The 114,482-nt window shown below is 70.1% G+C and carries 98 protein-coding genes and 1 pseudogene (1 of these 99 running past the window's edge); 53 read left to right on the top strand and 46 right to left on the bottom strand.

Annotated features, from left to right (window positions below):
- Positions 1-1,104, top strand: the 3' portion of a protein-coding gene (locus J2847_RS10730) for an acetyl-CoA C-acyltransferase family protein (RefSeq protein ID WP_209778983.1). The gene continues 78 nt to the left of window position 1, outside the view; the window shows 1,104 of its 1,182 coding nt (coding positions 79-1,182); its start codon lies off the left edge, out of view; the stop codon is at positions 1,102-1,104.
- 81 nt (positions 1,105-1,185) lie between these two features.
- Positions 1,186-1,320: a hypothetical protein gene (locus J2847_RS34910; protein ID WP_267912514.1), complete on the top strand. Its 135-nt coding sequence runs from the start codon at positions 1,186-1,188 to the stop codon at positions 1,318-1,320.
- Between the two features lie 92 nt (positions 1,321-1,412).
- On the opposite strand, the gene J2847_RS10725 is transcribed toward J2847_RS34910, so the two are convergent.
- On the bottom strand, positions 1,413-1,595 hold the full coding sequence (locus tag J2847_RS10725) for a hypothetical protein (protein WP_209778982.1): 183 nt from the start codon (positions 1,593-1,595) through the stop codon (positions 1,413-1,415).
- Positions 1,596-1,842: 247 nt separating this feature from the next.
- Between J2847_RS10725 and J2847_RS10720 the strand changes: the two genes are divergently transcribed.
- The gene (locus J2847_RS10720) at positions 1,843-2,280 is read left to right on the top strand and encodes a hypothetical protein (protein ID WP_085557975.1); all 438 of its coding nucleotides are present in this window, start codon (positions 1,843-1,845) and stop codon (positions 2,278-2,280) included.
- A 119-nt stretch (positions 2,281-2,399) separates the two neighbouring features.
- Entirely contained in the window at positions 2,400-2,771 is a 372-nt protein-coding gene (locus tag J2847_RS10715; protein WP_209778981.1) for a response regulator, read from the top strand.
- A gap of 192 nt (positions 2,772-2,963) precedes the next feature.
- Here the strand turns inward: J2847_RS10715 and J2847_RS10710 are convergent, their stop codons facing one another.
- The gene (locus J2847_RS10710) at positions 2,964-4,181 is read right to left on the bottom strand and encodes an NnrS family protein (RefSeq protein WP_209778980.1); all 1,218 of its coding nucleotides are present in this window, start codon (positions 4,179-4,181) and stop codon (positions 2,964-2,966) included.
- A 287-nt stretch (positions 4,182-4,468) separates the two neighbouring features.
- On the opposite strand from J2847_RS10710, the gene J2847_RS10705 reads away from it, so the two are divergent.
- Both J2847_RS10705 and J2847_RS10700 read left to right on the top strand, forming a co-directional pair.
- Positions 4,469-5,608, top strand: coding sequence for a hybrid sensor histidine kinase/response regulator (locus J2847_RS10705; protein WP_209778979.1), 1,140 nt, complete (start codon positions 4,469-4,471; stop codon positions 5,606-5,608).
- A 34-nt stretch (positions 5,609-5,642) separates the two neighbouring features.
- Positions 5,643-7,346 carry a response regulator transcription factor gene (locus J2847_RS10700; protein WP_209778978.1) on the top strand — a complete coding sequence of 568 codons (1,704 nt, stop codon included), beginning with the start codon at positions 5,643-5,645 and terminating at the stop codon, positions 7,344-7,346.
- 73 nt (positions 7,347-7,419) lie between these two features.
- On the opposite strand, the gene J2847_RS10695 is transcribed toward J2847_RS10700, so the two are convergent.
- The 12 genes from J2847_RS10695 to J2847_RS10640 all read right to left on the bottom strand — a co-directional run bounded on the left by J2847_RS10695 (position 7,420) and on the right by J2847_RS10640 (position 20,553).
- Complete coding sequence (locus J2847_RS10695) at positions 7,420-8,100, bottom strand: hypothetical protein (RefSeq protein ID WP_209778977.1); 681 nt, start codon at positions 8,098-8,100, stop codon at positions 7,420-7,422.
- A 54-nt stretch (positions 8,101-8,154) separates the two neighbouring features.
- Positions 8,155-9,171 carry a cytochrome d ubiquinol oxidase subunit II gene (cydB, locus tag J2847_RS10690; RefSeq protein ID WP_209778976.1) on the bottom strand — a complete coding sequence of 339 codons (1,017 nt, stop codon included), beginning with the start codon at positions 9,169-9,171 and terminating at the stop codon, positions 8,155-8,157.
- Positions 9,172-9,177: 6 nt separating this feature from the next.
- Positions 9,178-10,608, bottom strand: a complete 1,431-nt coding sequence (locus J2847_RS10685) for a cytochrome ubiquinol oxidase subunit I (RefSeq protein WP_209778975.1) — start codon at positions 10,606-10,608, stop codon at positions 9,178-9,180.
- A gap of 152 nt (positions 10,609-10,760) precedes the next feature.
- Positions 10,761-11,384 (bottom strand): MarC family protein, encoded by a 624-nt coding sequence (locus tag J2847_RS10680; RefSeq protein ID WP_211114696.1) that lies wholly within the window; start codon positions 11,382-11,384, stop codon positions 10,761-10,763.
- 82 nt (positions 11,385-11,466) lie between these two features.
- Positions 11,467-12,660: a GAF domain-containing sensor histidine kinase gene (locus J2847_RS10675; protein WP_209778974.1), complete on the bottom strand. Its 1,194-nt coding sequence runs from the start codon at positions 12,658-12,660 to the stop codon at positions 11,467-11,469.
- A gap of 108 nt (positions 12,661-12,768) precedes the next feature.
- Positions 12,769-13,461: a DUF2161 domain-containing phosphodiesterase gene (locus J2847_RS10670; protein WP_209778973.1), complete on the bottom strand. Its 693-nt coding sequence runs from the start codon at positions 13,459-13,461 to the stop codon at positions 12,769-12,771.
- Positions 13,458-13,778 (bottom strand): CcdB family protein, encoded by a 321-nt coding sequence (locus J2847_RS10665; protein ID WP_209778972.1) that lies wholly within the window; start codon positions 13,776-13,778, stop codon positions 13,458-13,460. The genes J2847_RS10670 and J2847_RS10665 overlap by 4 nt, the downstream gene beginning before the upstream one ends.
- Positions 13,778-13,966, bottom strand: coding sequence for a type II toxin-antitoxin system CcdA family antitoxin (locus J2847_RS10660; RefSeq protein WP_209778971.1), 189 nt, complete (start codon positions 13,964-13,966; stop codon positions 13,778-13,780). Before J2847_RS10660 ends, J2847_RS10665 begins: the two co-directional genes overlap by 1 nt.
- Before the next feature lie 117 nt (positions 13,967-14,083).
- A complete protein-coding gene (scpA, locus tag J2847_RS10655) occupies positions 14,084-16,237 on the bottom strand; it encodes a methylmalonyl-CoA mutase (RefSeq protein ID WP_209778970.1) in 2,154 nt (717 codons plus the stop codon).
- A gap of 132 nt (positions 16,238-16,369) precedes the next feature.
- On the bottom strand, positions 16,370-16,978 hold the full coding sequence (locus J2847_RS10650) for a biotin transporter BioY (protein ID WP_233474434.1): 609 nt from the start codon (positions 16,976-16,978) through the stop codon (positions 16,370-16,372).
- Between the two features lie 30 nt (positions 16,979-17,008).
- Entirely contained in the window at positions 17,009-19,009 is a 2,001-nt protein-coding gene (locus tag J2847_RS10645; RefSeq protein WP_209778969.1) for an acetyl-CoA carboxylase biotin carboxylase subunit, read from the bottom strand.
- An 11-nt stretch (positions 19,010-19,020) separates the two neighbouring features.
- Positions 19,021-20,553 carry an acyl-CoA carboxylase subunit beta gene (locus J2847_RS10640; RefSeq protein ID WP_209778968.1) on the bottom strand — a complete coding sequence of 511 codons (1,533 nt, stop codon included), beginning with the start codon at positions 20,551-20,553 and terminating at the stop codon, positions 19,021-19,023.
- Between the two features lie 223 nt (positions 20,554-20,776).
- On the opposite strand from J2847_RS10640, the gene J2847_RS10635 reads away from it, so the two are divergent.
- Complete coding sequence (locus tag J2847_RS10635) at positions 20,777-22,240, top strand: helix-turn-helix domain-containing protein (protein WP_209778967.1); 1,464 nt, start codon at positions 20,777-20,779, stop codon at positions 22,238-22,240.
- Positions 22,241-22,384: 144 nt separating this feature from the next.
- On the opposite strand, the gene J2847_RS10630 is transcribed toward J2847_RS10635, so the two are convergent.
- The 4 genes from J2847_RS10630 to J2847_RS10615 are packed head-to-tail and all read right to left on the bottom strand — an operon-like array spanning position 22,385 to position 33,333.
- Entirely contained in the window at positions 22,385-25,582 is a 3,198-nt protein-coding gene (locus J2847_RS10630; protein ID WP_209778966.1) for a hypothetical protein, read from the bottom strand.
- Entirely contained in the window at positions 25,579-27,648 is a 2,070-nt protein-coding gene (locus tag J2847_RS10625) for a trypsin-like serine peptidase (RefSeq protein ID WP_209778965.1), read from the bottom strand. The genes J2847_RS10630 and J2847_RS10625 overlap by 4 nt, the downstream gene beginning before the upstream one ends.
- The gene (locus tag J2847_RS10620; RefSeq protein ID WP_209778964.1) at positions 27,645-30,485 is read right to left on the bottom strand and encodes a S8 family peptidase; all 2,841 of its coding nucleotides are present in this window, start codon (positions 30,483-30,485) and stop codon (positions 27,645-27,647) included. Before J2847_RS10620 ends, J2847_RS10625 begins: the two co-directional genes overlap by 4 nt.
- A gap of 43 nt (positions 30,486-30,528) precedes the next feature.
- Positions 30,529-33,333 (bottom strand): phospholipase D-like domain-containing protein, encoded by a 2,805-nt coding sequence (locus J2847_RS10615; protein ID WP_209778963.1) that lies wholly within the window; start codon positions 33,331-33,333, stop codon positions 30,529-30,531.
- A 485-nt stretch (positions 33,334-33,818) separates the two neighbouring features.
- Between J2847_RS10615 and J2847_RS10610 the strand changes: the two genes are divergently transcribed.
- The gene (locus J2847_RS10610) at positions 33,819-34,613 is read left to right on the top strand and encodes a polysaccharide deacetylase family protein (protein ID WP_209778962.1); all 795 of its coding nucleotides are present in this window, start codon (positions 33,819-33,821) and stop codon (positions 34,611-34,613) included.
- A 218-nt stretch (positions 34,614-34,831) separates the two neighbouring features.
- Here the strand turns inward: J2847_RS10610 and J2847_RS10605 are convergent, their stop codons facing one another.
- Positions 34,832-35,047, bottom strand: coding sequence for a hypothetical protein (locus J2847_RS10605; RefSeq protein WP_209778961.1), 216 nt, complete (start codon positions 35,045-35,047; stop codon positions 34,832-34,834).
- A gap of 361 nt (positions 35,048-35,408) precedes the next feature.
- Here J2847_RS10605 and tauA point away from each other — a divergent pair, with 361 nt between their 5' ends.
- From tauA to betC, 4 genes are read left to right on the top strand one after another with little or no spacing between them, the layout of a single operon-like run.
- On the top strand, positions 35,409-36,413 hold the full coding sequence (tauA, locus tag J2847_RS10600) for a taurine ABC transporter substrate-binding protein (RefSeq protein WP_209778960.1): 1,005 nt from the start codon (positions 35,409-35,411) through the stop codon (positions 36,411-36,413).
- Between the two features lie 44 nt (positions 36,414-36,457).
- On the top strand, positions 36,458-37,261 hold the full coding sequence (locus tag J2847_RS10595) for a taurine ABC transporter ATP-binding protein (RefSeq protein WP_209778959.1): 804 nt from the start codon (positions 36,458-36,460) through the stop codon (positions 37,259-37,261).
- Entirely contained in the window at positions 37,258-38,109 is an 852-nt protein-coding gene (locus tag J2847_RS10590; RefSeq protein WP_209778958.1) for an ABC transporter permease subunit, read from the top strand. The genes J2847_RS10595 and J2847_RS10590 overlap by 4 nt, the downstream gene beginning before the upstream one ends.
- Positions 38,110-38,138: 29 nt before the next feature.
- Positions 38,139-39,704, top strand: coding sequence for a choline-sulfatase (betC, locus tag J2847_RS10585; protein ID WP_209778957.1), 1,566 nt, complete (start codon positions 38,139-38,141; stop codon positions 39,702-39,704).
- Between the two features lie 96 nt (positions 39,705-39,800).
- On the opposite strand, the gene tauD is transcribed toward betC, so the two are convergent.
- Complete coding sequence (gene tauD, locus J2847_RS10580; protein WP_325169366.1) at positions 39,801-40,649, bottom strand: taurine dioxygenase; 849 nt, start codon at positions 40,647-40,649, stop codon at positions 39,801-39,803.
- Positions 40,650-41,104: 455 nt separating this feature from the next.
- On the opposite strand from tauD, the gene J2847_RS10575 reads away from it, so the two are divergent.
- From J2847_RS10575 to J2847_RS10555, 5 genes are read left to right on the top strand one after another with little or no spacing between them, the layout of a single operon-like run.
- A complete protein-coding gene (locus J2847_RS10575) occupies positions 41,105-42,133 on the top strand; it encodes a BMP family protein (RefSeq protein ID WP_209778955.1) in 1,029 nt (342 codons plus the stop codon).
- A 17-nt stretch (positions 42,134-42,150) separates the two neighbouring features.
- On the top strand, positions 42,151-43,719 hold the full coding sequence (locus tag J2847_RS10570; protein WP_209778954.1) for an ABC transporter ATP-binding protein: 1,569 nt from the start codon (positions 42,151-42,153) through the stop codon (positions 43,717-43,719).
- On the top strand, positions 43,709-44,758 hold the full coding sequence (locus J2847_RS10565; protein WP_209778953.1) for an ABC transporter permease: 1,050 nt from the start codon (positions 43,709-43,711) through the stop codon (positions 44,756-44,758). Before J2847_RS10570 ends, J2847_RS10565 begins: the two co-directional genes overlap by 11 nt.
- A gap of 1 nt (position 44,759) precedes the next feature.
- Positions 44,760-45,674: an ABC transporter permease gene (locus tag J2847_RS10560; protein ID WP_209778952.1), complete on the top strand. Its 915-nt coding sequence runs from the start codon at positions 44,760-44,762 to the stop codon at positions 45,672-45,674.
- Positions 45,674-46,954 carry an amidohydrolase family protein gene (locus J2847_RS10555; protein WP_209778951.1) on the top strand — a complete coding sequence of 427 codons (1,281 nt, stop codon included), beginning with the start codon at positions 45,674-45,676 and terminating at the stop codon, positions 46,952-46,954. Before J2847_RS10560 ends, J2847_RS10555 begins: the two co-directional genes overlap by 1 nt.
- A gap of 114 nt (positions 46,955-47,068) precedes the next feature.
- Here J2847_RS10555 and J2847_RS10550 read toward each other — a convergent pair whose 3' ends face one another.
- Positions 47,069-47,725 carry a TetR family transcriptional regulator gene (locus tag J2847_RS10550; protein ID WP_209778950.1) on the bottom strand — a complete coding sequence of 219 codons (657 nt, stop codon included), beginning with the start codon at positions 47,723-47,725 and terminating at the stop codon, positions 47,069-47,071.
- A 131-nt stretch (positions 47,726-47,856) separates the two neighbouring features.
- Here J2847_RS10550 and J2847_RS10545 point away from each other — a divergent pair, with 131 nt between their 5' ends.
- On the top strand, positions 47,857-49,065 hold the full coding sequence (locus tag J2847_RS10545; protein ID WP_209778949.1) for an efflux RND transporter periplasmic adaptor subunit: 1,209 nt from the start codon (positions 47,857-47,859) through the stop codon (positions 49,063-49,065).
- Complete coding sequence (locus J2847_RS10540; RefSeq protein WP_211114695.1) at positions 49,062-52,196, top strand: efflux RND transporter permease subunit; 3,135 nt, start codon at positions 49,062-49,064, stop codon at positions 52,194-52,196. The genes J2847_RS10545 and J2847_RS10540 overlap by 4 nt, the downstream gene beginning before the upstream one ends.
- A gap of 64 nt (positions 52,197-52,260) precedes the next feature.
- Here J2847_RS10540 and J2847_RS10535 read toward each other — a convergent pair whose 3' ends face one another.
- Both J2847_RS10535 and J2847_RS10530 read right to left on the bottom strand, forming a co-directional pair.
- Complete coding sequence (locus tag J2847_RS10535; RefSeq protein ID WP_209778948.1) at positions 52,261-53,343, bottom strand: 4-oxalomesaconate tautomerase; 1,083 nt, start codon at positions 53,341-53,343, stop codon at positions 52,261-52,263.
- Between the two features lie 34 nt (positions 53,344-53,377).
- On the bottom strand, positions 53,378-54,043 hold the full coding sequence (locus J2847_RS10530) for a TetR/AcrR family transcriptional regulator (protein ID WP_209778947.1): 666 nt from the start codon (positions 54,041-54,043) through the stop codon (positions 53,378-53,380).
- A 198-nt stretch (positions 54,044-54,241) separates the two neighbouring features.
- Between J2847_RS10530 and J2847_RS10525 the strand changes: the two genes are divergently transcribed.
- The 9 genes from J2847_RS10525 (at position 54,242) to J2847_RS10485 (ending at position 62,996) form a co-directional block, all read left to right on the top strand.
- Positions 54,242-54,991, top strand: a complete 750-nt coding sequence (locus J2847_RS10525; RefSeq protein ID WP_085557890.1) for a PIG-L deacetylase family protein — start codon at positions 54,242-54,244, stop codon at positions 54,989-54,991.
- The gene (locus J2847_RS10520; protein ID WP_209778946.1) at positions 54,988-55,689 is read left to right on the top strand and encodes a 4-carboxy-4-hydroxy-2-oxoadipate aldolase/oxaloacetate decarboxylase; all 702 of its coding nucleotides are present in this window, start codon (positions 54,988-54,990) and stop codon (positions 55,687-55,689) included. Before J2847_RS10525 ends, J2847_RS10520 begins: the two co-directional genes overlap by 4 nt.
- 75 nt (positions 55,690-55,764) lie before the next feature.
- Positions 55,765-56,952, top strand: a complete 1,188-nt coding sequence (locus tag J2847_RS10515; protein ID WP_233474433.1) for an ABC transporter substrate-binding protein — start codon at positions 55,765-55,767, stop codon at positions 56,950-56,952.
- Positions 56,953-57,122: 170 nt separating this feature from the next.
- On the top strand, positions 57,123-57,989 hold the full coding sequence (locus tag J2847_RS10510) for a branched-chain amino acid ABC transporter permease (protein ID WP_325169365.1): 867 nt from the start codon (positions 57,123-57,125) through the stop codon (positions 57,987-57,989).
- Between the two features lie 54 nt (positions 57,990-58,043).
- A complete protein-coding gene (locus tag J2847_RS10505) occupies positions 58,044-59,075 on the top strand; it encodes a branched-chain amino acid ABC transporter permease (RefSeq protein WP_233474454.1) in 1,032 nt (343 codons plus the stop codon).
- Positions 59,075-59,830 carry an ABC transporter ATP-binding protein gene (locus J2847_RS10500; protein WP_209778944.1) on the top strand — a complete coding sequence of 252 codons (756 nt, stop codon included), beginning with the start codon at positions 59,075-59,077 and terminating at the stop codon, positions 59,828-59,830. The genes J2847_RS10505 and J2847_RS10500 overlap by 1 nt, the downstream gene beginning before the upstream one ends.
- The gene (locus J2847_RS10495; RefSeq protein WP_233474432.1) at positions 59,823-60,551 is read left to right on the top strand and encodes an ABC transporter ATP-binding protein; all 729 of its coding nucleotides are present in this window, start codon (positions 59,823-59,825) and stop codon (positions 60,549-60,551) included. Before J2847_RS10500 ends, J2847_RS10495 begins: the two co-directional genes overlap by 8 nt.
- 29 nt (positions 60,552-60,580) lie before the next feature.
- Entirely contained in the window at positions 60,581-61,483 is a 903-nt protein-coding gene (locus tag J2847_RS10490) for a DUF1932 domain-containing protein (protein WP_209778943.1), read from the top strand.
- A gap of 205 nt (positions 61,484-61,688) precedes the next feature.
- Positions 61,689-62,996 (top strand): gallate dioxygenase, encoded by a 1,308-nt coding sequence (locus J2847_RS10485; RefSeq protein WP_209778942.1) that lies wholly within the window; start codon positions 61,689-61,691, stop codon positions 62,994-62,996.
- A 44-nt stretch (positions 62,997-63,040) separates the two neighbouring features.
- On the opposite strand, the gene J2847_RS10480 is transcribed toward J2847_RS10485, so the two are convergent.
- Genes J2847_RS10480 through J2847_RS10465 form a run of 4 tightly spaced genes read right to left on the bottom strand, consistent with a single transcriptional unit; the run spans position 63,041 to position 66,707 of the window.
- Positions 63,041-63,799 carry an iron ABC transporter ATP-binding protein gene (locus J2847_RS10480; RefSeq protein WP_209778941.1) on the bottom strand — a complete coding sequence of 253 codons (759 nt, stop codon included), beginning with the start codon at positions 63,797-63,799 and terminating at the stop codon, positions 63,041-63,043.
- On the bottom strand, positions 63,796-64,788 hold the full coding sequence (locus J2847_RS10475) for an iron chelate uptake ABC transporter family permease subunit (RefSeq protein WP_209778940.1): 993 nt from the start codon (positions 64,786-64,788) through the stop codon (positions 63,796-63,798). The genes J2847_RS10480 and J2847_RS10475 overlap by 4 nt, the downstream gene beginning before the upstream one ends.
- Positions 64,778-65,746, bottom strand: a complete 969-nt coding sequence (locus J2847_RS10470) for an ABC transporter permease (protein ID WP_209778939.1) — start codon at positions 65,744-65,746, stop codon at positions 64,778-64,780. Before J2847_RS10470 ends, J2847_RS10475 begins: the two co-directional genes overlap by 11 nt.
- Before the next feature lie 55 nt (positions 65,747-65,801).
- Positions 65,802-66,707 (bottom strand): siderophore ABC transporter substrate-binding protein, encoded by a 906-nt coding sequence (locus J2847_RS10465; protein ID WP_233474431.1) that lies wholly within the window; start codon positions 66,705-66,707, stop codon positions 65,802-65,804.
- A gap of 390 nt (positions 66,708-67,097) precedes the next feature.
- On the opposite strand from J2847_RS10465, the gene J2847_RS10460 reads away from it, so the two are divergent.
- On the top strand, positions 67,098-67,535 hold the full coding sequence (locus tag J2847_RS10460; RefSeq protein ID WP_209778937.1) for an EamA family transporter: 438 nt from the start codon (positions 67,098-67,100) through the stop codon (positions 67,533-67,535).
- 8 nt (positions 67,536-67,543) lie between these two features.
- Here the strand turns inward: J2847_RS10460 and J2847_RS10455 are convergent, their stop codons facing one another.
- The gene (locus J2847_RS10455; RefSeq protein WP_085557878.1) at positions 67,544-67,777 is read right to left on the bottom strand and encodes a hypothetical protein; all 234 of its coding nucleotides are present in this window, start codon (positions 67,775-67,777) and stop codon (positions 67,544-67,546) included.
- Between the two features lie 224 nt (positions 67,778-68,001).
- Between J2847_RS10455 and J2847_RS10450 the strand changes: the two genes are divergently transcribed.
- Positions 68,002-68,385 (top strand): ArsR/SmtB family transcription factor, encoded by a 384-nt coding sequence (locus J2847_RS10450; RefSeq protein ID WP_085557877.1) that lies wholly within the window; start codon positions 68,002-68,004, stop codon positions 68,383-68,385.
- 36 nt (positions 68,386-68,421) lie between these two features.
- Here the strand turns inward: J2847_RS10450 and J2847_RS10445 are convergent, their stop codons facing one another.
- The gene (locus J2847_RS10445; RefSeq protein WP_209778936.1) at positions 68,422-68,817 is read right to left on the bottom strand and encodes a DUF423 domain-containing protein; all 396 of its coding nucleotides are present in this window, start codon (positions 68,815-68,817) and stop codon (positions 68,422-68,424) included.
- A gap of 165 nt (positions 68,818-68,982) precedes the next feature.
- Between J2847_RS10445 and J2847_RS10440 the strand changes: the two genes are divergently transcribed.
- Positions 68,983-69,489 carry a response regulator gene (locus J2847_RS10440; RefSeq protein ID WP_209778935.1) on the top strand — a complete coding sequence of 169 codons (507 nt, stop codon included), beginning with the start codon at positions 68,983-68,985 and terminating at the stop codon, positions 69,487-69,489.
- Positions 69,490-69,498: 9 nt separating this feature from the next.
- Here the strand turns inward: J2847_RS10440 and J2847_RS10435 are convergent, their stop codons facing one another.
- The 4 genes from J2847_RS10435 to petA form a co-directional block, all read right to left on the bottom strand.
- On the bottom strand, positions 69,499-70,050 hold the full coding sequence (locus J2847_RS10435; protein WP_209778934.1) for a DUF924 family protein: 552 nt from the start codon (positions 70,048-70,050) through the stop codon (positions 69,499-69,501).
- Between the two features lie 114 nt (positions 70,051-70,164).
- Positions 70,165-70,926 carry a cytochrome c1 gene (locus J2847_RS10430; RefSeq protein WP_209778933.1) on the bottom strand — a complete coding sequence of 254 codons (762 nt, stop codon included), beginning with the start codon at positions 70,924-70,926 and terminating at the stop codon, positions 70,165-70,167.
- A complete protein-coding gene (locus J2847_RS10425; protein WP_085557872.1) occupies positions 70,926-72,194 on the bottom strand; it encodes a cytochrome b in 1,269 nt (422 codons plus the stop codon). The genes J2847_RS10430 and J2847_RS10425 overlap by 1 nt, the downstream gene beginning before the upstream one ends.
- Before the next feature lie 28 nt (positions 72,195-72,222).
- Positions 72,223-72,789 carry a ubiquinol-cytochrome c reductase iron-sulfur subunit gene (petA, locus tag J2847_RS10420; protein WP_085557871.1) on the bottom strand — a complete coding sequence of 189 codons (567 nt, stop codon included), beginning with the start codon at positions 72,787-72,789 and terminating at the stop codon, positions 72,223-72,225.
- A 284-nt stretch (positions 72,790-73,073) separates the two neighbouring features.
- Here petA and J2847_RS10415 point away from each other — a divergent pair, with 284 nt between their 5' ends.
- Both J2847_RS10415 and hemF read left to right on the top strand, forming a co-directional pair.
- Positions 73,074-73,559, top strand: coding sequence for a tRNA (cytidine(34)-2'-O)-methyltransferase (locus tag J2847_RS10415; protein WP_209778932.1), 486 nt, complete (start codon positions 73,074-73,076; stop codon positions 73,557-73,559).
- Positions 73,556-74,425, top strand: coding sequence for an oxygen-dependent coproporphyrinogen oxidase (gene hemF / locus J2847_RS10410; RefSeq protein ID WP_209778931.1), 870 nt, complete (start codon positions 73,556-73,558; stop codon positions 74,423-74,425). The genes J2847_RS10415 and hemF overlap by 4 nt, the downstream gene beginning before the upstream one ends.
- A gap of 13 nt (positions 74,426-74,438) precedes the next feature.
- On the opposite strand, the gene J2847_RS10405 is transcribed toward hemF, so the two are convergent.
- Positions 74,439-75,326 (bottom strand): GGDEF domain-containing protein, encoded by an 888-nt coding sequence (locus tag J2847_RS10405; protein ID WP_209778930.1) that lies wholly within the window; start codon positions 75,324-75,326, stop codon positions 74,439-74,441.
- Positions 75,327-75,455: 129 nt separating this feature from the next.
- Between J2847_RS10405 and J2847_RS10400 the strand changes: the two genes are divergently transcribed.
- On the top strand, positions 75,456-75,881 hold the full coding sequence (locus J2847_RS10400) for an Lrp/AsnC family transcriptional regulator (RefSeq protein WP_209778929.1): 426 nt from the start codon (positions 75,456-75,458) through the stop codon (positions 75,879-75,881).
- Between the two features lie 8 nt (positions 75,882-75,889).
- Here the strand turns inward: J2847_RS10400 and J2847_RS10395 are convergent, their stop codons facing one another.
- The 4 genes from J2847_RS10395 to J2847_RS10380 form a co-directional block, all read right to left on the bottom strand.
- Positions 75,890-76,105, bottom strand: a complete 216-nt coding sequence (locus J2847_RS10395; RefSeq protein ID WP_209778928.1) for a helix-turn-helix transcriptional regulator — start codon at positions 76,103-76,105, stop codon at positions 75,890-75,892.
- Positions 76,102-76,506 carry a hypothetical protein gene (locus tag J2847_RS10390; protein ID WP_209778927.1) on the bottom strand — a complete coding sequence of 135 codons (405 nt, stop codon included), beginning with the start codon at positions 76,504-76,506 and terminating at the stop codon, positions 76,102-76,104. The genes J2847_RS10395 and J2847_RS10390 overlap by 4 nt, the downstream gene beginning before the upstream one ends.
- A gap of 227 nt (positions 76,507-76,733) precedes the next feature.
- A complete protein-coding gene (locus tag J2847_RS10385) occupies positions 76,734-78,812 on the bottom strand; it encodes an oxidoreductase (protein ID WP_209778926.1) in 2,079 nt (692 codons plus the stop codon).
- Positions 78,813-78,947: 135 nt separating this feature from the next.
- Positions 78,948-79,328 (bottom strand): c-type cytochrome, encoded by a 381-nt coding sequence (locus J2847_RS10380; protein WP_209778925.1) that lies wholly within the window; start codon positions 79,326-79,328, stop codon positions 78,948-78,950.
- A 252-nt stretch (positions 79,329-79,580) separates the two neighbouring features.
- Here J2847_RS10380 and otnI point away from each other — a divergent pair, with 252 nt between their 5' ends.
- The 5 genes from otnI (at position 79,581) to J2847_RS10355 (ending at position 84,461) form a co-directional block, all read left to right on the top strand.
- Complete coding sequence (gene otnI, locus J2847_RS10375; protein WP_209778924.1) at positions 79,581-80,360, top strand: 2-oxo-tetronate isomerase; 780 nt, start codon at positions 79,581-79,583, stop codon at positions 80,358-80,360.
- Positions 80,361-80,395: 35 nt separating this feature from the next.
- Positions 80,396-81,280, top strand: coding sequence for a 2-hydroxy-3-oxopropionate reductase (glxR, locus tag J2847_RS10370; protein ID WP_209778923.1), 885 nt, complete (start codon positions 80,396-80,398; stop codon positions 81,278-81,280).
- A gap of 158 nt (positions 81,281-81,438) precedes the next feature.
- Positions 81,439-82,740, top strand: coding sequence for a glycerate kinase type-2 family protein (locus J2847_RS10365; protein ID WP_209778922.1), 1,302 nt, complete (start codon positions 81,439-81,441; stop codon positions 82,738-82,740).
- A gap of 87 nt (positions 82,741-82,827) precedes the next feature.
- Positions 82,828-83,844 (top strand): aldo/keto reductase, encoded by a 1,017-nt coding sequence (locus J2847_RS10360; protein ID WP_209778921.1) that lies wholly within the window; start codon positions 82,828-82,830, stop codon positions 83,842-83,844.
- A 26-nt stretch (positions 83,845-83,870) separates the two neighbouring features.
- On the top strand, positions 83,871-84,461 hold the full coding sequence (locus J2847_RS10355; RefSeq protein WP_209778920.1) for a TetR family transcriptional regulator: 591 nt from the start codon (positions 83,871-83,873) through the stop codon (positions 84,459-84,461).
- A gap of 28 nt (positions 84,462-84,489) precedes the next feature.
- Here J2847_RS10355 and J2847_RS10350 read toward each other — a convergent pair whose 3' ends face one another.
- Together J2847_RS10350 and J2847_RS10345 are read right to left on the bottom strand one after the other, a co-directional pair.
- On the bottom strand, positions 84,490-84,672 hold the full coding sequence (locus J2847_RS10350) for a hypothetical protein (RefSeq protein ID WP_179166325.1): 183 nt from the start codon (positions 84,670-84,672) through the stop codon (positions 84,490-84,492).
- Positions 84,673-85,013: 341 nt separating this feature from the next.
- Positions 85,014-87,254: a carbohydrate-binding domain-containing protein gene (locus J2847_RS10345; protein WP_209778919.1), complete on the bottom strand. Its 2,241-nt coding sequence runs from the start codon at positions 87,252-87,254 to the stop codon at positions 85,014-85,016.
- Positions 87,255-87,715: 461 nt separating this feature from the next.
- Here J2847_RS10345 and J2847_RS10340 point away from each other — a divergent pair, with 461 nt between their 5' ends.
- Complete coding sequence (locus J2847_RS10340; RefSeq protein ID WP_325169364.1) at positions 87,716-88,123, top strand: acyl-CoA thioesterase; 408 nt, start codon at positions 87,716-87,718, stop codon at positions 88,121-88,123.
- Between the two features lie 24 nt (positions 88,124-88,147).
- Here J2847_RS10340 and J2847_RS10335 read toward each other — a convergent pair whose 3' ends face one another.
- Positions 88,148-88,846 carry a ChrR family anti-sigma-E factor gene (locus J2847_RS10335; protein WP_209778917.1) on the bottom strand — a complete coding sequence of 233 codons (699 nt, stop codon included), beginning with the start codon at positions 88,844-88,846 and terminating at the stop codon, positions 88,148-88,150.
- Positions 88,847-88,951: 105 nt separating this feature from the next.
- Complete coding sequence (locus J2847_RS10330) at positions 88,952-90,676, bottom strand: uracil-xanthine permease family protein (protein ID WP_209778916.1); 1,725 nt, start codon at positions 90,674-90,676, stop codon at positions 88,952-88,954.
- A 267-nt stretch (positions 90,677-90,943) separates the two neighbouring features.
- Between J2847_RS10330 and J2847_RS10325 the strand changes: the two genes are divergently transcribed.
- The 13 genes and pseudogenes from J2847_RS10325 (at position 90,944) to J2847_RS10265 (ending at position 108,121) form a co-directional block, all read left to right on the top strand.
- The gene (locus tag J2847_RS10325; RefSeq protein ID WP_209778915.1) at positions 90,944-94,180 is read left to right on the top strand and encodes a PAS domain-containing protein; all 3,237 of its coding nucleotides are present in this window, start codon (positions 90,944-90,946) and stop codon (positions 94,178-94,180) included.
- Positions 94,181-94,500: 320 nt separating this feature from the next.
- Positions 94,501-94,695 carry a hypothetical protein gene (locus J2847_RS10320; RefSeq protein WP_085557854.1) on the top strand — a complete coding sequence of 65 codons (195 nt, stop codon included), beginning with the start codon at positions 94,501-94,503 and terminating at the stop codon, positions 94,693-94,695.
- A gap of 13 nt (positions 94,696-94,708) precedes the next feature.
- Positions 94,709-94,915, top strand: a complete 207-nt coding sequence (locus J2847_RS10315) for a hypothetical protein (protein ID WP_209778914.1) — start codon at positions 94,709-94,711, stop codon at positions 94,913-94,915.
- Positions 94,916-95,147: 232 nt separating this feature from the next.
- Positions 95,148-95,402 carry an STAS domain-containing protein gene (locus J2847_RS10310; RefSeq protein ID WP_209778913.1) on the top strand — a complete coding sequence of 85 codons (255 nt, stop codon included), beginning with the start codon at positions 95,148-95,150 and terminating at the stop codon, positions 95,400-95,402.
- Positions 95,403-95,445: 43 nt separating this feature from the next.
- Positions 95,446-95,811 carry a response regulator gene (locus tag J2847_RS10305; RefSeq protein ID WP_085557851.1) on the top strand — a complete coding sequence of 122 codons (366 nt, stop codon included), beginning with the start codon at positions 95,446-95,448 and terminating at the stop codon, positions 95,809-95,811.
- Positions 95,812-95,869: 58 nt separating this feature from the next.
- Complete coding sequence (locus J2847_RS10300) at positions 95,870-98,086, top strand: chemotaxis protein CheA (protein WP_209778912.1); 2,217 nt, start codon at positions 95,870-95,872, stop codon at positions 98,084-98,086.
- Between the two features lie 58 nt (positions 98,087-98,144).
- The gene (locus J2847_RS10295) at positions 98,145-98,672 is read left to right on the top strand and encodes a chemotaxis protein CheW (protein WP_209778911.1); all 528 of its coding nucleotides are present in this window, start codon (positions 98,145-98,147) and stop codon (positions 98,670-98,672) included.
- Between the two features lie 131 nt (positions 98,673-98,803).
- Positions 98,804-100,840: pseudogene (locus J2847_RS10290) on the top strand (methyl-accepting chemotaxis protein); the annotation flags it as partial.
- Positions 100,841-101,257: 417 nt separating this feature from the next.
- A complete protein-coding gene (locus tag J2847_RS10285) occupies positions 101,258-102,151 on the top strand; it encodes a CheR family methyltransferase (protein ID WP_209778909.1) in 894 nt (297 codons plus the stop codon).
- The gene (locus J2847_RS10280) at positions 102,151-103,284 is read left to right on the top strand and encodes a protein-glutamate methylesterase/protein-glutamine glutaminase (protein ID WP_233474430.1); all 1,134 of its coding nucleotides are present in this window, start codon (positions 102,151-102,153) and stop codon (positions 103,282-103,284) included. Before J2847_RS10285 ends, J2847_RS10280 begins: the two co-directional genes overlap by 1 nt.
- A gap of 14 nt (positions 103,285-103,298) precedes the next feature.
- Entirely contained in the window at positions 103,299-104,297 is a 999-nt protein-coding gene (locus tag J2847_RS10275; protein WP_209778908.1) for a methyl-accepting chemotaxis protein, read from the top strand.
- Between the two features lie 253 nt (positions 104,298-104,550).
- Positions 104,551-105,231 carry a LuxR C-terminal-related transcriptional regulator gene (locus J2847_RS10270; protein ID WP_209778907.1) on the top strand — a complete coding sequence of 227 codons (681 nt, stop codon included), beginning with the start codon at positions 104,551-104,553 and terminating at the stop codon, positions 105,229-105,231.
- Positions 105,232-105,283: 52 nt separating this feature from the next.
- A complete protein-coding gene (locus tag J2847_RS10265; protein ID WP_209778906.1) occupies positions 105,284-108,121 on the top strand; it encodes a hybrid sensor histidine kinase/response regulator in 2,838 nt (945 codons plus the stop codon).
- A 57-nt stretch (positions 108,122-108,178) separates the two neighbouring features.
- On the opposite strand, the gene J2847_RS10260 is transcribed toward J2847_RS10265, so the two are convergent.
- From J2847_RS10260 to J2847_RS10245, 4 genes are all read right to left on the bottom strand, one after another.
- Positions 108,179-108,676, bottom strand: coding sequence for an ATP-binding protein (locus J2847_RS10260; RefSeq protein ID WP_209778905.1), 498 nt, complete (start codon positions 108,674-108,676; stop codon positions 108,179-108,181).
- The gene (locus tag J2847_RS10255) at positions 108,663-109,001 is read right to left on the bottom strand and encodes an STAS domain-containing protein (RefSeq protein WP_209778904.1); all 339 of its coding nucleotides are present in this window, start codon (positions 108,999-109,001) and stop codon (positions 108,663-108,665) included. The genes J2847_RS10260 and J2847_RS10255 overlap by 14 nt, the downstream gene beginning before the upstream one ends.
- A gap of 62 nt (positions 109,002-109,063) precedes the next feature.
- Positions 109,064-110,278, bottom strand: a complete 1,215-nt coding sequence (locus J2847_RS10250; protein WP_267912513.1) for a PP2C family protein-serine/threonine phosphatase — start codon at positions 110,276-110,278, stop codon at positions 109,064-109,066.
- A partial coding sequence (locus tag J2847_RS10245; protein ID WP_233474429.1) for a beta strand repeat-containing protein occupies positions 110,271-114,482 on the bottom strand: 4,212 nt, incomplete at its 5' end. The genes J2847_RS10245 and J2847_RS10250, both read right to left, overlap by 8 nt.

Raw genomic sequence — 114,482 nt, 5'->3', positions numbered from 1 at the left:
CTGACCAAGCTCGCCACCGTCGCGGTCAAGGCGGCGCTGGAGCGGTCCGGCGCCGCCCCCGACGCCATCGGCCATCTGGTGATGGGCAACGTCATCCCGACCGACACCAACGACGCCTATCTCAGCCGTGTGGCCGCCATCGACGCCGGCATTCCGCTGGAGACCCCGGCCTTCAACGTCAACCGGCTGTGCGGATCGGGCCTCCAGGCGATCGTCTCGGCGGCGCAGGCCATCGCGCTCGGCGACTGCGACATCGCCATCGGCGCCGGGGCGGAATCGATGAGCCGCGGCCCCTACATCGTGCCGACCGCGCGCTGGGGCACGCGGCTGGGCGACGGCGGGCTGGTCGACTACATGAACGGCATCCTGCACGACCCGTGGAAGAAGATTCACATGGGCGTCACCGCCGAGAACGTCGCGGCGCGCTACGGCATCGACCGCGCCGCGCAGGACGCGCTGGCGGCGGAAAGCCAGCGCCGCGCCGCCCAGGCCATCGCCGAGGGCCGCTTCAAGGAGCAGATCGTCCCGGTCGAGATCGCGTCCCGCAAGGGCACGGTGGTCTTCGACACCGACGAGCATGTCCGCGCCGGCGTGACGCCCGAGGCGCTGGCGGCGATGAAGCCGGTCTTCAAGAAGGACGGATCGGTGACGGCCGGCAACGCGTCGGGCCTGAACGACGGCGCCGCCGCCGTGGTGCTGGCGTCGGGCGCCCGCGCGGCGGCGCTCGGGCTGAAGCCGCTGGCCCGTCTGGTCGGCTACGCCCACGCCGGCGTCGAGCCGGACTACATGGGCATCGGCCCGATCCCGGCGACCCGCAAGGTGCTGGAGCGCACCGGCCTGTCGGTCGCCGACCTCGACGTCATCGAATCCAACGAGGCCTTCGCCGCGCAGGCCTGCGCGGTGATCCGCGAGCTGGACTTCGACCCGGCCAAGGTCAACCCGAACGGCTCCGGCATCTCGCTCGGCCACCCGGTCGGGGCGACCGGCGCCATCATCACGGTGAAGGCCATCCACGAACTGCACCGCACCGGCGGCCGCTACGGGCTGGTGACCATGTGCATCGGCGGCGGCCAAGGCATCGCCGCGATCTTCGAGCGGGTGTGAGGGCGCCGCCCGCGTGCGCCTGCGCCCCATCCTGTTGACGACGGCGGCGCCGGTGCGGCCAGCCGCTTATCCATCGGTCTGGTGATCGTCGCCGGCATGCTGATCGGCACGCTGTTCACGCTGTTCGTCCTGCCGGCGGTCTACACGGTCCTCGCCAAGGACCACCACGCCGCCGCAAACTCCAAGCGCGCCGGGGAGATCGCTTCCCTCGGCTGACCGGACGAACAAGGGGCCGGACGACGCGACGGCCTCTTCCCACCGGGAAGGGGCCGTTGCCGTTTCGGGAACGCCGGTTCAGGGAACACGGTTCAGGGAAGGCTGGCTCCGGGGATGCCCGCCTCGCGCTCCTCCTCGCGCAGCAGCATGTGGACCAGCCAGCGCTCCGTCGCGATCAGGCAGCGACGGGCCTCGACGCTGTCGCACTGGCGGCTGTGGTCGCGCAGGCGCTGGATGGCGCGTTGGGTCGCCGAGAGGAGAAGGCTTCCGGACACGGGGAGGTTCCCTGGTAATAGCGGCACGAAGGGACGGAGGGCGGTGGAGTGATAGCGAAGGACAACACAATCAAAGCGTGATTTTTGAGAGATTTCCACCAACCAGTTTGCTGGGACAAACGGTTGAAGCGGCTGACGGCCCCCATTCCCCCGGAACACCCGCCCCGAACGCACGCCCCCGAACGCGTCCGGCACAAACCGCCCGCTGCGCTGTTGTTTCGTCATGGATCACGGTCGGCGAACGGACATGAGCGACGCTGCGGAACGGTTTCATCCCTTGAACGACAACCGGCACCAGGCCGGGCAGGCAGGCGGCGACCCGCCGGAGGGCCGGAGCCACGGCGTCCCCCAGGACGCACGGGCCGAGGTGCGGGAGCGGATGGCCGGCGCCGGCTTCCGCCCGCTCGACCTCGGCGACGGGGCCCACGCCTGGTACCGCCGCGCCGGGGATGGCGGCGGCCACGCGCTGGTGTCGCACCACAACGGGCTGGACGGCGACCCGGAGGCGCCGGACTGGATCGTCGGGCAGTATGGCGAGCGCGGCGGCTACATCGAGGTCGGGGGCCTGACGCTCTCCCGCGCGCTGGTCGGAGCCGACACGCTGCCGGTCCCGGTGCGGGCCGACGGGTCGCTGGTCGAGGCGCTCTACCCCTCGCTGCAACAGGCGCTGGACGATCTGGGATGATGGGGGACGGGGCGCAAGCTGTCCCTAAGGAGGATGACCAAGGTCGGGGTGGACAAAGGGACCGGCCCCCGCGAAAGCTCTCGTCCGACCTCCACTTCTGTCCACCAGCCGAGCACCACATGGAATCCTCCCCACAGAAGCCTTTGCGAATCCTGCTCGTCGAGGACGAGCCTCTCGTCGCGATGGCCATTGAGGACTCCCTGGAGACCCAGAATGTCGGCGTCGTCGGACCGGCCGGCACGGTGGCGGAAGCTCTGGCGCTGATCGCCGAGGGCGGCATCGACGCTGCCCTGCTTGACGTCACCCTGCGCGGCGAGCGGGTCGATCCGGTGGCCGACGCGCTGAGCGCCCGCAATATCCCCTTCCTCTTCACCACCGGCCACGGCGCCGCCGGCCTGCCGGCCGCGCACCAGCACCGCCCGGTGCTGTCCAAGCCCTTCCGCGAGACCGAGATGAACGAGGCGATCGACCGTCACCTGCGGACCGCGTGACGACGCTTTGCGGCCTTCGCCCCTGGGCGGAACCGCACCCAAGAAACCGTCATGGCCGGGCTTGGCCCGGCCATCAACGCGCATCCTCACGCCATGATTTGTGCGGCCCCTGATTTGCGGTCGTGGATGCCCGGCACAAGGCCGGGCAGGACGATCCGTGGCGGGAACGGTGCGCCGGAGACTCCCTTGTGCTCAGCCCGGCCGGCCGTCGGCGCGCGGGCGGAGCAGGACCGGCGCGTAGGCCACGAGGTAGAGCGCGAAGGCGGCGACCCAGGCCAGCCCGGCGCCCTGCAACGCCGGCCACAGCCATTCCACGGGCAGCAGCGGCGAGGCGGTGCGGGCCAGCGCCGCCACGGTCAGCAGCAGATAGGCGGCCACCGTCACGGAAGACGCCACCAGCGGCCGCCCGGTGTGGCCGAGCGAGGCGCGGCTCATCACCGCCAGGATCAGGGTGGCGAAGGCGCCGGCGGTCAGCGCGTGCAGACCGGCGGCGGCCGGGATGTCGGTCAGATGGTGCAGCGCCTTCAGCGTCAGCCCGGCCGGGATCCACAGGTAGCCGAGATGCAGCACCCACAGGATCGGCGAGCGCCACGCCCGCCAGCCCTGCCAGCCGGCCAGCCGCACCGCGTGGGCCAGCGCCGCCGCCAGCATCAGCAGCCCGAGCGCGGCACCGCCGGGTACGAAGGGCTCGGCCAGGACCAGCAGCAGGGTGGATGCCAGAACCACGCGCTCCACCCAGGGCCAGGAGCGCACCCTGTGCCCCTGGGCGCCCAGCCCGTTGCGGGTGAAGGCCGGCAGGATGCGTCCGCCGATCACCGTCACCATCATCAGGACGATGCCCAGCCCCAGCGTGACGCCGGGCTGGATTCCGTCCGCGACCACACCCAGCCATTCCAGATGGATCAGCAGGTTGGCCAGCGTCAGCAGCGCCAGCAGGACCAGGAAGGCGCTGTTGCGCAGCTTGCCGGCGGCGAGCAGCGGCCGGGCCAGCGCCACGCCCAGGGCGGGCAGGAAGGCGAGGTCGACCAGCGCCGCCAGCGGCTGCGGCACCCCGGACCACGGAAAGACGACGAACCGCCCGGCCAGCCACAGCACGGTCAGCCCGGCCAACGGGGCGCCGGACAATGCCTTGGTCCCGGTCCAGCTCGGCACGGCGGTCAGCAGGAAGCCGGCGACGGCGGCGACGATGGTTCCGAACAGCATCTCGTGGCCGTGCCACGCGGCGGCCCCGGCCGGGCCGGCCGGCCAGGCACCGGTGATCAGCACCGCGACCCACGCGGCGATCAGGCCGCAGGCGGCGATGCCGGACAGCAGGAAGAAGGGGCGGAAGCCGTAGCGGAACAGCACGGGCGTCCGGTCGCGGGCGGGACCGGCGGCGAAGCCGGGGGATGAGGTCGTCGGGGCGGTCATGGCGGGCGGTCTCCGGGGCGTTGGTTCCGGTTCGATGCCGCCATCCTGCGGCCGAGTGTCGCCACCCGCCTTGACAAACGTCAAGCACGCGGCGACCCGCCCCTTCGGCCAGCCCTATCGTCCCGCTTGCGAAACGGCATCCGGGTCGTGGCAATTTGCAGCGCGTTTCGCGAAGGCCGACGTCGCTTTTCCTGCGGCGCGACACCCAGCCGCCTTCGATTCTGTCTTGGCGGGCGGCATGGAACCTGCACACCCTTCTCCCATCCCAAGGATGAAGGGCGCAGGGGATGCCGGACCGACACGAGAAGATTCTGCTGGTCGACGACGACCCCAACGTACTGTCCGGCTACCGGAGGCATCTCGGCCGGCGCTACACCCTGCTGACCGCGCTCGGCGGGCAGGAGGCTCTGGCCCTGCTCGACGGCGAGCCGGACGTCGCCGTCATCATCGCCGACATGCGGATGCCCGGCATGAACGGCGTGCAGTTCCTGACCGAATGCGCCCGGCGCCACGGCGACGCCGTGCGCGTCATGCTGACCGGCAACGCCGACCAGGACACCGCGGTGCAGGCGGTCAACCGCGGCCATGTCTTCCGCTTCCTGAACAAGCCGGCGCCGATCGAGGATGTCATCGAGGCGGTCGAGGCCGGCCTGCGCCAGCACCGCCTGCACCGGGCCGAACGCGAGCTGGTCCGGCAGGCCGAGATCACCCGCAACGCGCTGGAGCGCGAGCGCGCCGCCGCCAAGCAGCAGCGCGAGTTCGTCGCCATGGTCAGCCACGAGTTCCGCACCCCGCTCGCCATCATCGACAGCGCCTGCGAGATCCTGGCCGGCCCCTACCAGATCACCGAGCCGCAGCGCGCCAAGCGCTTCGCCATGATCCGCGATTCGGTCGCCCGCATGACCGAGCTGATGGAGAGCGTGCTCAGCGTCTCCCGGCTGGAGGGCGGCGGGCTCGTGGCCAAGCCGGAGCCGGTCGATCTGGAATCGCTGCTGCGCGCCGTGGTCGAGCGCGTGCAGAGCGCCGGCTCCGGCCACCGGATCGAGCTGGAGAGCGGCCGGCTGCCGGGAGCGCTCACCGCCGACCCGCGCATGCTCGACCTCGCCCTGGCCAACCTGCTGAGCAACGCCGTCAAATACTCGCCGGGCCGCGACCGCGTGCTGGTCCAGGCGGTGACGAGCGGCGACGAGGCGCTGGTCGCCGTGTCCGACGAGGGGGTCGGCATCCCGCCGGACGAGATCCCCCGCCTGTTCGACAAGTTCTTCCGCGCCTCGACCGCCAGCGGCATCGCCGGCACTGGCATCGGCCTCTACCTCGCCGGCCAGCTCACCCGTCTGCATGGCGGGCGGATCGAGGTGCGCAGCGAGGTCGGGCGCGGCAGCGTCTTCACCCTGCACCTGCCGTTGAGCGGCATCCCGACACGCTAGACCGGAACCCGACCAGGGAAGGACACAAGGCGCCATGGCCCGGATACTGCTGGTCGAGGACGAGATCGACCTGAGGGACAATCTGGAGATCGTGCTGACCCACGCCGGGCACGAGGTCGCCACCGCCGCGAACGGGCGGGACGCGCTGTCGCTGATCGAGCGGGGGCCCCCCGACCTCGTGCTGTCCGACATCTCGATGCCGGTGATGACCGGCTTGCAGATGCTGGCGGCGGTGCGCACCGGGCATCCCGACCTCGCCGAGATGCCGATCGTCCTGCTGACCGCCCTGACCGACCGCGAGGACGTGATCGCCGGTCGCGAGACCGGAGCCGACGATTATCTGACCAAGCCGGTCGACCACCGCGTCCTGATTGCCACGGTGGAGGCGCGGCTCGCCCGCTCGCGCCAGGCCGTCGATCTCAAGCAGAAGCAGTTCGTCCGCCTGTTCAAGGGGCTGAAGCGCGAGAGCGGCATCGACGATGGGACGGGCCAGCCGCCGCCGCCGACCCCGCTGGAACGCATCGCCGACATCGCGGGCGAGTCGCTGAAGGGGCGCGTCTTCCTGCTCTCGCCCGAGGACATCCACCGCGACCACGCCAACCTGCCGGCCAGCGCCCGCGCCAAGATCGCCTCGGTGGTCGGGCGGGTGCTGGCCGAGACGCTGACCGATTCGGATGTGATGCTGGATCTGGGCGCCGGCACGCGCCTGATGGTGCTGGCCACCACCGACCGCGCCGAGGCGGCCGACCGCATGACGCTGCTGCGCACCCGGCTGACCCACGCCCTGGGCAAGACCCAGCTGACCGGCCGGCCGGGCGGCGCCATCGACGCGGCGCCCGCCGCCTCCGGTGGAAGCGGGGGTGGGGACGCCGACGACGCCCCCGCCGGCGATCCGGAGCTGAGCCGCACCCTGAAGACGCTGTTCGCCAGCGCGCTGCGCGACGGGGCCGACGGGCAGCCACCGCGCGAAACCTTCGCCGACATTGCCGCGACGATGCGCATCGATTACCTGCCGCTGTGGGATTCGCGCAGCCAGACGGTGGTCGGCTCCCGCATCCGCTGCCGCCGCCGTGTCGACGGCGCCTTCGTGCCGGAGGAGCGCACGCTGCTGCGCGGAGCCGCCGACGCGATGATGTGCGACCTGCAATGCCACCTGATCGACACGGCGGTGCGCGACCAGATGGCCGCCGCCGCCTCGCCGGAGATCGGACGCAAGGCGGGCACGGTCATCGTCCCGCTGGCGCTGCCGGTGTTCCAGGAGATCGGCGCCTACAAGGTGGAGCGCCAGCTCGACGACGCCGCCAGGCTGCTGACGCGGGGACAGATCGGCTTCCTTCTGACCGGCATCGACGACCGGGTGCCGACCGGCCTGTTGCGCCACATCGTCGCCAAGCTGACCCCCATCGGCGGCACCATCGCCACCGAACTGGACGTCAACGACCCCCGCCTGCCGGCGCTGAGACCCCTGGGGGTCAACATTCTCCATCTCGACGCCGCGCTGCTGCACAACACCGGGCTGCGCCGCGACCGCATGGCCCAGGCGGTGCAGGAGGCGGTGAAGGCGGCCTCCCAGGCCGGCTTCGAGGTGTGGGCGTCCAACGTCGACGGCAGCGTCGCCTGCCGCCAGATGACGGCGGCGGGGGCGGTGCTCATCTCCGGCAAGGCGATCGGCGGCGCTAAGCCGGAGCCGGAGCGCGCCCAACGCCTGCCGGCCACCAAGGTGTTCCTGACGGTGTGAGGGGCGTTGACCGGGCATGACGATGCCTGGACGATGCGGAAGCTTGCCTGCCGAACAGGCCCATCCACGCCGCTCAGGCGTTGCCCTGCACCGGCAGGCCGGCCAGCCCGCCCTCGCTGCGCACCGAGGCCAGCGTCAGGGCGTGCCAGTAGAGGTCGAGCAGGGCCGCCGGCATGCCGCCCTCCTCGTGGCCCGGCATCGGCAGGATGGCGGAGGCGTGGGCCAGCGCCGCCGTCGCCGCGTTGACGCTGCGCAGCGCCGCGTCGCCGATCAGCCCGAGCGTCGTCCCCAGCGCGGCCGCGTCGAAGCGCAGCAGGGCCGGGGCGACCGTCAGTTGCGCCTCGCCGCCGCGCAGCCGGCCGACCGCGACATAGACGTCGAGCAGGTCGTCGCGGTCCTCCGGCCGCAGCAGGGCGGCGACGATCCGGTTGCCGGTCAGCGGGCCGGTGCCGTCGAACTCGTACATGGTGGCGCGCTCGGCCTGGCGCGTCGCGGCGAGCCGGCCGGCCCGCGCGCCCAGCGGCTCGCCGGCCCGGCGGCCGGCCGTGTCGAACAGATCGGGATGGCCGCCCTCGCTCAGCACCACCAGCGGCGCGTCGGTCGCCGCCGCGGTCGCCAGCAGCCGCGCCAGGAAGGCGAAGGGCTCGCCGCCGGCCAAGGCGTCCGCCCGTCCGCCCTCCGCCGCTTCCGTCTCCTGCAACAGGCCGGCGCCCCGGCGCAGCATCGCCTCGGCAAAGCTGATGTCGATGTCCATAGGCACCCTCCCCTTCCGTCCGTCGGCCTTTTTAGGGCAAGGCGGCGGCGGGGCTCAATGATAACCGAAACTCCCCGTGACCTTGCCGCGGAAGACCCAGTAGGAGTAAGCGGTGTAGGCCAGGATCGACGGGATCAGGAAGGCCATGCCGACCAGCAGGAAGACCTGTGTCTCCGGCGGCGAGGCAGCCTGCCACACCGTCACCGAGGGCGGAATCAGCGTCGGCCACAGGCTGATGGCCAGCCCCAGATAGGACAGGCCGAACAGCGCCATCGCCAGGAAGAAGGGCGCCCGCTCCCGCCCGTCGTCGAGCGCCCGCCACAGCGCCACCGCCAGCCCGGCCGTGACCAGCGGCACCGGCGACAGCAGGATCAGGTTCGGCATCGAGAACCAGCGCTGCGCGATCTCCGGCAGCAGGAAGGGCGTCCACAGGCTGACCACGGCGACCGCCACCAGCACGAACCCCATCAGCCGCCGCGACGCCCGGAAGCACCAGTCCTGCAACCGCCCGACCGTCCGCCAGATCAGCCAGGTCGCCCCCAGCAGCGCGTAGCCGAAGACCAGCGCCACCCCGCAGAACAGGCTGAAGGGGGTCAGCCAGTGCAGCATCGTCCCGGCGAAGTCGCGCCCCTCGACCGGGATGCCCTGGAGGAAGGAGCCCAGCACCACCCCCTGCGCGAAGGTCGCCAGCAGCGAGCCGACGAAGAAGGAACGGTTCCACCAGTGCCGTTGCGCCATCGCCTTGAAGCGGAACTCGAAGGCGACGCCGCGGAAGATCAGCGCGACCAGCATGACCAGCAGCGGCAGATACATCGCCGGCAGCACCACCGCGTAGGCGATCGGGAAGGCGGCGAACAGCCCTGCCCCGCCCAGCACCAGCCAGGTCTCGTTGAAGTCCCACACCGGCGCCACGCTGTTCATCATGGTGTCGCGGTCCTCCTCGCGCGGGACGAAGGGGTAGAGGATGCCGATGCCGAGGTCGAACCCGTCCATCAGCACATACATGAACACCGCGAACCCGACGATGCCGACCCAGGCCAGCGTCAGGAGGCTTCCCTCGCTTCCGTCCATGGCGGTTCACTCCCCCGGTTCGATGACGGCCCGGCCGTGCTCGTCGGCGGCGGCCATCGGCCGCTTGATCCACTGCACGCCCTCCGGCGCCCCGTACGGCGCCAGCGGGTCGGGCAGCGGCGGCCGGTCGGCCGGCCCGATGCCGAGCAGGCGGATCAGGTAGAAGGTCCCCGCCCCGTAGATGATCGTGTAGGCCACCACGAAGGTCAGCAGCGAGGCCAGCGCCGCCTCGCCGGTCAGCGAGGGCGTCACCGCGTCGGCGGTGCGCAGATGGCCGTAGACGACCCAGGGCTGGCGCCCGACCTCCGTCGTGAACCAGCCGGCGAGGATGGCGACGAAGCCGGCCGGCATGCAGCCGACCAGGATCCGGTGGAACCAGGGCGCGCTGTAGAGCCGCCCGCGCAGCCGCAGAACCAGATGGACCACCGCGACCGCCAGCATCAGCAGCCCGATGCCGACCATCAGCCGGAAGGTCCAGAAGATCAGGCGCGGGTCGGGCCGCTCGTCCGGCGGGAACTGCTTCAGGCCGGGGACCGAGCCGTTCAGGTCGTGGGTCAGGATCAGGCTCGACAGCCCGTCGATGCCGATCTCCCAGCGGTTGGATTCGGTGGCCGGGTCGGGGATGGCGAACAGGATCAGCGGCGCGCGCGGCCCGCCCTCCCAGCTGCCCTCCATGGCGGCGATCTTGGCCGGCTGGTGCTCCAGCGTGTTGAGCCCGTGCAGGTCGCCGATGACGATTTGCAGCGGCGCCAGCAGCGTGACCATCCCCAGCGCCATGCCGAGCCCGAGCCGGGCGTGCTCGTGGTGCTTGTGCTTGAGCAGGTACCAGGCGCTGATGCCGGCCACCACGAAGCTGGTGGTCAGGAACATCGCCGTCAGCATGTGGGCGAGCCGGTAGGGGAAGGACGGGTTGAACACCACCCGCCACCAGTCGGTGACGAAATAGCGCCCGTCGCGGATCTCGAAGCCGGCCGGCGTGTGCATCCAGCTGTTGGCCGACAGGATCCAGAAGGAGGACAGCACCGTCCCCAGCGCCACCAGACAGGCGGCCATCAGATGGATGCCGCGCGGCACCCGGTCGCGCCCGAACAGCAGGATGCCGAGGAAGGCGGCCTCCAGGAAGAAGGCGGTGACGACCTCGTACTGGATCAGCGGGCCCAGCACGTTGCCGACGGTGTCGGACCAGCGGCTCCAGTTGGTGCCGAACTGGTAGGACATGACGATGCCCGACACCACCCCCAGCCCGAAGGACAGGGCGAAGATCTTGGTCCAGAACTCCGACAGGCTGCGGTAGATCCATTTGCCGGTGCCGACCCACAGCCCCTCCAGCAGCGCGATCCAGCAGGCCAGCCCGACCGTGAAGCTGGGGAACAGGATGTGGAAGGAGATGGTGAAGGCGAACTGGATGCGCGACAGCATCAGCGGATCGAGATCCATGGCCCGTCTTCCTCCCGGCGCAGCAGGGCTGGAGCGCGCCGGGCAATGGCGCGGCGTGCGGTGCCGGGGCAACGCCCCAACCGGGAGGACGGTTCCCCGCCATCCCCATCCGGGCAGTGCGGCGAACCGACGCAGGGCTCAGTGCGGTGTCATCAGGGCGGATAGACGCCGGTGATGCCGGAAATGATGGTCTGCGCCGCCAGGGCGGCGAGCACGATGCCGAGCACCCGGCTGACCGTGTGGATGACGGTGCGCCCCAGCGCCCGCCGCACCAGATCGGCGCCGAGCAGGATCAGCGCCACCCCGCCGATGACGGTCGCCGCCGCGCCCAGCACCGCCGCCTGTCCCGCCACCGTGCCGCCCGCACGGTCCATCAGCAGCAGGATCGAGGTGATGGCGCCCGGCCCGGCGATCAGCGGCACCGCCAGCGGGAAGACGGCGACGTCGTGGGCGTCCTCATCGGTCATCGCCTCGCCGGTGTCGCGCTCCTTGCGTTCGGAACGCCTGCCGAACAGCATCTCGAAGGCGATCCAGAACAGCAGCGCCCCGCCGGCGATGCGGAAGGCCGGCATCCCGATGGAGAGCGTCTCCAGCACGACCTTGCCGAAATAGGCGAAGAAGACCAGCACGGCGAAGGCGATGGCGGTGCCGCGCAGGGCGATGATGCGCTTGTGCCGGGTGTCGAAGCCGCGCGTCAGCGCGATGAAGAGAGGCACCAGCCCCGGCGGATCGACGACGACGAAGAACACCACCAGATGGCTGATGTAGTCGGACAAGGCGTGGCTCCCGTCCCGGATGGGCGTGCGTCGGTTGGCCCCGCCGATGATAGGCACGACCGCGCGGCCCGTCACCTCCCGATCAGCCCGGTGTGCTGGACGGCAGGGTGAAGGTGAAGCTCGTGCCGCCCGCGCCGGAGGACACGCTCATCCGGCCGCCATGGGAGCGGGCGATCTCGCCGACGATGTAGAGCCCAAGCCCGAGGCCGGCCTTCGGAGCCTCTTCGGCCGGCCGCCAATAGGGCTGGAACAGGCGGGGGATGATGTCCGGCGGGATGGGTGGCCCCTGGTTGGTGACGGAGAGCACGAAGGCGCCGTCCTCGACCCGCGCCGTCACCACCACCGGGCTTTCGGCGGTTCCGTGCGTCACCGCGTTGGCGACGAGGTTCGACAACAGCTGCGCGACCCGGTCGGCGTCGCAACGCACGCCGTTGAGCGGCCCGATGTCGCCTTCGATGACGCGGTCCGGATGGGCGCCCTGCAACTCGGAAAGGATGTGGCGGAGGACCGCCTCCAGATCCGGGCATTCGCGCACCGCGAGCGGGATGCCGTTGCCCAGCCGACCGCGCGCGAAATCCAGCACGTCGTCGACCAGCCGCAGCGCCCGCCGGCCGCAGGCCAGCATGTGCTCGATGACGCTCACGGCCCGGCCAGCGTCCTGCTCGCCGAGCGGGCGGCGCAGCAGCATCCCGGCCCCGGCCGTGATGGCGAACAAGGGATTGCGCAGGTCATGCCCGAGAACGGCGATGAACTGCTCCCGCAGTTCGGCGGTTTCCCGGGCGTCGAGCAGGGCGGCCTCGGTCTTCTGGAAGTCCTCCTCCGCTTCGAGCTGGATCGCCAGCAGCCGCGCGAAGGAGGCCATCATCGCCAGGATCTTCGGTTCCGACAGCTTCGCCGGCGACGGGTCGAGGGCGCAGATGGTTCCGAAGAAACGGCCGTCCGTCCGCAGCACGGGAACCGAGATGTAGCTCTTGAACCCGTAAATCCTGGGCGTGTGATGGTGGCAGTAGGTTTCGTCCTCGTCGACGTTGTCGATCACGATCAACTGGCGGGAGGCGTGGATCTCGTGGCACAGCGTCGTCACCAGATCCAGCTCGCCGCCGGCCTCCAGCCCGAAGCCGAGCCGGTCGAGGACGGCACAGGCGGTCCACGACGTCTCCGTGACCCGCGCGACGGCGGCGAAGCGCAGGCCGGTCATCTCGGTGACGACCTGGAGCATGGCCGGTACGGCGCTGATCCGCTTGATGGTTTCGAGGTCGGACACCCGTGCTGTCATGCTGAATCCAGAAAATCGCTCCCGCGCGCCGAACGCCCGATCCGGGGACTGTAGCATGGTTCGGGCGCCGTGGAAGATCCTCCAGCCCGTGACCTCGAAGGGACTTCGTCAGCTCCGGGCGACGGCGTGGGCGAAGCTTTCCACCCCGGCGAGACCGGCGGGGGTGAGGGCGTAGGTGCCGCGCGCCACCCGCTCGAACCAGCCATAGACGTTGCGTTGCAGGATGGCCGCCACGTCCTTCGGCGCCCCGCCGGCCCGGAGCGCGGCCACCGTCAGCGGGCCCGCCTCGAGCAGCCGGGCGCAGCGCAGCGCATCCTGGCGGTAGGCGGTGACGATCGGCACGCGGGTCGAGCCCCCCCGGTTGGGGTCGCCGACGCGGCGCGCGTGCTCGCCGAGCAGCCGGGCCGTGCGCTTCCTGTCCTTGCGCGGGGTGTAGGGAACCGGATCGAGCAGCACTGTCACGCAATGCCCCTCAGCCCGTTCGGGATCGACGGTCAGCAGCCCGAGGCCGAGCCGGCGGCACAGCTTCTTCACGTCCGCATCGAGCGGCGACGGCCCGGTGACTCGGCGTCCCGGCTGCGGCACCGCCAGATAGACCAGATCGGTCAGCGCCAGCCGGTCGACCCCCTGGAGCACCAGATCCAGCGTGAAGCGCTTCTTCAGCTCGACGATGACCGGCGGCCCGTCGGGGCGGGTGGCGACGAGGTCACAGCCGCGCACCTCTCCCTTCACGTCGTAGCCCTGCCCTTCGAGGAAGGTTTTGACGGGTTCGTAGAGGTCGGTTTCGGCAGTGATGGTCAAAGATCGCCCGTCAGCACGTCGATGGCCCGGCGGATCTCCGACCGTGCGTCCAACAGGGAGCCGACCACCGGCCCGATTTCTCGCACCGAAACGGCCGCCATCTCCGGTGCCATGGCAACGAAGGCTTCGCCGGCAACCTCGACGACGGGCATGACGTCGCGTATCGGCTTCGGCGCTGCCGACCGCCGCATCAGCGGAATCACCAGCTTCGACCGATGGACATCGACGTGATCGCCCTGAACGATCAGCAGATAGGGAACGGAAAGGGTATCGGGATCACCGGGCACCAAGTTGCGGCAGACGTCGAGGAAGCGCATCAGAAGAGTCGCCGGCCATCACCAAACAATCCATGCTTCTCGACATGCGCGTCGTAGGCGGCGAACGCTTCGCGATTCTCTTCGATCCAGCGCTGCTTTTCAGCTTCCGTCAGCCGGCGCGGCTTCGCGGACGGCGCTTCCTCCGCCGCTCCGGCGTCGCTTCCCTTCCGGGCCGCCCCCAATGCCATCGCCTCGCCCCCTGCCGGTTGGTCAGTGACAGAGTGTAGGCCCGCACCCCGCCGCTGTCCAGACGACGGCCGGATTTCAGCCGGAAGGGAGGAGGTTTCCCCTCCCCTCCGTCACCGTCAAGCCGCCGCCTTCTGCTTGCGCAGGATGGCGAGGACCTCGGACGCCGCCTTGGGGATGTTGGTGCCCGGCCCGTAGATCGCCGCAGCTCCCGCCTTGTAGAGATAGTCGTAATCCTGCGGCGGGATCACGCCGCCGCACACCACCAGGATGTCGCCGGCGCCCTGGCGGCGCAATTCCTCGACCAGCTGCGGGACCAGCGTCTTGTGGCCGGCGGCCTGCGAGGACACACCGATGACGTGGACGTCGTTCTCCACCGCTTGGCGCGCCGCCTCCTCCGGGGTCTGGAACAGCGGCCCGATGTCGACGTCGAAGCCGATGTCGGCGAAGCTGGTGGCGATCACCTTGGCGCCACGGTCGTGGCCGTCCTGGCCCATTTTCACCACCAGGATGCGCGGCCGGCGGCCCTCCTCGACGGCGAAGGCGGCGATGTCGTCCTGGATCTTCTTGAAGCCCTCGTCCCCGTCATAGGCCGAGCCGTAGACGCCCGACACCGAGCGGATCACCGCGACGTGCCGGGTGAAGGCCTTCTCCAGCGCGTCGGAGATCTCGCCGACCGTGGCGCGGGCGCGGGTCGCCTCGACCGCCAGCGCCAGCAGGTTGCCGGTCTTGTCGGCCGCCGCCTGGCTCAGCGCGTCGAGCGCCGCCCGGCACTTGGCCTCGTCGCGGCTGGCGCGGATCGCCTTCAGGCGCGCGATCTGCGATTCACGGACGGCGGTGTTGTCGATGTCCAGCACGTCGACCATCTCCGGGTCGGCCGGGCGGTACTTGTTGACGCCGACGATCACCTCCTCGCCGCGATCGACGGCGGCCTGGCGGCGGGCGGCGGCCTCCTCGATCAGCAGCTTGGGCATGCCGCTCTCGACCGCCTTGGTCATGCCGCCCATCTCCTCGACCCGCTCGATCAGCTCCAGCGCCGCCTTGGCGAGGCTGTGGGTCAGGTTCTCGACGTAGTAGGAGCCGCCCAGCGGATCGACCACCTTGGTGACGCCGGTCTCCTCGGCGATGACGAGCTGGGTGTTGCGGGCGATGCGCGCCGAGGTCTTGGTCGGCAGGCCCAGCGCCTCGTCGAAGGCGTTGGTGTGCAGCGACTGGGTGCCGCCGAGCACCGCCGCCATCGCCTCGATGGTGGTGCGGATGACGTTGTTGTAGGGATCCTGCTCGGTCAGCGAGACGCCCGAGGTCTGGCAGTGGGTGCGCAGCGCCAGCGAGCGCGCGTCCTTCGGAGCGAACTTCTGCTGCATCAGGGTCGACCACAGCAGCCGCGCGGCACGCAGCTTGGCGATCTCCATGAAGAAGTTCATGCCGATGGAGAAGAAGAAGGACAGGCGCGGCGCGAACTTGTCGACCGGCAGCCCCTTCGACATGGCGGCGCGGACGTATTCCAGGCCGTCGGCGATGGTGAAGGCGAGTTCCTGGACCGCCGTCGCCCCGGCCTCCTGCATGTGGTAGCCGGAGATCGAGATCGAGTTGAACTTCGGCATGTGCTGCGAGGTGTACTCGATGATGTCGGCGATGATCCGCATCGAGGGCTCGGGCGGGTAGATGTAGGTGTTGCGGACCATGAACTCCTTGAGGATGTCGTTCTGGATGGTTCCGCTCAGCTTGTCCTGGCTGACGCCCTGCTCCTCGGCGGCGACGATGTAGCCGGCGAGGATCGGCAGCACCGCGCCGTTCATGGTCATCGAGACCGACATCTTGTCGAGCGGGATGTCCTGGAACAGGATCTTCATGTCCTCGACGCTGTCGATGGCGACCCCCGCCTTGCCGACGTCGCCGACCACGCGCGGGTGGTCGCTGTCGTAGCCCCGGTGGGTGGCGAGGTCGAAGGCGACCGACAGGCCCATCTGCCCGGCCTTGAGGTTCGCCTTGTAGAAGGCGTTGGATTCCTCGGCGGTCGAGAAGCCGGCGTATTGCCGGATGGTCCAGGGCTTCACCGCGTACATCGTCGCGCGCGGGCCGCGCGTGAAGGGGGCGAAGCCGGGCAGGCTGTCCGTCTCCATCCCCTCCAGGTCGGCGGCGGTGTAGAGCGCCTTGACGTCGAGCCCCTCCGGGGTCTTCCAGACCAGCTTGGTCAGGTCGCCGTCGGCGCCGAGATCCTTGGCGGCCAGCTTGTCCCAATCGGCAAGGCTCTTCTGCGGGAACTCGGTCATCGACGTCTCCTGGCGGAAAGGGGCTGGTCCTGGTCGAGGAAATTCGGATTGAAGAATGAAGAGGCGGTTGCTGCAATCGTCATGGCCGGGCTTGTCCCGGCCATGACGGGGGGTGGTGGAGACGCAACGCTGTCAGGCTTCCGGACGCTTGCCCAGCGCCGCCCAGGCGGCCCACAGCAGCGTGGCGCCCAGCGCGGTCTTCAGCAGGGTGGCGGCCCAGAAGGGATAGAGCCCGACGGTGAGCGCCTTCTCCATCCCGAACAGGACGCCGAGCCACGCCACCCCCGGCACGAACAGCAGCGCGTGGCCGATGGCGAGCGCCGCGACCGCCGTCAGCGGGTTGCGGTCCCAGCCGCGCTCCGCCAGCCGGCCGGTCACCCCGGCGGCCAGCAGGAAGCCGAGCAGATAGCCCGCCGTCGGCCCCGCCATGTAGGCCGGACCGGCGCCCGCCCCGGCGAACACCGGCAGGCCGCACAGCCCCTCCAGCAGGTAGAGCCCGACCGTCGCCACGGCGAGCCGGCTGCCGTAGGCCATGCCGAGCAGGATGACGACCATGCTCTGCATGGTCATCGGCACCGGCCAGAAGGGCACCTGCACCTTGGCCGAGACGGCCAGCAGCAGGCTGCCGAGCAGCGCCGCCGTGACGGCGGTGACAAGTGCGGTGCCGGCCCCGCCGCGTGGCGCGACACGGCTCAGCAGCGGGGCGAAGCGACGATCAACAGCGAGACCGTTGGTCATCATGGGGCGTTTCCTCCCTAACCGTCCACAGCCTTACGCGAATTCCACGATCTTCTGGTCGACCGCCAGGCTGCTGCCCGGGGCTGCGTGGATTTTCGCGACGGTGCCGTCCTGCGCGGCGCGCAGGATGTTCTCCATCTTCATGGCCTCGACCACGGCCAGCACCTCGCCGGCCTTGACCTCCTGGCCTTCCGTCACCGCCAGCGAGACCAGCAGGCCCGGCATCGGCGACAGCAGGAACTTCGACATGTCCGGCGGCGCCTTCACCGGCATCAGCGCGTCGAGACGCGCCGCGTTCGGCGTCAGCACCTTCACCACCGCCTGGGCGCCCGAATGGTGCAGGCGATAACCGATGCCCAGCCGGTCGACCTGGACGCAGACCGTGTGCTCGTCGACCGTGCCGCGGAACAGCGGCTCGCCGATGTGCCAGTCGCTGCGCACGGTGTGGCGGGTCCCGTCGATCTCCACCGCGTAGGCGACGCGCTTGCCCTCGGCCCCGGCGGTGTGCAGGTGCACCGGGTGCGGCGTGCCGTCGAGCACCACCACCCAGTCGTCGCGCACCGTGACCTTGTTGCCCGGCAGCTTGCCGGAGATCTGGATGTCGCGGTCGTTCAGCGCGCGGTGGATGACGGCGGCGACGGCGACCAGGATCGCCGGATCCTCCGGCGGCAGGTCGGACGCGTGGAAGCCGTTGGGGTATTCCTCGGCGATGAAGTTGGTGGTCAGCCGGCCGTCGACGAAGCGCTGGTTGGCCATCAGCGAGGCGAGGAACGGGATGTTGTGGCTGACGCCGCGGATGTAATACTGGTCGAGCGCCTCGCGCATGCGGACCGTCGCGTCGTCGCGGGTCGGGCCCCAGGTGCAGAGCTTGGCGATCATCGGGTCGTAGTACATCGAGATCTCGCCGCCCTCATACACGCCGGTGTCGACGCGCGTGTTGGGGTTCTCGGCGGGCGGACGGTACTGCGACAGGCGGCCGGTGGAGGGCAGGAAGTTGCGGAAGGGATCCTCGGCGTAGACGCGCGCCTCGATGGCCCAGCCGTCCAGCTTGATGTCCTCCTGGCGAAGCGCCAGCTTTTCGCCCGCCGCGACGCGGATCATCAGCTCGACCAGATCGAGGCCGGTGATCAGCTCGGTGACCGGGTGCTCGACCTGGAGGCGGGTGTTCATCTCCAGGAAGTAGAAGTTGCGCTCGGCATCGACGATGAATTCCACCGTGCCGGCCGACTTGTACTGCACCGCGTTCGCCAGGGCGACGGCCTGCTCGCCCATCGCCTTGCGGGTGGCGGCGTCGAGGAAGGGGCTCGGCGCCTCCTCGATGACCTTCTGGTGGCGGCGCTGGATCGAGCATTCGCGCTCGTGCAGGTACAGGCAGGTGCCCTGCCCGTCGGCCAGAAGCTGGATCTCGATGTGGCGCGGCTGCTGGATGTACTTCTCGACGAAGACGCGGTCGTCGGCGAAGCTGGAGCGCGCCTCGTTGGTCGCCGAGCGGAAGCCCTCGCGCGCCTCCTCGTCGTTCCAGGCCACGCGCATGCCCTTGCCGCCGCCGCCGGCCGACGCCTTGATCATCACCGGATAGCCGATGTCGCGGGCGATGGTCACCGCCTCGTCGTCGTCGGCGATGACGCCGAGGTAGCCGGGGACGGTGGAGACGCCGGCCGCCTTGGCCAGCTTCTTGGACTCGATCTTGTCGCCCATCGCCTGGATGGCGTGGGCGTCCGGCCCGATGAAGGCGATGCCGTTGGCGGCCAGCGCCTCCTGGAACTCGCGCTTCTCCGACAGGAAGCCGTAGCCGGGATGCACGGCCTGGGCGCCGGTCTTCTTGCAGGCATCGACGATCTTGTCGATCAGCAGGTAGCTCTGCGCCGAGGGGGCGGCGCCGATGTGGACGGCCTCGTCGGCCATCTCGACATGCAGGGCGTTCTTGTCGGCGTCGGAATAGACGGCGACGGTCTTGATGCCCATGCGGCGCGCCGTGCGGATGACGCGGCAGGCGATCTCGCCACGGTTGGCGATGAGAATCTTCTCGAACATGCCGGCGGCCCTCACAGCGGGATGTTGTCGTGCTTGCGCCAGGGGGTCTGGAGCTGCTTGTTCTTCAGCATGGCCAGCGCCTTGGTGACGCGGCGCCGGGTGCCGTGCGGCATGATGACGTCGTCGATGTAGCCACGCGACGCCGCCACGAAGGGGTTGGCGAACTTCTGCTTGTACTCCTCGGTCCGCGCGTCGATCTTCGCCGCGTCGCCGATGTCGGCGCGGAAGATGATCTCGACGGCACCCTTGGAGCCCATCACCGCGATCTCCGCCGTCGGCCAGGCGTAGTTGATGTCGCCGCGCAGATGCTTGGACGACATCACGTCGTAGGCGCCGCCGTAGGCCTTGCGGGTGATGACGGTCACCTTCGGCACCGTGGCCTCGGCGTAGGCGTAGAGCAGCTTGGCGCCGTGCTTGATGATGCCGTTGTACTCCTGGCTGGTGCCGGGCATGAAGCCGGGGACGTCGACCAGGGTGAGGATCGGGATCTCGAAGGCGTCGCAGAAGCGCACGAAGCGCGCCGCCTTCTTCGAGCTGTCGATGTCGAGGCAGCCGGCCAGCACCATCGGCTGGTTGGCGACGATGCCGATCGTCGAGCCGTTCATCCGGGCGAAGCCAATAATGATGTTCTTGGCGTATTCCGGCTGAAGCTCGAAGAAGTCGCCCTCGTCGACGATCTTGAGGATCAGCTCCTTCATGTCGTAGGGCTTGTTCGGGTTCTCCGGCACCAGCGTGTCGAGCGAGAAGTCCTGGCGGTCGAGCGGGTCGTGGCAGGGCCGGACCGGCGCCTTCTCCCGGTTCGAGGCCGGCAGGAAATCGACGAAGCGGCGCAGCTGCAACAGCGCCTCGACGTCGTTCTCGAAGGCCAGATCAGCGACGCCCGACTTGGTGGAGTGGGTGACGGCGCCGCCCAGTTCCTCGGCGGTCACGACCTCGTGGGTGACGGTCTTCACCACGTCGGGGCCGGTGACGAACATGTAGGAGCTGTCCTTCACCATGAAGATGAAGTCGGTCATCGCCGGCGAGTAGACCGCGCCGCCGGCGCAGGGACCCATGATGAGGGAAATCTGCGGGATGACGCCGGACGCATCCACGTTGCGCTGGAACACCTCGGCGTAGCCGCCGAGCGAGGCGACCCCCTCCTGGATGCGGGCACCGCCGGAATCGTTCAACCCGATCACCGGCGCGCCGACCTTCAGCGCCTGGTCCATGATCTTGCAGATCTTCTCGGCGTGGGCCTCGGACAGCGAGCCGCCGAACACCGTGAAGTCCTGGCTGAAGACGAAGACGAGGCGGCCGTTGACGGTGCCGTGGCCGGTGACGACGCCGTCGCCGGGGACCTTCTGGCTTTCCATGCCGAAGTCGATGCAGCGGTGTTCGACGAACATGTCGAACTCCTCGAACGACCCCTCGTCGAGGAAGAGGTCGATGCGCTCGCGCGCGGTCAGCTTGCCCTTGGCGTGCTGGCCGGCGATGCGCTTCTCGCCGCCACCCAGCCGCGCCCCGGCGCGCATCGACTCCAACTTGGCCAGAATGTCTTGCATCGGGCGTTTCCCAATCTGTCCCTGGCGCCGTTTGCTCCGCTCCGGTTGCGGAGGCGCCTTCCCTCACCGGACCGTCGCGGATTATTCACAAACTTCGCAGGCGTTCAAACAGCTCTTCGCAAAAACGTGCGAAGTTGCGAATGCCTTTGCAAACGGGGCTCGCGCTTTGCCAAGATTGCGAAGTCGGCTGCTCCGGGCCGGCGGGTTGCGGCGGAAGGACCCCATGGGCGCGCAGAAGAAACTGTTTCTCGGCTACAAGCTGCGCCGGCTGCGCGAACAGCGCGGCATGACCCAGGCGACGCTGGCCAAGGCGCTGGAGCTGTCGCCCAGCTACCTGAACCAGCTGGAGAACAACCAGCGCCCGCTGACCCTGCCGGTGCTGATGCGGGTCTCCGCCATGTTCGAGGTCGAGCTGTCCAGCTTCCTGGAGGACGAGGACAGCCGTCTGGTCGCCGATTTGCGCGAGGCTCTGGCCGACCCGCTCTTCGCCGGGGCGCCGCTGACGGCGGCGGAGCTGCGCAGCGCGGTGGGATCCAGCCCGGAGCTGGCCCGCCGGGTGCTGAGCCTCCACCAAGCCTACCAGAAGCTGCACGAGCGTGTGCAGTCGCTGGCCGACAGCCTGTCGAACCAGGAGCCGGGCGACAGCTTCGCCGGCCCGCAATTCCCCTACGAGGAGGTGCGGGATTATTTCCACTACTGCAACAACTACATCGGCCCGCTCGACGAGGCGGCCGAGGCGCTGTGGAACAGTGAGAAGATCCATTCCGGCTCGCTGCTCAACGAGTTGGCCGCCTATCTCAAGCGCCGCCACGACGTGCGGGTGAAGATCGTCGCCGACGAGGCGGGCGACACGGCGATGCGCAGCTACGACGCCTCGACCGGCACGCTGCGCCTGTCGGCCCTGCTGAACGGGCCGAGCCGCGCCTTCCACATGGCCAACCAGATCGCGCTGCTGGGATTCGGCGACACCATCGAGACGCTGGTCGAGCAGGCGAAATTCTCCAGCGACGACGCCCGCTCCATCTGCCGGGTCGGGCTGGCGAACTATTTCGCCGGGGCGCTGGTGCTGCCCTACCGAGCCTTCGCGGCGCAGGCCCGCGCGCTGCGCCACGACGTCGAACAGCTCCAGAGCCGCTTCTCGGCCAGCTTCGAGCAGGTCTGCCACCGGCTCTCCACCCTGCAACGACCGGGCGCGCGCGGCCTGCCCTTCTACTTCGTGCGGGTCGACATGGCCGGCAACATCACCAAGCGACACTCGGCCACCCGCTTCCACTTCGCCCGCTTCGGCGGCGCCTGCCCGCTGTGGAACGTCCACGAGGCCTTCGCCCAGCCCGGCAAGATCCTGGTGCAGTTCGCCCAGATGCCCGACCGCGCCACCTACATCAGCATCGCCCGCACGGTGACCAAGCGCGGCGGCGCCTATCTGAAGCCGTCGCGCCAGTTCGCCGTGGGGCTGGGCTGCGAGGCGAGCCACGCGCCGGAGCTGGTCTACGCCGCCGGCATCGACATTGCCGACGTGAAGGCCGCCGTTCCGATCGGGGTCAACTGCCGCCTGTGCGAACGCACGGACTGCCAGCAGCGCGCCTTTCCGCCGATCGGCAGCGAGCTGCGGGTGAACGAGCACCACCGCAGCTTCGTGCCCTACCTGTTCAACCAGCCGGGGGTGCCCCGGCCGGAGACGGGCTGAGGACACGCGCGCCGGAATCGGCTGGCTCCGCCCTAAGAGCGCCTATCGGAACCTTGAGTCGTCTCTCGCCTCGTCATTCCCGCCTTCGCGGGGATGACGGTTCCATTGGGCACCGATGGTGAAAACGGAATTCTGTTCGGCGCCCTAAGCGGGCGGGCAAGGCCATTCGGAGGTCATCCCGCGGCAGATTGCCCTGTCCCACGCCAGGAAGCTATCGGCCACCAGCGCGAGATCCGTCCGATCCGGATCATCGCCCGCCGCCCACCGCAGGTCTTCGCAAAAGCGCGGCAGACGCCGCGCCCGATCCACGAAGGGAATCAGCAGGCCGAACGCCGCCCCGAGGTCGCGGTCGACGCGCCGTCGCCACTCACCGTCGGTGAGTTCCTTCGGACGGAACGGCAGGCGAAGCAGAACACGGTCCGCCGCCTCGATCAGCCGGGCCCGCAGCTCATCGGAGGCACCGGCGCATCGGGTGATCGCCGCCCTCAGCGGCCGGTGGAACTCCGTCGTCATCCCCCGCAGCAGGGCGACGGCGCCAGCCGGCTCCGTCCGGTGATCGATCGAGATCCCCACCGGCTCGCGCATCTCCCGGAGAACGCCGCCGAACTCGACAAGCGAGTGCGCGGCGCGGACATGGAGCCGCTCCGTGAAGAACCATCCCGCCAGTCTGGCGAAACGCTCCCGGGGATCCCTCCCCACCTGACCGCCGGCGACGTCCGGCCAATCGGGCTGCGGCACGAAAAGGGCGTCGAGATGCGGCCACCACATCGCCTCGCGCCCGAAGTGCAGGTGATGGACCAGGAACATCCGTGTTTCGGACTCGATGGCGCCACTGATGCGGAACCACCGGTCGGGCGCGACAGGGCCGCGTTCGGGTGCAAAAGCCTCGGCGACCGCGGCGATCGCCGGAAACAGCAGCACCGGCCCCGATCCGGAAAAGCGCCACGCCGCCTCTTTCAGCACGGCATGGAGAGGCTCCGGCAAGGGGCCGGGCCGTCCGAGCAGCGTGTAGCGGACGAGCCAGTACAGCCGTGAGCGCAACATGTTCGGCAACGAGCCGTTGCTGTGGTCCATTTCCATCCGGATCTCTTCCGTCACCCCCTCGGTATCCACCTCGGCGGTCCGGAAATGGCCGGCGTCGGCCAGGGCCTGCAACACGAAGGTCGGGGGCAGGCCCCGCGGGCGGGTGGGCTCGAAGCGATAAAGCTCCAGGGCCTCCTCGGCGCGCCCGCGCCTCACCAGCCGCTCCCCCTCGCCATCCCGAACGCCCCAGCCCTCGACATAGGTCCGCCATGTCCGGTTCGACCGCCGGGCCGCCGGAACGCCAAGGGTCCAGCCGGGCGAAGCCGGCAGGATGTTCTCCGGCAGATCCTCCACGGCGGGGCCGAGCAGGCCGAGCCTGGCGTCGGTCCAACGCCATCCGGCCGTCGCCTCCCCGAGCACCGCCTCGTAATAGGCACGGAAGGTGGCGTCCGACCGCCCCCGCCTGCCCCGGTGCCACGCCAGCGCGGCCCGCCGCACCTCCTCAAGCAGGCGATTGAGCCCCGGATCGCTCTGCATCAGCTCCAAGCCGAGACGGCGGATCTCGGGATGGAAGGTCAGGCTGCGGCCGTCCGGCTCCAGGCGCACCAGCCATCCGGCGTCGCTCAATCCCTGGAAGACCGCCCTGCCCCGTTGCCGCGGCGAGCCCTGCCCGGCGGCGCCCCCGGTCGCCGCGTCGACCGCCGGAAGGACGACCCCGGCCAGCGACGGCACGGTGACACGGGGCAGCACCATGGCCGCCAGGGCATAGGAGCGGGCCGCCGGTGACGCGAGATGGTTGACGATCCGCTCGGTCAGGTAGCGGCGCACCACCTGCGGATCGATCACCTCCCGGTCGAGCTGTTCCATGAACTCCTGACGCACCGGACCGCCGATGCCGTAGACATCGGCGGCGATCTTGAGAATCAGCGGAGTCCGCGGCAGGACCGCGGCCGCGCGGGCGGCGGCGGCATCGGCCACCCCGAGGTCGCCGAGCAGGGCGGCGGCGTCCTCCAGCTCCAGCGCGCCGAGTTCCACCGGCTCGCCGACCATCCAGCCATGCTGCCGCATCCGCCCGACGAAGACCTCCACCTCGGGCGCCCGCGGCGGATTGCGCCCGGCCATCAGGACCCGGACGTCGGCGCCGTTCATCAGCGTGCGCAGCGAGGCGATCCAGTCCGCCGTCGCCGCCGTCGCCGCCCCCACAGGCCCCGCCGCCCGGCCGCGCGCGAGCATCAACTCCGCGGTGTCGAACAGCAGGACGATGCTGCGGTCGCCAAGAAGCGACAGGATGTCGAAGGACACCGAATCGCGCTGCGAGAGCTTCTGGGAAACCGCCGCCTCCAACCCCACGAAGGACTGGACCGCCTCATCATCCTCGGCCTTGCGGAGACGGCCGCCGCGCCTCCCGCCGCGGACCGTCCCGCCATAGTCGCGGTCGGTGCCCGCCGTGACCGAGGCCAGGGTCTGCACCGTTCCCATCAGCGCCGGCGCGTGCTCCGGCGCCGCGACGGCCAGTTGCCGGAACAGCGCGAGGTCGAGCGCGATCGGGTCCATCGGGTCGAAGCCGGGCCTGTCGCAATCCATGTGGACGAGCAGCGGTCCCGCCCGCGAATCCGCGAGAACCTTCTCCAGATAGGCGAACACCGTCGACTTGCCGGCGCCGCCGACGCCCGACAGATAGAGGAACCGCCCGCCCCCGCCCGGCCCCCCGGTCGCCCACTCGACCAGCCCGCTCAGCGCCTCCCCGCGGCCGCGCAGCGGCCGCGCCGTCATCCGCTCCACGTCGGCGAGCCGGCGGCGCCGCGCGAGGGTCGCCGCCAGCCGCTCCTGCACGCCGCTGCGGTCGGCTTCGCGGACCCAGAAGAAGTTCCCGCCCCCGTCCGGAGGCGCGGCGTCCAACCACGACAGCGTGCTGCCGAGCGCGGTGAGGATTTCGGTGGACAGTCTCGACAGATCCCGGGGGATCGGCCGCCGGCGCAGGGCCAGGGCCCGCCGCACCGGGTCGTGCCGGTCGGCCGGATCCCGCTTCTGGAAGGCCCGCTCCAGCGCGTCCGCCCCGCTGGTCGTCAGCCGATGCCGCCGCTCCTGGTCGCGCAGGAACCAGCAGCCCGGATGCGATTTCCAGGAGGTCTGGACGTCCGGCGCGACCGCGTCGAGCACGGCGCTGTGAAGCTCCTCCGGCACGCCGGCCGGCATGAAGCGCATCGGGTCGACCCAGCCGCGCAGGGCGAGCGCGAGACGCAACTCGGCCGCCGCCGTGGCCACCGCGTCGGGCTGGACGTCCCGGGACGCCGCGAGCAGGCTCGTCATGCTGATCATCGGCCGTCTCCCGGAGCGTCGGCGTGTTCCGGCAGGAGGCCACGGTGCCAGCCGATCGCGAACAGCGCGGCGAACGTCGTGGTCAACTGCCTTTTCTCCACAGGCAGGCGGCTGGCGCCGAAGGCCGCGGCGGCCATGGCGGGGGTCTGGCCCGCTTCGGCCGCCATCCCGAATTTCTCGAGGAAATCGGCGATGTCCCGCATCCGCACATGCGGGAGTTCGAAGCTCCTGGCCTCCACATCGCCGGGAAGCGTGTTCTCCACCCGGTCCTTCAAAGCGGCGGGCAGCCCGCACAGCAGAAGGCGGGCCCAGGGCTGGCGGGACAGGGCGACGACGGCGTCGATCCAGCTTTCGGGCTCGGTGACCGACCCGGTGCCGTCGCCGGCGTCGATGGCGACGAAGAGCGGCCGGTCGGGACGCCCCGTCACCCGGTCCACCCCGCCGTAACGGGAGAGCGCGGCCACGAGATTCGGAACATCCTCGTAGCGCACATGGCCGTCGGCGGTCCGCGTCCCGGTCGCCGGCGGCAGCGTTTCGGCCGCGCAACGGGCGAGGGTCGCCAGCGTGCTGTCGCCTTCGGTCCAGGCGACGCGGATCACATCGGCGTCGGGCTCCTCCACCAGACGCTTCAGCACGTCGATGGTGAAGGTCTTGCCGCAGCCACGGTCGCCCCCGACGAAGGCCACACGGCTCTTCGTCCCGGCGGGATCGGCCGCCGCCATGAACCAGCGCTCCAGTTCCTTGCGCGTGCCATCCCCGGCGAACCACGGGTGGGCCGTCCATGGCACGCCGTCCTTGGCGGCCGTGATCTTGCGGACGAGCGCATCCCAGCCCGGCTGCGCCTCGGGGCTGTTGAGCAGCTGCGCCCCCCGCCGTCCGAGGCGGGTGACGAGCGCCTCGTCGTGGATGACGATGCCAAGCGACCGTTCGACCGAGCGCAGGGGGTTGGTGGGAAGCCGGTCGAGATGGGACGAGATCGCGCCGAGCAGGATCGCCCGGTTCTCGATGAGGCTGACGCCGTTTTTGTCCGTCTGCGGCTGCCCGGCCTCGTCGAGCAGCGGGATCGAGCCCTCGTGCAGCCCGATCGGCACGCCGTTCTGATTGATCACGCAGCCACCGCTCATGCCCTCGACGGTGTTCATCATGTGGATCAGGCGGCCACCGACCCGTTCGTCGCGAATGATCGTGTCGGCGTCAAAGCATGGGTTGGCGGATCCGGGAAAACCGATGACGAAGGACAGCCCGCTGAACGTCGCCGGGATCGGGTGCCGGATGTCGATCGGCTCGACCCCCTGGATCGCCCGGTCCAGACGGAGCAGCGCGAAATCCAGACGGCGCATCGCCGCGGCGTCGACGAACCGGTCGAGCTTCTGGATGCCGATCATATGCGCGTTGCTGTACTCCAGCAAAGGCTGGTTGCGGTGCAGGCGCGCCTCCTGCGCTCCCTGGGTCCGGGGAAAGCAAATCCGATGGATGTCGTGTGGCGGCGGTCCGGTGACGATTTCGCTGCCGATGCGCCGGGGGTCGAAGGCGACATGGGCGCAGGTGATGACCAGATCGCGGCGAACGAGCAGCGCCGTGCCGATCACGTTGCGCCGGCCGCCGTTGTCGAGCTCGACATAACCGATCGCCCTGGTGATCAGATCCAGGGTGCCGAACAGGGACGGATCGGCAACACCGCGCGCGCGGTTGACCACCCCCTGCGGCTCGCCGGGATGCCCCACCCGGCCAATAATCTCCTTGATCTCATCGGCGGGGCGGCCTCTTGCCCGTTCCTGGGCCGCGATCATCGAGCAGTAGCGCGGGAGCTCGCCGGCGTTGTCGGCCGCATGGCACAGCGCCAGGATGTTCCGCACCCGGACATCCGCGATGCCCCCCAGGTCCGCGGCGCCCCGCAGCGCGGTCTGGAGTTCAACCAGGCCGGGCCGCGAGCGCCGCAGCTCGATGTACAGGGTCTGCGCCGTCTCCTCGGACAGGCGGGTCCAGCGCGCGAGAAGCAACGCCCCATCCGGAAAATCCGGTCCCGGCGCGCCGGCACCCTCCACCGCGACGGCCGCGTCGCTCATGGAAAACCCACGCCGCGTCCTTCGAACCCGCGCCCCAGGGCCTCGGTCGTGAGGGCGAAGTTGGAATCGTTGTCGTAGCCGGCGAAGTGGAGGCCGAAGGCGGGGTTGCCGGCCCCGGTGAGGCTGAAGACGAGGGAACCGGACGAGCCGCGCAACGTGGTCACGTCATGGCCGAAGGCGTAGCGGGTCTCCCGGTCCCTCTCGTGGCTGCCGACCGCCCGGTAGAACTCGCCGGGGGCGAAGCGCTTCAGGCCGAAGCGGCCGTCGAACAGTTGCCCGACGACCCAGCCCCAGTCGATGCCGTCCACCGTGCCCTCGGTCGCCGGTGGACGGTTGGGGAAGCCGAGAACGCCCAGCAGCGGCAACGCCCCCGCCGCCAGATCCGGATCCGGGGAGAAGGCGATCCGCTTCGGCTCCTGCTCCGGAAGCCCCCGGCCGTCGAGCGATCGGCCGAGGCGCAAGAGAACGGCGTCGATCCAACCGAAGCTCTCGCCGGCCCCGTTGGGGAACACCGCCTCCTCGATCGACCAGCGGTCCCGCTCGGCGTTGCCGGACTCGCCGAGGAAATCGATCTCCAGGCCGCGGACGATGCGCAGCCCCCGCTCGGTCTTGACCGAGAACACCGGGTAGCTTTGCAGCGCCTGCTGGAGGACGTGGAAGTTGCTGAGCACCCAAGGCCCTGCGGAATCCACCAGGATGCCAGTGCCGCAATAGCGGTTGGCGTGGCCGTTGGTCGGCTGGATGCGGCCGCACAGGGCGGCGCGCGTCCGGATCGGCTCGCGCAGGGCCGTCAGACGGTTGCTCCAGCCCCCGATCATCGGATGGGTCTCGTCGATGGCGCCGTTGCGGACCAGCAGGCTCGGCCGCGAACCGTCCGCCTTGACCACCGCCTCGATGGCGGCGAGCTCCGTCGGCGGCACCACGGCCAGCGGATCGTGCAGCCTGGCGAGGCCGCTGGTGCCATGGCGCCGGATCAACCCGATCGCCTTTTCGAAGTCCGCGCGCTCGGCGGGGGAGCGGTCGTCCGGACGCCCAAGCAGGGCGTCGAGGCGGGCCGACAGCTCGTCGGGGGCCGGCAGTTCCCGCGCTCCGCCGCCGGCCGCCGATTCGACCGATCCGCCGCCGCCCGCCGTCGCCTTGCCGAAGGCGAGGATCTGGCGCAGGCGCCCGACCCGCTCGGCCTGGGCGTCGCGGGCGTCGGCATCGGTCCTGTGGACCGCCGGCATGGCCGCGCCAACCCCCAGCCGGGCCGCGACCGGACCGCCGAGCCGGGCGACGAGATCCGCGGCGATGGGCAGCGGGGCGTCCGGATCGAGCCGGCGGGCGAGCAGCGCCGAGCCGAGCGCCGCGCCGTGACGGAGCAGAGGGCCGTCGTCGAGCCCCGGATCCTCGCCGAGCAGCTCGGTCAGGAAGCCGCGCATCTCGTCGGCCGGCGCGCGGGCCTCCGCCTCGAAACCCGGCGATTCGGTGCCGAGACCGAGGTCGAAGGACGCGGCGAGCAGCGCCTCCGCGTCGACGATTCCGGCCCCCATCGCCGTCGCGTCCCAGCCGGCGGGCCGCCGCGCCGAGGCGCGGACCAACCGGCGGAACATGGTCTGCAACGTCTCGCCGCGCGCCGCCGCCTCGTGGATCAGCCGGTCGCGGCCGTGATGCGCGAGCCAGCAGGCCGCCACGCCGGCGGTGAGCGCCACCGCGAAGCTGGTGCCCTGCCCCTGGCCGACCGAACCGGCGGGCCGTGGCTTGATCGACGCCCGCAGCACGTTCTGCGCCGGGGCGGAGACGGCGACCGCGCTGCCCGAACAGGAGCCCGGCCATTTGCCGTCCCGCGAATCGGTGCCGCCGATGGCGAGGCATTCGGAGAAGCGGGCGGGGTAAACCACGAGATCGACGCAATTGCCCGCCGCCGCCATCACGATGACGTTCCTGGCCACCGCGCGGCGGATGGCCGCCCGCAGCGGCGAGAAGGGCAGCGCGACCCCGCCGAAGGACATGGTGACGACATGCGCGCCTTTCTCGACGGCGAGATCCACCGCCGCGGCGAGGGGCAGTTCCTCGTGCAGCCAGACGCTGCGCAGCGCCCGGATCGGCATGTGGCTGGCGAGCGGCGCGCTGCCGACCAGCTTGTCCGAATCGCCGTGGGCCGGGCTGACCAGGACGCTGGCGGTCGCCGTGCCGTGGCCCGGATGCTGGCCGAACGCGTCGTCGAGCGGGTCGGCGGCTCCGTCGAGCGGGCCATCCCCCAGCGTGTTGAAGGCCCCGGCCAGGCGGACGTCCGCGAGTTGGACGTGGGCGGTGATTCCGGTGTCGGGCTGCGCCACGACGATCCCGCTGCCCATGGCGGGCCGCCCCATCCGCTGGGACAGCCGCCACGCCGCGCGGACCTTCATGGCGTCGAGCGCCCACAGCGGCGTCGCCTCCAGTTCGGACTCCTCCGGAACCCAGCAGCCGGGCGGGAAATCATCGACCGATTCCAGGCCGGGCGTCCGGTCCGGCATCGCCGGCGTGGCGAAGCGCGGCAGGTCGGGCTCGGCGACCGGCGCGTCCAGCGCGTCCGCCAGCCGCTCGCCGAGCGCGGCGGCGATCCCGTCGGAGGGGACGGGCGGGAAGCTGCGGTTGGGAAACACCAGCACGAAACGGTCCTCGTCGACGACCGAGACCGCATGCGGCTCGTCCGGAAACAGGGCGGCGAGCCGGCGTTCGGCCTCCTCCCGGCCACCCTGGGGGCGGACGATCAGGAAACGCGCGGGCGGGCCCGCCCCCTCCAGGCCGGACGGCGCCCTGACGACGCTGATCTGCCGCAGCGACTGGCTCAGCGCGGCATCGGTGTCCCCCTCCATGCGTCCCCTCACCCGTTCCACGGTTGGTGCTGCGCCCGGCCGGTCAGCCGGCGGCGTCCCCGTTCATCGCATCGCCCATCGCCTCGTCCAGCGGTCGCAACGCGAAGCCGGGCGGCGTGGAGGCGGCCTCGCCGACGAAGGACAGGATCTCCGGCATCTCCCGGACGAAGCGCTTGACCGGGACACGGTTCGAACGGTCCCAGTCGATCTCGAACGCCTCGGCGAAATAGCCGGCGATCCGCCGGTCGTGGAAGATGACCGAGGCGTCGCGGTTGACGCTGACCCCCTGTGAACTCCAGTTGTGGCTGCCGACCAGCACACGCTCCCCGTCGACGACCATCCCCTTGGCGTGGTGGTTCTCGATCGCGCGCAGGCACCGGTCCGTGTCGACCCCCTTGGAACGGAGGTACCAGGCGACGTGCCGGTTGTCGGAGAAGCGGCTGTTCCCGGCCCGCAGGAGGACCCGCGCGTCGTCCAGCGTCAGCAGCTTCTCGGTCAGCGCATCGATCAGCTCGTCGATGTTGCCACGGTGGACCGCCGGGTTCCCCCGCATGCCGATGTAGGGGATCTGGAACAGCAGCGTCCGCCGGGCCGAGCGGATCAGGTCGAGCACCGCGTCGCTGTAGATCCGGCCGCCACGGTCGGGCGTGAGCAGCGGGTGCGCCCTGATGCGGCCGGACACCTCCAGCGGGGGAAGCACGCGGCTCGGCGGCCGCCGTTCCTCGACGGCCTCCGTCGCGGCCGGAACCAGGACCAAGAGCCGCGGAGCGGCCGCCCCGCGCCCGGCCGGCTCCCCGGACCGCTGGTGATCCTGGCGGATGTGGCTGCGGAACCTCTCCGACAGGGTGGGGCTCGCCGTCACCACATGCCAGTCACGGTTGCCCGGCAGGTCGGTCTCCGTCGCCCTGACGCGCATGGCCTCGTCCACGGGGGGCAGGCTGCTGCCGTTCTTCCAGTTGCCGGAGGACAGCCAGAACCGGTCGTCGTCCCGCACCGTCACCTTGATGTGGTACGCCGACGCGACGAGGCCGCCAGCTCCGGACGGCGCCACCCGGTATCGGAACCTGTATCCCTGCCCGCCCCAGCGCGCGAACTCCGCACTCACCGGGGCGGTCAGCGGATCGCCCGCATCCCGGCCGGCGTCTTCTCCGGCGTCTTCTCCGGGCTCCTTCGGCGCCGACCTCCGGTCGATGGTGAGTTCCACCTCCACACCCCGGGCCAGGGCTTCCTCGATCCCCTCGGCGATCCTGATCCCCTGGGCCTCGTACATCGCCGCGTCGAGGCGGGCGCCCGCGCCCGCGCCCGCCAGAAAATTCTCGAATTCCTCCAGACCGTGCTCCGGGCTGAGATGCGCGCGGACGGTCATCTCCTCGGTGACCGGTTCGAGCTGGAACTCAGGCCCACGCCGGGCGTCGTCGTCGTAGGCGATGTCGGTCACGGCCTCGTCCGTGGCGCGCGCGTCCCACTGTTCGGACAGCGTCGCCGCCTCGTAGCGGACGGGAACCCCCCGGAAGCTGTCCGGCCAGTCCCGCGATTCGACGAGCTGGCTCTGCCGGACCGAGGCCATGATGAGCGGGGCGCCACCGTCGCCTCGCCCATCCTCCGGGTAGCCGACACGGGCGGCAACCAGCGTACGCGGGCCTTCGCGCAGAAAGGCCGCGGCGGCCGCCTCCACGGCGGAGGCCGGCGGAGCGCTGCCGGTGGCCCCGCCGAGGCCGGCACCGGCGGCGACAGCGACATCGACCCGCCCATCCGCGACGGTGATGGTGATGGTGGCGGCCGGCGCGGCGGCGGTCGTCGCCGGCCCCCGGCCGGTCCGCGCCTCGACCGACGGCGGGCGCAGCCAGCGGCGGCGTTCGCGATAGTCGTGGAGCAGGCTGGCCGGGACCGCCTGGTTCTCCCGGAGATAGATGCCGGCGAAATGCAGTCCGGCAACCTCGCCGGTGGACATGACGACCAGGGCCGAGCCGGAGTTTCCGCCGAGCGTGGTGCAGTCGTGGGTGATCAGGCGCGGTTCCTGCCGGGCGACGAAACCGGGTGCCACGCGCTTCACGTCGTAGACGTCGCGGTAGAGATCCCGCATCAGCGCCTGGTCGGGGATGATCCGGGGCGGCGCCTTCGCGGGATAGCCGAGCACGCAGAGCGGTTCCGTTTCGGGCACGCCGCCGCGCAGGATCGGCAGGAACGAGAGCGTGCCGATTTCCGGCCGCGCGGACAGCTTCAGGAAGGCGATGTCCACATCGCTGTCCTCCGGCTCGATGTAGAGCACGCTGGCGACCGGGACCGACAGGCCGGGGCTGTCGTCCTGGTGGAGATGGCCGGTCGCGAAGGACAGGGTGACCGGCCGCCCGAAGGCGCCCATGCGGAAGCTGTAGCCCTGGCCCGAACGCCGCGCGATCACCTCGGCCACATGGCGGTTGGTGACGACGATGCCGTCGTCGATCATCCAGCCGGTTCCCACATAGGGCATCCCAGCGATCCCCTCCACGTCGATCCGGCCGATCCGGTCGAGCAGCGGCGCGACCACGGCCTCCCGTTCGACCAGCCTGTCCTTAAGGAAGCGCGCTTCCGCGCCACGGATGGCGGCGTTCTCGCGGTCGATCCGCGGCTGCCCCGCGGCGTCCCTGGCGGCGAAGAAGACCGGGCGCTGTTCGGACACGATCGTCTCGATGGCCGCCATGTCCGCGCGGCGGAGGGCGTCCTCCACCGTCTCCGGCGCCACGGCGGCGCTCTCGATCCCCTCCGGCCCGCCGCCCTGGCGGCTGGCGAGCTTCCGCTTCACATCGGATTCCAGTTCGGGCCGCCGCCTCAGCAGGCGATGGATGAAGTCCGTGTCCTCACCGCGCATGACACCCTCCCGGGACATGGCGCCCTGTCCGGGCGCTTCGCCTCGCAGCCGTGCTGTTCGCGCGGAAGGCTAGCCTGATAATTGTCCTTGTTCAAGAAACCACCAACCTGCGAAGGTCTCCCATTCGCCACGCCAATTTCCGCGTTGAATTTCCTGAGAGCCGGGATCGCGTCCGCGCGACATCGGGCCCTGTCGACGATCCAGCCGACGGCCCCGAGCACCCCGCCCACCCCGCCCTTCACCGATGGCGAGGCCGCGATGGACAGAACGCGCGCCGGCATGGCCCGTCCGGTGCATGCCGTTGCCGAAAGCGCACGCCTTGGCACGGAAAGACCCTCGGACGCGCGATAGTCTTTGCCCGCCCTCGCCTGCCCGGTCAAAGCTTGCGCCCACTGATCGCTGTTTCGGGGCGGACGCACCAGAATGCCTTCCTTTGGAACGATCCGCCCTGCGCCGGATCGCCTTGCACGCTGCGGCTTGCGCGGATGATGGGGATCAGCCGCCGCGCCGTCCTGGGCGCCTCCCTCGCCCTGTCGCTGGCCCCGTTTCCCGTCGCCGCCCGGCAGCGAAGCCACGCCGCCACCCATGGGGCCGCCCCCTTCGCGACCGAGCACCTGATCCCCGGCTCGCCGCTGGACCTTGGACAGGTCGACCTGACGTCGCCCGAGGCCCGCGTGGTCGCGCTGACCATCGACGACGGCCCCGACCCGAACGACCTCCGCATCCTCGAGATCCTGCGGCAGCACGAGGCGAAGGCGACCTTCTTCTGCATCGGCGGCAAGATCGCCAGGCACCCGGACATCGTTTTGGCGATGGCCGCGTCCGGCAACGAGATCGGCAGCCACAGCCAGACCCATCCGCTGATGACCGATCTCACGGCCGGGCAGCGTGACTGGAATTTGGCGAAGCCCAACGCGGCCCTGGCCGGCATGGGCATCCATCCGGCGTGGTTCCGGCCGCCCTACGGCGATTTCGATGCCGCCGTCACCGCGCAGGCGCAGGCCCATGGGCTGCGGACGGTGCTGTGGACCGCCGATTCCCAGGACTGGAAAGGGCTTGGGCCCGACGCGATCGCAAGCCGGGTCCAGGAAAGGCTGGCGCCGGGCGCCGTCGTCCTGATGCACAGCACGAAGGCCGCCTCGGTCGAGGCGCTGCCCGGCATCCTGGAGAGCGGCAAGCGGCAGGGGGTCCGCTTCGTCACGATGACCGAATGGGCCAGCGCCATGGAACGCGCCGCCATGCCCTCCCTGGCGATGCTCCACGCACCGACGGGGCGGTGAGCGCGCCCAAGGTCACACCGGCTTTCCCGTCCGACAACCAGAAGCCCCTTCCGGCACCGCCTCGGCCATGAAGCGGCCGCCGGCCAGGGCTGGGCCAGGCCGGACCAGCGATGGCTCGGACGCCGGGGACAGCCGATTGCGGTGCATTTGCCGCCACGCCGCCCGTTTCTGCGTCCGCAAACCCTCTCCCCAGGGAGCAGGCAGACAGCGGGACCAGATCACGCCATCCCCGCCGGCAACATCGCCAGCACCCCGAGCACCAGCGTCGCGCCGCCGAGCAGCAGCGCCAGACCGGTGGCGTCGGGGGCGCCGTCCTGCTCCCTTCCACCGCTGGGCGGAGCGCTCCCGTCGAGCGCCGCCAGCAGCAGCAGTCCATCGGGCGTCGGCATCAGGGAGGCGATCACCATCAGATCGATGTCGTTCGAGCCTCGCATCCTGTCCTCTCCTTCCTTTGGGGCCGCAGCCCGGCCATGGGGCGGGCGGACGGGCCGGTTCGCCGATACGAACGCGCAGTCGATGCATGTTTCACATCGACGTGACGCATAGTCGGATATATTTTCCTATCTTGCAAGTTGGTTTTCCAGGCACGCCTCTCATAATAACAAAAATCTTTCGCTGTTAAATCCTATTTTTCTATAGATTTATGCGTTTTAGGATTGCGTCCGCCGCGATCCGCGCATTAGAGTTTTTCAGGCATGGAGAGCAGCGATCCGTCGAACGCATTTCGGCCTGGCCATCGACCAAGACAACGTGCCCCGTTTCCAAATCATCCATTCTTTTCGTGGAAGACGACCGATGAACAAGACCTTGTATAAATTCGCGCTCGCCGCCCTGACCATCGCCATTCCCTTTACCGCCCAGGCGGCGGGCAGCAAGATCGTCGTCGGCTACCAGACCGACGCCCTGCCCTCCTCGGTCGCCATCGCCAACGGCGACTTCGCCAAGGCGACCGGCACCGAGATCGATTTCCGCAAATTCAACTCCGGCGCCGAGATCTTCGCCGCCATCGCGTCGGGCGACGTTCAGGTCGGCTATGTCGGCTCCAGCCCCTTCGCCGCGGCGACCAGCCGCGGGCTGGACGTCAAGGCCTTCCACCTCGCCACCATCTCCGGCACCGACGAGGCGCTGGTGGTGCGCAACGGCTCCGGCATCGAGAAGCCGGCCGACCTGAAAGGCAAGAAGCTCGCCGCCGCCCCGGTCTCGACCGACCATTACCAGCTGCTGGCCGTGCTGAAGCAGGAGAAGCTGAGCGAGCGCGACGCCCAGGTCTTCGCCATCCCGCAGCCGGACATCGTCGCGGCGTGGAACCGCGGCGACCTCGACGGCGCCTTCGTCTGGGATCCGGCGCTGACCGAGCTGAAGAAGACCGGCAAGGTGCTGCTGACCTCGCGGCAGGTCGCCGACCGTGGCGCCCCGACCTTCACCGCCTGGGTCGCGACCGCCGCCTTCACCAAGGACAACCCGGCCTTCCTGAAGGGCTTCGCCGGGGTGGTCGAAAAATACAGCGCCTCCTTCCGCAACGACAAGGCGGCCTGGGGGCCGGACTCGGAGAACGCCAGGACGCTGGCCAAGCTGCTGGGCGGCACCCCGGCCGACCAGGCCTCGGCGCTGAACAACCTGTCGCTGGTCCCGGCCGAGCAGCAGGCGACCACCGCCTGGCTGGCCGGCGGCGAAGGCGGCGGTGCGGCCAAGATCCTCAAGGACACCGCCGAGTTCCTGAAGGAGCAGAAGAAGGTGACCGCCGTGCTGCCGAGCTACGGCGGCTTCTTCACCGCCGACTACGTCAAGGGCCTGCGCTGATCGCCGCCGCCACCGGCCGGCAAGAGGGCGGACAAGGGGAAGCCATGCTCCAGGTTCACAACGCCAGCGTCTTCTTTCCCGCCCGCGACGGCCGGGTGGTCCACGCGCTCGACCGCGCCTCGCTCGACATTGACGCCAACAGCATCGTCGTGGCGCTCGGCGCCTCGGGCTGTGGGAAATCGACCCTGCTCAACGCCATCGCCGGTTTCCTGCCGCTGTCCGACGGCTCGATCACGCTCGACGGCCGCCCGGTCGAGCGGCCCGGCGCCGACCGCGGCGTCGTCTTCCAGAAGGACACGCTGCTGCCCTGGAAGAGTGTCGCCGAGAATGTCGCGCTCGGCCTGAAATTCGCCGGCGTCCCGGCGCGCCGGCGGCGCGAGCGGGCGGAGGAGCTGCTGGGCTTGGTCGGGCTCGACGGCTTCGCCGATTCCACCCCGCACGAGCTGTCGGGCGGCATGCGCCAGCGCGTCGGCATCGCCCGCGCGTTGGCCACCGACCCGAAGATCCTGCTGATGGACGAACCCTTCGGCGCGCTCGACAGCCTGACGCGCGAGCAGATGCAGGAGCTGCTGATCGACGTCTGGGCGCGCACCGGCAAGCGCATCTTCTTCATCACCCATTCCATCGAGGAGGCGCTGTTCCTCGGCACGACGGTGGTGGTGATGTCGCCGCGCCCCGGCCGCATCGTCGCCCGCTTCGAGCTGGATTTCGTCCGCCAGTTCGCCGCCGAGCGCGACGTGCGGGCGATCCTGTCGTCACCGCGCTTCGCCGAGCTGTACGACGAGATCCGCGACATCGTCCACCGGCCCCATCACGCGGGCCCACACCATGAGGGACGGCCGCAATGACCGACCTGACCCGTCGCGACGAGTCGGTGATCGCCCCGCCGGCGACGCCGAAGCTGGTCCGTCTGCACCCCTTCGGCCTCGACGGCGCCCGCACCGCCCCGATCAGCCTCGCCACCGCGCTGGTGCTGGTCGGGGCGTGGTTCCTGGTGGCGGAGTTCCGGCTGGTGCCGCCGCTGTTCCTGCCCGGCCCGCAGGAGGTGCTGGCCCAGTTCCTCGCCATCGCCGAGGAGGGCTACGCCGGCGCCACCCTGTGGGAGCATGTCTCGGCCAGCCTGTTCCGCATCTTCACCGCCGCCTTCGTCGCCGCCTCGCTCGGCATTCCGCTCGGGCTGGCGATGGGGCTGAACCGCTGGGCCAAGGGCGTCTTCGACACGCCCATCGAGTTCTACTGGCCGCTGCCGCCGCTCGCCTACCTGCCGCTGATGATCATCTGGCTCGGCATCGGGGAGGTCTCCAAGATCGTGCTGCTGACGCTGGCGATGTTCGCGCCGGTCTGCCTGTCGGCCCAGGCCGGCGTGCGGGCGCTGCCGATCGAGCGGGTCAACGCCGCCCTGTCGCTCGGCGCCACCCGCTGGCAGATCTTCCGCGAGATCGTGCTGCCCAGCGCCCTGCCGGAGATCCTGACCGGCCTGCGCATCGGCATCGGCGTCGGCTGGAGCACGCTGGTGGCGGCCGAGCTGATCGCGGCGACGCGCGGCATCGGCTTCATGATCATGTCGGCCTCGCATTTCCTGGCGACCGACGTGGTGTTCGTCGGCATCGGCGTCATCGCCGTGTGGGCCTTCGCCTTCTCCTACGGCATGCGCCTGCTGGAAGCGTGGCTGGTGCCCTGGAAAGGCAAGCTGTGAGTTTCCGTCATCCCGGAGTGTGTCGAGTCGTGTCCCGTCCCCCCAACATCCTGTTCATCATGGCCGACCAGCTGGCGGCCCCCGCCTTGCCTTTTTACGGTCATCCGCTGGTCAGGACGCCCAACCTGTCGCGGCTGGCGGCCGAGGGCGTGGTGTTCGAGAATGCCTACTGCAACTATCCGCTCTGCGCGCCCTCGCGCTTCTCGCTGCTGTCGGGGCGGCTGCCGTCCGCCATCGGCGCCTACGACAACGCCGCCGAGTTCGCCTCCTCGGTGCCGACCCTCGTCCATCATTTCCGCGCGGCGGGCTACCGCACCTGTTTGTCGGGCAAGATGCATTTCGTCGGCGCCGACCAGCTCCACGGCTTCGAGGAGCGGCTGACCACCGACATCTACCCGGCGGATTTCGGCTGGACGCCGGACTGGGCGAACGGCGCGCTGCAATACGACTGGTCGCACCACATGGCCAGCGTCATCGAGGCCGGCCCCTGCCACCGCAGCCTGCAAATCGACTTCGACGAGGAGACGGCGCATCAGGCGGTGCAGAAGATCTACGATTATGGGCGGACGGGCGCCGGGCGGGGCGACGAGGCGCCCTTCTTCCTGACGGTGTCCTTCACCCACCCGCACGACCCGTTCAACTGCCTGCCCGAGCATTGGGACCTCTACGACCACGCTTCCATCGACGCCCCCTCGGTCCCGGCGATCCCGCTGGCCGAGCAGGATCCGCACAGCCGCCGCCTGCATGTGATGGACAGCATCCATCGCTACGATCTGACGCCGGAGCGGGTGCGCACGGCGCGCCACGCCTATTACGGCTCGGTCAGCTACGTCGACGAGCTGGTCGGGCGGCTGCTGACCGCGCTGACGCGGGCCGGGCTGGCCGACGACACCATCGTCGTCTTCACCGGCGACCATGGCGAGATGCTGGGCGAGCGAGGCATGTGGTACAAGATGACCTTCTTCGAATGGTCGTCGCGCGTGCCGCTGCTGGTCCACGCGCCAGGGCGCTGGAAACCGGGCCGGGTGTCCGATCCGGTGTCGCACGTCGATCTGTTCCCGACCTTCCTCGACCTGATCGGCGGGCGGGCGCCGCCGCCCGTCGACCCGCTCGACGGCACCAGCCTGCTGCCGCTGCTGGAGGGCCGGAAGCGCGAGGGCGACGAAGCCGTGTACGCGGAGTATCTCGGCGAGGGCGTCCTCGCCCCGGCCTTCATGGTGCGGCGCGGCCCTTACAAGTACATCGCTTGCGAGGGCGACCCGCCGCAGCTCTTCGACCTGGAGAGCGACCCGCGGGAGCTGGTCAACCGCTCCGGCGACCCGCTGCTGGCCGAGGTCGAGGCGTCGCTGGCCGCCGCCGTGGCGCGGCGCTGGGACGCGGCGGCGTTGAGGCAGGCGGTGATCGAGAGCCAGAACCGCCGCCTGTTCGCCCACCGCATCCTGCTGACGGGCCGCCACACGCCGTGGGATTTCCAGCCGCACCGCGAGGCGGCAACCGCCTACGTGCGGAACTTCGGCATCGCCGAAGACACGCTGAAGGCCGTCGCACGGTTGCCGGCGGTGGAGCCGGTGCCGCCGGACTTTCCGGAGGGGTGAGCGCCGGCACACAAGCCCCTAACCCATGCCCCCACCCCGACCCTCCCCTGCGTTAGCGGGGGAGGGTCGGGGTGGGGGCATGTGGCAGGAACTCTCTCACACCGGCCGGTCGCCCAGCACGGTGGCGCGGTGCATCAGGCGGCTGTGCGGCAGATAGTCGTTCACCGCGTAATGCTGGGTCGAGCGGTTGTCCCACAGCGCCAGATCGTCCGGCTTCCAGTTCCAGCGCACGGTGAATTCCGGCCGGGTGACATGCTCGAACAGGATGCGCAGGATTCCGTCGCTCTCCTTCGGGCTCAGCCCGAGGATGTGGGCGGTGAAGTTCTCGTTGACGAACAGGGCCTTGCGGCCGTTCACCGGGTGGGTGCGGACCACCGGATGGACACGCACCGGATTCTTGGCCCGCGCCTCGAGCCAGCGTTCGTACACGCCCGGCGCGTTGTGGCGCCATTCGGGGAAGGAGCGGGTGAAGTCGTGCACCGCCTTCAGCGGCTCCAGCAACCGGCGCAGCGGTTCCGAAAGCGCCTCGTAGGCGGCGAAGGCGCTGCTCCACAGCGTGTCGCCGCCCGACGGCGGGACCTTCTTGGCCGACAGCGCGACGATGGCCGGCGGCGCTTCCACAAAGGTGACGTCGGTGTGCCAGACGTCGTTGTCGGTCGGGTTGTGCGGCCCGGTGTCGAGCACCATGATCTCCGGGAAGTCCGGCACGCTGGGGTAGACCGGGTGGACGTGCAGCGGCCCGAAGCTGGCGGCAAAGGCGCGCTGCTGCGCCGGGGTCAGCGGCTGCTTCTCGAAGAACAGCACTTGATGATGGACCAGCAGCGCCTCCAGCTCAGCGGCGGCCGACGCCGACAGCGGGCGGCTGAGGTCGATGCCGGTGACGCGGGCGCCGATGGTCGGGCCGAGCGGTGTGGCGGTCAGGGTCGGAAAGGCGGCGTCTGGCACGGCTGACCTCGGGCTGGTATTGGGCGTGGGACGAGGAATGGCGGCCGGACACCGGCGGGGCGGGATGCCGGAGGGACAAAGCCACCCCAACCCGCCGGTTTCACGGTCGCGGCGCCGGAAAACCCGATGCGCAGAAGGCCTCCGACGCCGCAGAGCCATGGTAGACCGGTCTTTTATCTACTGTAAATATAGAAAATTATAATCACTATTGACTGTATATTTTTGTTGTTACTGCCGCCCGATTGGCCAATCCCGACCCTTGCCATGGAAGGGTTGCCCATCTTTCGGTCACATGCCAATTTCGTGATCCCTGGGTGCGCGGGGGCCGGACGGAGCCGCAAGGGCGGCGTCATGTGGCACCACCGTTGCAACAAGCCGGGGCTTTGCGCATGGGCGCAGATCGGCGGCGGACGCGCGCGGGCGCGCCGGCGGGCAAGACGACGGAGGGGTTTCGGATGGGTGTTCGGGGATTCGCGAAGGCCGCGCGCGTGGCGCGCCGGGCCGTGCTGGGTGGTGTCGCGGCCGTGGTGGTCGCCGGTGTGATGACGGGCGCCCTGCCGGCCTGGGCGCAGGGCAAGGTCAAGGTCGCCGGCGTCTACACGGTTCCGATCGAGCAGCAGTGGGTCAGCCGCATCCACACCGCGCTGAAGGCCGCCGAGGCGCGCGGCGAGATCGAGTATGTCTGGGCCGAATCGGTCGCCAACACCGACTACGAGCGCGTCATGCGCCAGTACGCCGAGGCCGGCCAGCAGCTCGTCTTCGGCGAGGTGTTCGGGGTCGAGCGCGCCGCCCGCGCCGTCGCCAAGGACTACCCGAAGACCGCCTTCGTCATGGGCTCCAGCTTCAAGCCGCAGGAGCCGAACTTCTCGGTCTTCGACAACTACATCCAGGAGCCGGCCTATCTGACCGGCATGATCGCCGGCGCCATGACCAAGTCGAACGTCATCGGTCTGGTCGGCGGCTACCCGATCCCCGAGGTCAACCGCCTGATGAACGCCTTCGTCGAGGGCGCCAAGGAGGTCAACCCGAAGGTCAAGGTCTCGGTCAGCTTCATCGGCAGCTGGTTCGATCCGCCCAAGGCCAAGGAAGCCGCCTTCGCCATGATCGACCGCGGCGCCGACGTGATGTACGCCGAGCGCTTCGGCGTGTCGGACGCGGCCAAGGAACGCAAGGTGCTCGCCATCGGCAACGTCATCGACACCCAGCCGCAATACCCCGACACCGTGGTGGCGAGCGCCTTGTGGCACATGGAACCGTCGGTCGACCGCGCCATCGCCGCCGTGAAGGCCGGCAGCTACAAGGCCGAGGATTACGGCCCCTATTCGAAGATGGAGCACAAGGGCTCCAGCCTCGCCCCGCTCGGCACCTTCGAATCCAAGATCCCGGCCGAGGTGATCGCCAAGGTCAAGGCCCGCGAGGCCGAGATCCGCGCCGGCAAATTCACCGTCAAGGTCGACGACGGCGAGCCCAAGTCGACGATGTGATCGGACGCCTCCCCGTCATGCCCACACCCGCGTCCCGCGCGGTGTCCGGAGGGGCGGAGGTTGTCCTCCGCCTCGACGGCATCACCAAGCGCTTCGGCCCGCTTCTCGCCAACGACGGCATCTCGCTGACGCTCCGCGCCGGCGAGGTGCTGGCGCTGCTCGGCGAGAACGGTGCCGGCAAGACGACCCTGATGAACATCCTGTTCGGCCATTACGTCGCCGATTCCGGAACCATCGAGGCGTTCGGCCGTCCCCTGCCCCCCGGCTCGCCCAAGGCGGCGCTGCGGGCCGGCATCGGCATGGTCCACCAGCACTTCACGCTGGCCGACAATTTGTCGGTGCTCGACAACGTCGCCGTCGGCACCGAGCGGCTGTGGCGGCCCTGGTCGGACCGCGCGGCGGCCAAGCGCAAGCTGCTGGCGCTGGCCCAGCGCTTCGGGCTGGGCGTGCGGCCCGACGCGCCGGTCGGCGACCTGTCGGTCGGCGAGCGGCAGCGGGTGGAGATCCTGAAGGCGCTCTACCGCGACGCCCGCATCCTGATCCTGGACGAACCCACGGCGGTGCTGACGCCGCAGGAATCCGCCGGCCTGTTCGACACGCTGCGCAAGCTGACGGCGGATGGGCTGGCGGTCGTCTTCATCAGCCACAAGATGAACGAGGTCTTCGCCGCCAGCGACACGGTGGCCGTGCTGCGCGCCGGCAAGCTGGTCGCCACCCACGCGACGGCCTCGACCGACCAGCACCGGCTGGCCGAGCTGATGGTCGGCCGCGCGGTCAAGCCGCCCGCCCCCGCCGCGCTGGTGCCCGGCGCCCCGGTGCTGGAACTGGCCAGCGTGACGGTCGCCTCCGGCCACGGCCGCCCGCTGCTCGACACGGTGGATCTCACCGTGCGGCGCCATCAGGTGATCGGCATCGCCGGCGTGTCGGGCAACGGCCAGACGGCGCTGGCCGAGCTGGTCAGCGGCCTGATCCACCCGGCTGGCGGCCACGCCGCGCTGAAGGGCGAGCGGATCGACCGCGCCGACCCGGCCGGCATGGTGCGGCGCGGCGTCGCCCGCATCCCGGAGGACCGCCACAGCGCCGGCCTCGTCGGCGCCATGGCGGTGTGGGAGAATCTGATCGCCGAACGCTACCGCGACCGGGATTTCTCGCGCTTGGGCGTGCTGCGCCGGGGCGCCGCCCGCGCCTACGCCCGCGAGGTGATTTCCGCCTTCGACGTGCGCTGCCCGGGGCCGGACGCCCGCACGCAGCTGCTGTCCGGCGGCAACATGCAGAAGCTGATCCTCGGCCGCACGCTGGCGCACGGGCCCGACCTGATCCTGGCGAGCCAGCCGACGCGCGGGCTCGACGTCGGTGCCGTGTCCTACGTCCATGGCCGGCTGCTGGAGGCCCGCGCGCGCGGCGCCGGGGTACTGCTGATCTCCGAGGATCTCGACGAGATCCTGGCGCTCGCCGACAGCATCGCCGTCATCCACCACGGGCGCCTGACCCCGCTGCTGCCGCACGGCCGCGTGTCGGTCGGCCAGCTCGGCCTGCTGATGGCCGGGCACTGGGACATTCTTCCGGAGATCGTCGATGCGGCTTGAACCGCGCACCGATACCCCGCTCGCCGTCCGGCTGCTGGCGCCGCTGGGCGCCGTGCTGGCGGCGCTGGCGCTCTGCGCCCTGCTGGTCGCCTGGACCGGCGCGCCGGTGCTGCGCGCCTACGGGCTGCTGATCGAGGGCGCCGTCGGCTCGCGCTTCGCCCTGACCGAAACGCTGACCAGGGCCACCCCGCTGATCCTCACCGGGCTGGCCGCCGCCGTCGCCTTCCGCGCCAAGCTGTGGAACATCGGCGCCGAGGGGCAGCTCTACATGGGGGCGCTCGCCGCCGTGGTGCTGGGCGGCGGGATGCTCGACCTGCCGGCCTGGCTGCTGATGCCGGTCGTGCTGCTCGCCGGCATGGCGGCCGGCGGCGTCACCCTGCTGGGGCCGGCGGTGCTGAAGGTCCGCTTCGGCGTCGACGAGGTGGTGACAACGCTGCTGCTGAACTTCGTCGTGCTGCTGTTCGTGTCGATGCTGCTGGAGGGCGCGCTCAAGGACCCGATGGGCATGGGCTGGCCGCAGTCGGCCCCGGTCGATCCGGCGGCCGAGCTGCCCAAGCTGGTCGAGCGCACCCGCCTGCACGCCGGCCTCGCCATCGCGCTCGGCCTGTCGCTACTGCTGTGGCTGATCGACACGCGGACCATCTGGGGCTACGAGAACCGCGCGGTCGGCGCCAACCCGCGCGCCGCCGCCTTCGCCGGCATGCCGGTGACGCGGGTCATGCTGCGCACGGCGCTGCTGTCCGGCGGGCTCGCCGGGCTGGCAGGGGCGGCGGAGGTCTGCGGGCTGAAGGGCTATCTGACGCTCGACCTGTCGCCCGGCTTCGGCTACAGCGGCATCGTCGTCGCCATGCTGGCGCAGCTTCACCCGCTGGGCGTGGTCGGGGCGGCGCTGTTCATCGCCGGCATCTTCGTCGGCGCCGACGCCATGAGCCGCGCCATGCCGGTGCCCAACTACATCGCCGACGTGCTCGTCGCCACCAGCCTGCTCTGCATGCTGGTCGCCGGGCTGCTGGCGCGTTACCGCCTGCGGCGAGGCTGACGTGACCGAAATTCTCGACATTCTCGTCTCCGCCGCCTTCTGGACGGCGGTCCTGCGCATCGCCACCCCCTATGTGCTGGGCACGCTGGGGGAGCTGCTGTGCGAGCGCGCCGGCGTGCTCAACCTCGGCATCGAGGGCATCATGACGCTGGGCGCCATGGCCGGCTGGATGGCGGTCTACCAGGGCGCCGACCTGTGGACCGGCGTGGTCTTCGCGGCCGGTTGCGGGGCGCTGCTCGGGCTGCTGCACGCGCTGCTGACGGTGCCGCTCGGCCTGTCGCAGCATGTCACCGGCATCGGCGTCACGCTGCTGGGGACCAGCCTGTCCTACTACGTCTACCGCCTCGTGCTGCCGCAGGCGAGCACGCCGCCGACGGTCACTCCGTTCCAGCCGCTCGATTTGCCGGGGGCGCTGGCGCAGACGCCGCTGACCTACCTCGCGCTGGCGCTGGTCGTGCTGGTCGCCTATGTGCTGTACCGCACGCCGGTCGGGCTGGCGGTGCGGCTGGTCGGCGAGAATCCGGCGGCGGCCGAGGCGCAGGGCCTCAACGTCACCGCCCTGCGCATCGGTGCCGTGATGGCGGGCAGCGCGCTGATGGCGCTGGCCGGCGCCTTCCTGACGCTGTCGGCCTTCAACGCCTTCTTCTTCAACATGGTCAACGGGCGCGGCTGGATCTGCGTGGCGCTGGTGGTCTTCGCCTCCTGGCGGCCGGGCAAGGCGCTGCTGGGCGCGCTGCTGTTCGCCGTCTTCGACGCGCTGCAACTGCGGTTGCAGCAGGTGGCCGGCGGCGTCCTGCCTTATCAAGTCTTCCTGATGATGCCCTATCTGCTGAGCATCCTGGCGCTGGTCCTGGTGGCGCGCCGCGCCTCCTACCCGCGCGCCCTGATGGTGCCCTACCGCAAAGGAGAACGCTGATGTTCGATCTGGTCCTGCGCCGCGCCACCCTGCCGGATGGCCGCAAGGGCGTCGACATCGCAATCAAGGACGGCCGCATCGCCGCCGTCGCGCCGGAGCTGCCCGGCGAGGCCGGCAGCGAGGTCGACGCCACCGGCCGGCTGGTGACGCCACCCTTCGTGGACGCGCATTTCCACATGGATTCGACGCTCAGCTACGGGCTGCCGCGCGTCAACCAGTCCGGCACGCTGCTGGAGGGCATCGCGCTGTGGGGCGAGCTGAAGCCGCAGCTGGTCCAGGAGGCCATCGTCGAGCGGGCGCTGGCCTATTGCGACTGGGCGGTGGCGCGCGGCCTGCTGGCGATCCGCAGCCACGTCGACGTCTGCGACCCGCGCCTGCTGGCGGTCGAGGCGCTGCTGGAGGTTCGGAAGCGCGTCGCGCCCTATCTGGATCTGCAACTCGTCGCCTTCCCGCAGGACGGCGTGCTGCGCTCCCCCGGCACCGAGGAGCGGCTGAGGCGGGCGCTCGACCTGGGCGTCGATGTCGTCGGCGGCATCCCGCATTTCGAGCGGACGATGGCCGACGGCGCCGCCTCGGTCCGGCTGCTCTGCGAGATCGCGGCGGAGCGCGGGCTGCTGGTCGACATGCATTGCGACGAGAGCGACGACCCGCTGTCGCGCCATGTCGAGACTCTGGCCTATGAGGCGCAACGGCTGGGGATGCAGGGCCGGGTGACGGGATCGCACCTGACATCCATGCACTCGATGGACAACTACTATGTTTCCAAACTGATCCCGCTGATGGCGGAGGCGAACCTCGGCGTGATCGCCAACCCGCTGATCAACATCACCCTGCAAGGCCGCCACGACAGCTACCCGAAGCGCCGCGGCATGACCCGCGTGCCCGAACTGATGGCCGCCGGGCTGACGGTGGCGTTCGGGCACGACTGTGTGATGGATCCCTGGTACCCGCTCGGCTCCGGCGACATGCTGGAGGTGGCGCACATGGGGCTGCATGTCGGGCAGATGACCGGGCAGGCCGGCATGGCCGCCTGCTTCGACGCCGTCACCGTCAACCCGGCCAAGCTGCTGCACCTCGAGGGCTACGGGCTGGAGCCGGGCTGCAACGCCGATCTGGTGGTGCTCCAGGCCGGCAGCCCGGTCGAGGCGATCCGCACGCGGGCCGCGCGGCTGCTGGTGCTGCGCCGTGGACGGGTGATCAGCCGCTGCGCCCCGGTGCAGGCGGAGCTGGATTTGCCGGGCCGGCCGGCGAGCGTGAGCTTCACGACGCCGGTGGCTTGAGGAAATCCCATCGCAACACCGCTGTCCAGCCCTCTCCCACGGGGAAAGGGCTGGACAGCGTGGTAACGGGTTCCGTGGCGCTTTCACGTCAGCCCAGGCTTCGGTGTCGCCCTGTTACGTCGGAGCCCCGCCGGCTCCCGGGGCCGGATCGCCGGAGATCGCCAGGGAGCGGAAGAAGGCGGTGACGCACTCCTGGGCCAGGGCGACCGCGCGCTCGTCCGGGGCGCCGGCCTGGAGCATCCGGCTCAACAGCCCGATCAGCAGCGCGTGCATCGACAGCGCCGCCGCCGCCGGCAGCCAGTGCGGCGCCAGATCCCCCCGCGCCGCCGCCGCCTCGAAGAATCGGGTCGCGCGTTCCATGAATTCGTCGGTGCGGGCCTGCTTGCGCTCGATGATCCCGCGCATCTCCTCGACATACTCGCAGCGGTGGAACAGGATGGTGAAGACACGGCGGCGCCGCTGGTCGGTGACCATCAGCTGCAACACCTCCTTCAACGTGGCGCACAACGCCTCCAGGGACGAGGCGTCCGCCCGGTCGAGCAGTCCGTGGAAGACGTCCTCCTGCGGCAGCTTGGCGCGGGCCTGCATCGCCTCGAACAGATCGACCTTGTCGTGGAAGTGCCAATAGACGGCGCCACGGGTGACCCCGGCCGCCCGCGCGATCCCCTCCAGCGTGGTGCGCGCGACGCCCTGCTCGAAGAACAGCGCCTCGGCGGCGTCGAGGATGGCGTTGCGGGTCTGCTCCGCTTCTTCTTTCGTCCGTCGTACCATCGGCCTTCCCTCGCGGGCGTCCTTATACAGCGCCTGCCCTCAGGTGTCGCCCTGCCGCTTTACATACATGCATGAATGTCTGTATACAACAGGCGCATCATTTCCCCCGACAGCCCCGTCCGGAAGCCGCCATGACCGCAAGTTCCGCGCGCCACGCCTTTCCTGGTTTCCTCGCGGCGCCGCTCGCCGCGTCGCTGCTGCTTGCCGTCTGCACCGGGCCGGCGCTGGCGCAGACCGCCCCGCCTCCTCCGGAAGTGACCGCCATCCTCGTCCAGGCGCAGGACGTGCCGCTCAGCTTCGAATACGCCGGCCGCGTCGCCGGCTCGCGCGAGGTCGAGGTGCGGGCGCGCGTCGGCGGCATCCTGCTGGAGCGCACCTACGTCGAGGGCTCCGTCGTCAAGCAGGGCGACGTGCTGTTCCGCCTCGACCCCGAGCCCTACCGCGTCAAGCTGGCCCGCGCCGAGGCGCAGCTCCGCCAGGAGCAGGCCCGGCTGCTCCAGGCCGACCGCAACTGGAAGCGCATCGAGCCGCTGTTCCAGCGCGAGACGGTCAGCGGGCGGGAGCGCGACGAGGCGCTGTCGGCGCTCGACCTCGCCCGCGCCAGCGTCGCGGTGGCCGAGGCCGAGGTGCGGGCGGCCAAGATCGACCTCGACTACACCCAGGTCAAGGCCCCGGTCAGCGGCGTCACCAGCCGCGAAACGATGTCGGAGGGCAGCCTCGTCGACACCGGAAGCAACGGGCTGCTGACCAACATCACCCAGCTCGACCCGGTCTACGTCAACTTCGCCATTCCCGACGCCGAGGCGACGATCTACCGCGAGGAGATCGCCAAGGGGACCGTCGCCGCCCCGGCCGACGGCCATCTGCCGGTCGACGTCCGCACCGCCAACGGGACGGTGCTCGGCGGCAGCGGCCAGATCAACTACACCGACAGCACGGTCGACCCGCGCACCGGCACCATCCGCGCCCGCGCCGTCGTCGCCAACCCCGACAACCGGCTGCTGCCCGGCCAGTTCGTCCGCGCGGTGGTCAAGGGCATGACGCTGAAGAACGCCATCGCCGTGCCGCAGAAGGCGGTGATGCAGGGACCGCAGGGCACCTTCGTCTATGTCGTGCCCGGCGAGGGGGCGGTGCAGGCGCAGATCCGCCCGGTCAGGCTCGGCCGCGCCGTCGGCGACCGCTTCGTCGTCGCCGACGGGCTGAAGAGCGGCGACCGGCTGATCACCGAGGGCGTCATCAAGGTGCGCCCCGGCGCCACCGTCAAGGCCGTCGCCCCGGCGGCCCCCGCTCCGGCTGCTCCGGCTCCCGCCGCCTCCCCCGCCAAGGAGGCCGCGCGATGATCTCCCGCTTCTTCATCGACCGGCCGGTCTTCGCGACCGTGCTGTCGGTCGTCATCGTGCTCGCCGGGCTGATGGCGATGCGGGCGCTGCCGATCGCGCAGTATCCCGAGATCGTCCCGCCCGAGGTCGTCGTCTCGGCGACCTACCCCGGCGCCAGCGCCGAGGTCATCGCCGAGACCGTCGCCGCCCCGCTGGAGCAGCAGATCAACGGCGTCGACCGCATGCTCTACATGCGCTCGACCGCATCCTCCAGCGGCACGGTGTCGGTGACCGTCACCTTCCAGATCGGCACCAACCCCGACCAGGCGACCATCGACGTCAACAACCGCGTGCAGGCGGCGCTGGCCCGCCTGCCCGAGGAGGTGCGCCGCCAGGGCGTCACCGTGCGCAAGCGCTCGACCTCGATCCTCCAGGTCGTCACCATGTCCTCGCCGGACAAGCGCTACGATCCGGTCTACGTGTCGAACTACGCGCTGCTCAACGTCATCGACGACCTCAAGCGGACGCCGGGCGTCGGCGACGCCTCGCTGTTCGGGGCCAAGGACTACGCCATGCGCATCTGGCTGCGGCCGGACAAGCTGGCGCGCTTCGACCTGACGCCGAGCGACGTCGCCGCCGCCGTGCGCGAGCAGAACTCGCAGTTCGCCGCCGGCAGCTTCGGCCAGGAGCCGATGGCGACGCCGCAGGCCTTCACCTACAGCGTCACCACCCCCGGCCGCCTGCTCGATCCCGAGGAGTTCGGCAACATCATCCTGCGCGCCGACAGCAACGGCGCGGCGCTGCGCCTGAAGGACGTGGCGCGGGTCGAGCTGGGGGCGCAGGACTACAACTTCTCCGCCACCTACAACGGCAGCCCGGCGGTCGCCATCGGCGTCTATCTCCAGCCCGGCGCCAACGCGCTGGCCACCGCCGAGGCGGTGCGCGCCAAGATGGCCGAGGTCGCCAAGCGCTTCCCCGAGGGCGTCGCCTACTCGATCCCCTTCGACACCACCAAGTTCGTCCAGGTCTCCATCGACGAGGTGATCCACACCTTCATCGAGGCGCTGATCCTGGTCGTCTGCGTCGTCTTCCTGTTCCTCCAGAACTGGCGGGCGACCATCATCCCTCTGCTGGCGGTGCCGGTGTCGCTGATCGGCACCTTCGCCGGCATGTATCTGCTGGGCTTCTCGATCAACCTGCTGACGCTGTTCGGCATGGTGCTGGCCATCGGCATCGTGGTGGACGACGCCATCGTCGTGCTGGAGAATGTCGAGCGCATCATGGCGCAGGACAAGCTGTCGCCGCGCGACGCCGCCTTCGAGGCGATGGAGGAGGTCAGCGGCCCGGTCATCGCCATCGTGCTGGTGCTGTGCGCGGTGTTCGTGCCGGTCGCCTTCATGGGCGGGCTGGTCGGGCAGATGTACAAGCAGTTCGCCATCACCATCGCGGTGTCGGTGGTGATCTCCGGCATCGTAGCACTCACCCTGACCCCGGCGCTCTGCGCCCTGATCCTCAAGCCCGGCCACGCCGAGCCGATCCTGCCCTTCCGCATCTTCAACCGCTGGTTCGAGCGGGCGACCAACGGCTATCTCTTCGGGGTGCGCTTCTTCAACCGCCGGGCCTTCCTCAGCCTGATCCTGTTCGCCGGGCTGCTCGGCGCCACCGCCATGCTGTTCCAGCGGGTGCCCGGCGCGCTGGCGCCGGAGGAGGACCAGGGCTACGTCTTCATGATGCCGGTGCTGCCGCCGGCCGCCTCGCTGAGCCGCACCAACGCCGTGACCGACACCATCAACGGCATGCTGGCCAAGCAGCCGGCGGTGGCCGACGTCGTCACCTTCGCCGGCTTCGACCTGCTGTCGATGTCGAACAAGACCAGCGCCGGCGTGTCCTTCGTGACGCTGAAGGACTGGTCGGAGCGTACGGATCCCTCGCTCGACGCCCGCAAGCTGACCGGCGCCTTCATGGGCATGGCAAGCGGCATCAAGGACGCCATGGTGCTGTCCTTCAACCCGCCGCCGATCACCGGCATGAGCACGACCGGCGGCTTCGAGCTGTATGTGCAGAACCGCGGCGGCGGCAACGCCGAGGCGCTGATGCAGGCGACCAACGCGCTGGTGCAGGAGGCCGCCAAGCATCCCGAGCTGGCCGGCGTGCGCACCACCTTCTCGACCGCCGTGCCGCAATACCGGGTGACCATCGACCGCGACAAGGTCAAGGCGCTCGACGTGCCGCTCAACGTGATCTTCGACACGATGCAGAGCAGCTTCGGCAGCCTCTACGTCAACGACTTCACGCTGTTCGGCCGCGCCTACCGCGTCAACCTGCAATCGGAGCCGGAATTCCGCGAGAAGCCCGACGATTTGCGCCACGTCTTCGTGCGCTCGAACGCCGGCGACATGATACCGCTCGACAGTCTGGTGACGGTCCAGCGCGTCATCGGCCCCGACCTGATGGAGCGCTTCAACGTCTTCCCGGCGGCCAAGGTGATGGGCAGCCCGGCGCCCGGCTACAGCTCGGGGCAGGCGCTGGCGGCGATCCAGGAGGCGGCGGCCAAGGTCCTGCCGGAGACCTTCTCGATCGGCTTCATCGGTTCCGCCTTCCAGGAGCAGGCGACCCAGGGCTCGGCGTCCCAAGCCTTCCTCTTCGGCATCGTCATGGTCTTCCTGATCCTGGCGGCGCAGTACGAACGCTGGTCGCTGCCGCTGGCGGTGGTGACGGCGGTGCCCTTCGCGGTGTTCGGCGCGGTGCTGGCGATCTGGCTGCGCGGGTTGCAGAACGACGTCTATTTCCAGATCGGTCTGGTGACGCTGATCGGTCTGGCGGCGAAGAACGCCATCCTGATCGTCGAGTTCGCGGTGCAGCTCCGCCAGGAGGGCCGCAGCGTCCAGGAGGCGGCGATGGAGGCGGCGAGGCTGCGTTTCCGCCCGATCGTCATGACCTCGCTGGCCTTCATCCTCGGCTGCGTGCCGCTGGCCATCAGCGCGGGCGCGGGTGCCGGCAGCCGCCATTCGATCGGCACCGGGGTGATCGGCGGCATGCTGGCCGCGACCTTCCTGGCGGTCTTCTTCGTGCCGCTGTTCTACCGGCTGGTCTCGCAACTGACCGAGCGGCGGAGGAAGCCGAAGCCGGCGGTGCCGGACGCGGCGGTTTGACCGGCCATCCGGCAGGCTGTCCGCGATCGCGGACAGCCGTCCCGCAGCCGGAGCGAACCGCCTTTCAGACGGTGCCGGGCACGAACACGGTGCCGTCCATCAGCAGGCGCGCCGTCCGCACCAGGGCGGCGCGGCGCAGCTTGATCCCCTCGGCCCGCGCCTCGAGCTCGATCTCGACGGTCAGGCGGCCGGTGGGATGCTCGACGTCGCAGCGCTTGGACGAGCCGGCGGGAACCACCGCCAGGGCGTTGGCCGGGGCGCCGTCGAGCAGGCAGGCGGTCGCCACCGTCACCGCCCCCAGCACGCCGATGGAATCGTGCAGGCGGAACGGGATGAAGGTCCGCGTCGAAACCATGCCGCCGTCCCGCGGCGGCGCCACCAGGGTCAGCTTCGGGACGGTCTGCGTCCGCACGTCGCCCAGCCCCATGCGCTCGCCCGCCTCGATGCGGATCGTCTCCAGCCGTTCCTTCAGGGCGGCGTCGCCCTCCAGCGTCGCCGCGTCCTCGTAGCCGGTCAGCCCGAAGGCGGCGGCCGGCATCACCACCACCGGCATGCCGTTGTCGATCAGGGTGCAGGGCACGCCGGCGATCTCGTCCAGGACGCGGCCGGTCGGCAGCAGGGCGCCGCACACCGACCCCTCGGTGTCGAGGAAGGCCTGGACCACCGGGGCGTGGCGCCCCGGCACGCCGTCGATGGCGACGTCGCCGTCGTAGCGCACGCGGCCGCCCGGCGTCTCCACCGTCACCTCGGCGATGCCGTCGGTGTTGACCATGAAGACGCGCACGGTGGTGCGGTCGCCCGTCGGCGCCACCAGCCCGCGCTCGACGGCGAAGGGGGCGACCCCGGCCAGGATGTTCCCGCAATTCTGCGCGTCCGAGACGATCGCCTTGTCCGGCACGATCTGGAGGAACAGGTAATCGACGTCGCAGCCGGGCCGCTCCGAGCGCGACACCACCGCGACCTTGCTGGTCAGCGGGTGGGCGCCGCCGATGCCGTCGATCTGGCGCGGGTCGGGCGACCCCAGCGCCGCCAGCAGGATGCGGTCGCGCGCCGCCGGATCCGCCGGCAGGTCCGAGGCCAGGAAATAGGCGCCCTTGGAGGTCCCGCCGCGCATCAGGGCGCAGCGGATGCCGATCTGCTCGGTCATGGGAATGCTCCTCAACGGATGGGAATGCCGCGTCTCAGGATGCCGCGTCCGTGCCGGCCGGCGCGCGGAAGGCGGCCACGGCGGCGCGGACGATCTGGGTCAACGCCTCCTCGGTGTCCTCGCCGTCCGCCGCCCCGTCGGACAGGCGGGCGACGCGCCAGGGGTTGATCAGCGTGTAGCTGACCGCCCCCAGCAAAAAGTGCGTGCGCCAGACGATGTCGGCGCGCGGCAGGTGCGGCAGGCAGGCCTGGAGCGCGTCGAGGAAGGCGAGGTTGATGGGGTTGAAGGTCTCCGCGATGATCGCCTGCGCCTCCTCGTGCCGCTCCGCCATGACGACGGCGCGCAGCCGGGCGAAACGGGCGCCGCCGCCGACGCCGCCCTCCGATTCGGAGAGGGACGGCAGGATGAAGGCGCGGACGATCGCGGCGAGGCGGTCGTCGGGGTCGCGGATGCGCTGCGCCTCGCTCAGCAACTCGCCGCGCCGCCGGTTCATCGGGCCGGAATGCCGCTCGTAGATCGCGCGCAGCAGCCCGTCCTTCGAACCGAAATGGTAGCTGATGCTGCCGAGGTTGGCGCCGGACGCCTGGGCGATCTCCCGCATCGACACCGCGCGGAAGCCGTTGCGCGAGAACAGATCCTCGGCGGCCTCCAGAATGGCCTCCCGCATCGAGCTCTGGCGTTGCGGCATCGGGACGGGCACGGGAAGGAACCTCCGGACAAAGCGGGTCGGACGGCGCCATCCTAGCGCCCCTTGGTCGATCGTACAAATGATTTGAACGGACGTATCTTCAATTTGCACGACCGTCACATTCATGTTGACAGGGAACTGTCGTCCTGCCTAGCATTTGTACGCCCGTCCAAATAAGACGGTCGTCCAAACAACAGACCGTACATCGCCATGAGCACGCAATCGCAGAAGAGCGCGCTGGTCGTCAGCGCGCATCCGGGGGACTTCGTCTGGCGCACCGGCGGCGCCATCGCGCTGCACGTCAAGCGCGGCTACCGCGTCAAGGTCGTCTGCCTGTCCTACGGGGCCCGCGGCGAGAGCCAGGGCGCCTGGAAACAGCCGGGCGCCACGCTGGAGGCGGTGAAGCGGCAGCGCCACGAGGAGACGGTGCGGGTGGCCGAACTGCTCGGCGCCGAGATCGAGTTCTTCGACACCGAGGATTACCCGCTGGACCTCAACCGCGCCATGCTCGACCGGCTGGTCGACATCTACCGCGACGTCCAGCCCGACTTCGTGCTGACCCACCCGTCGGCCGATCCCTACAACTACGACCACCCGGACGCCGGCCGCTTCGCCCAGCAGGCGCGCATCATCGCGCAGGCCGCCGGCCACAACCCCGGCGCCAAGACGCTGGGCGCCCCGCCGGTCTTCCTGTTCGAGCCGCACCAGCCCGAGCAGTGCGACTTCAAGCCGAACGTCATCCTGAACATCGACGAGGTCTGGGACATCAAGCGCCAGGCGTTCGAGTTCCTGCCGGCGCAGCGCCACCTGTGGGACTACTACACCCGCGTCGCCCTCCAGCGCGGCGCCCAGGGCGGCCGCAACTCCGGGCGCAGCGCCACCTACGGCACCGCCCAGGGCATGACCTACGGCGAGGCCTACCAGCGGGTGTTCCCGATGGTGCTGGAGGAGCTGGCATGAGAACCGGGATCGTCGTCCGCGAGATCGACCGCGCCGACCCGGCGGCGGTGGAAAGCCTGGGCACGCTCGGCGTCTCCACCGTGCACGAGGCGATGGGCCGGCTGGGGCTGCTGAAGACCTACATGCGCCCGGTCTGGCCGGGCGCGCGGGTGGCGGGGACCGCCGTCACCGTGCTGGCCCAGCCCGGTGACAACTGGATGCTGCACGTCGCGGTCGAGCAGTGCCGGCCCGGCGACATCCTGGTCGTCGCCGTCACCGCCGACAACAGCGACGGCATGTTCGGCGACCTGCTGGCGACCTCGCTGATGGCCCGCAAGGTGCGCGGTCTGGTGATCGACGCCGGGGTGCGCGACGTCGCGAGCCTCCAGGAGATGGGCTTCCCGGCCTGGGCGCGGGCGGTGTCGGCCAAGGGCACGGTCAAGGCGACGCTGGGCTCGGTCAACATCCCGGTGGTCTGCGCCGGCGCCCTGGTCAATCCGGGCGACGCGATCGTCGCCGACGACGACGGGGTGGTCGTGGTGCCGGCGGCGCGCGTCGCCGAGGTCGCCGCCGCCGGGCTGAAGCGCGCTGCCAACGAGGAGGACAAGCGCAAGCGGCTCGCCGCCGGCGAACTCGGGCTGGACATGTACGGCATGCGGCCGGCGCTGGCCGAGGCCGGGCTGGTCTATGTCGACCGCCTCGAAGACCTGGGCCGCTGAGCGGCGCCGCCGAGCTCCAAGACAAGCACCAACAAGACAAGCTCCAAGAAGAATCCCCTCGGGAGGAAAACGCGAATGTCTCTCCGTTCCCTGATGCTCGGCACCGCCGTGGCCGCCGCCGCCCTGCTGCCGCTGGCCGGCACCGCCGCCGCCAAGACCTACAAGGTCGGGCTGGTGGTGTCGCTGTCGGGGCCGACCGCCTCGCTCGGCCAGCAGATCGAGCGCGGCGCCAAGCTCTACCAGTCGCTGCACAAGGACGACCTCGGCGACGACAGCGTCGAGCTGATCGTGCGCGACGACACCGGCCCGGCCCCCGACGTCGCCAAGCGGCTGGCGCAGGAGCTGGTCGTGCGCGACAAGGTCGACGTGCTGGCCGGCATCATCTTCACGCCGAACGCCAACGCCATCGCGCCGATCGCCACCCAGGCCAAGGTGCCCTTCGTCATCATGAACGCCGCCTCCTGGGCGACGACGAAGTCCTCGCCCTACATCGTCCGCGTCTCGCAGACCCTGCCGCAGATCACCGTGCCGCTCGCCCAATGGGCGGCCAAGCAGCCCGACATCAAGAGCGTCTACACGCTGGTATCCGACTACGCGCCGGGCATCGAGGCGGAGGAGGCCTTCGCCCACGGCCTGAAGGAGGCCGGCAAGACGGTGGCCGCCTCGGTCCGCGTGCCGGTGCAGAATCCCGATTTCGTGCCCTTCCTCCAGAAGGTGAAGGACGCCAAGCCGGACGCGCTCTACGTCTTCCTGCCCGGCGGCACGCAGTCGACGGCGCTGATGAAGGCCTACCAGAGCCTCGGTCTGAAGGAGGCCGGCATCCGGCTGATCGGCTCCGGCGAGGTGTCGGTCGAGGACGAGCTGCCCAACATGGGCGACGCGGCCATCGGCGTGGTGACCGGCTTCCACTACTCGACCTCGCACGACAGCAAGGCCAACGCCGACTTCGTCAAGGCGTGGCAGGCGGCCTACGGGGCCGACAGCGTGCCGACCTTCATGGGCGTCGGCGGCTATGACGGGATGGCGGCGATCCACGGCGCCATCAAGTCCCTGAAGGGCAAGTTCACCGGCGAGGCGGCGGTCGAGGCGATGCGCCACTGGAAGGCCGAGAGCCCGCGCGGGCCCATCGCCATCGATCCGGAGACGCGCGACGTCGTGCAGAACATCTACATCCGCCGCGTCGAGAAGGTGGACGGCGCGCTGCGCAACGTCGAGTTCGAGACCTTCCAGGCGGTGAAGGATCCGGGCAAGGCGGCCAAGTAACGGCTGTCTTCTCGGTTTCGCACATGCCCCCACCCTAACCCTCCCCCGCTGGGCGGGGGAGGGAACCGCCGCCGCACTTCCGCAAAGCTCCTGTCCCCCTCCCCTGCGAAGCGGGGGAGGGTCGGGGTGGGGGCAGGTGTGGCCGCACCCGCCAACAAGGAGGCGGCCCCGTGATCACGGCTGCTCTGACCATCCTCTTCCACGGCCTCGCCTTCGCGATGGTCCTCTACATCGTCTCCGTCGGGCTCGGCATCACCATGGGCCTGATGAACTTCGCCAACCTCGCCCATGGCGCCTTCGCCGCCGCCGGCGGCTACGTCGTCGTCATGGCGACGCGGTCTCTCGGCCTGCCCTTCTGGGTGGCGCTGCCGGCGGCCTTCATCGTGGTGGCGCTGGCCGGGGCGGTGATCGAGCGGCTGGTCGTCCGCACCCTCTACGGCGCCGACGAGCTGCGGCAGGTGCTGTTCTCCATCGCCCTGCTGTTCATGGCCATCGCCGGCTTCACCGTCGCCTTCGGCCCGTTGCAGCAGCAGCCGGAGATCCCCGCCGGCCTGTCCGGCCAGCTCGCGCTGGGCGACGTCGAGTTCCCCTCCTACCGCGCCTTCGTCATCGTGGCCGGCGTGGCGATCCTGGCGGCGCTGTGGCTGCTGATCGGCCGCACCCGCATGGGCATGCGCATCCGCGCCGCGGTGGACAACCGCAACATGGCCGAGGCGATCGGCGTCGACACCAAGCTGCTGTTCACCCTGACCTTCGCGCTGGGCACCGGCATCGCTGGGCTGGGCGGCGGCATCGGCGCCGACATCCTGTCGATCACCCCGACCTACGGGCAGGAGTATCTGGTGCTGTTCCTGATCGTCGTCGCGGTCGGCGGGTTGGGCTCGATCTTCGGCCCCTTCCTGGCGGCGCTGTGCATCGGCGTGGTCGACGTGGCGGGCAAGTACCTGATCCCGGAATTCGGCGCCTTCTTCATCTACGGCGTCGTCATCGCCATCCTGCTGGCCAAGCCCGCCGGCCTGTTCGGGGTGCGGAGCTGACCGATGACGAGCCCCCTTCCAAGGCCAATCGCAAGGACTGAACGCGTGAAAAGCATGTCCGCATCCGGCGGTGCCGCCACGCCATCCGGCGCCGCCACGCCCTCGACCTGGCGCGGGCTGGCGATGGGCCGGTCCGGCGGCGACCTCGCCATCGCCACCCTGCTCGGCCTCGGCGCGCTGGCCACCCTGCTGTTCGGCGAGGCCTATTGGCTGCTCGCCAGCCAGGTCGCCATCACCATGATCTTCGCGCTGTCGGTCGACCTGCTGGTCGGCTACGCCGGGATCGTCACGCTGGGCCACGCCGTCTTCTTCGGGCTGGGCGCCTACACGGTCGGCATCGCGTCCGCCCATCTCGGTTGGACCGAGCCGCTGTCCGGCCTGCTGCTGGCGGGGCTCGTCGCGGCGGCGCTGGGCGGGGCCACCGGCGTGCTGGTGCTGCGCACCAAGGGTCTGGGCCAGCTGATGCTGACCATGGCCTTCGCCTCGCTGGTCTACGAGATCGCCAACCGGGCCAAGCCGCTGACCGGCGGCGCCGACGGCTTGCAGGGCATGGTCATCGCCCCGATCCTCGGGCTGTTCGAGTTCGACATCTTCGGCCTGACCGCCTTCCTCTACACGCTGGCGGTGCTGGGCGTGGTGGTCGGGCTGGCCGTGCTGATGACCCGCTCGCCCTACGGCCGCTCGCTGGTCGGCATCCGCGAGAACCGGGTGCGCATGCAGGCCATCGGCACCAACGTGCAGCAGCGGCTGCTGTCGATCTACGTGGTCTCGGCGGCGCTCGCCGGAATCGCCGGGGCGCTGCTGGCGCAGACCTCGCAGTTCGTCGGCCTCAACGTGCTGCATTTCAGCCTGTCCGGCGAGATCCTGATCATCGTCGCGCTGGGCGGCGCCGGCCGCCTGTGGGGCGCCCTGCTGGGGGCCGTCGTCTTCACGCTGTTCAAGGACCGCCTGTCGGCGCTCGACCCGGCCTACTGGTACTTCTGGCTCGGGCTGCTGCTGGCGGTGATCGTGCTGTTCGCGCCCAAGGGGCTGATCGGGCTGGTCGACCGCCTGCTCTCCATCCTCCAGCGCGGGGAGGTCCGCTGATGCTGCCGCCGATCCTGGAAACCCATGGGCTGAACAAGAGCTTCGGCGCCCTGACCGTGGCGCAGAACATCAACTTCTCGCTGGAGCCCGGCACCTTCGAGGCGCTGATCGGTCCCAACGGCGCCGGCAAGAGCACCTTCGTCAACCTGCTGACCGGCCTGATCCCGCCGACCTCCGGCTCGGTCATCCTCGACGGCCAGGACGTCACCGCCCTGCCGATCGAGGCCCGCGTCAAGCGCGGCATGGTCCGCACCTTCCAGATCAACACGCTGTTCAACAGCCTGACGGTGGCCGAGAACGTCATCCTGGCGCTGGACGAGCACCACAACCACGGCTGGCGCCCGCTGCCGAGCCCGACGCTGCGCCGGGTCATCCGCGAGGAGGCCTACGGGATCCTCGACCGCCTCGGCCTCGCCCCCTGGGGCAACCGCGAGGTGAAGTCCCTGCCCTACGGCCGCCAGCGTCTGGTCGAGATCGCCATCGCGCTGGCGTTGCGGCCCAAGGTGCTGCTGCTCGACGAGCCGGCCGCCGGCATCCCCTCGACCGAGACCGGCACCATCATCGAGGTGCTGGAAAGCCTCGCCAGCGACCTCGCCATCCTGATCATCGAGCACGACATGGATCTGGTCTTCCGCTTCGCCCAGCGCATCACCGTGCTGGTGCAGGGCGCCGTGCTGGCGCGGGGCACGCCGGACGAGATCGCCAACAACGAGACGGTGAAATCCGTCTATCTCGGGGAGGGCATCCATGCCTGAGATGCAAAAGGCCGGCCTGTCGCTCGGCAACGTCAGCGCCGGCTACGGCGCCACGGTGGTGCTGGAGGATCTCAGCTTCGATCTCGCCGCCGGCGAGAAGCTGTCGATCATCGGGCGCAACGGCGTCGGCAAGACCACGCTGCTCGCCACCATCATGGGGCTGACCCGGCTGCACGCCGGCCGCATCGGGCTGGGCGACCGGGACATCGCCGCGCTGCGGCCCAACCGGCGGGCCCAGGCCGGCATCGGCTTCGTGCCGCAGCAGCGCGAGATCTTCCCCTCCCTGACGGTGGAGGAGAATCTTCTGGTCGGCCTGCGCCCCGGCGCCTGGACGCTGGAACGGATCTACGAGCTGTTCCCGCGCCTCCAGCAGCGCCGCGCCAACATGGGCAACCAGCTCTCCGGCGGCGAGCAGCAGATGCTGGCCTTCGGGCGGGCGCTGCTGACCAACCCGCGCGTGCTGCTGCTCGACGAGCCGTTCGAGGGGCTGGCCCCGGTGATCGTCGAGCAGCTGTTCCACGCGCTGCTGCGCCTGCGCGACGAGGGTGGGCTGTCGATCATCATGGTGGAGCAGCACGCCAAGCTTGCCCTGGCCTTCGCGCCGCGCACCATGGTGATGAGCCGCGGCCGCATCGCCTTCGACGGCGCCAGCCGCAGCCTGATCGACGATCCGGCCCGGCTGGACGCGCTGTGCGGCATCGGCGGCGGCGGCCTGCATTGAGCGGCCCGGACAACACGGGGACACCCAGCATGAGCGACGTGAACATCGCCTTCATCGGCTTCGGCGAAGCCGCCCAAGCCTTCACCAGCGGCTGGCGCACGCGCGGCCCGGTGAGCGTGGCCGCCTACGACATCCTGTTCGACGACCCGCAGCGGGCCGACGCCAAACGCGCCGAATGCCGCGCGCTGGACGTGATGCCGCTCGACAGCGCCGCCGAGGCGGCGGCGTGGGCCGATCTCGTCGTCTCGGCGGTGACGGCGGATCAGGTGCTGGCGGCGGCGGAAAGCGTGCTTCCCGGCGTGCATCCGGGGATGCTGTTCCTCGACATCAACTCCGCCGCCCCCTTCCGCAAGGCCGAGGCGGCGGAGCGGGTGGCGGCGGCCGGCGCCGGCACCGTCGACGTGGCGGTGATGGCCCCGGTGCACCCGCGCCGGCACGAGACGCCGCTGCTGATCAGCGGCCCGGCCGCCGCCACGGTCGAGCCGATCCTCGCCGCCCTGGGGATGAGCTTCGAGGTCGTCTCCGACCGCACCGGCGACGCCTCGACCGTCAAGATGATCCGCAGCATCGCCATCAAGGGCTTCGAGAGCGTGACGATGGAGTGCGTCACCGCCGCCGTGAAGCTCGGCATCGAGGACCGCATCATCCCGTCGCTCACCGCGTCGCTGTCAAAGCTCGACTTCACGGCGCTCGCCGATCACGTGATGGAGCGCGTCGTCGTTCACGGCAAGCGCCGCGCCGCCGAGATGCGCGAGGTCGCCGCGACGCTGGAGCACGCCGGGGTCAGCGGTTTCCTGCCGGCGGCCACCGCCGCGCACCAGCAATGGGTGTCCGACCTGAACGTGCGGGCACGCTTCGAAGGCGAGGTCCCCCGCGACGCGTTGCGCATCGCGCGCGAAGTGCTGAACGCCATCGAGGCGCAGGAAAAGTAAGACACGTCTTAGGGAGGGGGACCGGACCAGCCGCTCCACAGGCAGCCCCGGTTTCCCCGACACGTCATGCCCGTGCTTGGCACGGGCATCCACGGGCAAGCTTCAGGTTTCCGCGTGGATGACCGGGACAAGCCCGGTCATGACGATGGGACCGACGGAGCGCCCCGGCGGAACCACAAGCACAAAAGACTCCCGGGAGGATCATATGGCACGCATCGTCGGGTCGATCGCGACCTCGCACACCCCGACCATCGGCTTCGCCTTCGACCGGCGGAAGCAGGACGATCCGGTCTGGGCGCCGATATTCGCCGCCTACGAGCCGGTCCGCCAATGGCTGGACGAAAAGAAGCCGGACGTCCTGTTCTTCATCTACAACGACCACATCACCTCCTTCTTCTTCGACCATTACTCGGCCTTCACGCTGGGCATCGGCGGGTCCTACGGCGTCGCCGACGAGGGCGGCGGCACCCGGCCGCTGCCGCCGGTCAAGGGGCACACCGGGCTCGCCCACCACATCGGCCAGTCGCTGATGGCCGACGAGTTCGACATGTCCTTCTTCCAGGAGCGCCCGCTCGACCATGGCTGCTTCTCGCCGCTGTCGATGCTGATGCCGCACGAGCCGGACTGGCCGGTTCCCATCGTGCCGCTCCAGGTCGGCGTGCTGCAATTCCCCATCCCCTCGGCGCGGCGCTGCTACAAGCTCGGCCAGGGGCTGCGCCGCGCCATCGAGAGCTACCCGGAGGACCTGAAGGTGGTGATCGTCGCCACCGGCGGGCTGTCGCACCAGGTCCACGGCGAGCGGGCGGGCTTCAACAACACCGCCTGGGACACCCGGTTCCTGGAGATGATCGAGAAGGACCCGGTCGCGCTGACCCGCATGACGCACGCCGACTTCGCCCGGCTCGGCGGCATGGAGGGGGCCGAGGTGATCATGTGGCTGGTCATGCGCGGCGCGATGTCGGCGAGCGTGCGCAAGATCCACCAGACCTACTACCTGCCCTCGATGACCGGCATCGCCACCGTCATCTACGAGAACGAGGCGATCGAGCCCCCCGCCGACATCCTGTCGGAGCACCGCGCCCACATCGGCCGGCAGCTCGCCGGGGCCGGGGAACTGACCGGCACCTACCCCTTCACCCACGCCACCAGCGTCAAGGCCTACCGGCTCAACCGCTTCCTGCACCGCATGATCGAGCCGGCCCACCGCGCCCGCTTCCTGGCCGATGCGGAAGCCGCCTTCGATGAGGCCGGCCTGACCGGCGAGGAGCGCCGTCTGGTCCGCGACCGCGACTGGCGCGGGATGATCCATTACGGCGTCATCTTCTTCATGCTGGAGAAGCTGGGCGCCGTGGTCGGCACCTCCAACCTGCACATCTACGCCGCCATGCGGGGCGAGACGCTGGAAGAGTTCCAGAAGACCCGCAACGCGCCGGGCGCGCTCTATTCCGTCGCCGGAACCGACACCCCGTCGCTCGCCTGGGACCAGAAGGCCGAGCCCAGCCCGGCCGAATGACCGGCCCGAATGACCGGCCGGGCCGGCCGGGCCGGCAAGGACGCTCAGCGGAAGTACAGGGCGATGCGCTGGCCGTCGATCTCGTGGATGGCGGCCTCGACGCCGTAGACGTCGCGGATGACGTCCGTGGTGATGATCGCCTCCGGCGGCCCCTCGTAGGCGATGCGGCCGTCCCGCATCGCCACGATGCGGTCGGAGTAGCAGGAGGCGAAGTTGATGTCGTGCAGCACCAGGATGACGGTCTTGCCGAACGCGTCGGCGGTGCGGCGGAACAGCGCCATCATCGCCACCGCGTGCTTGACGTCGAGGTTGTTCAGCGGCTCGTCGAGCAGGATGTATTCGGTGTCCTGGCACAGCACCATGGCGATGAAGGCGCGCTGGCGCTGGCCGCCCGACAGCTCGTCGAGGAAACGGTGGGCGACGGCGCCGAGGTCGAGATAGTCGATCACCCGCTCGATGTGGCCGCGGTCCTCGACGGTCAGGCGCCCCTTGCTGTGGGGGTAGCGGCCGAAGGCGATCAGGTCCCGCACCGTCAGGCGCGCCAGGATCTGGTTGTCCTGCCTCAGGATCGACAGGCGGCGCGCCAGCACGTCGCCCGGCGTCGTCGTCACGTCCATCCCGTCGACGGTGACGGTCCCCGCCGTCATCGGCAGCAGCCGGCTGATGATCGACAGCAGGGTCGACTTCCCGGCGCCGTTGGGCCCGATCAGGGAGATCACCCCGCCGGCCGGCAGCGTGATCGACACGTCGTCGACGACGATCGTCCGGCCGTAGGACTTGCTGGTGTTCCGGACCTCGATCATCGGGCCGATCTCCGCACGAGAATGAACAGGAAGGCGATCCCGCCGAGGAACTCGATGACGATGCCGAGCGCGCTGTTGAAGCCCATCACCCGCTCCAGGATGAGCTGGCCGCCGGTCAGCGTCAGGATGCCGAGCAGCACGGCGACCGGCAGGATGACCCGGTGCTCGTGCGTGCGGACCAGCGTGTAGGCGAAATTGGCGACCAGCAGCCCGAGGAAGGTCACCGGCCCGACCAGCGCCGTCGAGACCGACACCAGGACCGACACCAGGACCAGCACCAGCGTGACCGCCCGCCGGTGGTCGACGCCGAGGTTGATCGCCGCCTCGCGCCCCAGCGCCAGCACGTCGAAGACCTTCATCCGCCGCCAGATCACGACCGAAACCGCCAGGATGACGACCGCCGAGACGGCGAGCAGATGGGCGTCGACGCGGTTGAAGCTGGCGAACATCCGGTCCTGCACCACCAGGAACTCGTTGGGGTCGATGATGCGCTGGAGGAAGCCGGACAGGCTGCGGAACAGCACGCCGAACACGATCCCGACCAGCATCAGCAGATGCAGCCCACGCACCCCGCCGGAAAACAGCCAGCGGTAGAGCAGCCAGGAGAACGCCACCATCGCCCCGACCTCGACGCCGAAGCGCAGGCGCGGGTCGATCCCCGCCACGGCCGCCGAGCCGAGCTGGAAGACCAGCACCGTCTGGATCAGCCGGTAGAGCACGTCGAATCCCATGATCGACGGCGTCAGGATGCGGTTGTTGGTGATGGTCTGGAACAGCACGGTCGAGACGGCGACCGCGTAGCCGACCAGCGCCATCGCCGCGACCTTCGTGCCGCGGAAGCCGAGGATGAAGCCCCAATTGCCGCGCGCGTTGACGGTCAGGAACAGGACGACCGACGCCACCGTCAGCACCGACAGGGTGGCGAGGAGAAGGACCGGCGACGCGGCCCGCCCGGCAGCTCCCCCGGGGGACCGGAGATCACGAGGCATGGCCGTTCTTCCGCAGCAGCAGGTAAAGGAAGATGCCGCTGCCGACCATGCCCATCATCGTGCCGATCGGAATCTCGTAGGGGTGGATCACGAGGCGGCCGACGATGTCGCAGGCCAGCACCAGCCCGGCGCCGAGCAGCGCCACCCAGGGCAGCGAGCGGCGCATGTTGTCGCCCCACATCAGGCTGATGACGTTGGGAACGATCAGGCCGAGGAAGGGGATCATCCCGCAGGTCGCGATGACGGCGGCGGTGACCAGCGACACGATGACCAGCCCGAGCGAGACGACCCGCCGGTGGTTGAGGCCGAGGTTGGTGGTGAAATCCTCCCCCAGCCCGGCAACGGTGAAGCGGTCCGCCGCGACATAGGCGACACCGGTCAGCGCCGCGCTGATCCACAGCAGTTCGTACCGCCCGCGCAGCACGCCGGAGAAATCGCCGGTCTCCCAGTTGCGCACGGACTGCATCAGGTCGTAGCGGTAGGCGACGAACTCGGTCCCCGCGGTGATCACCGCGCCCAGCATGATGCCGACCAGCGGCACGACCAGCGGCGAGCGCAGCGGCATCCGCCGCAGGATCGCCAGGAACAGCGCCGTCCCGCCCAGCGCGAAGAGGCTCGCCGTCAGCATGCGGCCGATGACCGGGGTGTCGGGCGCCAGCAGGGTCACCGCCAGCATGCCGAGCACCGCCGATTCGGCGGTCCCCGCCGTGGACGGCTCGACGAACTTGTTGCGGGCGAGCATTTGCAGGATCAGGCCGGCGACGGCCATCGCCGCGCCGGCCAGGATCAGCGCCAGCGTGCGCGGAATGCGGCTGATCAGCAGGATCTGCGCGGCCTGGCCCGAGTCCCCAGCGTCGCCGGACAGGGAAGCCAGCGTCACGTCGCCGACGCCGACGAACAGGCTGACGACCGCCAGCAGCCCGACGCCGGCCGACGCCAGGGCAAGCCGCCCCGTCATGGCGGATCCCATCATGACGGTCCGCCGGCCATCCCATGGACGGTGCCGGGCATGATCACGGCTTTCCCGTCAGCGCCGCCCTGAGGGCGTCGACATCCTCCTGCATCGCCGCCAGACCGCCGCTGGCGATGTACCAGTTCCCGGCGTTGAGATCGACGACCTGCCCCTTCCTCCAGGCGGTCGTCTGGCGCACGAGTTCGTTGTCGAGAATCTGGCGGCCCGGCCGGCCGCCGGCGCCGATGGCGGCGTCGCGGTCCATCACGAACAGCCAGTCCGGGTTGGTCTTGAGAATGAATTCGAAGGAGATGGCCTGCCCATGGTTCGCCGAGTCCAGAGTCTCGACCGCCGGCACGATGCCGTATTCGGTGTGCAGCACGCCGAACCGCGAGCCCGGCCCGTAGGCGGTGACCTTGCCGCCGGTGGTCAGGACCAGCAGGCCCCGCCCCGCCGTGGCTGCGGCTGTCCTCAGTTCGGCGATGGAGGCGCGCAGCCGGTCGATGCGGCCCTGCACCTCGGCCTCCTTGCCGAAGATCCGGCCGAGCGTCCCCGCGTTCCCGACCGAGCTGTCGACGAAGCGCTCGGTCTGCACCGACAGGTCGATGGTCGGCGCGATGGCGGCAAGCTCGGCGTATTTGGGCGCGGCGCGGCCGCTGACGATGATCAGGTCGGGTTGCGCCGCGTTCACCGCCTCGTAGTCGGGCTCGAACAGGCTGCCGATCTTGAGGGTGCCGGCGCCGTCATACTTGGCGAGACGGGACGGCTTCTGCCCGGTCGGAACGCCGGCGACGGGAACGCCGAGCGCGTCGAGGGTGTCGAGCGAGGCCATGTCGAAGGTCAGCACCGTCCTCACCGCCTTCGGCAGCCGGGTTTCCCCACGGGCGTGGCGGACGGTGATCTCCTGCGCGAAGGACGGCCGGGGCGCCAGTCCGGCGAGCCCGAGCGCCAGGGCAGCCGTCAGCATGTCTCTGCGCCGTGTCACGATGGTCATCACCACTCCCAAAGCGTTGCGGGATTTTCGCCGGATGGATGGGCGCCGCAAGGACGCCGCCGACGTCAAGGCACGGGGTGTCCGCGCCGGGCATCGGAATCGGTGCGCGCCCAATCGGTGCGCCCCGGGCCGACCGGATGGGCGGCCGGCATCCTATCGCTAATAAGTCTTATTTGCAAAGTCTTGAATTCGCTTGGCGCCGCTCATGCCAGCCGGCGCGGCCCCGGGCCGGATCTCACCCACCCTTGCGTCGGGGTGTTCCACAGAGCTTGCGATGGAGCGCGCTTCCGGCAGACTGAGCCGGAGCGGGCGGGCTGATTTGGCTCAAGGAAAAACACACGAGACACGAAGGAAATCAAGAGAATGAGCGATGGCCTCCTGCCGGCATGGATGGTGTGGGCGTTGCTGTCGGCCTGTTTCGCGGCGCTGACCGCGATCCTGGCCAAGCTCGGCGTCGAGGGAATCAGCGCCGACCTCGCCACCCTGATCCGGACGGCCGTCGTCTTCCTGCTGCTGGTCGGACTTTTCGTCGCATCGGGGGAATCGCTGTCGCCCACGTCGATTTCCCCGAAAACCGCCCTGTTCCTCGTGCTGTCCGGTCTGGCCACCGGCGCATCCTGGCTGTGCTATTTCCGCGCGCTCAAGCTCGGCCCGGCCTCGCAGGTCGCCCCGGTCGACAAGCTGAGCGTCGTCCTCGTCGCGCTGTTCGGGGTTCTTGTGCTGGGCGAGCGGCTGTCGGGGGTGAACTGGCTGGGCGTGGTTCTGATCACCGCCGGGGTGGTTCTGCTCGCGGTCAAATGACCGGGCCGTCAGATCTCGACGTCGAGGAACATGCCGCGCCGGTAGTTGCGCGGCAGGGTCAGGACCCCGTTGACCACCAGGGCCGCCAGTTCGCGCAGGCTGGGAATGCGCTGGCGTCCGCGCCCCACCCCCTCGGCCCGCGCGCGGGGGCCGACCGCGCCGGACGCAGGAACCCGCCCGCCTCCGGGTTCGGAGCGGATCGCCTCGTTGGCGCGGTCGCCGGTGCGTCGGGTTTCAACCATGAGAGACGTTTACCATAAATGCGCCAGACCGGCAAGACAACCGGGCGCGACAGCGCGTGGCCCCAACGAAAGCCCGGCAGGAACGAGGAAATGGGACGATGGCGGCCTTCGCGGTCGGCCACGGGGTTTTCTCTGCCGGATTTCCACAGGTGGACAAAACGCCACCGTCATGAATAAGATTGCATACGAACCTTTTTGTTCCCCGGGCGGGCGACGGTAACGCGATGAAGATCGAGGATTTGCAGGCCAACGCCCGCCGCGCCAGCGCGCTGCTGAAGGCCATGTGCAACGAGCGGCGTCTGCTGATCCTGTGCCATCTGAGCCAGGGCGAGCGGTCGGTCGGCGAGTTGGAGGAACTGGTCGGGCTGAGCCAGTCGGCGCTGTCGCAGCATCTCGCCCGGCTGCGCCGGGACAAGCTGGTCCGCACCCGCCGCAGCGCGCAGAACATCTATTATTCGCTGAACGGACACGAAGCGCAGACCATCATGGCGACGCTGCACGGCCTTTATTGCGAGCCGGCCGGGGCGGCGGTCACCGAAGCCGAAGCCGGAAGCGACGAGGACGCGGAACCGCTCGCCATCCGGCACCCCGCCGCCGCCGCGACCTGAGCCGCTCCCCCTCCCCTTTCTCCCCCGCGATTCGCGTCATTCCGTCCGGCGGGTGGCGCCGAACGCCGCGGCGCCAAACGCCAGCCAGCCCAGCATGAAGGACCAGCCGCCGGCCGGCGCGGTCATCGCGACCGGCAAGGGGCCGCTCGTCGCCAGGGTGTAGAGCGTCCCGCAGAACAGCAGGATGCCGGCCACGAACAGCCAGCCAGCCAGCCGCAGCGCCCCCCGCGCCCAGCCGTCCGCCCGGCCGGCCAGCACCACCACGGCGACCAGGGCGAGGGCGTGCCACATCTGGTACTGCCCGGCGGTGCGAAACAGCTCCTGTGCCCGTGGATCGCCCGCCAGCCCGTGGCTGGCGTAGGCCCCCGTCGCCACCGCCACCGCGCCGTTCAGCGCGGCGAACACGATCCATCCCCGGTCGATTCCATTCATGTCGGCTGTCGTCTTTCCGTCGTCGTCGCGGCTTGTTCACCCCGGCGCCGGCCCGGTTGGCCCACCGCTTGCTGGGAACGGAGAGCCCGGCCGGAATCGGCGCCGCCACTGTGCGTCTCCGCAACCCGCTGTGCAACCTGCTTTGCATTTTGCCAAAGGCCAGCCATGGACGGTGACATTTTGCAGGATGGACTGGCCGTGGAGGCGAGGCCGGGCGTCGGACCGGCTCTCAGAACGAGCCTTGCGCCGAAAAGCGATGCCGACCGGCTGCTCGACTGGGCGCGGGCGCGCGGCGGCCGGTTGCTGGTGGTGGACGACAGCGCCACCAACCGGATGGTCACCGCCGGCCTGCTGTCCCGCGCCGGCTTCTCGGTCGAGCTGGCGACCGGCGGGGCGGAGGCGGTGGTCGCCGTCGCCAAATCCGCCGAGCCGCCCGAGGCGGTGCTGATGGACGTGTCGATGCCCGACGTCGATGGAATCGCGGCGACCGCGACCATCCGCTCCCTGTCGGGGGAGCGGGGCCGCATCCCGATCATCGCCGTCACCGCTAACGCCCAGCCGGAGGACCGTGGCCACTGTCTGGCGGCGGGCATGAACGACTATGTCGTCAAGCCGGTCCGCGGGGCCGATCTGCTGGCGGCGCTGAAACGCTGGCTGGTCCCGCCAAGCTGACCGGCCGCCTCAGAAGGACGACCCCGGCTCCCGGAGGAAGGCCTCCTCCTCCGCCGTGCTGGAGCGGCCGAGGGTCGCGTTGCGGTGCGGAAAACGCCCGAAACGCTGGATGATCTCACGGTGCCGCTCGGCGAAGCCGATGGTCTCCGGATCGCCGACCCGCTCGCGGAACAGCGCCACCGAACGGTCCTGGCTGGCGATGTCCTCGTGATGCTCGAAGGGCAGGTAGAGGAAGATGCGCTCGTCCGCCGTACATTCCAGATCGAAGCCGTTGGCAAGCGCGTGCTCGGCCACCGCGCGGGCCTTGGCGTCGGTGGCGAAGGCCCGCGGGTCGCCGCGGAACCTGTTGCGCGGCACCTGGTCGAGCAGCACGCACAGCGCAAGGCAGCCGTCGACATCCTCCATCCAGTGATCGAATCCGCCCTGCGCCGCCGTCTCGTGATGCGGCCCCAGCGTGTCGGCGACCGCCCGGTCGAAGCTGTCCGACCGCCGGAACCAATAAGGCTTCGTCGCCTCGTCGAACCAGAAATCCACGATCTCGTCGATCAGACTGTCCACCATCGCCCGTCCGTTCCCTTCGTCCTCGCAAGCCCGACAACGATACCCCCGAAACCAAACAGGGCGCCCCTAGGGGCGCCCTGTCCAGTCGAAAATCACGAGGCTAGGGAACAGCCGTCAGTGCAGGTTGCTCCACAGCTTGCGCTTGGTCGCGTACATCAGCCCGGCCAGCACGATCAGGAACAGGATCACCTTGACGCCCATCTGCTTGCGCGCGTCGAGGTGCGGTTCCGCCGCGAAGGTCAGGAAGGTGGCGATGTCGTGCGCCTGCTGCTCCACCGTGGCCTTGGTGCCGTCGGCGTAGGTCACGCCGTCGGGTTGCAGGATGTTCGGCATGCCGACCTGATGGCCGGGGAAGTACTTGTTGTAGTTCATGCCCGGCATCAGGTTGACGCCGGCCGGCGGCTCCTCGAAGCCGGTCAGGAACGCGTGGATGTAATCCTCGCCACCGACGCGGGCCTTGGCCATCAGCGACAGATCCGGCGGCAGGGCGCCGCCGTTGGCCGCGCGGGCCGCCTGGTCGTTGGGGAAGGGCGACGGGAAGCGGTCGGCCGGGACGCCCGGACGCATGAACATCTCGCCCGAATCGTTCGGACCGGCCTGGACCTCGTAGCCGGCGGCCAGCGCCTTCAGCTCGTCCTCCGAGAAGCCGATGCCGGCCAGCGTGCGGATCGGCACCAGATGCATGGCGTGGCAGGTCGAGCAGACTTCCTTGTAGATCTGGAAGCCGCGCTGGGCCGACGCCTTGTCGATGGTGCCGAAGATGCCGGAATGCGGCCAGCTCTGCTTCGGAATATGGACCGATTCGGAGGCCTGCGCCGCCCCGGTGATGCCGAGCGCCAGCGCGGCCGAGAGGATGGCAGTCTTCAACGCGCGCATCACGCCTTCTCCATCGGCTTGGCGGCAGCGCCCGCGGCGACGCGGCCCCCGCCCTTCAGAACGGATTCGCTGATGCTGTTGGGAAGCGGCCGCGGCCGCTCCAGCTTGCCCAGCACCGGCAGCAGAACCAGGAAGTGGAAGAAGTAGTAGAAGGTGCCGACGCGGGCGATGATCAGCCAGGCGCCTTCCGCCGGCATGGCGCCGGCGTAGCCGAGCACCAGCGCGTCGATCGCCAGGATCCAGAAGAACTGGCGGTAGATCGGCCGGAACTTGCAGCTGCGGACCTTCGAGGTGTCGAGCCACGGCAGCGCCATCAGCAGGGCGATCGAGCCGAACATGGCGATGACGCCGCCCAGCTTGTCGGGAATCGCGCGCAGGATGGCGTAGAAGGGCAGGAAGTACCATTCCGGCACGATGTGCGCCGGCGTCACCAGCGGGTTGGCCGGAATGTAGTTGTCGGGATGGCCCATGTAGTTCGGCATGAAGAACACGAACGCCGCGTAGACGATCATGAAGATCACGACCGCGAAGCCGTCCTTGACGGTGACGTACGGGTTGAACGGCACCGTGTCCTGCGGGCCCTTGGCGTCGATGCCCAGCGGGTTGTTCGAGCCGCAGACGTGCAGGGCCGCCGTGTGCAGGATCACCAGACCCAGCAGCACGAAGGGCAGCAGGAAATGCAGCGCGAAGAAGCGGTTCAGCGTCGGGTTGTCGACCGAGAAGCCGCCCCACAGCAGGGTGACGATGGGATCGCCGACGATCGGGAAGGCCGAGAACAGGTTCGTGATGACGGTGGCGCCCCAGAAGCTCATCTGGCCCCACGGCAGCACGTAGCCCATGAAGGCGGTGCCCATCATGACGAGGAAGATGATGACGCCCAGGATCCACAGGATCTCGCGCGGCGCCTTGTAGGAGCCGTAATAGAGGCCGCGGAACATGTGGATGTAGACGGCGATGAAGAACATCGACGCGCCGTTGGCGTGGACGTAACGCAGCAGCCAGCCGTAATTCACGTCGCGCATGATGCGCTCGACCGAATCGAACGCCAGCGAGGTGTGCGAGGAATACTGCATCGCCAGGAACAGGCCGGTGGCGATCATGATCACCAGCATGATGCCGGCAATCGCACCGAACGCCCACAAATAGTTGACGTTGCGGGGCATCGGGTAGTGGTTGTACTCGTGATCCAGCATCGTGAAGATCGGCAGGCGGCTGTCGATCCAGTTCACGAGCGGATTCTTGAATTTGGTGGCTTGAGCCTGAGCCATCTCGGGGTCTCCTGAACCTTGGGGCGGCTTAACCGAGGCGGATCTTGGTATCGCCGGTGAAGGCGTACGTCGGAACCACGAGGTTGGCCGGGGCCGGACCCTTGCGGATGCGCCCAGCGGTGTCGTAGTGCGAGCCGTGGCAGGGGCAGAACCAGCCGTCGAAATCGCCGCGCGGGTCGGTGACCTTCTGCCCCAGCGGCACGCAGCCGAGGTGCGTGCAGATGCCGATGACGATCAGCCATTCCGGCTTCTTGACACGGGCGTCGTCGGCGGCCGGATCGCGCAGGTCGGCGAGGTTGACCGTCTTGGCCTCCTCGATCTCCTTCGCGGTGCGGTGGCGGACGAAGACGGGCTTGCCGCGCCAGGTGACGGTGATGGCCTGGCCTTCCGCGACGGGGGCCAGATCGACGTCGATGGAGGCCAGCGCCAGCGTGTCGCGGGCCGGGTTCATGCTGTCGATGAAGGGCCAGGCCGCCGAGGCGGCTCCGACGACGCCAACCGCACCGGTGGCAAGGTACAGAAAGTCGCGACGGGTGGAACCGTCGCCGGAGGCCGCGTGGCCACCCGGACCGGGCGGATGCGTGGTCTGAGCCATAAGCCTGTTTCTCCTCAAGGCATGCCCGGCGCGCCAAGACCACGCCGGACGACCGATGGACCGTTCTGTATCACGACTTGACGGGCCTGTCCGCCGGGTGGATGAACCTCGGGCACGCCGCGTCGCTCCGGAGCTTTGGGCTCCGGTCTTTCGGGGTGCGGTATACCGTCGCGCCGCCCTCTTGGAAAGCCTTTGTGGACGGACAAGTTGTCGCGCGCCGCATTGCAGCATTGGGACGCAGCATTAGTTTGTACGCATAACCAAGCATTTTCCGTGGAGTGACCATGCGGCTGGTGCTTTTCGAACCCGACATTCCCCAGAACGCCGGGACGCTGATGCGGCTGGCGGCGGGTCTCGGGGTGGCGCTCGACCTGATCGAGCCCTGCGGATTCGTTCTCGACGACCGCCGGCTGCGGCGGGCGGGCATGGATTACATCGACCATCTCGACTGGGAACGCCACAGTTCCTGGGACTCCTACGCGGCGGGCCGGCCGGCGGGGCGGCTGGTGCTGCTGACGACGCGGGGTGCGATGCCCTACACCGACTTCGCCTTCACCCCCGACGACCGCATCCTGGTCGGGCGGGAGAGCGCCGGGGTGCCGGACGCGGTGCACGCGGCGGCCGACGCTCGTCTGGTCATCCCGCTGCGCCCGCCGGCCCGCTCCTTGAACGTTGCGATCAGCGCGGCGATGGTGTTGGGTGAGGCCCTGCGGCAGACGGCCGCACTTGCACCCGGCCACACCGCACCCGATCGGACGAGTTCCCCATGACGCCTCACGCCACCGAAGACCGCAAGACCCGCGCCGCCGCCTGGTTCGCCGAGCTGCGCGACCGCATCTGCGCCGCCTTCGAGGGGCTGGAGGACGAACTGGCCGGCACCCACGCCGACCTTCCCCCCGGCCGATTCGAGCGCCGGAGCTGGGTCCGCCCCGACCATGGCGGCGGCGAGGGCGGCGGCGGCACCATGTCGGTAATGAAGGGCCGGGTGTTCGAGAAGGTCGGGGTCAACATTTCGACCGTGCACGGCGTCTTCAGCCCGGAGTTCCGCGCCACCATCCCTGGCGCCGCCGAAACCGGCGAGTTCTGGGCGGCGGGGATCAGCCTCGTGGCGCACATGCGCTCGCCGCTGGTGCCGGCGACCCACATGAACACCCGCCACATCGTGACGACCAAGGGCTGGTTCGGCGGCGGCGCCGACCTGACGCCGATGCTGGAAGATCCGCAGGACACGGCGGACTTCCACGCCGGGCTGAAGGCCGCCTGCGACCGCCACGACCCGGACTATTATCAGCGCTACAAGGAGTGGTGCGACCGCTACTTCTTCCTGCCGCACCGCAACGAGGCGCGCGGGGTCGGCGGCATCTTCTACGACGGGCTCGATTCGGGCGACTGGGAGGCCGACTTCGTCTTCACCCGCGACGTCGGCACGGCGTTCCTCGACAGCTACGCGGCGCTGGTGCGACGGCACATGAACCGCCCCTGGACGGCGGAGCAGCGCGAGCACCAGCTGGTCCGGCGCGGCCGCTACGTGGAGTTCAACCTGCTCTACGACCGCGGCACGACCTTCGGCCTGAAGACCGGCGGCAACACCGAGGCCATCCTGATGAGCCTGCCGCCCGAGGTGAAGTGGCCGTGACGCGACGCTTGCCCTAGCGCGCCATCTCGACCCGGTTGCGGCCGCCATCCTTGGCACGGTAGAGGGCGTCGTCGGCCCGACGCAGCGCCATGTCGAGCCCGTTGTCCGGCCCGTCGCCCCCCACCGCCGCCACGCCGATGCTGACGGTGATGCGGAAACGGTCGCCGTCATGCTCGATGTCCATCGCCTCGACCGCCGCGCGCAGCCGGTCGGCGATGCCGACCGCGACGTAGGGGTTGGTCTCCGGCAGCAGCACCGCGAACTCCTCGCCGCCGAAGCGCCCCAGCAGGTCGCCCGGCCGCAGGGTGGCGCCGCAGCATTCCACCAGCCGCTTCAGCGCCGCGTCGCCGCCGGCGTGGCCGCGCGTGTCGTTGACCCGCTTGAAATGGTCGATGTCGAGCAGCATCACCGACAGCGAGCGCTGCCGCCGTTCGGACTCGGCCGCCGCCGCCCCGACGCGCTCCAGGAAACTGCGGCGGTTGGCGGCGCCGGTCAGCGGGTCGGTCTCGGCCAGCCGGACGATGCGGTTGCGCAGCTCGACGATGCGGGCGCCGGCGCGCACGCGGGCCACCAGCTCGGCCGGGGCCAGCGGCTTGCGGATGAAATCGTCGGCGCCGCCGTCCAGCGCCTGGATCAGGCTGTTCTGGTCGCTGCGCCCGGTCACCAGGATCAGGTGGCCGTAGGCGGTGCGGGGGTGCTCCTTGAGCTGGCGGATGACCTCCATCCCGGTCAGGCGCGGCATCTCCCAGTCGATGACGGCGATGTCGAAGCCGTCGCGGAAGGCGATCTCCAGCGCCTCGGCACCGTCGCTGGCAAGGATCGGTTCATAGCCCATCTCCTTGATCCAGCTCGCCAGCATCGTCCGCGCCACGATGGTGTCGTCGGCGATCAGGACCCGCATCGCGCTCTCCAGCTCCCACAAAATCCCCGCTTCACTGCCATGTTTCGGGTTGAGGGGCAAGGAAGCCGGCTTGCCGGTGGGAACGCCCCCGGATACACAAGCAGCGCCCCTCGACTACCGGCGCCGCCCATGGACGACCTCGACCGCCAGCTCCTCGACCTGCTGACGCTGAACGCGCGGACCAGCACGGCGGCGCTCGGCCGGGCCCTGGGGCTGTCGCGCTCGACCGTGCAGGACCGCATCGCCCGGCTGGAGCGCCAGGGGGTGATCGCCGGCTACACGGTGCGGCTGGGCGCCCCCGCCCCCCGGCGCGGGGTGTCGGCGCTGGTGATGATCAGCGTCAACGCCAAGCTGGCCGACCGCGTCGTCCACGCCCTGCGCAAGATGCCGGAACTGACCCGGCTGCACAGCATCAGCGGCCAGTACGACCTGTGCGCCACCGTCGCCACCGAGACTCACGACGCGATGGACGCGGCACTCGACGCCATCGGCCGGCTGCCGGGCGTGGACAAGACGATGTCCTCGATCTTCCTGTCGACCAAGATGGAGCGGTGACGGGCGGCTCAGCCGTCCCCGCCCGGCGCGTCGGGCTCGTCGAAGAAGATCGTCTCCAGCGGGCGACCGAACAGCCGCCCGATGCTGAAGGCGAGCGGCAGCGAGGGGTCGTAGCGTCCGGTCTCCAGCGCGTTGACCGTCTGGCGGGACACGCCAAGCTTTTCGGCCAGCGCCGCCTGGCTCCAGCCCTTCCCGGCGCGCAGCTCGCGCAGGAGGTTCCTCATCCGCGCCGCATCTCGCGGGCTTCCAGCACGCCGCGCAGGACGCTGCGCAGCGCCCAGGCGGTTCCCATGACGGGCCAGACGGCGAACATCGAGACCTGCGGCCAACCCATGTTCTCCAGGAAGCCGTAGCTGAAGGTCGCCAGCGCGGTGATCGCCGCCGCGACCACGATGTCCTCCATCATCTTGAGGCGCAGATACTCGTCCAGCCGGCGGAACTGCCGCAGCATCACCCAGACCGTCAGCAGGCAGGGCAGCATCGGCGAGACGGCGACCAGCGTGCGCGGCACCCCCTCGGGCATCGATTGCACCAGGGTCAGCGAGCCGGTCAGCACCAGCGCGTAGAGCAGCATTGCCCCGGCCAGTTCGACCGCCCCGCGCCGCAGCGTTACGTTCCGGGTCATGTCTCCTCTCCGTTCGTGTAAAGTCTCCTTTACTTTTTCCAAACGGAACGTCTCTGTCAAGCGTGCTTGACATACCGTCGATACCGCGTTGTGGCGGCGAGGTTTTTGACACGGATGAACAGGATGCCGGCTCCGCCGGCGCACGGATGAACGGGATAAAAAGCCAAATCCGTGTTCATCCGTGGATATCCGTGTTCATCCGTGTCCCGGAACGGCCTCTCCGCCGGTCAGAGCGTCGCCGCCAGCCGCACCCCCTGGCCGATGGCGCGCTTGGCGTCCAGCTCGGCGGCGACGTCGGCGCCGCCGATCACATGCACCGGCACGCCCGCCGCCTCCAGCGGAGCCTTGAGGTCGCGCAGCGGTTCCTGCCCGGTGCACAGCACGATGCTGTCGACCTCCAGCAGGCGCGGGCGCTCGCGTTTTTCACCGAAGCTGATGGTCAGGCCGGAATCGTCGATGCGCTCGTAATTGACCCCGGCCAGCGCCTCCACCCCCTTCATCTTCAGCGCCGCCCGGTGGATCCAGCCGGTCGTCTTGCCGAGCCCGGCGCCGGGCTTGCTCGCCTTGCGCTGGAGCAGGACGATCTCGCGTTCGGACGGAGCCATCTGAGGGCGGACACCGGCGACGCCGCCGCGCGCCTCGGCCGGGTCGCCGACCCCCCACTCGCGGCGCCACAGATCGCGGTCCAGGCTGGGCGACGGGCCGTTGTGGCCATCACCATGCCCATGGGCGAGGAACTCACAGACGTCGAAGCCGATGCCGCCGGCCCCGACCACGGCGACGCGGCGGCCGACCGGCTTGTCGCCGCGCAGCACGTCGAGGTAGCTCAGCACCTTGGGGTGCGACTGGCCGGGAATCTTCGGGTCGCGCGGCACCACCCCCGTCGCCAGCACCACCGCGTCGTAGCCGCCGCCCGCCAGTTCCCCAGAAATCAGGTCAGCCGCCCCGACCCGGCGGCCGAGACGCAGCGCCACGCCGGTCTCCTCCAGCCGGTGGCGGAAGTAGCGCAGGGTTTCGTGGAACTCCTCCTTGCCGGGGATGCGCTTGGCCATGTTGAACTGGCCGCCGATCTCGCTCGCGGCGTCGAACAGCTCCACCGCGTGGCCGCGCGCCGCCAGTTCGGTCGAACAGGCCAGTCCGGCCGGGCCGGCGCCGACCACGGCGAACCGCTTGGGCGTTTCCGCCGGGCGGAAGGGCAGCTCGGTCTCGTGGCAGGCGCGCGGGTTGACGAGGCAGCTCGCCCGCTTGCGCGAGAAGACATGATCGAGGCAGGCCTGGTTGCAGGCGATGCAGGTGTTGATCGCCTGCGGCCGGCCGGCGGCGGCCTTCCTGACGAACTCCGGATCGGCCAGCAGCGGGCGGGCCATCGACACCATGTCGGCGCAGCCGCTGGCGAGAATATCTTCCGCCACGTCGGGCGCGTTGATGCGGTTGGTGGTGCAGAGCGGGATCGCCACCTCCCCCTTCAGCTTCCGCGTCACCCAGGCGAAGGCGCCGCGCGGCACGCTGGTGGCGATGGTGGGGACGCGGGCCTCGTGCCAGCCGATGCCGGTGTTGATGATGGTGGCGCCCGCCGCCTCGATCGCCTTGGCGAGTTGGACCACCTCAGCCCAATCGCTGCCGTCGGGGATGAGGTCGAGCATCGACAGGCGGAAGATGATGATGAAGTCGGGCCCGACCGCCTCGCGCATGCGTGTGACGATCTCCACCGGGAAGCGCATGCGGTTCTCGTAGGAGCCGCCCCAGCGGTCGGTCCGCCGGTTGGTGTGGGCGACGAGGAACTGGTTGATCAGATAGCCCTCCGATCCCATCACCTCCACCCCGTCATAGCCGGCCTCGCGCGCCAGAACGGCGCAACGGACGAAGGCCCGGATCTGGCGCTCGACGCCCCTCCCGGTCAGGGCGCGCGGGGTGAAGGGGGTGATCGGCGACTTGATGCGCGACGGCGCCACCGACAGCGGGCTGTAGCCGTAGCGGCCGGCGTGGAGGATCTGGAGCGCGATCTTCCCACCCTCGGCGTGCACCGCGCCGGTGATCACCCGGTGCGCCGCCGCCGCCGACCGGCTGGCCAGCGTCGAGCCGAAGGGCGACAGCCAGCCCTCGACGTTCGGGGCGAAGCCGCCAGTCACCATCAGCCCGACCCCGCCGCGCGCCCGCTCGGCGAAATAGGCGGCGAGCTTGGGAAAGTCGCGGCGCCGGTCCTCCAGCCCGGTGTGCATCGAGCCCATCAGAACCCGGTTCCTCAACACCGTGAAGCCGAGGTCGAGGGGGGCGAGCAGATGCGGGTAGGGGCTGGCGTTGGACACGGGTCTTCTCCTCCGGCGGAAGGGGCGCTCTTGGCGGCGCTGGCGGCACGGATCATCCGTGACGCGAAGGCTAATTGACGTTTACGTAAAGGTCAATTTCATTCCGTATAGGCTCCCCGAAGCACCGCTCCCCAGTCATTTGGTTTCTGAGATCATGCCGCTCAGATACTCATTCAGATCGCGGAAATCCTTAACCGTCCATGCGAAGGCCGGCAAACTCACGCCGTTTTCCCGCAAGGTCCTTGGGATCAGATCGCCATTTGGACGTAATATTACAGACGATACGATGACACCGGGATAGTCGAGCAGACGTTTCTTGAACTCCGACGTGGTAAGATCGGGAGTTGGAGGGTTGCTTTTGTTGGCCAAAGGCCCTGTCCCTCTAACATCTTTGCCGTGACACATGGCGCAGCGGCTCAAAAAAATCCGCTCTCCATTGCGACCGTCTGCGAAGGATACCGACGGAACACAAAGCATCATCGCCAACGCGGCGATAAAGCTCTCCTTAGCCCTCATGGCGTTCTGTCCTTGATGGTGCCGAGTCATACTGCACGAAAATAACGACCAAGGGATTGCAGCGCATCTTCGTCCATTTCAACGTCCAACTGTCCCGAAACTCCCGATGAAGTCCGGGCTTCCGCGCCCGCTTTCCACTGCGTGAAAAAGCCGTTCGCCGAACTGGCTCCAGGACCTGCCGGGCGGTCAAGCTCCGTTGCAAAGGCCGCCCCATCCCCGGACGGCGGCCAGGACGCAACCGGGAGTTCGGCCATGGTGCAGTTCGCCGCCAACCTGACGATGCTCTACAACGAGCACGCCTTCCTCGACCGATTCGCCGCGGCGGCCGACGCCGGGTTCCGTGGCGTCGAGTATCTCTTCCCCTACGACTTCCCGGCCGACGCGCTGGCGGAGAAGCTGCGCCGGCACGGGCTGACCCAGGTCCTGCACAACCTGCCGGCCGGCAACTGGGGTGCGGGCGACCGCGGCATCGGCATCCTGCCCGAGCGCGCCGCGGAGTTCCGCGACGGCGTGGCCAAGGCCATCGACTACGCCGGCACTCTGGGCTGCAAGCAGATCAACTGCCTCGCCGGCATCCTGCCGACCGGCGCCTGCTCCGACAAGGCGCGCGACCAGTTCGTCGAGAATCTGGCCTACGCCGCCGACGCACTGGCGGGAGCCGGCATCCGCCTGCTGATCGAGCCGATCAACACCCGCGACATTCCCGGCTTCTTCCTGAAGCGGACCAAGCAGGCGCTCGACATCATCGACCGCGTCGGGTCGGGCAACCTCTTCCTGCAATACGACATCTACCACATGCAGATCATGGAGGGCGATCTGGCGCGGACGATCGAGGCCAATCTGGCCCGCATCGCCCATGTCCAACTCGCCGACAACCCCGGCCGCAACGAGCCGGGCACCGGCGAGATCAACTATCCCTTCCTCTTCAAGCATCTCGACGCCGTCGGCTACGGCGGCTGGGTCGGCTGCGAGTACAAGCCGAAGACGGTGACCGGCGACGGACTCGGCTGGTTCGCCCCCTACCGCTCCTGATGACACCCCTGTTCACGCGAGAAAGGACCACGGCAATGAAGGTCGGTTTCATCGGTCTCGGCATCATGGGCACCCCGATGGCGGGGCATCTGCTGGACGCCGGTCACACGCTCTACGTCCACGACATCAAGCCGGTCGCGGCCGAGCTGACCGCCAAGGGCGCCATCCCCTGCCCGAGCGGCTCGGAGGTCGCGGCGGCGTCCGAGGTCATCATCACCATGGTCCCGGACACCCCGCACGTCGCCGCCGCGCTGTTCGGCGAGAAGGGCATCGCGGCGGGGCTGAGCGCCGGCAAGATCGTCGTCGACATGAGTTCCATCTCGCCGATCGAGACCAAGGAGTTCGCGGCGCGCGTCAACGCGCTCGGCTGCGACTATCTCGACGCCCCGGTGTCGGGCGGCGAGGTCGGCGCCAAGGCGGCCTCGCTGACCATCATGGTCGGCGGCCCGCAGGCGGCCTTCGACACGGTGAAGCCGCTGTTCGACAAGATGGGCAAGAACGTCACGCTGGTCGGCGGCAACGGCGACGGCCAGACCACCAAGGTCGCCAACCAGATCATCGTCGCGCTGACCATCGAGGCGGTCGCCGAGGCGCTGCTGTTCGCGTCCAAGGCCGGGGCCGACCCGGCGAAGGTGCGCCAGGCGCTGATGGGCGGCTTCGCCTCCTCGCGCATCCTGGAGGTGCATGGCGAGCGGATGATCAACCGCAACTTCACCCCCGGCTTCCGCATCGAGCTGCACCAGAAGGATCTGAACCTGGCGCTCAGCGGCGCCAAGGCGCTGAACCTGGCGCTGCCCCACACCGCGAGCTGCCAGCAGCTCTTCAACGCCTGCGCCGCCCAGGGCGGCGCGCAGTGGGACCATTCCGGCCTGCTCAAGGCGCTGGAGCTGATGGCGAACCACGAGGTGAAGGCGGTGTGAGAACCGTCTGACGATCCCGCGACGTTGATTCCCTCTCCCGCCCCGGGAGAGGGATTTTGCTGCCAAATTCCGCTCCCCACACCAACCGTTGGCCTTCCGCCGCATCCGGTGCATTCTAGGCGCCCCGCCCCTCTCCCCATGACCATGGCCGAGCCCGCATGACCACCAACGCCGCCGACACCGCCGCTCCCGACACCCTGCTCCACGCCCTGTTCCAGGCGGCACTCGGCGCCGTGGTCGCCGACACGCGGCTGCCGGCGGCGCTGCCGGAGCCGCCCAAGGGACGGACCGTCGTCATCGGTGCCGGCAAGGCCGCCGCCGCCATGGCCAAGGTGGTCGAGAATCATTGGCCGGGGCCGCTGACCGGGCTGGTCGTCACCCGCTATGACCACGATCTGCCGACCGAGCGCATCGAGGTCGTCCAGGCCTCGCACCCGGTGCCCGACGCCGCCGGGGAGGACGCCGCCAAGCGCATCCTCGCGATGGTGCAGGGGCTGACCGCCGATGATCTGGTGCTCTGCCTGATCTCCGGCGGCGGTTCGGCGCTGCTGGCGCTGCCGGCCCCCGGCGTCTCGCTCGACGACAAGCGCGCCGTCGCCAAGGCCCTGCTGAAGAGCGGCGCCGACATCGCCGAGATGAACTGCGTGCGCAAGCATCTCTCGGCCATCAAGGGCGGCCGGCTCGCCGCTGCGGCCCACCCGGCGCGCGTCGTCTCGCTGCTGGTGTCGGACGTGCCGGGCGACGATCCCTCGGTGATCGCCAGCGGCCCGACCGTGCCCGACCCGACCAGCTTCGCCGACGCCCGCGCCATCCTCGCCAAATACGGCATCACCCCGCCGCCCGGCGTCGCCGCCCATCTGGAGCGCGGCGAGGACGAGACGCCGAAACCCGGCGACCCGCGTCTGGCCGGTGCCGTCACCAGCATCATCGCCACCCCGCAGGACGCGCTCGACGCGGCGGCGGCGGTCGCCCGCGAGCGCGGCTACGCCCCGGTCGTCCTCGGCGACCTCGAGGGCGAGGCGCGCGACGTCGCCAAGGTGCACGCCGGCATCGCCCGCCAGATCGCCCGCCACGGCCAGCCGGCCCCTGCCCCCGCCGTTCTGCTGTCGGGCGGCGAGACCACCGTCACCGTGCGCGGCAGCGGGCGCGGCGGCCGCAACGTCGAGTTCCTGCTGGCGCTCGCCGTCGCCCTCGACGGCCACCCCGGCATCCATGCCGCCGCCTTCGACACCGACGGCATCGACGGGACGGAGGACAACGCCGGCGCCCTGCTGCGCCCGGACACGCTGGCCCGCGCCGCGGCACTCGGCCTCGACGCCAAGGCGCATCTGGCGAACAACGACGGCTACGGCTTCTTCCAGGCGCTGGGCGACCTCGTCGTCACCGGGCCGACCCGCACCAACGTCAATGATTTCCGGGTGATCGTGGTGGATCGCGCGGCCGGCAACCCGGCCTCCTGACGATTCTGACGAATACCGGATGACAGATATTGAAATCTGTTAGTCGGTAGGTGATACTCCCTCCATCGCGTTCCGATGGAGGGGATCATGATCGTGCGTTCGCTTGGAAAGACCGGCCCGCAGGTGTCGGCGCTGGGGCTCGGCTGCATGGGCATGTCGGGCATGTACGGTCCGTCCGACCGCGCGGAGGGCATCGCCACCATCCACGCGGCGCTCGACGCCGGGGTGACGCTGCTCGACACCGGCGATTTCTACGGGATGGGCCACAACGAGCTGCTGATCGGCGAGGCGCTGAAGGGCGTCCCGCGCGACCGCTTCCAGGTCAGCGTCAAGTTCGGCGCCCAGCGCGACCCGGCCGGCAACTGGCTTGGCTACGACGCGCGGCCGGCGGCGGTGAAGACGGCGCTGGCCTACACGCTGAACCGGCTGGGTCTCGACCACATCGACGTCTACCGGCCGGCGCGGCTCGACCCCAACGTCCCCATCGAGGAGACGGTCGGCGCCATCGCCGACATGGTCAGGGCCGGCTACGTCCGCCACATCGGCCTGTCGGAGGTTGGGGCGGACACCATCCGCCGCGCCGCCGCCGTCCACCCGATCTGCGATTTGCAGATCGAATACGCGCTGGTCTCGCGCGGCATCGAGGCCGAGATCCTGCCCACCTGCCGGGAGCTGGGAATCGGCGTCACCGCCTACGGCGTGCTGTCGCGCGGGCTCATCAGTGGCCATTGGACCAGGGAACAGGGACAGGCGGCCGGCGACTTCCGCAGCCACAGCCCGCGCTTCCAGGGCGAAAACCTCGACCACAATCTGGCGCTGGTCGAGGCGCTGCGCGCGGTGGCCGAGGCCAAGGGGGTCAGCGTCGCGCAGATCGCGATCGGCTGGGCGCTGTCGCGCGGATCGGATATCGTGCCGCTGGTCGGCGCGCGGCGGCGCGACCGGCTGGCCGAAGCCCTGGGAGCCCTTGACGTTGACTTGTCCGCAGACGACCTCGCCGCCATCGAACGGGCGGTTCCGCCCAATGCTGCGGCCGGCGACCGCTACGCCCCGCAGCAGATGGCGATGCTCGACAGCGAGCGCCGCCAAGGGGAGCGCAGATCCTAACGGGCACGGTGCCGGGATGGGGTCCCATGGCTGAGACAATCCTCACCGCGGAGCGCATCCTGGAGGCGGCGGAGGAGGTGCTCCGCCGCTACGGCCCGGCCAAGGCGACGGTGGTCGACGTCGCCCGCGCGCTGGGCGTCAGCCACGGCAGCGTCTACCGGCATTTTCCCAGCAAGGCGGCGCTGCGCGACGCGGTGACCGAGCGCTGGCTCGCCCGCGTCTCCGCCCCGCTCGCCGCCATCGCCGCCGAGGATGGGCCGGCGCCCGCCCGGCTGCGCCGCTGGCTCGACGCGCTGATCGGTGCCAAGCACGCCAAGGTGCTGGACGATCCGGAGATGTTCGCGACCTACATGACTCTCGCCGCCGACGCGCGCGAGGTGGTGGCCGGGCATGTCGCCGCCCTGACCGCCGATCTGGCCCGCATGGTCGCCGACGGCGTGGCGCAAGGCGTGTTCGCGGCGGCGGATCCGCAGGCGACGGGCCGCGCCCTGCTCGACGCGACCGCCCGCTTCCACAACCCGGCGCACGCGGCGGAATGGTCCGATCCCGGCATCGCCGCCGCCTTCGAAGGCGTGTGGACGCTGGTCATGCGGGGTCTGGAGACGCGGAAGGGCTGAAAAAAAGCCCGCTCAGCGGCGGACCCTATCAACGACGGACGACGACCGGCTGGCGCGCCGGCTTGCGGGACGAGGAGGCGACCACGGCGTGGGCGCCACGCTCGCTGCGGCGCTGCTGCGCCAGTTCGACCTCGCGCCGGAACTTCGGTCCGAGCGCCTCGTAGGCGGCCTTCAGCTCGGGGTCCTTCATCCAGGTGTCACGACGATCCATTGTTCCCTCTTGAATGTTCCTGGCCGTTTTCTTGGCCGGCAGCGGACCGTCCCCGTATCCGGCGGCAGCCCCGCGCCGATTCGCGCGGGTTCTGCTTTGGGAAGCGCCAGACATCGGGTGCGGCATTACCGATGCAACAGGTTGGGGTGGTGACTCTTCACTTCAAGATGCCCCCGGCGTCTGGCCGAGGGGTTGTTCCGAAGCAATAACGTCTTCGCCACCCCAACGGTTCCGCTCCGGCTTTTTCGCCGAGGACATAGTGTCAAGCTCGGACGGGGGATTTAGGCGGAAGGGATGGGGTGGGGCACGTTTCCTCCACCCCATCCCCATCCCCATCCGCGTCAGGCGTGCAGCAGGCCCATCTGGTCGAAGGGCAGCACGTCGAAGCCGTGCTGGTAGACCGGCGAATCGGCGGCCAGCATGTAGTCGCCCGCCGACGGGTTGACGAAATGCGCGTCCAGCACCCCCGATCCGCTGTCGTAGCCGGCGGCCTGCCAGTTCTTCAGGGTGCCGGTGGAGCCGCTCGCCATCACCTGCGGCCAGGCCTCGAACAGCCGGGCGTTGGTGTCCAGGCTGGTGTAGTCGTTGTCGTGGAACCTGCCCATGTTGGCCGGGCCGTAGAGATGCACGGCGACGCCCTTCGAGGTGTCGATGAGGTTGCCGGTGATGTCGTTGTTCGACATCGTCGTGCCCTTCCAGCCGCCCCAGGCGACGTCCTGCTGCAACCCGATCTGGGCGCCGGTGTTGCCGGCGATCAGGTTGTCGGTGACGCTGTTGCTCCAGCCGCCATGCAGGAAGACGCCGCCGATGTTGCCGTGGACGTAGTTGCCCTTCACCGTGGCGCCGCTGGTCCAGTCGTCGAGGTAGATGCCCCAGCTCGCCACCGGGCTTGTCGGGTTGGTCGCCGTGGTGCCGGTCACGTCGTTGTTGACGACGATGTGGTCGGTCAGGGTCTGCTGGCGGTTGATCAGGTAGATGCCGCCGCCGTCGTTCGATTCCAGGTTGGCGTCGATCACCTTGTTGAAGGCGATGGTCGCCCGGTAGGTCGCGTCGCTGCCCGTCGTCTCGACCGAGCCGACGGCGATGGCCTTCTCCGGCGAATCCTCGATCTGGTTGTGCGTGACCTTGACGTCGGAGCTGCCGTTGATCCAGATGCCGGCGTCGCCGCGGTCGGCCGCGTTCGGGTGCTTGATGAGGTTGTTGGACACGATCGTGGCGTTGGAGCCGGCCTTCACGAAGACGGCCTCGGCGCCGGTGCCGCTGAACTGGTTGTTGACGACCTGGCTGTTGGCGCTGTTCTGCACCGTGATGCCGTAGCCGCCGCCCGTCACGCTGTTGTTCGCGAATGTCAGGCCGGCGGCGTTGTCGGCGTAGACATGGTGCCCGTCCACCGTGCCACCGGTGAAGGTCAGGCCCTCGATGGTCACGTTCTTGGCGCCGCCGAGGCCGATCGACACCGTCGAGCCGCCGTGGATCACCGCCTTCTCGTTGCCGTAGCCGGCGATGGTCACGCCGGAATCCTGGCCGTCCAGCCAGAGCACGTTCTTCAAGGTGTAGTCGCCGCCACGGACATAGGTGGTGTCGATGGTCGGGTCGGCGCGCATGGCCTGCTGCGCCTTGGTCAGGCTGGCGAAGGGCCCGTCGGTGCCGTCGGCGTTGGGGGCGGCCAGCTTGCCCGACCAGCTGTCCTTGCCGTTGGCGGCGACGTAGAAGGCCGGGCCGGTCGGCGCCGGGTTGGTCGGGGTGGTCGGCGTCGTAGGCGTCGTGTCCGGGGCCGGGAAGTCGGAGGCCGGGGCGTTGACCACCAGCGTGCCGTTCCACCACATCCCCTTCTGGCCGGCGACCACGTCCCTGCCGTCCAGCGCCCCCTTGTCGTAGGTCACCGCGCTGTCGGTCGGGTTGTAGGCGTGGCCGTTGATGGTGATCTTGTTGACCGTCAGACTGCGGTCCTGGCCGTTGATCACGGCGTCGTTGTCATACTGGATCTGCACCTTGTGCGCCGCCTTGTCGGCCGCGTCGGTGGTGAAGGCGAAGTCCTTGGCCGTCGTGCCGGCGGTGCCCTCGCCGATCTGCTTGCCGTCGACCAGCACCTTGAAATGGGCGTTGACGCCGCCGGCCGGGGTGCCCTGCGCGTTCACCACGATGGTGTCGGTCTTGCCGGCGGTGGGCGTCGTCGGGGTGGTGGTGGTCGCCGGGAAGAAGCTCTTGTCGGCGTTGACCACCAGCGTGCCGTTCCACCACAGATCCTTCTGCCCGGCCACGACGTCGCGCCCGTCGAGCGCGCCCTTGTCGTAGCTGACGATGCTGTCGGTCGGGGTGACGGTCTTGTTGCCGATGGTGATCGAGTTCACCGTCAGGCTGCGGTCCTGGCCGTTGATGACGGCGTCGTTGTCGTACTGGATCTGCACCTTGTGGGCGGTGTCGGCCGCCAGCGTCGCGGTGAAGGTGAAGGTCTTCGCGGTGGTGTCGGCGGTGCCCTCGCCCACCTTGACGCCGTCGACCAGCAGCTTGAAGTGTGCGTTCGTGCCGGCGGCCGCACGGCCCTGCGCGTTGACGACGATCTTCGTCGCGGTGGTGGCCATGGGTCGATCTCCCAAATCTCGTTGCGTCAAAACTCGTTGAGGCGCGGAGCATGGACAGGCGGCGCGGGATCTTTGTGTGATGTTTCTCGCGAAAACGTGCAAAACCGTGGCAAAGCAGGGACATCGGCCGTACCGCATAGGCCTTCCCCACGCACGGCCGGGGCGGGCCGCCTGACGCGATGCAGCATTTCGGCAACATCGCAGAGGGCCGATTTTGTCAGGAATTCCCGTATCTTGCAGGAAGTCGTTGAACGGAAGGTCTTTTTCCCGGATTGTTGGGTTTCGCCGCGACCGGTTTGACGGCGGCGCCCGGTGCCCCCATGTGAGGGGCCTCGCGGAAAAAGGGGATCGACCGAGAGATGCATGACGTCAGCGAGCGGCCCGGCCGCCCCAATCACCCCCTGGGCCATCCCCCAGGCCAGCATCCGGGCCACCGGCCCCTGCCGGCGGGGTGTTTCCGGGTGCAGCGGCCCATTCGCTTCTCCCACAGCGACCCGGCCGGGATCGTCTATTTCCCGGTCTACTTCGACATGTTCAACGGCGTGGTCGAGGACTGGTTCACGCAGGGCCTGGACATCGACTACGCCAGCATGATCCTCGACCGGCGGCTCGGCCTGCCGATCGTGCACGCGGAATGCGACTTCATCATCCCCAGCCGGATGGGCGACACCCTGACGCTCGGCGTGCTGATCGAGCGGCTGGGCCGCAGTTCCCTGAAGCTGCGCATCAACGGCGAGGTGGACAAGCAGGTCCGGCTGTCCGGAAGCCTGACGGTGGTGACGACCTCGCTGGACGATTTCGCCTCGATGCCGATCCCCGACGACATCCGCCGCGCGATGGACCGCTACCGGGCCGCCTGCGAGGCGTGACGGGCCGTCACGGCCTCCAACCGATCACAGCCCGAGGAAGGGCCGCATCAGCCGGCCGAGCAGGCCGGTGAAGCGCAGCGGCGCGTTGGTGGCGAGCAGGCACAGGCAGGGGGCGCCGGGGTCGGCGACCGGCCGGTGCCGCGTGTCGCCGTCGGCCTCGGCCATGTCGCCCGCCGCGTAGCGCCCCCGCTCGTCGGTGAAGGAGCCCGACAGCACCACCGTCAATTCGAGCCCGGCGTGCCCGTGGTGAGGCACCGCCGTGCCGGGCGTGACCCGCAGCAGGTGCGTCGCGCCGCCGCGCGCGCCGCGCAGCAGCCTCACCCGTTCCACGCCGGGGGCGAGGCGCCGCCAGGGCGCCCCCTCCAGCGACGCGATGTACGGTTTCAGCGGACCCGGCACCCCTGCTTCCCCGGCCTGCCCTTCCGGCTCCCGGCGACGGCGTGGCGGAGCCTCGGCAACGGCGGGGGCGCCGTCCAGGCGGGCCAGCGTGTCGGCCAGGGTCAGGCGCTCCAGCGGGTCGGGCGGGCACTCCTCCAGGAGCGCGCCGCCGACCGCGTCGACGGCGGCCAGCGCCGCCCGGCAGTCCAGGCAGTGGAGAAGGTGCAGCGCCACCGCCAGCGACAGCCCCTCGCACAGGCAGCCGGCGCCGTAGCCGACCAGCAGGGCGTCGCTCGGGTGGTGGTTCGGCCGCGGAAGGCTGGAGAGGGTGTGTGAGTCGGACATGCGCACCTGTACGCCGCCGGTTCCCGATCGGATCACCCGTCCCCTTTCGATCACGTCCCTTTTCGCCCGATGGCGATGAACCGGGCTCGGCGGCTTGCGGGCCGCTCAGGCGTTGAAGGTCAGCACCACCTCGCAGCGGCCGTCGCGCACGCTGGACGTCATCCGGTTGGCGACCCGGCCGATCATGTAGGAGGCCAGCCGCCGCATGCCGTCCTCGTCCTCCAGGATCTCGTCCTCGGTCGGGCGGGTCTTTTCCATGGTCAGCGGCAGGCCGGCGTAGGTCAGGGTGACCGAGAAGGTGAACTCGTCGAACCGGGTCTGCAACTCCAGCGGCCGGCGGCCGCCCGCCTCCGCCATCACCATGTCGTTCTGGCTCAGCAGGTCGAAGGCCTCCTGCAAGGCGAAGCGGACGCGGAAGACCGTTTCCGGCTCGGCCGCCCAGAGCTGGCCCTGGGCGGTCACCACCTCGGTGAGCTGTTCCGGAGACAGGTGGGCGATGTCGAGCCGCACCCGGCTCCGCGTGCCGGTGCCGATGCGCAGCGTCGCGTTCAGCAGGATCACCAGCGTGACGGCGACGGTCAGCGGCGAACCGACCCAGGGCTGGATCCAGTGCGGCAGCGTCTCGAAGAAATGCGGATCGACCAGCCGGGCCAGCCCGAAGGCCAGCGCGATGCCCAGCACGAAGATCTTCCGCGAATCGAGCATGCGGGAGCTGATGACCTGGATGCCGTTCATCACCAGGAAGCAGCCGCTCGACAGCAGCGCCGCGCCCACCACCGGCGGCGGCATGATCAGCAGCGCCGTGGCGATCTTCGGCGAGAAGGACAGCGCGACCAGCAGGATGCCGACGCCGAGGCCGATGGTGCGGCTGGTCGCCCCGGTCGCCACCGACAGCCCGACCGCGCCCGAGGTCGCCGCCTGCCCGACGCCGCCGAGCAGCCCGGCCACCACGTTGGACAGCCCGTCGGCCAGGATGCCGCGCCCGATGTTGCCCATGTCCGGGCGCTTCCACTCGGCGTCGTTGGCCTTCTGCGCCGCCGTCACCGCGCCGACCGAGTTGAGCGCCATCGCCAGCGCGGTGATCAGGAAGGGCAGCAGCAGTTCCAGGTCGAAGGCCAGCCCGAAGCTGCCCGGCTGCGGCAAGGCCAGCAGCGGCGCCTCCTCCAGATGCTTGAGGTCGAGCGGCGCCAGCCAGCCCTCGGCCATCCCCAGCGCATAGCCGAAGACGACGCCGATCAGCGAGCAGTAGAGCCGCAGCCGCCGGCCGCCCCACACGTTCAGCCCGACGATCACCGCCAGCACCGGCAGGCCGACCGCCGCGTAGCGGGCGTAGTCGCCCTCGGCGACGCCCATGCCCATCAGCTGGCGCACCGCCAGGATCATGACGGTCAGGCCGATCATGAAGACGACGAATCCGGCGATCTCGGTGGGGAACAGCGGGCGCAGCCGGTGGATGACCCGCGACAGCGCCATCACCAGCAGCCCGGCGAGCGCGCTCATGCCGAACAGCAGCGGCAGCCCGCCCTTGGCCAGCGCCAGCGCCGCCGGCGGCAACAGGATCGTCGTGGTGGTCGCCGGCACCATGAAGCCGGACCCGAGCCCGCCGCGCCCCAGGCATTGCAGGATGGTCGCCACCCCGCCGGCGATCATGGTCAGGCTGACCAGCCGGCTGCCGGCCTCGGCGTCGAGCTGGGCCATGCGGGCGATCGTCACCGACACCACCAGGAAGATCGCCACCAGGGCGAAATGCTGGAGAGAGAGGAGGACCAGGGCCAGGGCGGGCGGCTTCTCATCGACCCAATAGGTCAGCTCGGTCGGTCTCTTCGCCATGATGCTCGCTGTGCGGAACGGTCTATACCGTCACGATAGGTGCTTCGCTTCCCACTGCCAAGCTGGCAGTCACCCCGTTGACAAACCGTTCACATCGCAGTCACAGCCGCGGCGCCCGGCCCGCCGCCGCGCCGGAAAGGGGAGCCGCCGGCCTTCGTCCCCTCCGATAAGGGATGCCCCCACTGGACGAAAGCGGCCGGGCGGTTACCTTGACGGATGGTTCGTGGCAAGATTATCGAACAATAAGAGCGAGTGAGGGGAGCCAGCGTGACAGCACCCGCCATGGCGGGCCATCCGGAAAAATCGGTGCGCCGCCTTCTCGCCTTGCCCCTTCTGGTCATTCTCCCGCTCCTGGGCTTCGAAATTCTCAGCCTCTCGGAGCTTCGGCACACGCGCGAGCAGGAAATTCAGGAGGAGTCCAGCCGAATTCTTGATCTTATCGAGGCTGAACAGCAACATCTGGTTGAGAACATTCACAACATCCTGGTCACCCTGACCGAGATGGGCGTCGGGCGCATGGACGGGGCCAGCTGCAACACGACGATCCGGCGGCTCAAGGAGCAGTACCCGAGCTATCTGGCGGTCAGCATCAGCGACCGCGACAACGTGATCTGGTGCTCGACCGTGCCGTCGGCCGTCGGCATCTCGGTCGCCGACCGGCCCTACCGGCTGGAGGCCCTGCGCAGCGACGGCATCGTCGCCGGACAGGCGGTCACGGCGCGCACCACCGGCCGGCCGGCCATCCCCTTCGCCCTCGCCTACCAGGACGCGCGGGGCGAGCGCGCCGGCGTCGCCACCGTCCTGCTCGACATCGGCTGGCTGGAACAGTATCTCGCGCAGAAATCCCTGCCCGACCATGCGGCCGTGCTGATCGCCGACAGCGGCGGCGGGATCCTCGCCGCCGTGCCGGCGGCAACCCCGGTGGCGCCCGGCCAGCGCCTGCCGGACGAGCTTCGGCCCCTGCTGAAGACCGACGACGAAGGGGTCGTCGAACAGCGCGGCGGCGACGGGACGTTGAGGGTCATCGCCTATTCGCCACCGACGGTGAAGCTGCGCGGCCTCTACTTCCAGGTGAGTCTCGACAAGGACGCGGCGATGCGGTCGGTCGACATCGCCGCCCTGCGCTCCCTGCTGATCTTCTGCGGGCTGTCGCTGCTGGCCGGGGTCGGCGCCGCCTGGGGCCTGCGCTGGTTCCTGCGCATCCGCGAGCAGGCGCAGCGCAGCGCGCTCAAGACCGCGTCGGTGCTGGCGAGCACGGTGGACGGGGTGGTCGAGCTCGACCGCGACTGGCGCTTCACCTACCTCAACGACAAGGCGCGGGCGCTTTCCCCCGGCGGCCGGGATCCGCTCGGCCTGTCGCTGCGGGACGGCTTTCCCGAGCTGGCCGCCGGGCCTTTGTGGGAGAGGATGCAGCGCGCGATGGCCGATCGGGGGACCGTAGACGTCGAGTTCCAGGGCACGCGCGGCGGCCGCTGGTTCTGGATGCGGGCCTTCCCCTCGGAAAACGGGCTGACCCTCTACCTGCTCGACATCACCCGCCGCCGCAAGGCCGAGGAGGATCTGCGCAGGAGCAACGACCATCTCAGCATGGCCCTGGAATCGGCCCAGGCCGGCACCTTCGACTGGGATCTGCGCACCCAGAGCGGCTACTGGTCGGAGGCGAGCTACCGCATCTTCGGCCTGGATCCGGACAAGGACCCGGCGACCACCGACCGCTGGCGGAGCATCCTCCACCCCGACGACCGCCACGCCGCCATACCCGTGGAATCGACCACGGTGCCGGACCAGCCGAGCGTGACGCTGGAATACCGCGTCCTGCATCCCGGCGGGCGGGTCGGCTGGGTGCTGTCGATCGGCCGCGTCCGCGCCGACGAGGACGGCACGCCGGTGCAGTTCAGCGGGATCAACATCGACGTCACCCAGCGCAAGGCGATGGAGGAGGCCCTGCAACGGACCGAGAACCGCCTGAACATCGCGCTTTCCGCCGCCAACGCCGCCCTGTGGGACATCGACCTGCTCAGCGGCACGGTGAACTGGTCGGAGAACAACTACCGCCTGTTCGGCCTCGACCCGGCCACCGTCACGCCCAACCGCGACACCTTCCTTGAGCAGGTCCACCCGGCCGACCGCGAGGCGGTTCTGGCGCACCTCCACCGGGTGCTGGACGACGGCGAGCCGGACCAGGGAATCGAATACCGCGTCCTCCATCCCCAGGACGGAACGCGCTGGATCCTGAGCGTCGGCCGGGTCGAGCGCGACCGCAGCGGCCGGCCGGTCCATTTCAGCGCCCTGAACATCGACCTCACCGCCCGCAAGGCCATGGAGGAATCGCTGCGCGACGCCAAGGAGAAGGCCGACGAGGCGAACGTCTCCAAGTCGCGCTTCCTCGCCGCCGCCAGCCACGACCTGCGCCAGCCGCTGCAATCGGCCCTGCTGTTCGCCGGCGCGCTGCACCCGCATGTCGACGCCGCGCGCGGGCGCGGGCCGCTGAGCTCGCTGGAACGCGCGCTCGACACGCTGAAGAACCTGCTCGACAGCCTGCTCGACGTCTCCCGCCTCGACGCCGGGGTGATCGTGCCGCGCATCGTCGACCTGCCGCTCGGCCCCGTGCTGGAGGAGATCGCCGCCGCCTACGCCCCGATCGCCGCCAGCAAGGGGCTGGCCTTCGAGGTCTCGACCGCCTGCGCCGCCCTGACCGTGCGGAGCGACGCGCTGCTGCTCGGGCGCATGCTGCGCAACCTCGTGGAGAACGCCCTTCGCTACACCGACCAGGGCCACGTGCGGATCGAGTGCGACACAGTGCGGGACGGCGTCTGCATCAAGGTGCAGGACAGTGGCATCGGCATCTCGGCCGAGCATCAGACCAAGGTGTTCGAGGAGTTCCATCAGGTCGGCAACCCGGAGCGCGACCGCAGCCAGGGGCTGGGGCTGGGGCTCGCCATCGTCCAGCGCCTGTCCCGGCTGCTCAACCACCCGGTGCTGGTGCGCTCGGAGCCTGCAAAGGGCTCGGTCTTCTCCATCGAGGTGCCGCGCGCCGCCGAACCCGCGGCACCGGCCGGAGCGGAAGCGGCGAGGACCGCGACCGGCACGGTGGCGGCGGACACGGCGGCGGACACGGCGGCGGAGGAGGGGCACGGACGGCTGGCCGTCGTGGTCGACGACGACGTGATCGTCCTGACCGGGCTGCGCACGATCTTCGAGGAATGGAGCTACGACGTCGTCATGGCCGGCTCGACGGACCAGGCGCTCGAACGGCTGGAATCCGTCCGCCGCGCGCCGGACATCATCGTCGCCGACTACCGGCTGCGCGACCGCAAGGTCGGGACCGAGGCCATCGTGAGGATCCGCGAGCGGGCCGGACGGCCGATCCCCGGCATCATCCTGACCGGCGAGATCGGTACCGAATGCGAGCGCGAGGCCGCCGCCCTGGGGCTGGCCGTGGTCCACAAGCCCATCACGCCGCGCCAGCTCCACGGCATCGTCCAGCGCCTGATCGGGGAGTGAGGGGCGGACCGCCCCCGTCGCCCTCCGTGCCGGCCGCCCGGTTCGGGAAACATCCCTTCCGCCCTTAGGATAGGCGGGGATAGGCGGCGGTAGCCTTTTTCTCGGTAGGACTATCCCTCACCAAGGCGGTAGTCCCAAATCGAATGGGGTACATTCGGATCACAGCCAAGACGGCGGTGGCGCAGACCTCGCTGCGATGCCTCGCCCCGGCGTCCCGGCCCCTTCTCAAATCAACGCCCAGCTCTTGCCCGACCCCGGTCCGGCCACGGCCCCGCTTTGGCTTGAGACGCGAAACGTCCATCCAAGCACGGGAGGCGACCATGTTCACCATCACCATCGGGCCCGCACGGCCACGGATGATCGGCAGCAACCGGAAGCGGCCGCTCGACGTGTCCTCGACCATGTTCAGCCTGGCGCGCATCGCGGCCCGGCACGCGCCGACCACGGTCCTCGACGGACAGCAAGGCGTCGCGATGGTTCTCGGCGCCGCATCCGGCAGCGTCGATCTCTTTTAAAGGTGGGCCCGTCATGACCGAAGAACATCGCAACGAATTGCTGGACATGGTGCAGCGCCTGCGCGAGATCGCCGAGCAGCAACCCAGCGGCCGGCGTCTGGCCATGTACGCCATCGCCACGCACATCGAATATGGTCCGGCCCGCGCGCCTGTCGCCGAGCGGACGGCGCTGGAAGGGCAGGATGCGCATGCACTGGCATGCATCCCGCTCAAGCACTGAGAAAAGGCGACGGCCGGAGCCAGGATACTATCCCACGATATCCCTTTTCCGGCGGATACCTATCCGACGACGAGAGTGAAATCCGTCCTGTATTTCGTCATCGTCAAGTCAGCGGGGACCACGGATGCCCACCGTCACCGCCGCCGGGATGGCCCGACACAGGCTCTCGCCCCCCGAACGCGCCGGTCCCGTCCGGCATGGTTTGAAAACGGTCAGGCAAGGAGATATTCGCATGGTCGCTGTCTCGCAGTTCTTCGGCTCGACGAACGATCTGGTGGGTGGGCTGACGCAGGCCGTCCGCGACGCCGCTCCCGGCCAGCGGCTGGCCATCAGCCTGGACGGCATCGACTTCCTCAGCATGCCGGATCTGGCGGCGATCCTCAGCGCGGTGCAGACCGCCGAACGCCGCGGCGTCGCGGCGGCGGTTTCCGACCTGTCGCCCGCGCTGGCGTCGCTGCTCGACCTCGCGGGCGTCTCCCTTCCCTGATCCCGCCGCCCTCCTCCACCCGCTAGCGCAAAGGATGCGCCCCATGGCCAAGAACGTTCTCGCGGTCGACGATTCCAAGGTGATGCGCGACATGGTGCGCCTGACGCTGAACAGCGCCGGCTTCTCGGTCCGCGAGGCCGGCGACGGCGTGGAGGCGCTCCAGCGCATCAACGGCGACCCGGTCGACCTCATCATCACCGACGTCAACATGCCCAACATGGACGGGCTGACCTTCGTCCGGCATGTCCGCTCGAAGCCCGGTTTCCAGCGCACCCCGATCCTGATCCTGACCACCGAGGGTGCCGACGGCAAGAAGGCCGAGGGCAAGGCGGCCGGCGCCACCGGCTGGCTGGTGAAGCCCTTCACCCCCGACAAGCTGCTCGACGTCGTCCGCCGCGTCTGCCCCTGAGCGGCCGGCCTCCCGCCGGCATCCGCCCTCCTTTCCGACCGCATGGGAGCCGCAGCCGATGGCGTTCGCCCCGGACATCATGGACGAGCTTCGCGCGACCTTCTTCGACGAGTGCAGCGAGTATCTGCTGCGCAACGAGGAACTGCTCGGCACCCTGCGCGACGGCGCCCGCGACGGCCACCACGAGCGCGACACGCTGGACGCGGTCTTCCGCATCGCCCATTCGATCAAGGCCGGGGCCGCCGCCTTCGGCCTGACGGCCCTGGCCGACCTGACCCACCGCATGGAGGCGGCGCTCGACCGCCTGCGCACCGGGCGGCTGTCCCTGACCCCGGCGATGCTGGCGCTGCTGCTGGAATCCGGCGACGCGCTGGCCGAACAGGTCGAGGCGGCGCGCAACGGCACCGGCGCCGACGGCGACCGCGCGCGCTCCATCGCCGACCGGCTGGCCGAGGCGGTGAAATCCGCCGGCTCGGCTCACCCCACCCCCCTGCCCACCCCCCTGCCCACCGTCCTGCCGGCCACCGCGATGCCCGCCTCCTTCCCGGACTTCCCCGCCGCCTCCGGCGAGGCGGCGCGGCGCTGGGCCATCCTGTTCCGGCCGACCGCCTATTCGGGCGGCAACGAGCCGCTGCTGATCATCCGCGCGCTCGGCCGGCTCGGCCGGCTCGTCTCCACGCTGGACATCGCGCGCCTGCCCGACATCGAGATGTTCGACCCGTCGGAGCCGGTGCTGGCCTGGCGGATCGAACTGGAGACGACGCACCCGGAATCCGACATCCGCGAGGTGTTCGAGTTCGTCGAGGACGAGGCCGACATCCAGATCGCCCCGCTCGAGGCGGCCTTCCCCGACGCGGACGACGGCTCCGCCGAGGAGGCCCCGCCACCGCTTCCCGCCCCGGCCACCGTCTTCTCCGCTCCGGCGCTTCCCGCACCGCCCCCGGCCACCGAGGGCGGCTCCGTCATTCAGGCCCCGGCCACCGGCCTCCCCGCTCCGGCGGCCCCCGGCGGGGCGGGCGCCCGCGCGCCCGCGCCGGCCGGCAAGGGCAGCATCCGCGTCGATCTCGACCGGGTGGACCGGCTGGTCGACATGGTCGGCGAGCTGGTCATCACCGAGGCGGTGCTGACCCAGCTCTGCCGCGAGCTGGATTCGCGCACCCAGCGGCGGATGATCGCCGCCCTGAAGGGGCTGAGCAGCCACAGCCGCAAGCTCCAGGACGCGGTGATGGCGATCCGCATGCAGCCGGTGAAGTCGATCTTCGCCCGCATGCCCCGGATGGTCCGCGACCTCGCCGGCCGGCTCGGCAAGACGGTCGATCTGCGCATGACCGGCGAAGCGACCGAGGTCGACAAGACGATCATCGAGGAGCTGGCCGACCCGCTGACCCACATGATCCGCAACGCCATCGACCACGGGATCGAGCGTCCGGAAGCCCGCCTCGCCGCCGGCAAGCCCGAATGCGGCGTCATCCACCTGTCGGCGGAGAACAAGGGCGGACGCATCGTCATCCGCGTCGAGGACGACGGCCGCGGCATCGACCGCCCGCGCGTGCTCGCCAAGGCCCGCGCGCTCGGCCTCGTGGCGGAGGACGCCGAGCCGTCCGACGACGAGATCGACGCGCTGCTGTTCGCGCCCGGCTTCTCGACCACCGAGACCGTCACCGACGTGTCGGGGCGCGGGGTCGGCATGGACGTCGTCCAGCGCAACATCCAGTCGCTGGGCGGCCGCGTCACCGTGCAGTCGGAGCCGGGCGCCGGCACCCGCTGGACCATGACGCTACCGCTGACGCTGGCGGTGCTCGACGGCATGCTGGTGCGCGTCGGGCCGGAGCTGTACGTCATCCCGCTCGCCAACATCCTGGAGAGCACGCGGCCCAAGCCCGGCGACGTGCACGAGGTGGTCGGGCACGGCACGGTGGTGTTCCTGCGCGGCGACTGGCTGCCGCTGGTGCGGATGGCCGACGTCTTCGGCCTGTCCGGCGCCGAGCGCGACCCGGCGCGCGGCATCGTCGTCCGCGTCGAGACCGACACGGCCGGCGTCATCGGGCTCGTGGTGGACGAGCTGCTGGGCCAGCAGCAGGTGGTGGTGAAGCCGATCGAGCAGAACTTCACCCATGTGCCCGGCGTCGCCGCGACGACCATCCTCGGCAACGGCCAGGTCTGCCTGATCCTCGACCTCGACGCCTGCGTGGCGATGGAGCGCGGCCGGCGCGCCCGCGACGGCACCGCGCCGCCGGGCATCGCGCCGAAACCCGCCCTGCCCTCCGCCGCCTGACCATACCGCCCGACCAACACCGCCCGACAACCACGGGGCCAACGACGGAACCACCGCCATGACCGCCACAGCCGCCAACGCCGCGCCGCGCCCCGCCGGCCACACCGCCGGCCACCTCGACGAGGCCGCGGAAACGAACCAGCCGGTGCAGTTCGTCGCCTTCAAGGTGAACGGCGACGATTTCGCCGTCGACATCATGGCGGTGCGCGAGATCAAGGCGTGGGCGAACGTCTCGTCGCTGCCCAACATGCCGTCCTACGTGCGCGGCGTGCTGAACCTGCGCGGCAACATCGTGCCGATCTTCGACCTGCGCTGCCGCTTCGGGCGCGGGGCCACCGAGGCGACCCGCCTGCATGTCGTGATCATCCTGATCGCGCGCGGACGCACCATCGGCATCCTGGTCGACGCCGTCTCCGACATCCTGAAGGCGGGCAGCGCCGACCTGCGCGCGCTGCCGGAGGAGGACGGCGAGGCCGGCGGCTTCATCGCCGGGCTGCTGGCGCTCGACCGCCGGATGATCGCCATCCTGGATCCCGACCGCCTGTTCGACCAGTCGCTGGTCGCCATCGCCGCGCAGGCGGCTTGAGAAAAGTTACCGCGCAGGCGGCTTGAGAAAGGTTGCCGCGCAGGCGGCTTGAAGAAAAGCGCCGCGCAGGCGGCACGACACCGGGAACTCCTCTGCCCCACCCCCGACGGGCCATCGAAAGGGACCACGCCATGACCACCGCTTCCACCCACGTCCCCTCACCGGCTCCCTACGGCGCGGCGGTGGTCGGAGCCCTTCTCAGCGCCCTCGGGCTGGTCGGCGCGGTCGCCGCCTGCCTGGTGCCGCACACGCCCGCTCCGGCGGAACTCATCCTGGTGGCCGCGGGCATCCTGGCGGCCGCGCTCGGCACCGTGATCCTGCTGGTCGCCCAGCGCCGCGCCGGCGCCCGCGCCGCGACGATCGCGGCGGAATCGGCCCGCTACGCCGCCTGGGTCGGGGCGATGCGCGCGGCGGCGGCCGGCGAGACGCCCGACACCAGCGCCTTCACCGAGGAGCAGGCCGCCGACGTTCGCGACATGCAGGCCCGCACGCTGGAGGCCATGCGGCTGCGCGCGGCGCTGCACACCTGCCAGACCAACGTCATGGTCGCCGACAACGACCTCAACATCACCTACATGAACGAGACCATGCTGGCGATGCTGCGGACGGCCGAGAACGACCTGCGGCGCGACCTGCCGGATTTCCGCACCGACGACCTTCTGGGCCGCAACATCGACGCCTTCCACCGCCAGCCGACCCACCAGCGCAACCTGCTGAAGCGGCTGTCCGGCGCCCACCGCGCCCAGGTCGAGGTCGGCGGCCGCAGCTTCGGCCTCACCGCCAGCCCGATCCTGAACGCGCGGGGCGAGCGGCTCGGCACCGTGGTGGAGTGGGAGGACAGCACCGAGCGGCTGGCCCGCGAGCGCGAGCAGGCCCGCGTCGCCACCGAGAACGTCCGCGTCCGCGCCGCGCTCGACAATTGCCAGACCAACGTGATGGTCGCCGACGAGAATCTCGACATCGTCTACATGAACCGGACGATGATCGAGATGCTGCGCAACGCCGAGGGCGAGATCGCCAAGCAGCTTCCCGGCTTCCAGGTCGACGGGCTGCTGGGCTCCAGCATCGACCGCTTCCACCGCAACCCGATGCACCAGCGCACCATGCTGGCGGCGCTGACCCAGCGCCACGAGGCGGCGCTGCCGATCGGCGGGCGCAACTTCGTGCTGATCGTCAGCCCGGTGTGGAACGACCGCAAGGAGCGGGTCGGCACCGTGGTGGAATGGGCCGACGTCACCGCCCAGAAGGCCATCCAGGAGGAGATCGGCGCCATGGTCCAGGCGGCCTCGCGCGGCGACTTCTCCATGCGGCTCGACCCGGCCGGCAAGAGCCCGTTCCAGCGCGTGCTGGCGGAATCGCTGAACGAGCTGTGCCAGCGGATGGAATCGGCGCTGGAGGACATCGGCCAGCTCTTCAGCGCGCTGGCCGAGGGCGACCTCAACCGCCGCGTCCGCGATGATTACGACGGGCTGCTGAAGCTGCTGTCCACCGACGCCAACACCACGACCGAGCGGCTGTCCGACACCACCCGCAAGATCATGGCCTCCAGCACCGAGGTGGCGGCCGCCGCCGACGAGATCGCCAACGGCGCCGTCGATCTGGCCGAGCGCACCGAGCAGCAGGCCTCCAACCTGGAGGAGACGGCGGCGGCGATGGAGGAGATCGCCTCCACCGTCAAGGCCAACGCCGAGAACGCCCAGCAGGCCAACCAGCTGGCGCTCGGCGCCCGCGACGTCGCTGTGCGCGGCGGCGAGGTGGTGAAGAACGTCGTCGGCGCCATGGGGCAGATCGCCAACTCCTCGCAGCGCATCTCCGACATCATCGGGGTGATCGACGAGATCGCCTTCCAGACCAACCTGCTGGCGCTGAACGCGGCGGTCGAGGCGGCGCGGGCCGGCGACGCCGGGAAGGGCTTCGCCGTCGTGGCGCAGGAGGTCCGCACGCTGGCCCAGCAGTCGTCGGACGCCGCCAAGGACATCAAGTCGCTGATCCTGGAGAGCAGCGGCCACGTCCGCCAGGGCGTCGACCTGGTGAACAGCGCCGGCGGCCAGCTCGACGAGATCATCACCTCGATCAAGCGCGTCGCCGACATCGTCTCGGAGATCGCCGAGGCCAGCCGCGAGCAGACGGTCGGCATCGACGAGATCAACCGCGCCATCTCCAACATGGACCAGATGACCCAGCAGAACTCCGCCCTGGTGGAGGAGAGCGCCGGCTCGTCGCGCACCCTCCAGGAGAGCGCCGCCGGGCTGCTGACCCTGGTCAGCTTCTTCCGGATCTCCGACGCGCCGGCGCCGGTCCTCAAGGCGGTCCCCGCCGCCCAGCCGGCCACCCAGTCGAGGGGCGTGCGCGGCGAGGCCCCCCGCCGGAGCGAACGCCCGGCAGCGTTGGCCGCCCCGACGGGTGCGCCGGCGGGGGCCATCGCCCAGCTCCCCGGCCGCGCCGCCGGTGCCGGCGCCGGCCAGCGCAACGCCCGCAACATCGACTGGTCGCAGTTCTGAGCCCCCCGCCGCCCCTTCCCCGCCCAGCGGGGGAGGGGTGGCGGGCGCATGACACGTCCCACAACCGCCCCGGAACGGAACGCGATGGCACCGACCGCCTCCCGGCAAGCAACCTCCCGCCCCCCGGCCTCCCACCCCCCCGCCTCCAGGTCGTCGGCGATTCTCGGAGACGCGGATTTCCGCTACGTCACCGAACTCGCACGGCAGCGGACCGGCATCCAGCTCAACGACGGCAAGCGCGATCTCGTGCAGGCGCGTCTGGTCAAGCGGCTGCGGGTGCTCGGGCTGTCCGGCGTCAAGGAGTATGTCGATCTGCTGCGCTCGCCCAAGGGCGAGGAGGAAATGGTCGGGCTGGTCAACGCGCTGACCACCAACGTCACCGCCTTCTACCGCGAGCGGCACCATTTCGACCATCTGGCCAGCGTGGTGGCGGCCCCCTGGCGGGCGCGCGGCGGCGGGCGGCTGCGGCTGTGGTCGGCCGCCTGCTCCACCGGGGAAGAGCCCTACAGCATGGCGCTCACCCTGCTGAAGACGGCGCCGGACGCCGTGCAGCGCGGCGCCCGCATCCTGGCGACCGACCTCGACACCACCGCGCTCGACCGCGCCGACGCGGGCCTCTACCGGGGCGAGGCGGTACGCGGCGCGGTGCCCGCCGAGCTGCGCCGTCATTTCGAGCCCTGCGGTCAGGAGCATGTGACGGTCGGACGCGAGCCGCGGGCCCTGGTGTCCTTCGGCCATCTCAACCTGCTGGAACCCTGGCCGGTCAAGGGACCGTTCGACGCGATCTTCTGCCGGAACGTGATGATCTATTTCGACCGCGAGACCAAGACCACGCTGTGCGGCCGGCTGGCGGCGCTGCTGCGGCCGGGCGGCTTCCTCTATCTCGGCCATTCGGAATCGCTGCTCGACCGACGGATCCCGCTGCGTCCGGTCGGCGGCACGATCTACCAGCGCATCGCCCCCGAAGGAGAGATCTGATGCTGCCCGACCGATCGCCCGGCATGCCAACGGTTCCGGTCCGCGTCGTGGTGGTGGACGATTCCCCGCTGGTGCGCCGGCTGCTCTGCGCGATCCTCGATGCCGACCCGCGCATCGCGGTGGTGGCGACCGCCAGCGACCCGCTCGAGGCCCGCGTGGCGATCAAGGACACCGACCCGGACGTGGTGACGCTCGACATCGAGATGCCCCACATGGACGGGCTGTCCTTCCTGGAAAAGATCATGACCCTGCGGCCGACCCCGGTGGTGATGATCTCCTCGCTGACGCAGGAGAGGGCGGACGTCACCCTGCGGGCGCTGGAGATGGGGGCGGTGGATTTCGTGCCCAAACCGACCGTCGACCTGCGCAACGGGCTGGAGGAGCTGGCCCGCGAGATCACCGACAAGGTGGTGCACGCCGCCTCGGCCAAGCGCCGTCTGGCGCAGCGCGCCTTCGGCGGTGGCGTCGGGGCTTGCGGCGCCGGGGGATACGGCGCCGGGCACGTCCCCTGCCGGCCGGCGCCGCTCGGCTTCGCCGCGTCCAACGCGGTGGTCGCCATCGGGGCATCGACCGGCGGGGTGGAGGCGCTGCGCGAGATCATCGTGACCCTGCCGCCCGACATGCCGGCCACCCTGGTGACCGTCCACATGCCGATGGCCTACACCGCCCGCTTCGCCGCGCGGCTCGACGCGATGAGCGCCGTGCGCGTCAAGGAGGCCGAACAGGGCGAGCGGCTGCGGGCCGGCCACGTCTATGTCGCCCCTGGCGGCCGGCATCTCGAACTGGCGCACGAGGGCGGCGCCTATCTCTGCCGCCTGCACGAGGGCGACAAGGTGCAGGGCCACCGCCCGTCGGTCGACGTCCTGTTCCGCTCCGTCGCCGCGGCGGCGGGCCGGCGCGGCATCGGGGTGATCCTGACCGGGATGGGACGCGACGGGGCGGAGGGGCTGAAGCGGATGCGCGAGGAGGGCGCCCGCACCATCGGCCAGGACGAGCGGAGCTGCGTGGTCTACGGCATGCCGCGCATCGCCAGGGAGACGGGCGCGGTCGAGCAGGAGGTGCCGCTGTCGCGCATCACCGCGACGCTGGTCGGGCTGCTGGCGCAGCACGCGCCCAAGCAACCGCATCTTTGACGGGGGACGGAAGCATGGACGGCTCTTTCGGACAGGACCGCGCGGCATCCGGCGAGACGGCCGGGGAGCGGCGCATCGCCACGGTCGACCGCGCCATCACCGGGCTGGCCGGCGAAATGGAGAAGACGGCCGCCATCATCGAGGGCGGCGTCACCACGCTGAGCACCGACTTCGAGGAGCTGTCGGCGCTGGCGGTCCGCCAGTCGGCGGTGCTGGAGCGGATCATCGCCGGGACGCGGCGCGTCAGCGTCCAGAGCGAGACGGTCGAATTCACCGCCATCGCCGACGAGCTGGCCGGCACCTGCCGCGACGCCGTGCAGCGGGCCGAGCGGATCGCCGGCAGCGCCCGCAGCATGCTGGCGGTGATCGACGCCTGCGCCGCGACCGTCGCCCAGGTCGAGCGGCTGACCGGCCAGATCGACCAGTTGAACAAGCAGACCGTCATGCTGTCGCTGAACGCCAAGATCGAGGCGTCGCGCGCCGGCGAGCAGGGCCGGGGATTCGGCGTCGTCGCCGACGAGGTGCGCGACCTCTCCCGTTCGATCCACGCGGTGTCCACCGCCATCCGCCAGGCGGTCGGCGACATGGGGCGCGACCTGCGCGGCGGCATGGAGACGGTCCGCGGCGTGCTGGCCGACGGCGGCGAGTCGACGCTGGATCCCCAGCGAATCGCGGCGATCGGCGGCGCGCTGACCGGCCACACGGCGGCGCTCGCCGAATCGGTCGGCCAGTCGGCGGCGATCTCGGCCGACATCGGGCAGGCGGTGCCGCGCATCATCTGCAACCTCCAGTTCCAGGATCATGCCCAGCAGCGAATCCAGAACACGGTCGCGGCCTTCGCCCATCTGAGGTCCGCGCTGGCTCCGCTGCATCATGGCGCCGATGTCGACCGCGCCTGGGCGGAGGGGCTGCTGTCGCGAATCACCCTGGCGGACATGGAGGATGCGTTGAGCCTCGCCCTGCTCGGCGAGGTTCGCCACACCAGCGGAAGCGACTCCTTCGAGCTGTTCTGAGCCGGTGGCCAGGGGGTGGCCGGCCGGCTGCCGGTGACGCGCGCACTGCACAACAAGAAGATATTTCAGTCACATAATTACCATGAACAAGGCCTATGATTGGATGAGAAAGTCCGAGACCACGATCTCTGGAGATGGCTGATGATAAAAAATCAACCTTCCATTGCGATCATAAATCGTTAATGTTATCAGCGATAGGTTGCCACACAGAAGGAGCTTGCGGTCGGAGGAACCGATCCAAAGGGGACGTGTCTTGAAGATTCTGGTCGCTGACGATCACCCGCTGTTCCGCGACGCGCTGGAGCTGTCGGTGCGGTTCGAATGGCCGTCCGCCGACGTCGTTTTCATCGGATCCCTGGAAGACGGCGCCTTCGGCGAGGTCGATCCGGCCGACATCGCCTTCGATCTGGTCGTGCTGGACTGGCACATGCCCGGCGTCGGCGACAGCGACCCGATCTCGCGGCTGCGGGCGCTCGGCGTGCGCGGCCCGATCGCCGTCGTCAGCGGCGCCGAACAGCCGGCGATCGTGATGGAAGCCCTGCGCTGCGGCGCCGCCGCCTTCCTGCCCAAGACGACCCCCCAGCGCGTGCTGGCCCCCTCCTTGAAGGTGGTGGCCGAAGGCGGCACCGTGCTGCCGATCAAGATCGCCCTGTCGCTGGCCGGCGAAGAGGGGCCGCAGCCGGCGGCCGAGGAGGACGAGGCCGGCGACGACGAGACCACCGAACAGGCGTCCCTGACCGACCGCGAGCGCGAGGTGTTCGGCCTGCTGGCCACCGGCGCCACCAACAAGGAGATCGCCCGGCGGCTCGATCTGGCCGAGGTCACCGTCAAGTTCCACACCCGCCGCATTTTCCGCAAGCTGGGCGCGCGCAACCGGGCGGACGCGGTGCGCCGGGCCCAGGAAACCGGCCTGTTCAACGGCGGCTCCCCGTAACGCCCTCCCATCGCGAGGCCCCCCATCGGGCCTCCACGCGGTCGAGCATTCCATGCCCTACTCCCAAGAGACGGCCGTCGCGGCCCCCGACACCCTGTCGAAGCGACTGATCCGGGCCGCCGCCGTGACGGCCATCCTGCTGACGGCCATGGTCCTGCTTGCCGCGCAGTGGGCCGGAACCGGCATACGCGACCGGCTGGCGGGCGAGCAGGCCCAGGCCCTGGCGCGGGAGGTGCGCGAACGCGTCGCCGACGCCCGCTCCCGGACCCTGGAGGGAGCCCGTCTGATCGGACTGGCGGTGGCGGCGCACAACGAGAGCCCCGACGTGCAGCGGGCGGCGCTCGACGAGTTGGGCCGCCGCGCCATCGCCCGCGCGCCGGAGCTGTCGCAGTTCTGGATCGTGCCGCGTCTGGCCGATGCGGGCGAACCTTCCACCCACGGCGGCCCCGTCGCGGCGCCCGACGCGACGGTCTTCTCCCGGCGCAACGGGCGGATCGAGCAGGGGGAGCCGCTCGACGACACCGACCGCGCGCTGATCGAGCGGGCGGCGGAATCCGGACGGGCGCAGGTCCATGGCCTGCGGCCCGATCCCGGCAGCGCCGCCGGCGTCTCCACCCATGTCGAACCCCTGATGATCGACCAGGAGGTCGTCGGGGTCATCGGCTACGACATCGACGCCCTCGACTGGCTGCGCATCGGCGAGTCGGTCGAGCATGCGGTGCCGGGCAGCCGCCTGGCGATCCTGACGGTGGATGGCCACTATGTCTTCGCCGACGACCGGACGCGGATCGGCCAGGAGCCGACCGTCGACGAGGACGGACGGCTCGGCGACCTCACGGCCGAGGAGGCGCGGGCGTTGCACGCCGGGGCGCCCTTCTCCGGCATCCGCAACCTGCCGGGCGGCGGCACCGTCCACCGCGTCGGGCTGCCGCTGCCCCGTCTGGACAGCGACTACCCGCAATACATCCTGCTGGACGTGCCGCTGCCCGGATTCGACACCGGCATGCTGCTGTTCGGGCTGACCACCCTGGCCATCCTCGGAGTCTTCCTGCTCGTCCTGCGCACGCTGGTCCACCGCATGGCGGGGGTGCCGCTGGAGCATCTGCGCACCGCCGTGCGCATGCTCGATTCCGGCAACCACCACATCCCGCTGCCGGCGCACATGCTGGAGCGCGGCGACCAGATCGGCGACATCGCCCGCGCGCTCGACGACCTGCGCCGTTCGGAGGCCGAGCGTCGGGAACTGCGCGAGATGGTCATCCGCAACGCGCGCGACGTCGAGCGCATGATCGCCGCCATCGATTCCACGCCGGACATGATCGTCCTGCTCGACGCCGCCCAGCGCATCCTCTACCTCAACCAGGCCGCCTGCGATCTGGTGGGCGCGCGGGACGCCGACGCCGTGCTCGGCCAGCACATGGAATCGCTGGAGGACCCCGACACCACCCGCCGCCGCACCGAGCTGGGCGTCTTCGACGCGCTGGAGCGCGAGGGCTCCTGGGAAGGGGTGATCGAGAATTACCGCACGCCCTTCGGCGTCCGCATCGCGGCGATGGATCTGCGCTTCACCCGCCGGCTCAACGGCGACGTGGTGATCATCGGTCGCGACGTCTCGGCCCGCCTGACCGCCGCCAGCGAGAGGGTCGACCTGGAACGCCGCCTGTCGCAGATGGACAAGATGGACGCGGTCGGCCGGCTGGCCGGCGGCATCGCCCATGATTTCAACAATCTGCTGGGCGCCGTCTCCGGCTACGCCGATTTCCTGTTCTGCGACCTGCCGGCGGGAACCCCGCAGCGCGACTACGCCGGGCGCATCCGCCGGGTGTGCGACCGCGCCAAGGACATGGTCCACCAGATCCTCGCCTTCTCGCGGGCGGGCAACGCCGCCCTGGCCCCCACCCTGCCCGGCCGCATCCTGGAGGACGCGGCGATCCTGCTGCGCTCCGCCATCCCGTCCAGCGTGACGCTGGAGATCGCCGTCCCGGACGAGCTGCCGCGGATGCGGGCGAACGGCACCCAGCTCGTCCAGGTGCTGGTCAACCTCGCCATCAACGCCCGCGACGCGCTGCCCGACGAGACGGGACGCATCGACGTCGCCGCCCGGCTGTGGAACGGCGACACCGACCCGGCCGGCGACGGCGCCGAGGCCGGCTGGACGGTCCAGAAGGTGCTGCCGCCCCGGCTCGGCCAGCCGCACGTCCTGTTCGAGGTTTCCGACAGCGGCGCCGGCATGGACGAGGCGGTGATGGCCAAGGCCTTCGACCCCTTCTACACCACCAAGGATCTCGGCGAGGGCACCGGCCTCGGCCTTGCCGTGGTGTTCGGCATCGTCCAGGCGCATGGCGGCGGTCTGGTCGTGTGCAGCCAGCCGGGGGCCGGCTCGGTGATGCGCGTCTTCATCCCGCTCTGCGCGGACACCGCCCCGGCGGAGGAAGCCGACGAGTTCGCCGACGTGGCGCGGCTCCATGCCCGCCGCCGCTGCCGGGTGCTGGTGGTGGACGACGAGGGCGACATGGGCGACATGGTGTCGGTCGGGCTGGAGCGGATCGGCCACGAGGTGGCGGTCTGCGAGGACCCGCGCGACGCCATCGAGGCGTTCGAGGAGGATCCCGACGCCTTCGACCTCGTCATCACCGACCAGACCATGCCGGGCATCAGCGGCATCACCCTGATCCGCCGACTGAAGGACCGGCGCCCCGACCTGCCCTGCATCCTCTACACGGGCTACAGCCGGATGGTCGACCAGGCCTCGGCGATCGAGGCCGGGGCCGACGCCTTTTTCCTGAAACCGGTGAAGATCTCGACGCTCGCCGAGGCGATCGACCGGCTCCAGGTGGACCGGCCGGGCCGCGCGCCCGCGCTCGAGACGGACGCCCGCGACGCGGACTGACGCAGCGCGGACCGGACGGGCGGTGGACGGGACAAGCGGACCGGGACAAGCGGACGCTCACGCCCCCCGGTCGAACCGCAGCCAGACCCGGTTGATGCCGTCCTGCGAATCGAAATGCACCGAGCTGAAGCACTGGCGGATCAGCCACAGTCCCCGCCCGCATTCGGCCATGCCGTCCGGCAGGGCGGCATCGTCGGTGCCGTCGCAGAGAACGGCCGCCCCATCGATGGCCGTTCCGTCGGCAGGGGCGCCGCCACGGTTCAGATCGCCGTCGGGCGGCACGCCGTCATCCTCCAGCAGCAGCGTCACCGTCCGGTCACGCAGCAGGCAGGACAGCCGGATGCTGTGCTCACCGCGCCCCCGGCAGGCGTGCAGCACGACGTTGTTGGCCGCCTCGACCAGCCCGATCTCGACCTTGATGAGATCCTCGTCGCTGAGGACGGGGGCGAGCGCCCGGCAGGCCGCCTCGGCCAGGAGACGGACATTCTCCAGGTCGCTGGCGACCGCCAGGAGGAACGCCGCCTCGGGCGCCGGCCGGTCGTCACTCGGCGGCAAGGCTGGCGACCGCTTCGTCGACGGTGCCCCGGACCTGAAGCACCTTGTCCATCCGGGTCAGGGCGAACATCGTGCGGACCGCCGGCTGGAGGCCGCAGAGCACCGGCTTGCAGTGATGGTTCACCCGCTTGACCACCGACACCAGGGCGCCGAGCCCGCTGGAGTCGAGGAAGGTCACCCCGGAGAAATCGAAAACCACCCGGCCCGGCTCCTCGGCGAGATGCTGGAGCATCTCCTCCCGGAACCGCACGGCGAGCGCCGCGTCGAGGCGCGGCGCTTCGACGGCGAGCACCAGGACCGGACCGATGGTTTGTGACTTGATCATTGCGCAGACTCCCTTCTCGTTCTTCTTGGGTCGTTCTTCCCTGGCGGGACTCTCTTCGGCGGTCAGCAGACCTCGGTCGCGATGCTCTCACAGGCGACGACCGAGATGTCGTCGTCGAAGCTGTCGCGCTGGTGCCAGCCGCGCAGCTCGGCCTGCAACGTCGCCACCATCCGGTCCAGCGGAGCGGAGCGCGTCAGCTCCAGCACCTGGAGCAGCCGCTCCACCCCATAGAGCGACCCGTCGGGCGACGCGCATTCGGTCACCCCATCGGAATAGAAAAACACCCGGTCGCCGGGTGCCAGGGAAATCTCGATGCTCGCGTAATCGGCCTCCTCGAACAGGCCGACCGGAAAGCCGCCGGTGCCGACGACGCGCGGCTTGCCCCGTGCCGGCAGGACGACGGGGTGCGGGTGGCCGGCCTGGCAGATCCGCATCGTCCGGCCGTCGCGGTCGAGCACGCCGCAGATCATGGTGAAATAGTCGGTCACGTTGTCGTCGCATTGGAACTGCCGGTTGAGGTCGGCGACGATGGCGTGGGGCGGACGCGGGGTGATCCCGTCCTCCTTGCTGACGAAGGCCTCGACCGTCAGCAGCCGGCACAGCATGACCGACAGGAGCGCGGCGCGGGCGCCATGCCCGGCCACATCCAGAACATAGAAGCCGACCGAGCCGTCCGGCAGCTCCTGGTAATTGTAGACGTCGCCGGAGATCTCGATCGAGGGGGTCAGGGACGACAGGAAGTGGGCGGCCCCCAGCGTCATCGACGGTTTGGGCAGCAGGCTGCGCTGGGCGCGGGCCGCCGCCTCCATGTCCTCCTGAAGGCGGCGGTAGGCGGTGCGCAGCTTCTGGTTGGCCTGGGCCAGCAGCGTGTTGTTGCGCTGCATGCGCTGCTGGAGGGTCAGGATCCGCTCGGCCACCCGCAGGCGGGCCGCCAGGGTCGGCATGTCCACCGGCTTGTTCAGGAAATCGTCGGCGCCGGCCGCCATCGCCTCCAGGAAATTCTCCTGCCCCTGCCGCGCCGTCAGCAGCATCACATGGATGTGGTTGGGGCGCGGCAGGTCGCGGATCCGCTTGCACAGCTCCACCCCCGTGATGCCCGGCATCATCCAGTCGCTGATGACCAGGGAGATGCTGGGGTCGGCGCGCAGGGCCGCCAGGGCCTCCGCGCCGTCACCGGCGGCCACCACCTCGTAGCCGAGGCGCACGAGGCTGGTGGCCAGCATGTCCCGCATGCAAGGGCTGTCGTCGACACACAGAACGCGCAGTTTCCTAAGCATGCAGATAATTTGCCGCGTTGTGGAGAGGATCGTCCGGCAGCGTCGAGGATACGCCGCCGTCCCCGCTGTTGTGGAGGAGGGCGTCGGCGAGCGACCCCACATCCTGTCCCAGCGCGTTCGCCGCCGCCACCACGCCGTCGTGTCCGCCGTCCAGCAGGCCCAGCACGCCGCTCAGCACCGTTCCGGTGGCCGTGGAGGCACCGAGCCCGACATCCAGCGTGATCGCCTGATGACCCAGCGGCATAGCGTGCCCGTCATGGTCGAACAGGTCAATGGCGATGGAGCGGGATCCCGCGTCGTCCGACGGGTCGAGACGGATGGAGCGCAGCACCGACTGGTAGACCGAGGCCGAGGCTTCGCCGCTGAGCGTCAGCGTGTGGTTGGCCGTGTCGTACCCGCCGCCGCTCACCTGGATGCCGGTGCCGGCGATCACCAGATGGCCCGAGGCGTCGGTCTCGGTGTGCAGGCCGCCGAGCGTCAGGCAGTCGCCGTCGTGGAAGCCGGTGCCCAGCGCGATCGTCGCGCCGGCGACGATCTGGGTGCCCAGCGCCGACAGCCCGAGCGACGGCGCGATGGCGAAGCCGGCGTTCAGCGAAAGGCCGCCGCCGAAGTCGGGCAGCACGTTGACGTGCAGCGACCCGGTGGCCTCCAGCGCAGCGGCTCCGGCGACCTGCGCCGACGCCGTGACCGTCAGGGTGAAGTCGTCGGTGCTGTCGTGCGGCGGCGTCAGCCGCAGCCCGGCGAGCTGCGCCGCCGTCAGGGTCCAGCTTCCGTCCTGGTTGTGCGTCCCGGCCGACAGGCTCGCCCCCACCGGCAGGCCGGCGACGGTGACGCTGACGTTGGCCGCGACGTCCAGCCCCGGCACCCCGACCCCGAGGTCGAGCAGGACCGAGGCGTTCTCCAGCACCGTCACGTCCGGCAGGGCCAGGACGGGGGCGCCGGTCTCCGGCTGGACATGCACGGTCAGGGTGGCCGTGCGGTCGGCCAGCGACTGGTTGCACGGCCCGATGGAGCCGTCCAGCGCGTGGGCGGTCACCGTCAGGGCGAGGTCGCCCGAGAAGCTGGCCGGGGTGTGCAGCTTCAGCCCGGCGAGCTGGGCCGCCGTCAGCGTCCAGCTTCCGTCGCCGTTGTTCAGCCCGGCCGACAGGCGGGCGCCCGCCGGCAGGCCGGCGACCACCACCGACAGCACCTCCGACCCGTCGGCGTCGAGCAGGGCGGCGCCGATGGACAGGCTGGCGTCGTGGCCCTGGTGGACCGTGACGTCGGCCACCGTCAGCGACGGCGCATCGGCCACCGGCTTGACCGTCACCGACAGCGTGCCGCTGGCCGAGGCCGAGGCGGCGGTGCCGTCCTTGGCGGTGGCCGTCACGGTCAGCGCCAGGGTGCCGGCGTAGTTGGCCGGCGGGGTCATGGTCAGCCCGACAAGGTCGGCGGTGGTCAGCGAATAGGACCCGTTGCCGAGCGACGTGCCGCGATTCAGGGTCGCCCCCGTGGGCAGCCCGGACACCACCAGGCCGGTGATGCTCTCCGACCCGTCGATGTCGCCGGCGGCGACGCCGATGGTCAGGGCGATCGGCTGGTCCTCGGAACCCACGGCGGACGGCAGCGCCAGGATCGGCGTGTCGGTGACCGGGGCGACGGTGACGGTCAGCGGCTTCAGCGTCACGCCGGCCGCCCCCAGCAACTCGGACGCCACGGCACCGACCGACAGGGTCAGCGAGCCGCTGAAGTCGGGCGGCGGCAGCAGCTTCAGCCCGAGCAGCTCGCTGGCCGTCAGCGTCCAGGCGCCGCTGACCGGGTTGACGTGGCCGGCGCTGAGCCGCGCCCCCACCGGCAGGCCGGCGACGGTGAAGGACAGCGATTCCGACCCATCGAGGTCGAGCAGGCTGCCGCTGATGTTCAGGCCGATCGCCTGGTCCTCGGTGCCGTTGACGGTCGCCCCGACCGACAGGACGGGCAGGTCGGCCACCGGGGCGACATGGACGGCGATGTCCTTGTTGATGGTGATCAGCCCGCCGACCAGCTTGACCGTGGTGGTCAGCTGGAAGTCGCCCGAATAGTTGGCCGGCATGTTCAGCTTCAGCCCGCTGAGCAGCCCGACGCTGATGTTGTTGGCGCTGATGTTGAGCAGCCCGCCCGACGACAGGGTCGCTCCCGCCGGGATGCCGCTGATCGACACCGAGGCGATGCTGCCGAGGTTGAGCGACAGCAGGGTCGCGCCGAGATCGAGCCCGACGTCCTCCACCCCGTTGAGCGGCACCGCCGAGAGCAGGGCCGCCAGCACCGCCCCGGCGGCCGGGGCGACGGTGACCGCCAGCGTCTTCTGGGTGAAGGCGGTGGCGCCGCCAACCTCCTGCGACACGGCGGTCACCGTGATCGGCAAGGTGCCGGAGAAGCCGTAGGGCGGCGTCACCTTCAGGCCGGACAGCTGCGAGGGCAGCACCGTCCAGGTGCCGTCGCCGTTGTCGATGCCGGCCGACAGGTGGGCGCCGGCCGCCACCCCCAGGATGTAGTGCAGGCTCTCGGTCCCGCTGGTGTCGGTCAGCGCCCCGGTGATGGAGAGCGGGATCGCGGTGGCGTAGGCCCCGGCCGCCGCCGCCACCGACAGGGTCGGCGCGTCGGCGACGCCGACGACGTGCACCCCGATCGAGGCCGACAGGCTGGTCCCGAGCTGGCTGCCGCCGAGGTTGACCGTGGCGCTCAGGCTGTAGTCGCCCGAGACGTCGTGCGGCGGGATCAGCGTCAGCCCGGCGAGCTGGGCCGGCGTCAGCAGGTAGGAGCCGTCGGCCAGCCTCACCCCGGCGCTGAGCGTGGCGTTGCCCACCCCGGTGACGACCACCGAGTCGAGCGTCACCGAGCCGAGCAGGCCGGTCAGCCCGCCCAGCAGGTTCAGCGCCACCGGCGTGTCCTCCACCCCGGCGACGACGCCGAGGTTGAGGTTGACGCCGGACGAGATCACCGAGCTGCCCGACCCGGTGACGGTGACGGCGAGGGTGCTCGCCGCGCCGAGCGCGCTGTCCCCGTCGGATTCGGTGGAGATGGCGCGGACGCCGAGGGTCATCACCCCGGTGTAGTGGCAGGGTGGCGTGATCGTCAGCCCGGCGAGATCGCCGGGCGCCAGCGTCCACACCGTGAAGCCGCCGGCCGAGCTGGTGAGCTGGCCATGCGACAGCCGCGCCCCGGCCGGGATGCCGGAGATGCGCACCGACAGCGTCTCCGACCCGTCGGTGTCCTGCAACGCCGCGCCGATGCTGAGCGGGATGGCGGTGTCGACCGCGCCGCTGGCCGCCGAGACGGTCACGGTCGGCGTGTCGGCGACGCCGGTGACGATCACCGGCAGGCTGGTCGTGGTGGTGGCCGAACCGCCGGTCGCCTCGGTCGCGCGCGCCGTCACCGTCAGGGCGATGCTGCCGCTGAAGTTGACGGGCGGCGTCAAGGTCAGCCCGGAGAGCTGGGCGCCGGTCAGCGTCCAGCTGCCGTCGGCGTTGCGGACGCCGGCCGACAACGTCGCCCCGGTCGGCACGCCGGACAGGGTGACGCTCAAGGTCTCCGATCCGTCGATGTCGGCCAGATGCGAGGCGATGTTCAGGCCGATCACCTGGTCCTCGCGGCCGTAGGCCGGCAGGACCGCGAGGCTCGGCGTGTCGGCCACGGCGGCGACGGTGACGCTCAGCGTCTCCGAATGGCTGGTCTGGGTGCCGTTGACCGCCGCCGTCGCGGTGACGGTCAGGGCGAAGCTGCCGCTGTAGTTCTCTGGCGGCGCCAAGGTCAGCCCGGCGAGCTGGGCGCCGGTCAGCGTCCAAGTCCCGTCGCCGTTGTCGACGCCGGCCGACAGCACCGCGCCGGCCGGAACCCCGGCAACGACGATCCCCAGCGTCTCGCCCAGCGCCGGGCTGACCAGGGCGCTGCCGATCGCAAGCGCGATGGCGTGATCCTCCAGGCCGCTGGCCGAAGCGACGGTCAGGGTCGGCGTGTCGGCGACCGGCGCCACGGTCACGGTGAGCGCCTCGCTGTGGCTGGCCTGGGTACCGTTGACCGAAGCGGTCGCCGTCACCGTCAGCCCGAAGCTGCCGCTGAAATCATCCGGCGGGGTCAAGGTCAGACCGGAAAGCTGGGCGCCGGTCAGCGTCCAGGTGCCGTCCCCGTTGTCCGTGCCGGCCGAGAGCGTCGCCCCCGCCGGAACCCCGGCGATCACCACGCTCAG

The organism is Azospirillum agricola (assembly GCF_017876095.1).
Classification (GTDB): domain Bacteria; phylum Pseudomonadota; class Alphaproteobacteria; order Azospirillales; family Azospirillaceae; genus Azospirillum; species Azospirillum agricola.
This window is presented reverse-complemented; position numbering and strand designations above follow the sequence as displayed.

What these genes read in the sequence shown, in the direction of transcription:
- J2847_RS10295 (WP_209778911.1), top strand. Translation starts at nt 98,145, where the DNA reads ATGACCGCCACAGCCGCCAACGCCGCGCCGCGCCCCGCCGGCCACACC.
- J2847_RS10555 (WP_209778951.1), top strand. Translation starts at nt 45,674, where the DNA reads ATGTTCGATCTGGTCCTGCGCCGCGCCACCCTGCCGGATGGCCGCAAG.
- J2847_RS10430 (WP_209778933.1), bottom strand. Translation starts at nt 70,926, where the DNA reads ATGCGCGCGTTGAAGACTGCCATCCTCTCGGCCGCGCTGGCGCTCGGC.
- J2847_RS10400 (WP_209778929.1), top strand. Translation starts at nt 75,456, where the DNA reads ATGGACGACCTCGACCGCCAGCTCCTCGACCTGCTGACGCTGAACGCG.
- J2847_RS10335 (WP_209778917.1), bottom strand. Translation starts at nt 88,846, where the DNA reads ATGTCCGACTCACACACCCTCTCCAGCCTTCCGCGGCCGAACCACCAC.
- J2847_RS10365 (WP_209778922.1), top strand. Translation starts at nt 81,439, where the DNA reads ATGACCACCAACGCCGCCGACACCGCCGCTCCCGACACCCTGCTCCAC.
- J2847_RS10330 (WP_209778916.1), bottom strand. Translation starts at nt 90,676, where the DNA reads ATGGCGAAGAGACCGACCGAGCTGACCTATTGGGTCGATGAGAAGCCG.
- J2847_RS10350 (WP_179166325.1), bottom strand. Translation starts at nt 84,672, where the DNA reads ATGGATCGTCGTGACACCTGGATGAAGGACCCCGAGCTGAAGGCCGCC.
- J2847_RS10595 (WP_209778959.1), top strand. Translation starts at nt 36,458, where the DNA reads ATGCTCCAGGTTCACAACGCCAGCGTCTTCTTTCCCGCCCGCGACGGC.
- J2847_RS10250 (WP_267912513.1), bottom strand. Translation starts at nt 110,278, where the DNA reads ATGCTTAGGAAACTGCGCGTTCTGTGTGTCGACGACAGCCCTTGCATG.
- glxR (WP_209778923.1), top strand. Translation starts at nt 80,396, where the DNA reads ATGAAGGTCGGTTTCATCGGTCTCGGCATCATGGGCACCCCGATGGCG.
- J2847_RS10265 (WP_209778906.1), top strand. Translation starts at nt 105,284, where the DNA reads ATGCCCTACTCCCAAGAGACGGCCGTCGCGGCCCCCGACACCCTGTCG.
- J2847_RS10470 (WP_209778939.1), bottom strand. Translation starts at nt 65,746, where the DNA reads ATGACGGGGCGGCTTGCCCTGGCGTCGGCCGGCGTCGGGCTGCTGGCG.
- J2847_RS10545 (WP_209778949.1), top strand. Translation starts at nt 47,857, where the DNA reads ATGACCGCAAGTTCCGCGCGCCACGCCTTTCCTGGTTTCCTCGCGGCG.
- J2847_RS10460 (WP_209778937.1), top strand. Translation starts at nt 67,098, where the DNA reads ATGAGCGATGGCCTCCTGCCGGCATGGATGGTGTGGGCGTTGCTGTCG.
- J2847_RS10455 (WP_085557878.1), bottom strand. Translation starts at nt 67,777, where the DNA reads ATGGTTGAAACCCGACGCACCGGCGACCGCGCCAACGAGGCGATCCGC.
- J2847_RS10285 (WP_209778909.1), top strand. Translation starts at nt 101,258, where the DNA reads ATGGCACCGACCGCCTCCCGGCAAGCAACCTCCCGCCCCCCGGCCTCC.
- J2847_RS10710 (WP_209778980.1), bottom strand. Translation starts at nt 4,181, where the DNA reads ATGACCGCCCCGACGACCTCATCCCCCGGCTTCGCCGCCGGTCCCGCC.
- J2847_RS10275 (WP_209778908.1), top strand. Translation starts at nt 103,299, where the DNA reads ATGGACGGCTCTTTCGGACAGGACCGCGCGGCATCCGGCGAGACGGCC.
- J2847_RS10255 (WP_209778904.1), bottom strand. Translation starts at nt 109,001, where the DNA reads ATGATCAAGTCACAAACCATCGGTCCGGTCCTGGTGCTCGCCGTCGAA.
- J2847_RS10320 (WP_085557854.1), top strand. Translation starts at nt 94,501, where the DNA reads ATGTTCACCATCACCATCGGGCCCGCACGGCCACGGATGATCGGCAGC.
- J2847_RS10695 (WP_209778977.1), bottom strand. Translation starts at nt 8,100, where the DNA reads ATGGACATCGACATCAGCTTTGCCGAGGCGATGCTGCGCCGGGGCGCC.
- J2847_RS10475 (WP_209778940.1), bottom strand. Translation starts at nt 64,788, where the DNA reads ATGCCTCGTGATCTCCGGTCCCCCGGGGGAGCTGCCGGGCGGGCCGCG.
- J2847_RS10445 (WP_209778936.1), bottom strand. Translation starts at nt 68,817, where the DNA reads ATGAATGGAATCGACCGGGGATGGATCGTGTTCGCCGCGCTGAACGGC.
- otnI (WP_209778924.1), top strand. Translation starts at nt 79,581, where the DNA reads ATGGTGCAGTTCGCCGCCAACCTGACGATGCTCTACAACGAGCACGCC.
- J2847_RS10500 (WP_209778944.1), top strand. Translation starts at nt 59,075, where the DNA reads ATGCTGCCGCCGATCCTGGAAACCCATGGGCTGAACAAGAGCTTCGGC.
- J2847_RS10480 (WP_209778941.1), bottom strand. Translation starts at nt 63,799, where the DNA reads ATGATCGAGGTCCGGAACACCAGCAAGTCCTACGGCCGGACGATCGTC.
- J2847_RS10715 (WP_209778981.1), top strand. Translation starts at nt 2,400, where the DNA reads ATGGAATCCTCCCCACAGAAGCCTTTGCGAATCCTGCTCGTCGAGGAC.
- J2847_RS10355 (WP_209778920.1), top strand. Translation starts at nt 83,871, where the DNA reads ATGGCTGAGACAATCCTCACCGCGGAGCGCATCCTGGAGGCGGCGGAG.
- J2847_RS10310 (WP_209778913.1), top strand. Translation starts at nt 95,148, where the DNA reads ATGGTCGCTGTCTCGCAGTTCTTCGGCTCGACGAACGATCTGGTGGGT.
- J2847_RS10525 (WP_085557890.1), top strand. Translation starts at nt 54,242, where the DNA reads ATGAGCACGCAATCGCAGAAGAGCGCGCTGGTCGTCAGCGCGCATCCG.
- J2847_RS10575 (WP_209778955.1), top strand. Translation starts at nt 41,105, where the DNA reads ATGGGTGTTCGGGGATTCGCGAAGGCCGCGCGCGTGGCGCGCCGGGCC.
- J2847_RS10515 (WP_233474433.1), top strand. Translation starts at nt 55,765, where the DNA reads ATGTCTCTCCGTTCCCTGATGCTCGGCACCGCCGTGGCCGCCGCCGCC.
- cydB (WP_209778976.1), bottom strand. Translation starts at nt 9,171, where the DNA reads ATGGACGGAAGCGAGGGAAGCCTCCTGACGCTGGCCTGGGTCGGCATC.
- J2847_RS10550 (WP_209778950.1), bottom strand. Translation starts at nt 47,725, where the DNA reads ATGGTACGACGGACGAAAGAAGAAGCGGAGCAGACCCGCAACGCCATC.
- J2847_RS10540 (WP_211114695.1), top strand. Translation starts at nt 49,062, where the DNA reads ATGATCTCCCGCTTCTTCATCGACCGGCCGGTCTTCGCGACCGTGCTG.
- J2847_RS10280 (WP_233474430.1), top strand. Translation starts at nt 102,151, where the DNA reads ATGCTGCCCGACCGATCGCCCGGCATGCCAACGGTTCCGGTCCGCGTC.
- J2847_RS10505 (WP_233474454.1), top strand. Translation starts at nt 58,044, where the DNA reads ATGTCCGCATCCGGCGGTGCCGCCACGCCATCCGGCGCCGCCACGCCC.
- J2847_RS10615 (WP_209778963.1), bottom strand. Translation starts at nt 33,333, where the DNA reads ATGCGCGGTGAGGACACGGACTTCATCCATCGCCTGCTGAGGCGGCGG.
- J2847_RS10535 (WP_209778948.1), bottom strand. Translation starts at nt 53,343, where the DNA reads ATGACCGAGCAGATCGGCATCCGCTGCGCCCTGATGCGCGGCGGGACC.
- J2847_RS10635 (WP_209778967.1), top strand. Translation starts at nt 20,777, where the DNA reads ATGGGCGCGCAGAAGAAACTGTTTCTCGGCTACAAGCTGCGCCGGCTG.
- J2847_RS10360 (WP_209778921.1), top strand. Translation starts at nt 82,828, where the DNA reads ATGATCGTGCGTTCGCTTGGAAAGACCGGCCCGCAGGTGTCGGCGCTG.
- J2847_RS10520 (WP_209778946.1), top strand. Translation starts at nt 54,988, where the DNA reads ATGAGAACCGGGATCGTCGTCCGCGAGATCGACCGCGCCGACCCGGCG.
- J2847_RS10405 (WP_209778930.1), bottom strand. Translation starts at nt 75,326, where the DNA reads ATGCGGGTCCTGATCGCCGACGACACCATCGTGGCGCGGACGATGCTG.
- J2847_RS10660 (WP_209778971.1), bottom strand. Translation starts at nt 13,966, where the DNA reads ATGGCATTGGGGGCGGCCCGGAAGGGAAGCGACGCCGGAGCGGCGGAG.
- scpA (WP_209778970.1), bottom strand. Translation starts at nt 16,237, where the DNA reads ATGACCGAGTTCCCGCAGAAGAGCCTTGCCGATTGGGACAAGCTGGCC.
- J2847_RS10675 (WP_209778974.1), bottom strand. Translation starts at nt 12,660, where the DNA reads ATGACAGCACGGGTGTCCGACCTCGAAACCATCAAGCGGATCAGCGCC.
- J2847_RS10315 (WP_209778914.1), top strand. Translation starts at nt 94,709, where the DNA reads ATGACCGAAGAACATCGCAACGAATTGCTGGACATGGTGCAGCGCCTG.
- J2847_RS10300 (WP_209778912.1), top strand. Translation starts at nt 95,870, where the DNA reads ATGGCGTTCGCCCCGGACATCATGGACGAGCTTCGCGCGACCTTCTTC.
- J2847_RS10390 (WP_209778927.1), bottom strand. Translation starts at nt 76,506, where the DNA reads ATGACCCGGAACGTAACGCTGCGGCGCGGGGCGGTCGAACTGGCCGGG.
- J2847_RS10395 (WP_209778928.1), bottom strand. Translation starts at nt 76,105, where the DNA reads ATGAGGAACCTCCTGCGCGAGCTGCGCGCCGGGAAGGGCTGGAGCCAG.
- J2847_RS10450 (WP_085557877.1), top strand. Translation starts at nt 68,002, where the DNA reads ATGAAGATCGAGGATTTGCAGGCCAACGCCCGCCGCGCCAGCGCGCTG.
- petA (WP_085557871.1), bottom strand. Translation starts at nt 72,789, where the DNA reads ATGGCTCAGACCACGCATCCGCCCGGTCCGGGTGGCCACGCGGCCTCC.
- J2847_RS10650 (WP_233474434.1), bottom strand. Translation starts at nt 16,978, where the DNA reads ATGATGACCAACGGTCTCGCTGTTGATCGTCGCTTCGCCCCGCTGCTG.
- J2847_RS10440 (WP_209778935.1), top strand. Translation starts at nt 68,983, where the DNA reads ATGGACGGTGACATTTTGCAGGATGGACTGGCCGTGGAGGCGAGGCCG.
- J2847_RS10415 (WP_209778932.1), top strand. Translation starts at nt 73,074, where the DNA reads ATGCGGCTGGTGCTTTTCGAACCCGACATTCCCCAGAACGCCGGGACG.
- J2847_RS10685 (WP_209778975.1), bottom strand. Translation starts at nt 10,608, where the DNA reads ATGGATCTCGATCCGCTGATGCTGTCGCGCATCCAGTTCGCCTTCACC.
- J2847_RS10425 (WP_085557872.1), bottom strand. Translation starts at nt 72,194, where the DNA reads ATGGCTCAGGCTCAAGCCACCAAATTCAAGAATCCGCTCGTGAACTGG.
- J2847_RS10565 (WP_209778953.1), top strand. Translation starts at nt 43,709, where the DNA reads ATGCGGCTTGAACCGCGCACCGATACCCCGCTCGCCGTCCGGCTGCTG.
- J2847_RS10700 (WP_209778978.1), top strand. Translation starts at nt 5,643, where the DNA reads ATGGCCCGGATACTGCTGGTCGAGGACGAGATCGACCTGAGGGACAAT.
- J2847_RS10570 (WP_209778954.1), top strand. Translation starts at nt 42,151, where the DNA reads ATGCCCACACCCGCGTCCCGCGCGGTGTCCGGAGGGGCGGAGGTTGTC.
- J2847_RS10305 (WP_085557851.1), top strand. Translation starts at nt 95,446, where the DNA reads ATGGCCAAGAACGTTCTCGCGGTCGACGATTCCAAGGTGATGCGCGAC.
- J2847_RS10490 (WP_209778943.1), top strand. Translation starts at nt 60,581, where the DNA reads ATGAGCGACGTGAACATCGCCTTCATCGGCTTCGGCGAAGCCGCCCAA.
- J2847_RS10640 (WP_209778968.1), bottom strand. Translation starts at nt 20,553, where the DNA reads ATGCAAGACATTCTGGCCAAGTTGGAGTCGATGCGCGCCGGGGCGCGG.
- J2847_RS10485 (WP_209778942.1), top strand. Translation starts at nt 61,689, where the DNA reads ATGGCACGCATCGTCGGGTCGATCGCGACCTCGCACACCCCGACCATC.
- J2847_RS10495 (WP_233474432.1), top strand. Translation starts at nt 59,823, where the DNA reads ATGCCTGAGATGCAAAAGGCCGGCCTGTCGCTCGGCAACGTCAGCGCC.
- J2847_RS10705 (WP_209778979.1), top strand. Translation starts at nt 4,469, where the DNA reads ATGCCGGACCGACACGAGAAGATTCTGCTGGTCGACGACGACCCCAAC.
- J2847_RS10620 (WP_209778964.1), bottom strand. Translation starts at nt 30,485, where the DNA reads ATGGAGGGGGACACCGATGCCGCGCTGAGCCAGTCGCTGCGGCAGATC.
- J2847_RS10345 (WP_209778919.1), bottom strand. Translation starts at nt 87,254, where the DNA reads ATGGCCACCACCGCGACGAAGATCGTCGTCAACGCGCAGGGCCGTGCG.
- J2847_RS10720 (WP_085557975.1), top strand. Translation starts at nt 1,843, where the DNA reads ATGAGCGACGCTGCGGAACGGTTTCATCCCTTGAACGACAACCGGCAC.
- J2847_RS10465 (WP_233474431.1), bottom strand. Translation starts at nt 66,707, where the DNA reads ATGCTGACGGCTGCCCTGGCGCTCGGGCTCGCCGGACTGGCGCCCCGG.
- J2847_RS10605 (WP_209778961.1), bottom strand. Translation starts at nt 35,047, where the DNA reads ATGCGAGGCTCGAACGACATCGATCTGATGGTGATCGCCTCCCTGATG.
- J2847_RS10645 (WP_209778969.1), bottom strand. Translation starts at nt 19,009, where the DNA reads ATGTTCGAGAAGATTCTCATCGCCAACCGTGGCGAGATCGCCTGCCGC.
- J2847_RS10435 (WP_209778934.1), bottom strand. Translation starts at nt 70,050, where the DNA reads ATGGTGGACAGTCTGATCGACGAGATCGTGGATTTCTGGTTCGACGAG.
- J2847_RS10630 (WP_209778966.1), bottom strand. Translation starts at nt 25,582, where the DNA reads ATGATCAGCATGACGAGCCTGCTCGCGGCGTCCCGGGACGTCCAGCCC.
- J2847_RS10665 (WP_209778972.1), bottom strand. Translation starts at nt 13,778, where the DNA reads ATGCGCTTCCTCGACGTCTGCCGCAACTTGGTGCCCGGTGATCCCGAT.
- hemF (WP_209778931.1), top strand. Translation starts at nt 73,556, where the DNA reads ATGACGCCTCACGCCACCGAAGACCGCAAGACCCGCGCCGCCGCCTGG.
- tauA (WP_209778960.1), top strand. Translation starts at nt 35,409, where the DNA reads ATGAACAAGACCTTGTATAAATTCGCGCTCGCCGCCCTGACCATCGCC.
- J2847_RS10380 (WP_209778925.1), bottom strand. Translation starts at nt 79,328, where the DNA reads ATGAGGGCTAAGGAGAGCTTTATCGCCGCGTTGGCGATGATGCTTTGT.
- J2847_RS10610 (WP_209778962.1), top strand. Translation starts at nt 33,819, where the DNA reads ATGATGGGGATCAGCCGCCGCGCCGTCCTGGGCGCCTCCCTCGCCCTG.
- J2847_RS10625 (WP_209778965.1), bottom strand. Translation starts at nt 27,648, where the DNA reads ATGAGCGACGCGGCCGTCGCGGTGGAGGGTGCCGGCGCGCCGGGACCG.
- J2847_RS10590 (WP_209778958.1), top strand. Translation starts at nt 37,258, where the DNA reads ATGACCGACCTGACCCGTCGCGACGAGTCGGTGATCGCCCCGCCGGCG.